Source organism: Streptomyces sp. NPDC057854 (genome assembly GCF_042797055.1).
Taxonomy (GTDB): Bacteria; Actinomycetota; Actinomycetes; order Streptomycetales; family Streptomycetaceae; genus Streptomyces.
In genome coordinates, this window is sequence record NZ_JBHVMF010000007.1 from 1 (window position 1) to 100,812 (window position 100,812).

The window sequence follows — 100,812 nt, forward strand, 5'->3', positions numbered from 1 at the left end:
GCGCCGATGGTACTGCAGGGGGGACCCTGTGGGAGAGTAGGACGCCGCCGAACAATCATTGTGGGAAAGCCCCGCACCTTCTGGTGCGGGGCTTTCCTGCGTTTCCGGGACGGTAGGCGCCGGCGGGCTGTTTCCGCGGCGTGAAGCGCTCATGAAGGGCGGGGCGTCGCCTTCCCTTCTTCAAGAGCCGGCCCTAGCGTCGGCGGACGGTCTGCTGGCGGGTTCCGCGCCCGTCGCCCAGACCGAGGAAATCCCCCTGGCTCGCGCTCGGGCACCGGCTCGTCGACCCCTACGAGGGGGCGACGGGCCCGCCCAGCACCCGTACCTGGCGCCCAACGGACGCAATGGCATGTACGCCGACGGGGCCGGCAGCGGCACCCATCCGTATTCGGTGCCGATGGGGCGGCGCCCCGAGGTGACGAGCGAGCGGACCGCCCCGTCGTCGCCGTGCGGGACACCGTCTGAGCCCGGTCCCGGACCCGGTGGCGCTACTCCATCGGCGGGACCTCGCCGACGGTCGTGCGGACGTCGATCACCGCGAACGCGGCGCCCTGCGGGTCGAGGAGGGCGGCGAAGCGGCCGAAGGGGCTGTCCATCGGACCGAAGACCTTGCGGCCGCCCGACCGCTCCGCGGCGGCGACCGCCAGGTCGCAGTTGTCGACGGCGAAGTAGATCTGGATGTACGACGGGACCTCCGGGGGGAAGTCCTCGGACGTCATCTTCATGCGGCCCAGGATCGGGTCGGCGCCCAGGTCGAAGACCTTGTAGTCCATCGACGCGTCGCTCATCCGCTTCGCGTTGTAGCCGAAGACGCCCGTGAAGAACGCGTCGGACTTCTCCGGCTCGCGGGTGAAGACCTCGGCCCAGATGTACGAGCCGGTCTGCCCCTCCAGCTCGAAGCCCTCGTGGACGCCCGGCTGCCAGAGGCCGAACGTCACGCCCGCCGGGTCCTGCGCCAGGCACATCGAACCGAAGTCGCCGACCTTCATCGGCTCCATCAGCACCGTGCCGCCCTGCGCCTTGATCTTCTCGGCGGTCGCCTCCACGTCGTCCGAGGCGAAGTACAGACACCACGCGGACTGCGGCGGGGTGTCACCGCCGGGCATCGGCGGGACGACGGCCGCGACCGCCTTCCCGTCCTTGTACGCCTGGGTGTAGTTGCCGAACTCCGTCGACGCCTCGCCGAACGTCCAGCCCAGCACATCGGCGTAGAACGTCTGGGCGCCCTCGGCGTCCGTGAACATCGCGTCGGTCCAGACCGGCGTGCCTTCAGGTCGTGCGGCCATGACGTGCCTCTCGCTTCCGCATCGATGACGGTAGAGGGGTTTGTGCGGTCCCTGTTCACGCTAGCCACGCCCCGCCCGTCCCGCGCGGCGGCGCGCGGCCGGCTCAGGGCGTGGGGCGGCCGAGCGTGTAGCGGTGGAAGGGCGCCGGCGGCAGCGCGAGGTCCGGCCGCCACGTCTTCAGGACCTGCGCGGACGGCAGGAACAGGGCCTCCGGGAGCGCGTCCGGGGAGGTCCACTCCCAGCGCAGGATCTTCTCCGGCTCGGCCACCACCGGGGTGCCCGTGAAGGAGCGGACGAGCGTCGCCGCCGTCATCCGCGTCAGCTCCGCCGAGGTGACCGTGTCGAGCAGCAGCCCCAGGACCTCGACCTCGGCCGCGCCGGCGACCAGCGAGGTCTCCTCGGCCAGCTCCCGGGCCGCGGCCTCCTCGATGGACTCGCCGGGCTCGACGCCGCCGCCCGGCAGCTCCCACACGCCCGAGCGGTCCAGGCCGAGCAGCACCCGGCCGCCGGGGCCGAGGACGACGACTCCGGCACCCAGCGCGGCGGTGGCGGCCGGCGGGCGGGTGTTGCGGGAGGCGGCGGCGGGATCGGAGGCGTACGCGTCAGGGCTCATGCGCCCTGTCTAGCAGCCGGCACCGACAGGCCCGTCCGTCACCCCGCGGCGGACGGCGGGACGACGGCCACCGGGCAGGCGGCGTGGTGGAGCACGGCGTGCGCGACCGAACCCACCAGGAGGTCCGCCATCCGGTGCCGGTGGTGCCGGCCCACGACCAGCAGGGCCGCGTCGGCGGAGGCGTCCACCAAGAGGCCCGCGGCGTCCCCCGGGGCGACCGTGCGGACCAGCCGCACGCCCGGCCACCGCTCGGCGAAGGGCCGCAGCCGGGTGTCCTGGACGCGCCGGGCCTCCGCGAGCAGGGCCTCGGTGTCGTCGGCGAGCGGCAGGGGCGGCGGGACCTGGAAGGCGGGGGACGGAGCCGCGACCAGCGCGGCCGGGTTCGGCGGGAGGGGCAGCCCGGTCAGCGCCTCCAGCGGGACGCCCCGTAGCCGTGCCGTCTCGAAGGCGAACGCCACCACCTCGTCCGGGGTCTCCTCCGGATGCAGGCCCAGCAGGACGCGCCCGGCGTCCGGACCGCTGTCCAGGGACGCGGTGCGGGCCTCGTGCGGGACGACGACCAGCGGGCAGGGGGAGCGGGCGGCGAGGGCCCGGCCGGTGGACCCGAGGAGCAGGCTCGCGAAGCCGCCGTGCCCCCGCGAGCCGGTCACCAGGAGGCGGGCGCCCCGGGCCGCCGCGGGCAGGACCTCGGTGACCGATCCGTCCAGGGAGTCGTACCGCACCGGCACCGCGTGACCGCGGTCCTCGACCACCGTGCGGACCGCGTCCAGGACGGTGTCCCGCAGCTCCGGACCGGTGCCGAGGGAGGCGATGCGGGCCGAGCCCAGCTGGAGCGCCTCGGAGCGGACGTGGGCCACCACCAGCGGGGCGCCCAGGGTCTCGGCCGCGCCCAGGGCCCAGGCGAGGGCGCGGAGGCTGTGCGCGGAGCCGTCGACGGCGGCGACGACGGGCGGGTCGGATACCTCGTTCATGAGGGGATGCCTCCCGCGCCCGGCGCCGCGCCACACCGGAGACGGCGCGCGGGGCCCGTCAGGCGCGGGCGGCCTCGTCGGCGGCGCGCTGGGCGTTGCGCTCCTTGATCCGCGCGTTCTCCTTGCGGACCTCGGCCTGGGTGGCGCGCTCCTTGACCAGCCATTCGGGGGCCTCGGCCTTGAGCGCCTCGATCTGCTCGGTGGTCAGGGCCTCGGTGATGCCGCCGCGGGCGAGGCCGGAGATGGACACGCCGAGCTTGGCGGCGACGACGGGGCGCGGGTGCGGGCCGTTCTGGCGCAGCTCCTGGAGCCAGGCCGGCGGGTCGGCCTGGAGCTCGTTGAGCTCGGCGCGCGTGACGACGCCCTCCTGGAAGTCGGCGGGCGTGGCGTCGAGGTACACACCCAGCTTCTTCGCCGCGGTCGCGGGCTTCATCGTCTGGGAGTTCTGGTGCTGCGTCATGGTGTCCAGGGTATCGACCGGACGGGTGTGCGCCGACCACGGCCGCCCGCCGACCTGCGCGGACGGGACGGCCGAGCCGGGCGGGGCGACCGGGCGGACGGGCCGGACGGGGCGGACCGGCGGGTAATCTTGCGGGGTGACTGACTCCTCCCCGGCCCCCTCGACCTTCCGGCTCGCCTACGTGCCCGGTGTGACCCCCTCGAAGTGGGTGCGGATGTGGGAGCAGCGGCTGCCCGACGTGCCCCTCGCGCTCCTCCAGGTGACGCCGGGGGAGTCCTGCGGGCTGCTGCGGGACGGCGGCGCGGACGCGGCGCTGCTGCGGCTGCCGGTCGACGGCGAGGACCTGGCGGCGATCCCGCTGTACGAGGAGGTCAGCGTGGTGGTCGTGCCGAAGGACCATCTGTTCGCCGCCGCCGAGGAGCTGATCCCGGAGGATCTGGCGGAGGAACTGGTGCTGCACCCGCTGGACGACACGCTCGGCTGGGACGCGCCGCCCGGGCGGCCCGCGTTCCAGCGGCCGGAGACGACGGCCGACGCGATCGAGCTGGTCGCCGCCGGGGTGGGCGTGCTCGTGGTCCCGCAGTCGCTGGCGCGGCTGCACCACCGCAAGGACCTGACGTACCGGACGATCACCGGGGTGCCGCAGTCGCGGGTGGCGCTGTCCTGGCCGAAGGCCGAGGAGGCGCCGGACCTGGTGGAGGAGTTCATCGGGATCGTCCGCGGCCGGACGGTCAACAGCACGCGCGGCCGGCGGGCGGAGGCCCAGAAGGGCCGGAAGAGCGAGAAGGGCGGGACGGCCGCCAAGCCCGCGAAGAAGGCCGCCGGGGGCAGGCCGGCGCGGCCGGCGAAGCCCGCGCGCGGCAAGGGCGGTGCCGCGGGGCGCGGCGGGAAGCCCCGCCGGGGACGCTGAGGACGGCCCTCGGCATACTCCTCCTGTTGATCAAGCGCCCACCGCGGTGGGCGGCGAGAAGAGGAGAAGCCTTTGGCCGCCAGTTTCAGGACCGTGATCGAGGTGGCGCCCGCCCACCTCGACGAGGCCCGGTCGATCGACCGGGTCTTCCAGGAGGCGATCGCCCCGGCGACCGTCGACTTCGACTTCGAGGCCATCCACCGGGCGGCGGCGGCCGTCCCGGACTGCCAGGTGGTCCGCATGGTGCGCGGGTGGGGACTGCGGGAGCACGCGCCGCTGCTCGTGATGGTGCTCTCGCTGAAGGAGGCCGTCCGGCAGGCGCTGCCGACGGCGTGCGCGGAGGCCGGTTTCTGGGGGACCGTGGAGCGGGAGCTGGTCGCCGCGTTCACGGGGCTCGGTGAGGCGGTGGACGAGCCCGGGCTGAAGTTCTACGAGGAGTCCGCGGAGCGCACCCGCTACTACCGGGACCTGTTCTTCGCGCTCCAGGACGACGGTGCGGGCGACGCGCTGCACGCGCTGGCGTTCTGCGTCGACGTCACCGTGGACCTGCCGAAGGAGCGGGTGCTCGGGCTGGGGCTGACGGACACGGCGCCGTTCGCCGTCGGGCTGAACGCGATCGTGCTGCGCCGGCCGCTCCCGGTCGCGGCCTGACCGGTCCCTCGCCGGCCCGCCGTCCCGGGCCGGATCCTCAGCGGGGCCACGGCCCGTAGCCGTCCTCCGCCTTGGCGTCCCCGTTGCCGTCGCCGTTGTTGCCGCGCCGGGCGATGAACGGGACCAGGAACCAGCAGAGCGCCAGCCACAGCGCCATCACGCCGACCAGCCACAGCGCGATCCCGTCGTCGAGGACCATGCGCGTGATCAGCAGGAACGTCGACACCATCGTCAGGTAGAGCAGCACCACGCCCACCAGCGTCAGCCGGCCCGCCCAGTGCACCGCCGCCGGCTTCAGCCGCCGTCCGGCCACCAGCCGGTGGACCGCGACCGGCGCGACGAGCGCGCCGGTGGTCGCCGCTCCCAGACACACCGTGACCACGTAGATGAGCCGGTCCGTCGTGCCCAGCTCCGCGAAGCGCGGCTGGAAGACGACGGCGACGAGGAAGCCGAACAGGATCTGCGTACCGGTCTGTGCGACGCGCAGCTCCTGGAGCAGCTCGTTCCAGCGGCGGTCGGCGCGCTGCGCGCGGCTCTCCCCGCGCCCGTCGTCGTGATGGACGTTCCCTGCTGTGGTCATAGGGGGCGGGTGCCCCGGCTGCCGCCCCCTATGCCTCGCCCTGCCGCGGGGTCAGGCCGTCGGGCCGCGGAGGCGGCTGCGGCGGGCCGCCGCCACCAGGTCGGGGACGGTGGCGAGTTTGACGCGGGGGCGGCCGGTCGCCGCGCCGCGGGCGCGCTCGGCGCGGTCGATGGCGGCGAGGCCGCGGGCGTCGACCAGGTGGCGGCTGCGGGAGCGGGCGAGCCGGGCGAACGCCTTGGCGGTGCCGGCCGGCCGGGGCAGGCGGCCGTCGACGGCGTCGGCGAGGAGGCTGCCGACGGTCTCGGCGGCGCAGGCGCGGTTGGCGCCGATGCCGCCGGAGGGGCCGCGCTTGATCCAGCCGACGACGTACGTGCCGGTCATGCCGTCGACGCGGCCGGCGGTGTGCGGGACGGTGCCGGTGGTCTCGTCGAAGGGCAGTCCGGCGAGGGGGACGCCGCGGTAGCCGATGGCGCGGACGAGGAGCCCGGCCGGGATCTCGACGGGGCCGTCGGGGCCGGTGGCGCGAACCGCGCGGACCGCGCCGGGGCCGACGGCCTCCTCGGGCGCGGAGTGGAAGCGGAGCACGATCCGGCGCCGGCCGGGGTCGGGGTCGCGTGTCCAGTCCACGGTCTCGCGGGCCGTCTCCTTGAGGAGCGCGGCCTTGTCGCCGGGGGCGGCGGCGTCGATCGCCCGGGCGACGCGCGGGTCGTGGGTGTCGACGACGAGGTCGGTGCCGGGCAGGTCCTGGAGGGCGAGGAGTTCGGAGGCGGTGTACGCGGCGTCCTCGGGTCCGCGCCGGCCGAGCAGCACCACCTCGCGGATCCGGGCGTCGCGCAGGGCGGTGAGGGCGTGGTCCGCGATGTCGGTGCCGGCCAGCGCGGCCGGGTCGGAGACGAGGATCCGGGCGACGTCGAGGGCGACGTTGCCGTTGCCGACGACCACGACCCGCTCGGCGGCGCCGAGGGCGACGGACTCGGGCGCGGTCTCCGGATGGGCGTTGTACCAGGAGACGAGGGAGGTCGCGGAGAGGCTGCCGGGCAGGTCCTCGCCGGGGATGCCGAGGCGCCGGTCGGAGGGGGCGCCGACCGCGTAGATCACGGCGTCGTGGTGGGCGGCCAGCTCTTCGGGGGTGACGTCCTTGCCGATCTCGACGCCGAGCCGGACGGTGGCGCGCGGGTGGGTGTGGAAGCGGGCGAGGGTGTCGCCGGCGCCCTTGGTGCCGGGGTGGTCGGGGGCGACGCCGTAGCGGACGAGGCCGCCGGCCACCGGGAGCCGGTCGATGAGGGTGACCTCGGCGTTGGTGTGCAGCAGCAGGTCCTCGGCGGCGTACATGCCGGCCGGGCCGGTGCCGACGACGGCGACCCGGATCGGGGCGAAGTCGGAGGGCAGCGAGCGGGTGAAGGACGGCTCGCCCCACGGGTGGAAGGTGGGGGAGGCGACGACGGGGGCGGGGTCGCGGCCCTCGTAGTGGGCGGCGTTGAGCGCCTCGTACCGCTTGAGCGGTCCGGTGAGCCGGTCGACCGGGAAGATCGCGTCGACCGGGCAGGCGTCGGCGCAGGCGCCGCAGTCGATGCAGGTCTTCGGGTCGATGTACAGCATCTCGGTGGTGCCGAAGTCCGGCTCGTCGGGCGTCGGGTGGATGCAGTTGACCGGGCAGACGGCGACGCAGGTGGCGTCGGAGCAGCAGGTCTGGGTGATGGCGTAGGTCATGGCGGCGGCTCGGCTCGGCTCGTCGGGATCGGCGTCGGGGTCAGAGGAGGTGGGCGCGCTGGTAGAAGAAGACGGCGGGGCGGGTGAGCATGCCGACATCGCCGAGGAACTCCATGAGGCCGGAGCAGCTGGCGCGCAGCCGCGCCTTGTAGTGCTCGTTGGCGGCGGCCTCGCGGCGGGCGCGCTCGGGGTCGAGGCCGGCCCGGACGTACACCTCGGGGTTCACCAGGCTGGTGATGATGTAGTACGCGGCGATGGCGACGATCAGCGCCTGGAAGTGGCGGCGGGGCCGGCTCGCGCGGGCGAGGTGGCGGCGGGTCTCGTCCCGGGCGAACTTCATGTGCCGGGACTCCTCGACGACGTGGATGTTGTTGATGGTGCGGACGAAGGGGACGACCCGCTCGTCGCGCATCCAGTCGCGCTGCATGACGTCGAGGACCTCCTCGGCGACGAGGATGCCGGCGTAGGCGGCCTCGCCGAAGCCGACGGTCTTCATGACCCGGCCGAGTTCCATGACGGAGCGCTTGGGCCTGTAGGCGGGGGCGCCGAGCTTCTGGGAGCCGCGGGCGAACATGATCGAGTGGCGGCACTCGTCGGCGATCTCGGTGAGCGCCCACTGGAAGCGGGGGTCGGTGTGGTCCGTGCGGTAGATGTCCCTGAGGACCATCTGCTGGAGGATCATCTCGAACCAGATGCCGGTGGAGGCGACGGAGGCGGACTCCTGGCGGGTCAGCTCCTTGCGCTGCTCCTCGGTCATCTCGTTCCAGTAGGCGGTGCCGTAGAGGCTGTTCCACTCGGGGCTCTGGCCGTGGAAGTCCTTGTCGAGGGGGGTGTCCCAGTCGACCTCGACGGCCGGGTCGTAGCTGAGCTTGGCGGCCGACCGGAGGAGCCGTTCGGCGACGTCGTCGTGGTCGTTGTGGTCCGGGCGCACGGTGCTGCTGGCCATCGTTGCGTCTCCATGGGTCACGCGGTCGGCTCTCGTTCCCTCTTGTTAGACATCACGTCTAGCAAGCTTGTTAGACGGAACGTATAGCAAGGGTGGCGCGGAGGCTACCCCTCGGTACGGGATTTCTCGGCCGGACGTGCGGGAGGGGCCGGAGCGGGTGTTCGCTCCGGCCCCTCCGGGGTGTCGGTGAAGAAGGTCGGCCGCCCTGGCCTACCGTCAGAAGGTCAGGTTCCAGGCGTCGATCCGGCCGGTGTCCGCGCTCGCGTTGTCGTTGACGCGGAGCTTCCAGACGCCGTTGGCGACCTCGGTGGAGGCGTTCACGGTGTACGTCTGGGCGATGTTGTCGGTGCCGCTGCCGGTCCGGTTGTGCAGGGTGTAGACCGAGCCGTCGGGGGCGACGAGGTCGACCTTGAGGTCGCCGATGTAGGTGTGCTTGATGTCCACGCCGACCTTGAGGGTCGCCGGCGCGTTGCCGGTCACCCCGCTGACGGTGATCGCGCTCTCGACCGTGGTGTTGTCGGCGACCGTCACGTCGGTGAGGTTCTCGAAGTACTTCCCGGGCGGCGGGGTCGAGCCGCCGACGGCCTTGAGCGCGTCGACGCGGCCCTCGCCGAAGAAGCTGTTCTTCGCCGTGGTCCCGGTGCAGCGGGCGTCCGAGGGGCAGGCCAGGTCGGAGGCCTGCACGCCGAGCGCCGTCCGCAGCTCCGCCGGGGTGGCCGCCGGGTTGGCGCTGGCCATCAGGGCGGCGACGCCCGCGACGTGCGGGGCGGCCATCGACGTACCGCTCAGCGAGGAGTACTTGCCGCCGGGGACGGTGCTGTAGACCGACTCGCCGGGGGCCGAGACCTCGATGACGTCGCGGCCGTAGTTGGAGAACGACGCCTTCGACGTGCCGCTGGTGCCGTTCGCGGAGACCGTGACGACGCCCGGCAGTTCGGCCGGGATGTCGAGGCAGGCGTTGGTGATGGTGCGGGTCACCGGCGTCGAGTCGTTGGGGCTCGACGAGTCGGTGGTCTTGTTGGCCAGGTCGACGTTGGAGTTGCCGGCCGCCGCGACCTGGAGCGAGCCCTTCGACTCGGCGTACGCCTGGGCGCGGCCGACGCCCTCCAGGATGGCCGCCTGGTCCAGGTTGTCCGGGCAGTTGAACTGCCACGGGTCCGTGTAATAGCTGTTGTTGGTGACCTTGAAGCCGTGGTCACCGGCCCACACGAGGCCGCAGATGGTGTTCTCCGCGAAGAACAGGGTGGAGCCGGGCTCGGCGATGCGCACCGAGGAGATCTTCACGCCCGGGGCGACGCCGATGGCGCCCTTGCCGTTCTTGGCGGCGGCGACCGTGCCGGCCACGTGGGTGCCGTGCGTGTCGACGTCGCGCCAGGCGCCGACCCGGGTGTCCGGCTTGCCGTAGGCGCAGGAGACGGAGTCGGCGGCGTTGAAGTTCGGCGCCAGGTCCTGGTGCTGGTCGTCGACGCCGGTGTCCAGGATGCCGACCTTGACCGAGGCGGAGCCCGGGTTGACGGCCCACGCCTGGTCGGCCTTGATCTGCGTCATGTCCGAGCGGACCGGCTCGGTCGACGGGGCCGCCGACTGCGCCGGGTTGGCCGGGAGGGCCGGGTTGTACGCGTCGGCCGGGACGTCCGAGGTGCGGGTCGCGCCGACCTTCTGCACGCCCGTCACGCCGCGCATGGTGGAGGCGAAGGAGGCGGAGGTCGAGTGGGCGACGACGACGCCGATGGCGTCGAAGGACGAGAAGACCGAACCGCCGTTGGCCGCAACGGCGTTGCGGACCGCGGTGGTGTCACCGGGGGCGGTGATCACCAGGTACGCGCGGGTGCCGGCGGCCCAGGCGGCCGGCGCCGCGGGCGCCTGCGGGGCGGTCACGGCGTGCGCGGTGGACGTGGCGAGCGGTTCGTTGTCGTCCGGGGCGGCCTGGGCGAGCGAGACCGGGCCCGCGAGCGCCAGGGTCGTACCGAGGGCGATCGCCGCGATTCTCGTCCGGCCGGATATGTGGGAAAACAATGCGTCCTCCGATGGCCCGGTGGCGCGGGTGGCGCCGGCCGGGCCCTGTGATGTGTGGGGTGGACGCAAGATCCCAGACGGGCGGGGCGGAGGGAAGGCTTCTGTCCGAGTTGCCCGTCCGCGTAACAGAATCTTGACTTGAGCATGACGAACGGGGGCGGATGTTCCGTCCCCACCCCCGTTCGCCGGATCACTTCAGGTACGGGCCCGCCGTGCCGATCTTCCCGGGGCCGTTCAGGACGTACACCCGCAGGTTGCCCTTGCCGGGTGCGCCGACCGAGAGCGTGCCGTTCGTGACGGCCCTCACGTCACCGGTCACGGCGTCGGTGTAGGTGCCGTTCGGGATACCGGTGTAGGTGGCGGCGCCGGAGACGGTGACCAGCGCGAAGCTGTCCGTCGAGCCGCTGGTGTACCGGCGCTTGAACGCCATGCCGCCGGAGACGCCCTCGGTGGAGTACTGGCCCGTCTGGAGGGCGGGGATCGCCCGGCGGATCTCGTTGAGCCGCTGCACGTGCCTGACCAGGGGCTGCTGGAGGGTGGTCGCGACCTGGCCGCTCGCCTCGGACACCTTCGAGAAGCCGGAGGCGGTGACGGTGCCGGCGAGGTGGGCGCCGAAGTAGGCGCGGCCGGTGGTCGCCAGCGGGCAGCTCGGCCCGCAGTCGATCTTCTGCCCCTTCTGGAACTCGATCTCGGAGCCGTAGTAGAGCGTCGGGATCCCGCGGAAGGTCCACATCAGCGACATGTTCTCGGCCCAGGCGTCGGTGCCGCCCGCGTACCGCTCGCTCGACTTGTTCGGCCCGTAGTCGTGGCTGTCGACGTAGACGACGTTGTAGGTGGCGTCGTTGTAACTGTCGTCCGAGTCCTTGCCGTTGGAGAAGGCGTTCTGCGCGTCACCGAAGTTCATGTGCATCCGCATGTCGATGACGTGCATGCCGGAGAACCGGCTGTGGTCGGGCGCGTGGTAGCTGTTGCCTTCCAGGAAGGCGTTGGTGGAGGTGGGCTGGTCGCCGGTGCCCCGCTGCTGCTCGTACGCGTACATCTCCAGCGCCGCCCTGGCGTCGTCCGCGGCGAACTCCTTGCGCTCCTTCCAGGTGAAGAACTGCGCCGAGTGGTTCACCGAGCCGCGGTTCCACTTGTCGTTGACGAAGGCCGCGACCTCGCCGAAGACGAAGAAGTTCTTCGCGGCCTCGGCGCCGTGCCGCTGGGCGACCCGCTCCTGGATCGCGGGCAGGAAGCGGCGGTTCCAGGTGGTGCGCGGGATGTGCACGGCGGTGTCCACGCGGAAGCCGTCCACGCCCATGTCGATGTACTTGTTGTAGGCGCCGATCAGGTGGTTCTGCACCGTCGCGTTCTCGGTGTTCAGGTCCGCCAGGTCCTCGTGCAGCCAGCAGGAACGCGAGTCCTCGCCCTCCCAGTTGCCGATCCAGCACTGGTGGAAGAGGTCCTTCGGGAACATGCCCGACGTGGGGCTCGGCCACTGGCAGTTGTAGAGGGTGTACCCCTCGGGGCTCTTCCCGCCCGTCGGCCTGCCCCAGTCGACACAGGTGTTGCCGGTGGGCTCCGCGGTGGACCACAGGTCGCCGTTGTAGTAGGACTTGCCGGTCTTCGGGTCGATCGTCAGGCCGTCGTACTCGAAACCGGGCTGCTTCTCGTCGTAGTACCAGCTCCACTGGGAGTCCCGGACGCCGTACACCGTCGGCGTGAACAGGCCCTTGGCGCCCCAGCGGGACGAGTGGTTGTAGACCACGTCCTGGTAGATCTTCATGCCCTTGGCGTGGGCCGCGTCGATCAGGTCCTGATAGGAGGCGCCGGCCGACTCCAGGCGCGGGTCGACCTTGTAGAAGTCGTAGCCGTGGTAGCCGTGGTAGTCGTAGTCCGAGCGGTTGAGGACCACCGGGGTGACCCAGACGGCGGAGAAACCGAGGCCCTTGATGTAGTCGAGCTTCTGGATCAGGCCCTTGAAGTCGCCCCGGAACATGGGGTCGTCGTTCGCCGCGTTCCCCGACTTCACGTGCTGACCGCCGCCCCGGTTGTTGGCGGGGTCGCCGTCGTGGAAGCGGGCGGTGAGGACGAAGTAGATCGGGTCCTTGCGCGGGTCGGTGCCGAGCGGCTTGCCGTTCGCCGGGGCGGTGGGCCTGTCGCCGGTGGTGGCGGTGGCCGGGGCGGAGGCGGCCGACACGTTTCCGGCGGCGTCCACGGCCTTCACCGTGTACGTGTACGCGGTGCGTTCGGCGAGGTTCGTGTCCGAGAAGACCGTCGAGCCGACGTCCGTGACGACCGTGCCCGCCGTGCCGCCGGTACGGGTGACCTGGTACTTCGTCACGCCCCGGTCGTCGGTCGCGGCGTCCCAGGCGAGCAGGACGGAGACGCCGTCGGCGGTCGCCGTCACCCGGGCCGGGGCGGACGGCGCCTGCGTGTCGGGCGGGGTGGCGGCGCAGGGGTCCGAGGCGTTCGCCGTCACCACCCGGTCCCGGACGGTGGAGGTGCCGGCGCCGAGCGCGTAGTCGGAGCCGCCGTTGTTGTCCCACACCCCGTTGCCGTTGTTGAACGCGGCCCTGAGGGAGGTGGCGGCGCCCAGGTCGAGCTCCCGCTTCCACCAGCCCGCGCAGGCCGCCGTCATGCCCGCGCCGGGCACGGCCGTCCACGCCCCGCCGGCCGGCTGGTAGTGGACGTTCACCGTCGACCAGCCGAGGGACGCCGACGAGTAGTACACCGTCGCCTTGTTCGACGCGGGCGGCGGCGTGCCGGCGCACGGGTCGGAGTGGGCGACGACGCCGTCCTTCACCGTGATGTTCCCCGTGCCGAGCGCGTAGTTGCGGCCGCCGTTGTTGTCCCAGGTGCCGGTGCCGTCGGTGAAGGTGGCCTGGAGTCCGGCGGCGGAGCCGAGGCTGACGGTCTTCTTCACCCAGTCCGTGCAGGCCGGCTCCATCGCGGTGCCGGGAACGGCGGTCCAGGCGCCGCCGTCGGGCGCCCAGTGGAGGCGGTAGGCGGCCCAGTTCTTCGTCTTCGTCCAGTAGTAGACCGTCGCCGTGTTCTCGGCGACGGCCGCCGCCGGCGCGGCGGCGAGCGGGACGGCGGCGGCGGGCGGGGCGCCCGGAGGCGCCGCGATCAGGCCGGCCAGGCCGGCGGCGACGGCGAGCGGCGCGAGGACGCGCGCGCGACGCCGTGTGCGGGTGGGGGTCATACGGGTCTCCAGACGGGGGCGCGCCGGTGAAGGGGCCGGTGGGGCGAAGCGGGGATCGGGCGGGGATCGGCCCCTGGAAGCGCGTGCGGTAAGTTGCGGAAAGCTCTTGCGTCGGCGGGAAGTTACCCCCGTGTGGCGCGCGCGTAAAGGGTCCGCGTCGAAGCGGTTCGCATCGTGGGACTGCGGTGGCGGACGCGCCCTTGCGGGAGGCGGGGCTCGTCGGTCCCGCCCGCGGGCCTGTCACTGCCGCGTGGGACGCCTCTGCTCCGGCGTGAGGTGCGGGCCGAGCAGCGTCCGCCAGGACTTCGCGATGCGCCGGTACTCGGCCGGGCACAGCGCGGCGCGGTCGCGTGGCAGCACCCCGTCCGGATTGCCGTCGGCGTCCACCGCGCCGGCGAACCGGGCGGGATCGGAGCCGTACAGCCAGCACGTCCAGTTGAAGAACCGCTGCCCGTCCAGGGAGTGGACGTCGGAGTACGCCGCCACCCCCGGGTCGCCGCCCTCCGACGCCTTCCAGAGCGCGCCCCACGCGCTGATGGTGGAGATCGCGTAGGCGGTGTGGCGCGCGTCGCCCGAGGCGAGCAGGAGCACGGCGAGCTGGTCGACGGCGTCCTCCTCCCGGCCGGTCACCGGCAGCTCGTACAGGTCGACGAGGGCGTGCCCGAGCTCGTGGAAGAGCACGCCGTGGGACAGCCCGACGACGTCCTCGTCGACGTCGGCGCCGCCGAGTCCGGCGAAGACCTTCCGGGCCTCCGGAACGAAGCCGTAGCAGTACGTGATCCGCCCGCTCTTCTCGTCCCAGTACGGGTTGGGGGCGGCGCAGGACGCGGCGCGGAGCGGTACGTCGCGGGGGAGGGTGACGCGGGCGCCGGCGTAGCGGGCGGCGTCCTCCAGGACCCGGCGCTCGCGCAGGAAGGCGCGGGCGGCGCGCTCCTCGGCGGTCCGGGCGGGCTCGTACGCGACGACCAGCCGGCCGCCGTCGTCGCGGGCGCCGTCCGGTGCGGCGGCGGTGGAGGCGCAGCCGGTGAGCAGGACGGCGGCGACGGCGAGACGGAGGGCCCGGCCGGGGGAGCGGCGGGGCCCGGGGCGGAGGCGGGTGCGGGCGGCGGCGGGCATCGGCGGCACCTCGTCTCATGGGCGTCCCTGCCGACGAGACTGGCCGCACCGGGCGCCGGCGGCGAGCCCGCGGCGCCGGACGGGTGAGCGTGCGGACGGGCCCCTTTCAGGGCACCGGGCCGGGGCGCCGCCCCCACCCCCACCCCTACTGCGACCCGTCCGCCTCCAGCGTGAACAGGGCCCCGTCCGGGTCCCGGACCATCACGCGGCGCTCCTCGCCGCCTGCCTCCGGATCGCGGGCGCCGCCCCACTCGCCGCCCGGCACCACCGTCCCGCCGTGCTCCGTCACCGCCGCCGCCGACGCGGCCACGTCCGGCACCCGGAACCGCACCAGCCAGCGGGGCCGCAGCTGCGGCCGGGGCGAGGCCGCCTCCACCGGGCCGCTGTCGAGGCGTGCCACCGGCACGCCGTCGCGGCGCAGCACCACCCGGTCCTCCTCGTACGAGGTGTCGCAGCAGCCCGGCGTGTCCTCCGCCCAGCGCAGCACCCCGCCGTAGAACACGGCCGCGTCGAAGGCGTCCCGGGTGTGCAGCTCCACCCACGCGGGGGCGCTCCGCTCGCCCACGTGCCAGCGCGACACCAGGCGGCCCTCCCAGACCGCGAACGCGGCGCCGTCACGGTCCGTGGCCAGCGCCACCCGTCCCTGCGGCGGATACGTCACCGGGCCCACGCCCACCGTGCCGCCCCGCTCCCGGATCCGCGCCACCGCCGCGTCGGCGTCCTCCACCGCGAAGAACACCGTCCACGCCACCGGCACCGCCAGCTCCGCCGCGAGCGCGGCGATGCCCGCGACCGGCACCCCGTCCCGCTCGCCCACCACGTATCCCGCGCCCGCCTCCAGCTTTCCCGGCCGGAACGTCCAGCCCAGCACCGCGCCGTAGAACCGCTCCGCCGCGCCCAGATCCCGCGTCGCCAGACTCAGCCAGCACGGCGCGCCCAGCGCCTGCGCCGTCGACGGCTCCGTCACCGGACCACCTCCTCGACCGAGCGCCCGCCGGCCGGACGCCACCCCGCGCGCCTTCCCCGCGAGGCCGTCCCGCACACCCCCGTTCACCCGGCCGGCCGCACGTCACGGCCTTCCGGCCCCGCGGGCCGCGTACGCGCGCACGTCGGCGTCCGGATCGGCGGTCGCCGTCGCCAGAGCCGCCCGCGCCTCCGGCGCCCCGGTGTGCCCGAGGAGCGCGAGGACGGCCGCCTTGCGCACGTCCGCGTTCGGGTCCGCCAGCGCCTTCGCCAGCGCCGGTACCGCCCGCTCCGGCTCCGCGGCCCGCAGCGCCGCCGCCGCGCCCGCCCGGACCTGCCACGCCGGGTCGCCGAGCGCCGTCACCGCCCGCCCGGCCAGCGGCGCCGGGCAGCCGGCCGCCGCCAGCGCCCCGAAGGCCGCCGCCCGCACCAGCGGATCGGGATCGCCGAGCAGCGGGACCAGCGGCCCGGGCTCCGGTACGGACACCGCCGCGAGTCCCTTCGCGACCGCGACCCGCACCTCACGGGCCGGGTCGTCCGCGGCGGCGGCCAGCGCGCCGGCCGCGTCCACGGACACCAGCGCCCGCACCGCCTGGAGCCGCACCTCCGTCGCCGGATCGGCCAGCGCGGCCGCGTACGTCCCGGCGTCGCCGAGGCCGCGGGAGCGCAGCACCTCGACCGCCACCGCCCGCACCGACGGATCCTCCGTCGCCAGGGCGGCCCGCAGACCGTCTCCCAACTCGACGTCCGTCACCAGCACTTCGGCCAGCTCGCGGAGCGCTCCGACGGCGGCGGCGCGTACCCCCGCGTCCGGGTCCCGCAGCCGGTCCGCCAGCGCCGGGCCCGTCCCGGCGGGCGCGGTCTCCGCCAGGGCCGCTACGGCCGCCGCCCGCACCTCGGGACGGCGGTCCGTCAGATACGGCTCCAGGGCGGCGAGTTCCGGCGATTCCTCGGCGAGCGCCAGCAGGTCCAGCAGGCGAGGGTCCGGGCCGGCCGGGGCCGTCGCGCGGTCCGGGGTGCCGCCGACGGGGCGGGAGGCCGGCGGCGCCTCGCGCGGGCCGGCCGTCGCCACCGGCACCAGCGCCACCTCGCCCAGCGGACGCTCCGGCCCGGCCGGAGGCGCGTACTCCGGCACCGGCACCGCGTACGGCTCCACCGGCCGCGCCGTGAACTCCATCGTGCCGCGCGGCGACTTGCGCAGGTCCAGGTGGTACAGCCACGCCGCGTCGTCCCGCTCCGGATGGTCCAGCCGCTCGTGGTACAGGCCCCAGCGGGACTCCGTCCTCGCCAGCGAGGCGCGCGCGGCCATCTCGGCGCAGTCCCGGATGAACGACACCTCCGCGCACCGCATCAGCTCGTGCGGCGTCCGGCCGCCCATGCCCGCGATCTCCCCGGCCATCCGCTCGAACGCCTCCACGGCGAGGGAGAGCCGCGCGCCGGACTTCGGCGGCGCCACGTAGTCGTTCACGAACCGGCGCAGCTTGTACTCGACCTGCGACTGCGGCGGCCCGTCCGGGTTCCGCAGCGGCCGGTAGACCAGTTCGTGCGCCGCCTCCAGCTGCGCCCGGTCCAGCTCGCCCTCGTACGCGCGGTACCGTGCCGCGTCCTCGCCCGCCAGGTCGCCGTAGACGAACGCGCCGATCATGTAGTTGTGCGGGACGCACGCCAGGTCGCCGGCGGCGTAGAGGCGGGGCACGGTGGTGCGGGCGTGCGCGTCGACCCGCACCCCCGAGGCCGAGTGGCCGCCGCACAGGCCGATCTCGGAGATGTGCATCTCGATGTCGTGGGTGCGGTAGTCGTGCCCGCGGTTCGCGTGGAAGGTGCCGCGGGTCGGCCGCTCGGTGGAGTGCAGGATCGACTCGACCGCGCCGATCGTCTCCTCCGGCAGATGGCTCAGCTTCAGGTACACCGGGGCCCGGTCGGAGGCGAGTTCGGCCGCGAACTCGGCCATCATGTGCCCGGACCAGTAGTCCGACTCGACGAACCGCTCGCCGTGCCGGTTCACCTGGTACCCGCCGAACGGATTGGCCACGTAGGCGCACGCCGGACCGTTGTAGTCCTTGATCAGGGGGTTGATCTGGAAGCACTCGATGCCGGTGAGGGCGGCGCCCGCGTGGTACGCCATCGCGTAGCCGTCACCGGCGTTCGTCGGGTTCTCGTACGTGCCGTAGAGGTAGCCGGAGGCGGGCAGGCCGAGCCGGCCGCACGCGCCCGTCGCGAGGATCACCGCGCCGGCCCGCACGATCACGAACTCACCCGTGCGGGTGTGGAGTCCGGCGACGCCGACGGCGCGCCCGTCCTCCGGGTGGGTCAGCACCCGGACCGGCATGACGCGGTTCTCGATCCGGATCCGCTCCCGCATCTCGCGCCGCCGCAGCTGCCGGTAGAGGACCTTCTTCACGTCCTTGCCCTCGGGCATCGGCAGCACGTACGACCCCGAGCGGTGCACCTGGCGGACGGCGTACTCGCCGTGCTCGTCCTTCTCGAACTTCACCCCGTACGACTCCAGGCGCCGGACCATGTCGTAGCCGCGGACGGCCGTCTGACGGACCGTGGACTGGTCGACCAGGCCGTCGTTCGCGCGGGTGATCTCCGCGACGTAGTCGTCCGGGTCGGCCCGGCCGGGAATCACCGCGTTGTTCACCCCGTCCATGCCCATGGCGAGGGCGCCGGAGTGCCGGACGTGGGCCTTCTCCAGGAGGATCACGTCGGCGCCGCGGCCCGCGGCGGTGAGCGCCGCCATCGTGCCGGCGGTGCCGCCGCCGACGACGAGCACGTCGCAGGAGAGCTCGACCGCTTCGTCGAGGGCGGGCACGGTGGTCAGGGGGCTGGTCACGACGGGCCTTTCCGGGGAGGGGAGTGCGCGCCCCCGCCGAGGGGGCGGTACGGGGCGGCGCGAGGGGGTCAGAGGGAGTCGAGGACGCGGCGGCGCAGCCGGCGGGTCTCCGGGGCGCCGGCGGCCGACCGGTCCCGGGGGTGCGGGACGTCGAGCACGTCGCCCGAGGGCAGCAGGGCGATCCGGTCGCCCAGGTGGACGGCCTCGTCCACGTCGTGGGTCACGAACACGACCGTCGCGCCGGTGCCGTGCAGGATGCCGGCCAGCAGGTCCTGCATGCCGGTCCTGGTGTGCGCGTCGAGCGCGCCGAACGGCTCGTCCATCAGCACCGCGCGCGGCCGGCCGGCCAGCGCCCGGGCCAGCTGCACCCGCTGGCGCTGCCCGCCGGACAGCTGGTGCGGCCACTTCGCCGCGTGCCCGGCGAGGCCCACCCGGTCCAGCCACTCCTCGGCGGACCGCCGGCGGCCGGCCCGGTCCACACCCCGTACGGCGAGCGGCAGTTCGACGTTGGCCCGCACCGTCCGCCACGGCAGCAGCGCGTCGTGCTGGAAGACCAGCGCCCGGTCCGCGCCGGGCCGCAGGACCGGCACCCCGTCCTGGGTGACGCCGCCGGCGAGCGGCGGCAGCAGCCCGGCGAGGGCGCGCAGTAGGGTCGTCTTCCCGCAGCCGGACGGGCCGACCACGGCCAGCACCTCGCCGGGCGCGATCCGCAGGGTCAGCCGCCCGGGCAGGGCGGTCCCGTCGGGGTGCCCGAGCCGCACCCCGTCGAGGGCGAGGCCGGCACCGGCGAGCGGGACGGCGGGCGTGGCGGTGCTCATGGGACCGGCTCCTTCTCGGGGGCGGTGGCCGCGGCAGCGGCGGGCGTTCCGGTGACGGCACCGGGGCGCGGGGACGAGGCCGGCGGGGCGGCCGGGCGCGGGGCCGGGCCTCGGGCCGCGGGGCGCGGCAGCCAGGACGTCACCCGGCGGCCCACCGCCTCCACGGCCGTCGACGTCAGCAGGCCCAGGGCGCCGATCGTGGCCATGCCGACGAAGACCCCGGGGTAGTCCACGACCGTGTAGTCCTGCCAGGTGCGGTAGCCGACCCCGTACTCGCCGGAGATCATCTCGGCGGAGATCACACAGATCCACGCCACGCCGATGCCGACCGACAGCCCGCCGAACACCCCCGGCAGGGCACCCGGCAGCACCACCGACCACAGCACCCGGGCGCGCCCGCCGCCCAGCGTGAGGACGGCCTCCTCCCACACCGGGTTCAGCGCCCGCACCGCGTGCCGGGTCGACACCAGGACCGGGAAGAACGCGGCGGCGCAGGTGATGAAGACGATGCCCTGCTCGTTCGTCGGCAGCAGCAGGATCGCCACCGGCACCAGGGCGATCGCCGGAACCGGGCGCACCACCTCCACCAGCGGCCCCAGCAGGTCCGCCGCCCACCGCGAGCGGGCGATCGCCGTACCGGCGGCCACGCCGAGGACCGCCGCCAGCAGGAAGCCGGTGACGATCCGGCGCAGGCTGTGCCCCAGGTCCCGCCAGTAGGCGGCCGTGCCCACCCGGTCGGCGAACGCCGAGGCGACCTCGCCGACCGTCGGGAACTGCTCGAACCGCAGCCACAGGTTCACGTCGTACGCGGTCAGCACCTGCCAGACGGCGAGCGCGCCGGCCAGCGCGCCCGCCCGGACCAGCCGGCGCCCCGCGGTCGTCGCCGCGCTCACGACCCCGCCGCCCGCACCGCGTCGGCGTACGAAACGATCCGCGCGCCCGGACGGTCCGCGACCCACCGCTCCGCCGCCGCCCGGGTCACGAACGCCCGCCACTCCGCGCCGTCCGCGACCCACACCGCCCGGTCCGCGAACCACGGGGTGCCGGTCACCGCGTCCGGCACGTACGCCGCCCGCACCGACCCCGGAGCGGTCGCCGCGACCGCCCTCAGCAGCTCCCCGGCCGAGCCGAACGTCCGGGTCGCCGCCGCGCCCCGCGGCCACAGCTCCGGCCGCGCCGAGCCCGCCCGCGGATACGCGGGTGCCGTGACTGCCCGCCGCAGCGGCGCCGGGTCCACGAACGCGTCCACGTCGACGTCCTTCACCAGCCCGGCCTCCCGCAGCACCGGCACGTCCTCCTTCAGCGCGGCCAGCAGTTCGGGGCGCAGCGCCGGGTCGAAGGTCGCGATGCCTTGGGCGCCGTTGTAGAGGTACACGACCTCCGCCGGCAGCCCGGTCTCCTTCGCCACCGACTCGGCGGACGCTACCGGCGCCGACCGGAGCCGGTCGGTGGCCCGCCGCTGCGCGCGCAGGAACGCGTCGAGCACTCCGGCCCGCTCCCGTGCGAACTCCTCGCGCACGGTGACCCCGTGAAAGGTCGGCAGGTCCAGCTCGGCCCCGTCGTAGAGCGCCTCCGCCTTGCCCTGGAAGGCGAGCAGCCCCGGCCAGGCCACGAACTGGGACAGCGCGTCGGCGCTGCCGCCCGCGAGCGCCGAAGCCCCCACGCTCGGCTGCTGGTTGAGCTTCTCCACGTCCTTCGCCGGGTCCAGCCCGGCACGGCGCAGCGCCCGGACGAGGGTGCCGTAGGCGGCGGAGCCGACGCTGGTCGACACCCGCTTCCCCTTCAGGTCCGCGAGCGTCCGCAGCGGCGAACCCGGCGCGGCCACCACGGTGTTGAGGCCGCCGCGCAGGTTGTAGCCGGTCACCGACACCAGCCGCGTGGGCTCCTTCAGCTGCCGGCCGCGCGCGGCGTTCAGCAGCAGCGGAAAGTCGCCCATCGACCCGATGTCGATCTTCCCCGCGGTCATCTGGGCGGTGATCGGCGCGCCCGTCGCGTAGTCCTGCCAGCGCACCCGGTAGCGGACGCCGTCCCGGCGGCCCTGGGCGGCCAGTTCCTCCTCGAAGTAGCCGAGGGAGCGGAGCAAGGTGCCGGCGGTCACGGTGTTGATGGTCTTCGACTGGTAGCCGACGGTCACCGTCACGGTCCCGCCGGCCTCGTCGTCCGCGCCGGCCGGACCGCCGCAGCCGGTGGCGAGCGGGAGCAGCAGCAGGGCCAGGGGCAGCCCGAGGCGGGTGATTCTCTTTCCGGTCATGGGGGTCGGGCCTCTCAGCGGAGCAGGTAGGGCATGTTGACGGTCACCGCGCCGGTGGGGCAGCGGGCGGCGCACGGGCCGCAGTACCAGCACTCGTCGACGTGCATGTACGCCTTGCCGTCCTCCTCGCGGATCGCGAGCGAGTCCAGCGGGCACATGTCGACGCAGAGGGTGCAGCCGTCGATGCAGCGGGACTCGTCGATCGTCACGGGCACGTCGGCGCGCTGGGGCACGAGGGGCATGGCGGAGCTCCAGGGGAAGGGGGAAGGAGAAGGGGGGAGGCGTGACCGTCAGGGGGAGCGGCGCAGGACGCCGCTCATGGTGATCCGGTCGCCGCGGAAGCGGATGAACTCGAGGTCCACCGGCCGGCCGCACGGCAGATGGGTGAGCCGTTCCAGCATCAGCAGGGCCGCGCCGCGCGGCGCCTGGAGGACGGCCGCCGCGTGCGCGTCGGCGTTCACCGCCTCCAGGGTGATCTCGGCGTGGCCGAGCGGCCCGCCGGTCAGCTGCTCCAGCAGCCGGAACACGTCCGTGTGCTCCAGGTCGCAGCCGATCAGCCCGCCGCCGACGTCCATCGGCAGGTACGACAGGTCGAGCGAGAGCGGCAGCCCGCCGAGCCGCCGCAGCCGCTCCACGCACAGCACGTCGGCGCCGTCCGGCAGGCCGAGCCGGTGGGCCACCGGGCCCGGCGCCCGCACGGGTCCGAGGTTCCGCACCTCGTTGGTGACCGTGCCGTGCTCGCGCAGGGTCTCGGCGAGGCCCTGGAGGCGGTCCAGGCCGTGCGGGTACTTCTCGCCGACGACGACCGTCCCCACCCCGGGCTGCCGCTCCACCAGACCCTCGCCGCGCAGCAGGTCGAGGGCCTGCCGGACGGTGTTCCGGCTGGCGTGGTGGTCGGCCGCGAGCACGTCCTCCAGCGGCAGCACCCCCTGCGGGAAGGCGCCGGTGAGGATCTGGTGCCGCAGCAGGTCGGCGAGCTGCCGGGCCCGGTCCGCGCGCAGCCGGCGACGGCGGGCGGCGGCGACCGGGAGGGCGGCGGGGGTGCGTTCGGCGGGCATGGCAAGGAACGTAACCGGGCCGCCGCTCGGGTGGTGTTGCCGCAGTATTGCGCCACCGGCAGCCGGTTGCGTACGGCTCTGACCTGCGGCGACGTCGAGGACGGGCGGAGATCCGCCACCACGCCGCCCACCAGCTGGACTCCGGGGCGCCCGCCATGCGGACGCCACGTCCCGGTCAGTCTCCGGTCGCCCCGCTCTGCGGCAGGGTCCGCGTCAGGGTTTCCGTCAGGTGGTGGTGGAGGACGCCGAGCGGGGGGCGGTCCGGCGGGAGGAGCGGGGCGGCCAGCTTCCAGTACCGCGCCATCACCGTCGTCTCCTCCCGGCCGAGCAGCCCGGCGAGCCGCCCCCGGAACGCCGGCGAGTCCGGTTCGCCCAGGGCCCGGGCGTACGCGTCCGCGAAGCAGTCCAGGACGCCCCGGCCGCCGGGCGGGCGCCCCGCCCGCACCTCCGCGCCCGCCAGTTCGTACGCCTCCGCCAGCCCCTCGTACAGCACCGCCGGCCGGTACCGCTCGCCCCGCAGCGGCGGCGCCGGCGCCCGCTCCGGCCGGGGGTCCGACACCAGCGCCCGCAGCAGCGCGAAGGCCCGCACCTGACCGGGCGACGGCTCGTCCGGCGGCACCGGCACGACCTCGTCCAGGACCCGCGCCACCAGCGGCGCCGGCAGCCGCACGGGCAGCGACCGGCGCCAGAACCGGACCACCGCGTCCGTGTCCGGCGGCAGCGCGGACGCGCCCAACAGGGGCAGCAGCTCGGTCCGTTCGGCACCGTCGCACTCCGCGAGCAGCCGCAGCGACGCCTCCCGCCACGCCAGCGCCGCCCGCTCCCGCGCCACGCCCCGCAGCTCCCCGGCGACCACGTCCGCCAGCCGCCCGTCGTCCTCCAGCGCCCGCGCCACCTCGGGCACGCCGAGGCCCAGCGCGCGCAGCGAGCGGATCTCCCGCAGCCGCGCCAGCGCCCCGGGACTGTACCGCCGGTGCCCGCCGCCGCTGCGCCCGGCCTCCGGCAGCAGCCCCCGGTCGGAGTAGTACCGCACGGTCTTCACCGTCACCCCGGCCCGTCCGGCCAGCTCCCCGATGCTCCACGTCCCGTCCGCGTCCACCCCGCACCTCCCGCGGCCGACCCTAACCGCCCGCGCGCACGGTGGAATCTCCCCCAGGGGGAGTTCCTAGCCTGCCGGCGACCGCGACGGGCGGCGAGGACGAGGAGGCGGGGATGACGACGTTCGTTCTGGTGGGAGAGGCGTTCACCGGCGGGTGGCTGTGGGACCGGGTCGCGGAGCGGCTGCGGGACGCGGGCGCCGCGGTCCTTCCGGTGACCCTGGACGGCGACCCCGGCGCCGGACTCGGCACGCACATCGGGGAGGTGACCGCGATCGTGGACGGGATCGACGACCCGGAGGTCGTCCTCGTCGGGCACGCCTACGGCATCCACCCCGTGCTCGGCGCCGCCGACCGGCGGCCGGACCGGGTCGCCAGGGTCGTGTACGTGGCCGCCGGGTTGCCCTCGGACGGCGACCCGGCGCTGCTCCTCGTCCGCGACGAGACCGTCCGGGACCGGCTCGGCCACGACACCGCGCCGCTCCCCGCGCCCCGCGGGGAGGAGTGGGCGCGCTGGGGCAGCCTCGCCGGACTGTCCGCCGCCGACCTCGCCCGCCTCGACCGGCTCGCGGCGCCGCAGCCCGCCCGGACCCTCACCGAACCCCTGCGGCTCGGCGGCGCCGTGGAACGGGTGCCCGCGAGCGCGGTGATGTGCACCGCCGACGGGCCGGGCGTCGACGTCGTCGAAATGCTCGTCCGGACGGGACCCGCGCACCTCAGGAAGCTCGCCGGACCCGGCTACGCCTTCTTCGAACTGCCCGCCGGACACTGGCCGATGCTCACCCACCCCGCCGAACTCGCCGCACTGCTGCTGCGGTCGGCGGCGGGGGAGGGCCGGAGGCTCACGCTCGCCGACGACCAGCCGAACTACGAGGAGGTGGAGTTCCTGCTGGAGACCCGGGAGTTCCCGTACGAGCGGCACGGCCGGCTCGACGTGTACGCGCCCGACGGGGAAGGGCGCCGGCCCGCCGTCCTCCTCGTGCACGGCGGCCCCGTCGACGCCGACCGCACCCCCACCCCGCGCGAGACGCCCTTCTACCGGGGCTACGCCCGCCACCTGGCCGGGCTCGGCGTCGTCGGCGCCACCGTCGACCACCGGCTGCACGCCCTGACCGACTACGCCCGCGCCGCCGACGACCTCGCCGAGGCGGTCGCACTGCTCCGCGCCCACCCGCGCACCGACCCCGACCGGATCGCGCTCTGGATCTTCTCCGGCGGCGGCCTCCTCGCCGCCGACTGGCTGGCCGCGCCGCCGCCGTGGCTGCGCTGCCTCGCCCTCTCCTACCCGGTCCTCGGCACACCGCCCGGCTGGGAGACCGTCCCGTCCCGCTTCCGCCCGGTGACGGCGGTCGCCGGCGCCGGCCCGCTGCCGGTCGTCCTCGTCCGCGCCGGACGCGAACACCCCGCGTTCGCGGCCACGGTGGAGGACTTCCTCACCGCGGCCGGCGAGCACGGGACGGACGTCGAGATCGTCGACGTCCCGGAGGGCCGCCACGGCTTCGAGGCGTTCGACCGCACGGACGCCTCCCGCGCCGCCGTGACCCGCGCCGCCCGGGCCGTACTCGACCGGCTCGGCGGGGCGGCCGCCGGCCCGGCGCGCTGAGCCCGCGCCGAACGGGGGGAGGGCGGGCTGCCGGGTGAGCGGCGCCACGTTCCCCGGTGCCGCCCGGCGGCCGCCCGGGCCGGACGAGGCCGACGCTCACACCTCGTACACCAGCCGGCCGCCGACGTACGTGCGCTCCACCCGGGCCTCGGCGATCTCGTCCGCGGGCGCGGCCAGGACGTCCCGGTCGAGCACGACGAGGTCGGCGAGGTGGCCGGGCATCAGGCTGCCCGCGTCGTCGAGGCCGTTCACATGGGCCGTGCCGGCCGTGTACGCGGTGAGCGCCGAGAGCAGGTCGAGGCGCTCCTCCGGGTAGAACACCCGGTCGTCCCCCGCCTCCGGGTCGCGCCGGTTCACGGCGACGTGGATGCCCTCGATCGGGTTCGGGCTCGACACCGGCCAGTCGCTGCCCGCCGCCAGCGTGGCCCCGGCGCGCAGCAGCGAGGCGAACGGGTACTGCCAGGACGCCCGTTCCGGACCCAGGAACGGGATCGTGAGGTCGTCCATCTGCGGCTCGTGCGCCGCCCACAGCGGCTGGATGTTGGCGATGGCGCCGAGGGCGGCGAAGCGCGGCAGGTCGTCCGGGTGGACGACCTGGAGGTGGGCGAGGTGGTGGCGGTTGCCGCGCCGCCCGTTGGCCGCGATCGCCGCCTCGATCGCGTCCAGCGCCTCCCGCACGGCGCGGTCGCCGAGCGCGTGGAAGTGCACCTGGAAGCCGAGGGCGTCGAGCGCGGCCACATGGCCGCGCAGCGCCACCGGGTCGACGAAGCTCAGCCCGGTGTTGCCGGTCGCGCAGCCGCAGCCGTCGAGGTATGGGGTGAGCATCGCGGCCGTGAAGTTCTCCGCGATGCCGTCCTGCATGATCTTGACCGAGGTGGCGCGGAACCGGCCCGAGGTCAACTGCTCGCGCCGGTCGACCAGTTCGGCGATCTGCTCGGAACCGCGCTCGCGGTCCCACCAGAGCGCCCCGGTCACCCGGGCGGTGAGCGAACCGTCCTTCGCCGCCGTCAGATAGGCGTCCGACGGGTCCGACATGCCGTTGAAGGACCCGAGCAGCGCGTCCTGCCAGCCGGTGATCCCCAGCGAGTGCAGCAACCGCTGCGCCCGCAGCAGGCCCGCCAGCCGGTCCTCCGCCGTCCTGTCCGGCACCAGGCGGGAGACCAGCGCGGTCGCGCCCTCCTGGAGCATGCCGTTCGGGGTGCCGTCGGGATCCCGCTCGATCCGGCCGTCCGCCGGGTCCGGCGTGTCCGCGGTGAGGCCGGCCAGTTCCAGCGCCCGGGAGTTCGCCCAGGCGCCGTGGTGGTCGCGGTTCGCCAGCAGGACCGGGCGGTCCGGGACGGCCGCGTCGAGGAGCTCACGGGTCGGCATGCCGCCCTCGAAGCTCTCCATCGACCAGCCGCCGCCGGTGATCCACTCCCGGTCCGGGTGCGCCTCGGCGTACTCGCGGATCCGCGCCAGGTACTCCGTGACGTCGGTGCTGCCGGTGAGGTCGCACTCGGCGAGCTCGGTGCCGCCGCCCACCGCGTGGATGTGGGAGTCCTGGAAACCGGGCAGCAGGAGCTTGCCGGTCAGGTCCACCACCTCGGTGCCGGGCCCGATCAGCTCGCGCACCTCGTCGTGGCCGACGGCGGTGATCCGGTCGCCGGCCACGGCGAGCGAGGTGGCCCGGCTCCGCGCCGGGTCCAGGGTGAGGACGGGGCCTCGGGTGAAGACCAGATCGGCCTGGGGCATACGGCGGCTCCCTTGCGTGCGGCCGCGCCGGCGGGGGCGCGGGGCGGACGACGGCCGGCCGGAGCGCGGTGCGGCGCGGGGCGGCCGTCGGACGGGTCGTACCGGGCGGCGGCCGGACCGGGCCGGCGCCGCCGTTTCGGGTGACGGGCGCCATGGAAGCCCGCGAGCCGTTTACACGTCAATGGTGTTGACGTAAGGTCCCCGGCCATGTCCGCACGCGTCGTACCCGAAGGAAACCGGCAGCGCCGCCGCCCCACCAAGCGGGGCGCCGTCCTCTCCGAACGGCTCATCGTCGACACCGCGCTGCGCCTGGTCGCCCAGCACGGCGCCGCAGCCCTCTCCGTACGCCGGCTGGGCGCGGCCCTCGGCGCCGACCCCAGCGCCCTCTACCGGTACTTCCGCAACACCGACGCCCTGCTCCTCGCGATCGCCGACGAGGTCATCGGGCGGGCCCAGGAGGGCTGGGAGCCGACCGGCGACTGGCGCGCCGACCTGCGCGCCCTGGGCCTGCGCATCCACGCCGCGTACGTGGCCCAGCCCCAGGCCGCCCTCCTCGCCGCGCACCGCACGACCGGCCGCGCCCACGAGACGCGGGCGGTCGAGAACATCCTCGGCATCCTGCGGGACGGCGGCTTCCCGGACGCCCTGGCGGTCCGGATCTACCACGCCTTCGTCGACCAGGCACTGGCCTTCGCCGCCCAGGACGCGGCAGCCGGGGCGATGCCGCCGGTCGCGCGCGAGGCGGACACCGAGGTCTGGCACCAGGTCTACGGCCGTCTTCCCGCCGACACCCACCCGCACATCGCCGCCACCTATCCCCTCCTCGCCGCCGAGATGCGCGACAGCGGCTACCCCTTCGCCCTGGAACTGACGCTCGCCGCCGCGGCGGCCCTCCACCCCGCCGCCGGACCGCCCGCACCCGGCCGCCACGACGACGCCGCGGGCGCGGCTACCGGCCACCGCGAGGCGTGACCGGGCGCGCCGCACCGGGACCGGGCAGGCTCAGCCGGTGGGGACGGCGGCGTGGCGGCCCACCGCCGCCAGGTCCGCCGAGATCCGGCCGGCGGTCTCCCGCAGCTGCGGCAGCAGGACCGCCAGGCTCTCCTCCGGGGCGCAACGGCCCGCGTGCAGCGCCACGTTGAGTGCCGCGACCACCCGGCCGGTGCCGTCGCGGACCGGCACCGCGACCGACCGCAGCCCCTCCTCCAGCTCCTCCTCCACCCATCCGAACCCGCGCCCGGCGGTCTCCGCCACGGCCTCCCGCAGCTCCGCGGGCCCGGTGAGGGTCCGGGGGGTCAGGGCCTCCGGGGTGATCCGCGCCAGCCGCGCGTCCCGCTCGGCCCCGGGCAGGGCGCCGAGCAGCACCCGCCCCATCGAGGTGGCGTACGCGGGCAGGCGGGTGCCCACGACGATGTCGATGTGCATCACGCGACTGCCCGCCACCCGGGCCACGTACCGGATGTCGTCGCCGTCCAGCACCGCCACCGAAGCGGACTCGCGCACCGCACGCACCAGCCGGACGAGGTGCGGCGTGGCGATCTCCGGGAGGGTGAGGGCGGACAGCAGGGCGTGGCCGAGTCCGAGGACCCGGGGGAGCAGCACGAACCCCCCGGCCTCCTCCCGGACGTACCCCAAGTGGCACAGCGTGATCAGCGACCGCCGGGCGGTCGCCCGGGGCAGCCCGGCGAGCGCGGCGAGATCCGTGAGCCGCGCCGGCCCGCGTACGGCTCCGAAGGCGCGCAGCACGTCGAGCCCCCGGGCCAGCGACTGGAGGTAGCCCGACCCCAACTCCTCCTTGAGCGCGCGCGAGTGGGCCGGTCCGGCGGCGCGCGCACCTCCCCGCCCCGAGGCGAGCGCGGCCTCCATCGCCGCGACGGTCCGGGCCAGCGGGGCGAGGACCAGCGCCTCCAGGGCGGCGGCGTCGTGCCGGCTGGTGTGGCTGACGACGCTGACCGCGCACACGACGGCCCCCGCCGGGTCCCGTACGGGCAGGGCGACGGCCACCAGCCCCGGCTCGATCAGCTGGTCGTCGACGGCCACCCCCCGCTCGCGGGCCTCCCGCACCCGCGCCGGGAACCCGACGTCGCCGGGGTGCCGCTCCCGCCACGCGGCGAACCGCTCCTCATCCCAGCCGGCGGCGAACAGGGCGCCGGGCGCGCAGCGTTCGGCGGGCAGCAGGTCGCCGGGCCGGAACGAGATCGCCATGGCGCGCCGCCGGGACGCCTGCGTGAGGAAGCGGACCCCGTCCCCGTCCGCGACGGCGAGCGACACGGGCGCGTCGGCCTCCTCGGCGAGCGCGGCCACGTGCGGCCCGAGAAGGGCGGGCAGCCCGCAGAAGTCCAGATAAGCGTTGCCGAGCTCGGCGGCACCCGGCGCGAGCACCAGATCGCGCCCCTCGGCGCGCAGCACCCCGAGGACGGTGAGCGTGGTGGCGACCCGGTCCACAGTGGCCCGCGCGAGCCCGGTCACCCGCGCCACCTCCCCGACCCCGCGCCGCCCGCCGCCGTCGACGACGGCCCGCAGCACGGCGACCCCCCGTTCCAGGGGCCCCACCACCTCGTCGGGCCGTACGACCGCCATGTCCGCCTCCCTCGTCCGCGCGGCACGACCGTACCCGGCGCGCCCGGCGCAGGCCCTTCCGGGAGCGGGCGGTCGCATGGGCGGTCCGGGCCGGCGTCCGGAGGGCACGGCGAACCGCCGGGGTCGCGCCGTACGCTGATCCCCGGACCCGGAGGGAGACGCGGTGAAGGACGGACGGCTGCTGCACGTCTTCGACATGGACGGCACGCTGCTGAGGGACACCTCGGCCAGTCTGGAGATCGCCGCGCGGCTCGGCTGCCTGGACGAACTGCGGGCGCTGGAGGTCGCGTTCGCGGCGGGCGGCATCGACACACGGGGGTTCGCCGCCGCGCTGCACGGGCTGTGGCGGGAGCTGACGCCGGGCGTCGTCGCCGCGGCCTTCGACGGGGCGCCGTGGATCGGCGGGCTCGCGGAGGTCCTTGCGGACATCCGCGAGCGCGGCGACCGGGCCGTCGTCGTCACCATGTCGCCGGACTTCTTCGCCGAACGGCTCCGCGGCCTCGGCGTCGACGACGTGGTGGCGTCCGGCTTCCCGCCGCCGCCGTTCCGGGCGGCGCTCGACCCCGCGCGGATCCTCGTCCCGCAGGACAAGGTGACCGCCGTCGACCGGCTCCGCACCGCCCTCGGCCTCGACCGGGACTCCTGCGTCGCCTACGGCGACTCCGGCTCCGACGTGCCGCTCTTCTCCGTCCTGCGGCACACCGTCGCCGTCAACGCCTCCCCGGCGCTGCGCGCGCTGGCCGGCGCCGGATACGAGGGCGACGACCTGCGCGCCGCGTACGCCCTCGGCAGAGAACTGCGCGCCCGCGCCTGAACGGACCGGCACGGGCGCGCAGTTCACGGTCGGCGGATCACCAGGTGACGGGACGACCCCCGAAGGTGGCGGCGAGCGAACCGTCCGGCGCGAACGACCAGCCGAGGGCGCCGCTGTAGGCCGCGCAGCGCGAGCCGTTCGTGCCGGTCCAGAACTGGTTCGTGCCGTCCGCGTCGCCCACCAGCTTGTCACTGGTTCCCGAACTGGTGCTGCGGCACGAGGTGTTGCCCCGGAAGACCGACGTACCGGCCTCGAAGGTGAAGTTGCGCTGCGCGTTGTCGACCGAGATGTTCTCGGAGACCTTCAGCGAGCCCGGGTTGCTGTTGTACGTGAAGCCGTGCTTGCCGTTGCGGTAGGCGATGCTCCGCCGTACGACGTGGTCGACGGCGACGGACTCCCCGCCGAGCTTGTAGCCGTTGCGGTCGCCGTTCGCGTTCACGGTGCCGTCGGAGAGGGTGCCGTTGGTGTACGCGAGGGAGTACTCGATCGTCACCGGGTCGATCGGGCCGGTGTCCGGCTTGGTGTAGAGGTCCCAGCCGTCGTCGATGTTGTGGTGGGCGACCGCGTACCGGAAGACGTTCCCCGGCCCGGTCGTCAGCTTCGCGGCGAAGCCGTCGGCGTTCTCGCCGGCCGTGTCGGCGTTGTCGTGCGACTCGACGCTCACCATGAGGTTGCGGGCCGGCCACTGGTCGCGCGGGGTCGTGGAGGCGATCCGGCCGAGCTGGAGCCCGGTGTCCCGGTTGAAGCGGGTGACCGTGCGCTCGATGACGTTGTCGCTGCCGCCGACGTAGATGCCGTTGTCGCCGGCGCGCTGCACGATCAGGCCCTTCACGTGCCAGTGGTTGCCGTTCAGGGCGAGCCCGCGGTTGGACGACGCCTCGGCCATCGCGGAGAAGTCGAGCACCGGCGTCTCGCCCGGGTAGGCGGCGATCGTCTTGCGGGCGGCGGCGGTGCCGTTGTTGCCCGGGGCGACCGTGACGGTGGTGGTGTGCGCGTACGTGCCGCCGCGCAGGTAGATCGTGCCGCCGGCGCCGATCCGGGTGATCGCGGAGGCGAGAGTCGTCGGGTCGGCCTGGGTGCCGGAGGCGCCCGCGGTGCCGGTGGGGGAGACGTAGAGGGCGGGGCCGGACGGGGCGGGGGAGTCGGCGGTGCTCAGCTCGACGTGGTCGACGTTGGGCAGCCCGGCGGCCGTCGTCGGCGAGAGGCGTACGGTGTTGGCGCCGACCGCGACCGGCACGGTGAACGTCCGGGACGTCCAGCCCGTCCACGTACCGGTCGGCGCGAAGGAGGCCGAGGCGGCGACGGTCGACCCGTTGACCACGACGGAGGCCGGGCGGTCGGCCGTCGTCCCGTTGGCGTACCGCACGGTGAGCGTCGCGCTCCCGGCGGCGGGCGCCGTGACGGTGAACTGCGCGTGGGCGCCGACGGCGTTGGTGCCGTTGCAGAACCCGCTGCCGGAGTACCCGGTCCAGTCGGAGTCGATGGTGCCGGTGCAGACGGCGGGCGAGACCTCGGCCTCGTACCGGGCGGTCGCGGCCTGGGCGGTACCGGCGCCTGACAACGCGGCGAGGGTGCCTGCGGCGAGGGCCGCGCTCAGGGCGAGGGAAGGGGTGCGCTTCGTGCGCTTCGTGCGCATCGGTGTCTCCTGGTGGGGGATGCGGCTCGGACACGGGAGGAGGGGGAAAGCGCTTTCTGGAGTGCTGGCGCCGACGCTAGGGGGAGTGTCGGAGACACGTCAATATGCGCGTACGTGAAGGGTGTTCATGGGTGTGAACGACGGGGGAGCGCCGTGGCCGGTGGCCTGCTTCGCTCGCCGTGGCCCAAGCCCGTTTCCGGCACTGCGAGTTGGGGCCGTATCCTCGCCTGCCGGCCAGGGCGCACATATCCGGAGGTGCCGGAGGAACGCCCTCCCTATGATGGCCGGATGCCGTCGATCAAGAAGCTCCAGATCACCTTCGACTGCGCGGAACCGGAACGGGTCGCGCGCTTCTGGCGTGCGGTGCTCGGGCACGACGTGCCGCCGGCGCCCGAGGGGTTCGCCTCCTGGGCGGAGTTCGACGCCGCCGAGCCCGGGCGGCGGGGCGCGGACTGGGCCGCCATCGACCCGGTCGGCGACGAACCGCGGCTCTCCTTCCAGCGCGTCCCCGAGGGCAAGACCGTCAAGAACCGGGTCCACCTCGACGTACGCGCCGGCACCTGCCTCGTCGGCGCGGAGCGCCTGGCCGCGCTGGAGGCGGAGTGCGCCCGCCTGGTCGCGCTCGGCGCGGTCCACGACCGGACGCTGTACGCCGACGGCGTCAACGAGTCCTGCATCAACATGCGGGACGTCGAGGGCAACGAGTTCTGCCTCGACTGAGCGGATGCGGATGCGGATACGCGTACGCATACGGATGCGGGGCGCGCGGCACAGGGGCAGCGTGAGCCGTACGAAAGGCCCGCGCGGCACACGGGCCGCGCGGGCACACCTGAGGAGGCCCCCGGTGGTAGAGATCCGTCCCACGACCGACGCCGACCTCGGCGTGTTCGTCGACACCCTGCACGCCGCCTTCGGACGGTTCCCGGAGACCCCGGGCGAGGACGGCGGCGGCGTCTGGTGGTCGGCCCTGGAGATGGACCGGAACCTGCTCGCCGTCGCTCCCGACGGACGGCCCGTCGGCACCTCGGGCGCGTACTCCTTCGAGCTCACGCTGCCCGGCGGGACCATCGTCCCGGTCGCCGGCGTGACCGCCGTCGGCGTGCTGCCCTCGCACCGGCGGCAGGGCGTGCTCAGCGCGATGATGCGGCATCAGCTCACCGGGCTGAAGGCCCGGGGCGAGGTCCTGTCCGTGCTGCTGGCCTCCGAGGCCGTCATCTACCGCAGGTTCGGCTACGGACCGGCGACCTCCACGCAGCGGATGACCGTCCCGCGCCACCGGAGCGCGTTCGCGGCACTTCGAGGCGTACCGCGCGACGCCTCGGGACCGGCGTCCCCGGACCTCACGGCAGCCGCCCCCGGCTCCGTCGAACTGGTCCGGCGGGCCGATGCAGGCGCCGTCCTCGAAGAGGTCTACGACGACTACCGCCGCACCCAGCCCGGCGCCCTCTCCCGGCCGCCCCGCTGGTGGGCGCTCGGCGCCGGACAGCCCCCGGTCGCGAAGGCGCCGCGTCACGTCGCCGTCCACCGGGGCGCCGACGGAAGCCCGGACGGGTACGCCTCGTACTCCCTCGACGGCGGGACGCTGACGGTCGACGAGATCATCGCCGCCGACGACGCGGTGTTCGCCGCGCTGGCCCGGTTCGCGCTCGACCACGACCTGGCCGAGAAGATCGTCCTCAAGCACGTGCCGCCCGGTCATCCGCTGCGGTACCGGTTCGCGGACTACCGCGCCGCCGAGGTCAGCCACGACACCGACTGGCTGTGGGTGCGGATCCTGGACGTCCCGGCGGCGCTCACCGCGCGCGGCTGGCTCGCCGACGGGGAGCTCGTCCTCGACGTCCACGACCCGTTCCTCGGCACGTCCGGCCGCCACCTGCTGACCGTCCGGGACGGCAAGGCCGACTGCGTCCCCACGGACCGGCGGCCCGACCTGTCGCTGGACGTCAGCGACCTGGGCTCGGTCTACCTCGGCGGTACGGCCCCGAGCGCGCTGGTCCGCGCCGGCCACGTACGCGCCCACCACGCGGAGGCGGCCGATCGCGCCGACGCCCTCTTCCGGACCGCCCGCCCGCCGCACTGCCTGCACTGGTTCTGAACGCCCACCCTGTCGTGGCCTGCCTCAGCCGCCGTCGGGCCAGGCGTCGCTGCGCCAGGCGCGTTCCTCGACGCCCCGGTCCCGGTGGGCGGCGAGAGCGGTGGCGAGGTCGCCGTGGACCGCGATGGCCACCGGCCCGTCGCCGAAACCGCCGCCCGCCGGCACGGCGGCGAGCTCCAGCCCGCGCCCCTCGGCGGCCAGCCGCGACGCGGCCTCGGACACGGCGAGCCGTCCGCCGTCGGACCAGCCGCGCAACCCGGTCAGGTCGAGGACGACCGGCCCGGTACCGCGCGCGAGCGCCCAGCCGACGGCCCCCTGGAACCGTCCCACGGCCTCCTGCCCGAGGAAACCGGCCAGGGAGAGCACACCGAGGCCGGGGTGGATGGTGTAGCGCCACTCGATGGTCATCGTCGTCTCTCCTCGCTCCCGGCCCCTCTCCGGCCGTCCGCAGCATCCTCACCCGAGAGCCCGCCCCCGTGCACCACCGGTCCACGGATCGGTCACCCGTCCCGGGATGTGGAGGGCGGCGGGGGAGGGGCGCCGGGTGACGCGGGTCACGCAGCCGGGGGCGTATCGCCCGAGGGGGCCGACCCGTCGAACCAGGGTGTACGGCCGTCCAGAGCCACGACCCCACGGCGGTGACCATCCGCCCGCCCGCCCGGTCACCGGACCCCACCCCCCGCCTTCCCCAGGCCCCGAGGAGCCCCGCCATGACGACCCGCCCGGCCCCGACCAGCCCAGCCCCCGCATCCGCCCCGGCCCCCACTCCCGATGTCCTCCCCCAGTCCCTCCTGGACACGGCCCGGGAGGCCCGGCATGCGTTTCTGGCCGCTCTGGAGCCGCTGCGGGGCGAGCTGTTCCGGTACTGCCGACGGCTGACCGGCAGCGTCTGGGACGCGGAGGACCTGGCGCAGGAGACGCCGGCGCGGGCCTTCGCGCGGGCGGCGGAGTCGCACCAGGCGGTCGAGCGGCCGATCGCCTGGCTCGTACGCATCGCGACCAACGCCTACCTCGACCAGGCGCGCCGCCCCGCTCTACTGCCGCCGGCGCCGACCGAGCGCGCCGCACCGTCCGTCGCCGACCCCGTCGAGGTGCGGGACGCGCTCGCCGAGGTGGCGACGCTGCCGGCGCCGCAGGAACGGGCCGCGGTCGTGCTCAAGGACGTCTTCGACCTGTCCCTCAAGGAGATCGCCGCGATGCCGGGCACCACGGAAGGCGCGGTCAAGGCCGCCCTGCACCGCGGCCGGGGACGGCTCGCCGACCCCGGCAGGGCTGCCGCCCTCGCCCGGCGCACCGCGCCCGACCGCGCCACGCTCGACGCGCTCGCGGCGGCGTTCAGCGCCTCCGACCTGGCCGGTTTCGCCGGGCTCTTCGCCGAGGACGCGGTGAGCGAGGTGATCGGCGTCGCCCACGAGGTCGGGCGCGAGCGGATCGCCGCCGGCTCGCCGCACCACACGCTGCACCGGGAGACGCCCGTCCGCTGGCGCGCGGAAGTGCGCGACATGGACGGGGAGGCGCTGATCCTCATGTGGGCCCTCCCGGCCGACGGCTCCGGCCCCGAGGCGGTGGAGGACGTCCTGCGCGCCGAGACCGCCGACGGCGCGCTCACCCGCCTGCGCTGGTACTTCTTCTGCCCGCAGACGCCGGCAGAGGTGGCGGGCCGCCTCGGCGTCCCCTTCCGCACCCACGGCCACACCCCCACCCCGGTCCCCGTGGCCGTCCCCGCCCCCACGCGCTGAACCCGCCCCGCCGGCCTCCCTACGATGGGCGCATGGCGGATCCCGTACGTGACAAGGCCGAGTCCCCCGTCCACCCACGGACGCCCGGGGCGCCGCAGCTCGCGGCGGCGGCCGAGGTGTTCGGGCTGCTCAGCGACCCGACCCGGCTGCAGTTGCTGTGGGTGCTGACCCGGGGCGAGGCCGACGTCGGCGCGCTGACGGAGGCGTGCGGGGCCGCGCGGCCGGCGGTCAGCCAGCACCTGGCCAAACTGAGGCTCGGCGGCCTGGTCCAGGCGCGGAAGGACGGCCGGCGCGTGGTCTACACCCTGCCGGACGGTCACCTGAAGCGCCTGGTCGTCGAGGCCCTGAACCGCGCCGACCACGTCGTCACGGGGGAGCCCTGGCACGACTGAGGCGCGCCGGTGGCGGGCGCTCGGGCAGCGGCGCACGCACGCCACCGCCCGTTCCAGACAACTCACTCTCGACATGTGCGCACATGTGCACGCGTCGGCTACGGTGGAGAGGACCGCACTCCCGCCGACCGAGGGCGTCCCCATGCTGTCCGTCCTGCGCGACCGCACGTACCGGCACCTCTTCCTCGCCCAGGTCGTCGCCCTCACGGGCACCGGCCTCGCGACCGTCGCCCTCGCCCTGCTCGCGTACGACCTCGCCGGCGGGAACGCCCCCGCCGTGCTCGGCACCGCGCTCGCGCTCAAGATGACGGCGTACGTCGCTCTCGCCCCGCTCGCCGGGGCGCTGGCCCGACGGGTGCCGCGCCGGGCGCTGCTCGTCGGGGCCGACCTCGTACGGCTGCTCGCCGCGCTGGTCCTGCCGTTCGTGGGCCAGATCTGGCAGGTGTACGCCCTCGTGCTGCTGCTCCAGGCCGCCTCCGCCGTCTTCACGCCCGCCTTCCAGGCGACCATCCCGCGCGTGCTGCCCGAGGAACGCGACTACACCCGCGCGCTCGCCCTCTCCCGGCTCGCCTACGACCTGGAGAGCCTCGCCAGCCCGGCCCTGGCCGCCGCGCTCCTCGCCCTCGTGCCGTACGGGTGGCTGTTCACCGGGACGGCGGCCGGGTTCCTCGTCTCCGCGCTGCTCGTCCTGCCCCTGCGCCTCCCGGCGGAGGACCGGCCGGGGCCCGCCGCGGAGCGGGTCCTCGGCGTCCGGCTGCTGCTCGCCACGCCCCGGCTGCGCGCCCTGCTCGCGCTGGACCTCGCCGTCGCCGCCGCGGGCGCGGTGGTCCTGGTCGACACCGTCGTCCTCGTGCAGGACGGACTGGGCCGGCCGGCCGGCGACGTGTCCCTCGCCCTCGCCGCGTGCGGGGCGGGCTCGATGGCCGTGGCCCTGCCGCTGCCGCGCCTGCTCGGCCGGACGGGCGACCGCGCCCTCATGCTGCCGGCCGCCGCCGTCCTCGCCGCCGCGCTCGCCCTGCTGACCGCCGGCCTCGCCTCCGGCTGGGCCGCCGCCCACCGGGCGGGCGCCTGGCCGGCGCTGCTCGCCCTCTGGTTCTGCCTGGGCGCGGCGACCTCGGCGGTCCTCACCCCCGGCGGCCGGCTGCTGCGCCGGTCCGCCGGCGACGCCGACCTGCCCGCCGTCTTCGCCGCCCGGTTCTCCCTGTCGCACGGCTGCTGGCTGCTGACGTACCCGCTGGCCGGCTGGCTCGCCGCCCGTGCGGGCACGGCCGCCTCCGCCGCCGCCCTCACGGCCTTCGCCGCGACCGCCGCCGCCGGCGCGGCCCGCCTCTGGCCGCGCACCGACCCGGACGCACTGGAACACGCCCACCCCAAACTCCCCGCCGACCACCCCCACATGGCCGCCGCGACCGGCCCCGGCCACCGGCACGTCCACCCCTTCCGCATCGACCCCCTCCACCGCCACTGGCCCACCCCCACGAGCTGAGCCCCCCCGCGATCTGAGCCCACCCTCCACGAGCCGAGCCCACCCCCCCCCGCGAGCTGAGTCCCCCCCCCGCGAGCTGAGCTCGCGCCGTGCGGGCAGAATGCCCGCCATGCCGACGCCTCCCGAGCCCGCCGCCCTGTACCCCGACGTCGCCGCGGCCGGAGGCCGGGACCGGGGCACCCTCGCCGCCGCGCTCCGCGCCGCCGCGGGCGGCGCCCTCGACCACATACCGCTCATGTCCCCCGACACCGCCCCCCTCACCGAGGCCACCGGCGGCAGCGCTCTGCCGCACCGGTCCGCGATGCGGGTCTCGGCATGGGCGCACGAGCGGAAGTGGTCCGTCTCCGCCGGCGAGCCGCTGCTGGGACTGGCCCTCATCCACGGCGTGACGGACGACCTGACGCAGGTCGCGCGGGCCCTGCGGGCCTGGCACGACGGGGCGAGCCCGGAGGACGTCCACGCGGCGGCCCCCTTCGCCCGGCCCACCGGCCGCCTCGAACTCACCGAGCCGGACCCGGTGCGCATGACCGAGTCCGAATGGCGGCACCTGCGCACGGAGGCCGCCGAACTCGACACCTCCTTCGCCCCCGCGTACCGGGCTCTGGTCGACGCGGCCCACGCCGAACCCCGCCTGCGGGCCCTCTACCCCTTCACGAGCCACTGGGCGCTGCGCTTCTCCACGGCCACCCGCCCGCATCTCCAAGTCGTGGGGCCGAACCTGGTCTGCTCCGGCGAGGGCGGCTATCGGGTGGCGCGGCTCATGGCGGAGCGGGGGCGGCACGTCGCCACGGCGCGGGAGGCGGTCGCGGAGGCCGTACGGCTGCTGCCGGAGGGGCGGGAGCCGGTGAGGTACGGCGCCGCGCCCCGAGGTGCGGAAAATCCGGTCGAGGCGGCGGGGCAACCTTGAGAGGGTGAGGTGTCCCCCGCCGGGGCGGCCCCTGATCCGGCGTCAACCGCCACCGAGCGGCGAGCGCCCGCCGCCGAGCGGCGTCAACCGCCCCACCCCCGAAAGGCCCCCCATGCCCCGCGCCGTCAGCCTCATCCGTTCCTCCTCCCTCTCCGACGTCGCCGAGTACGCCTACGCCGCGACCGCGCCGGCCGACGCCCGGCTGATCTTCCTGGCGGGTGCGTGCCCGCTCGACGCCGACGGCGTGACCGTCGCCGTCGGCGACGTCGCCGGGCAGGCCGCCGCCTGCGTCGAGAACCTGCGGACCGCGCTGAAGGACGCGGGCGCCGACATCGAGGACGTCATCAGCACCCGCGTCCTCGTGGCGACGACCCGTCAGGAGGACCTGGTCGCCGCCTGGCAGGTGGTGCGGGACGCCTTCGGCGCGCACGACGTGCCGAGCACGCTGATGGGCGTGACGGTGCTCGGGTACCACGACCAGCTGGTCGAGGTCGAGGCCGTCGCCGCCGTCCTGGACGCCTGACCCTTCCTCACCGTTCCTCACGCGGACGGGCGTGTCCACAGCGTGAGGTCGCTGGAGGTGGCGACCGCCAGCGTCCGGCCCGTGGGGGAGAACCCGGCGGCGCGGAGGGTGGACCAGGTCGAGTGGAAGACGTGCCACCAGCCCTCGGTGTGCGGCGGCCGGTGCCAATCGCCGCCGGTCGCCGACAGCAGCACCCGGTGGTGCGGCCAGTCAGGGGCCTCGACGTCCACGCTCCAGCCGTCGCCGCTCACGCTGTGCAGCCCGCCGCCGTACAGTCCGGCGACGCGGACGCGCTGTCCGGCGAGCGGCCCGATCCCGGGGCAGGTCAGGTCGGGCGTGCCGTCCGGCCCGTCGTCCTCGGGGTCCCGGTCCCGCGCGATCCGCTCGCCCGTCACCGCGTCGAAGACGCCGTACCCCTGCTGGGAGACGACCATCACCAGGTCGTGGCCGGTGCCGGGGTGCACGCCGAACCCGATGCCGGTGAGCCCGCCGACGGCGGCGCAGCCGTCGAACACGTTCCGCCAGGGCGCAGGAGCCGGGACGACCGGAGCGGCGAGCAGGCGCCGGCGCAGACCCTCCTGGTACGGGGAGAGGGCGGGGGCCGAGGGCTCGGGGGCTTCGGGCGGGGTCTTCTCGCGCATGCCCCGATCATGACGGGTGCCCGGGCGGGCGGTGCTTCCGGGGCCGCCCCGCGTCCGTCGGCCGCCCCGCGCCCGCCGGCGGCCGCCCCGCGTCGCCGAGGCCCGTCCGTCACCCCTCCTCCGCCCCTCCTTCATCCCTCCACCACCCGTCCGGCTTCCGTGCGGCGGCGTCCGGTGGCCGGTCCTCGGGGGTGGAGGCCGGATCGTTTCGCCGCTTGAGGCGGGGTGTTTCGTGGCGGTTCGGCGGGGGTTCGGCGGAGTCTCCGTGGCGGCTGTGTGTCGGATGCATGACAAGCGGTCAACTTCCTTGATCCGCCCTGCCGTTGCGGCACAGGCTACTGCTCACGCCGAGCGGAGGCCCGCCTCCCCCCGGCGGTGCGTGCGACCGCACGCGACCCCCACACCGCGGCGCCCGACCCGGGCGCCACGCCAAGAGGAGGAACCCCTCGCCATGGCACTCCCCGTGAACCGCACCGCCCGCCGGGCGCTCGTCGCCTCGGCCGCCACCGTCGCCGCGCTCGCCACCGGCCTCGCCGTGGCCCCGGTGTCGCAGGCCGCCCCCACGCCCGCGGAGGGCGTCGTCCTCGCGGCCGGTTCGCCCGACGCCGTCGCCGGCAGCTACCTCGTCACGCTCAAGCCGGGCGCCGGATTCGCCGCCGGTTCCGCCAAGGGCCGCGCGCTGATAGCCGGTTACGGCGGCAAGGTCGGCAAGACCTTCGGCGCGGCCCTCAACGGCTACACCGTCACCCTCGACGAGAAGGCCGCCCGCCGGCTCGCCGCCGACCCGGCCGTGGCGACCGTCGAGCAGAACCAGGTCGTCCGCGCCGACGCCACGCAGACCAACGCGCCCTGGGGTCTCGACCGCATCGACCAGGCCGACCTGCCGCTCTCGGGCACGTACACGTACCCGGACAGCGCGGGCGCCGGCGTCACCGCGTACGTCATCGACACCGGCGTACGGATCAGCCACGGCGAGCTCGCGGGCCGGGCCGTCAACGGCTACGACGCCGTCGAGGGCGACTCGGTCGCGCAGGACGGCAACGGCCACGGCACCCACGTCGCCACCACCATCGCCGGCTCCACCTACGGCGTGGCGAAGGCCGCCAAGGTCGTCGCGGTCCGCGTCCTCGACAACAACGGCTCCGGCACCACCGCCGGCGTCGTCGCCGGCATCGACTGGGTGACCTCCCACCACGCCGCCGGCGCCCCGGCCGTCGCCAACCTCTCGCTCGGCGGCGGCGCCTCCACCACCCTCGACAACGCCGTGAAGCGCTCCATCGCGGACGGCGTCACCTACGCGGTCGCCGCCGGCAACTCCGGCGTCAACGCCCGCAACACCTCGCCCGCCCGGGTCACCGAGGCCATCACCGTCGGCGCCACGAGCAACACCGACGCGAAGGCCAGCTGGTCCAACTACGGCTCGGTGCTGGACCTGTTCGCCCCCGGCGTCTCCATCACCGCCGGCTGGCACACCGGCGACACGGCGACGAACACCATCTCCGGCACCTCCATGGCCACCCCGCACGTCGCGGGCGCCGCCGCCGTCTACCTCGCCGGCCACACCTCCGCCACGCCCGCGCAGGTCGCCACCGCCCTCGTGAACGGCGCCACCCCCAACAAGGTCACCAGCCCCGGCACCGGCTCCCCGAACCGCCTCCTCCGCCTGGTCCCGTAGTTCCGTAGTCCCGTAGTTCCGTCCCCCCACGAGACGACCGTGCCCCGGCGGCCACCAGGCCACCGGGGCACGGCCGGACGGGCGCGGGGCCCGTGCCGTCGTCGGTCCGCCGACGTCTGCGTCAGGGGACGATCAGGTCCGGTACGAGCGCGCGGAGTTCGGACACCGGCAGGACGCCGTCGCGGACCAGGCGCGGGGTGTCGCCGCTCAGGTCCACGATGGACGACGACACCGCGCCGGCGGTGCGCCCGCCGTCGAGGTAGACCGCCACCGCGTCACCGAGCATCGCCTGCGCGGCGTCGCAGTCCTGCGGCGACGGGTGGTCCGTCAGATTGGCGCTGGAGACCGCCAGCGGGCCCGTCGCCGCGAGCAGTTCCAGGGTCAGCGGGTGGTCCGGCATGCGGACGGCCACCGTGCCGCCGGTCTCGCCGAGGTCCCAGTCCAGGGAGGCCCGGTGGCGGACCACCAGGGTCAGCCCGCCCGGCCAGAAGGCGTCGATCAACGCCCTGGCCGCGTCGGGCAGTTCGTCGGTCAGCTCGCCGAGGGCGGCGGCCGAGTCGACCAGGACGGGCGACGGCTTGTGCCGCCCCCGGCCCTTCGCGGCCAGCAGCGAGGCCACCGCCTTCGGGTCGAAGGCGTCCGCGCCGACCCCGTACACGGTGTCCGTCGGCAGGACCACCAGCTCGCCGCGGCGCACCGCGGCCGTGGCCTCGGCGAGGCCCGCCGCGCGGGCCGCCGGGTCCGAGCAGTCGAAGCGGGTCGTCACGCCGGAGTGCCCTCCTCCACGGTGACACCGCGCGTGGTCACCAGGCGGGCGCTGCCCTCGGCCAGCTGGTAGCCGAGGCCGACGACGGCCGTCTCGCCCGCCGCGACCTGGTCGGACAGCAGGCGGGAGCGCTCCAGCAGCAGGTCGACGGTGTGCCGGATGTGCTCGTCGATGATGTCGCTGTCGCCGGTCAGGCCGGCCTTGCGGGCCGCCAGGATGCTCGGCGTCACGCGCTCCACGACGTCCCGCACGAAGCCGCCCGCCGCGAAGCCGTCCTCGACGGCCGCGCGGGCCGCGGAGACCGCGCCGCAGGAGTCGTGGCCGAGGACGACGACGAGCCGCGCGCCGAGGATGCTCGTCGCGTACTCGACGCTGCCGAGGACCTCGGGGCCGACGACGTGACCGGCGGTGCGGACGACGAACAGGTCGCCGAGCCCGCGGTCGAAGATGATCTCGGCCGCGAGCCGCGAGTCGGAGCAGCCGAGGATCACCGCGAACGGGTCCTGGCCGGGGGCGAGCTCGGTGCGGCGGGCGGCGTCCTGGTTGGGGTGCTCGGGCGTGCCCGAGACGAAACGACGGTTGCCTTCGAGGAGGGCGTCCAGGGCAAGGGCCGGAGAAGTTCTGGGCATGCCGCCACCCTAATTCGTGCGCCCGCCCCCGCGCGCTACCGGGTCACCCCTGTGGACCCCTCTGTGACGGACTCCACCCGACCGCGTCCGGATCCTGTCCGCCGCGTCCGGATTCCGCCCCTCCGCGTCCGGTTCCCGTCCCGTTCCGGCCCGGGATGGCTCAGGCCGTCGCCTCCCAGGCGCGCGTCAGTCCGTCCAGCCAGGCCGGTGGCAGCTCGGCCGCGTCCCACTCCTCCCGCAGCTCCGCCGGGCGGGCGGCGAGCCGTTCCAGCACGGCGAGGCTGGTGGGGGAGTGCACGAGCGTGTAGCGGCCGTGGATGGCGATCGCGCTGCCCGGCCCGTACGTGGCGTACAGCCGTTCCAGGCGTGACCGGTGCTCCGCCGCGAACGCCGTCAGCCGCCCCGGGTACGCCGCCCGCTGACGGACCCCCATGGTCGCGAGCGAGGCCGCGAGGACCTGCTCGGTGACCTCCGGGTCGAGGTCGGACTCCTCGGTGAAGGATAGGTACAGGGGCACCACCGCCACCTTGGCCCGCTCGACCTCCATCCGGCCGACCGGCGCCCGCGCCTCCGGGTCCTCCCCGGCCTCGGCCGCGACCGCCGCCGCCAGGGCGCGGTCGGCGAGGCCCGCGAGACCCTCGGTGACGGCCCGTGAGCCGTCGCGCCAGCCCGCGCCGTACTGCTCGCCGCTCCCGGGCGGGGCCTGCCGTCCGGTGCCGGCCAGGGTCGTGTGGGCGACGGCGAGCGCGCCCGCCTCCACCAGGCCGATCAGCTCCTCGGCGTCGCCGGAGTACACCCCCGCCCGCGCGAGGAGCTGGAGCAGCGTCGTCCTCGCGTTGTCGACGCTCGCGGCGTCGAGCTGGAGCCGTTCTTCCCGGGCGGCGGTCATCATGGGTCCTCCTCCTCGCGGTTCCGGCGCGTACGGGTGCGGCGGACGCGCCTTCGAGGACGCGACGATCACGGGGCCGGGCCACGCTCCCCTCGCGGCGGCGCACGGACGCGACCGGTGATCGGGTCCTCGAACGCCGAGGTTTCCAGCTCCCCGGCCCCTCCGTCCAGCCGACGTCCCGGTCCCCGCCGACCAGGCACCCGGTGCCACCCGGGGCGCCGCTCGGCGATGACCGGCGACCACCCCGGCCTTCCGGGGATCACATACCCCCGGGTGGTAAGTGGGGCGCTCGGTGGGAGGCCGGATCGCGGGCGGGCAGGAGACACGAAGTGCCACCAAGCCATCAAGCCATCAGGCTGTCAGAAGCTCCTCGGCGGCGAAGAGTTCCCGCACCCAGTACGCGCTCGCGTCGTGGCTGGTGAGGAGCGGCGTGCCCGGGAACAGCCGGAACCAGGTGCCCGCCCGCGCCAGCGCCGCCAGCCGCACCGCGACGCCCGCGGCCCGCCGCAGCTCCGCCGGTGACGGGCCCAGGCCCGTCCAGTGCTCCAGGTACGCGTCCACCATCGGGCCCACGTGCTCGGGGCCGTACCGCTCCCGCACCGACCGGACCGGGATCAGCAGGCTGCCGAAGGGATGCGCGACGGACGCGTCACCCCAGTCGAAGAAGGTGAAGCGGCCCGGGGCCGGGGCGAGGAGCTGCCCGTCGTGCAGGTCGCAGTGGTCCAGCGAGTCGGGCAGGCCGTACGCGTCGAGCTCGGCGCACAGCTCGACCAGCCGGGGCCGCTGCCGCAGCAGCGCGGCGCGCTCGTCCGCGTCGAAGAGGGGGTTGTCGGCCACGAGCGCGTCGAAGGCGTCCGGCAGCTCACGGATCCGCGCCCGCGGCACCCCGAGCCCGGCCAGCCGGTCCGCGTACGGGACGAGCCGGCGCTGCATCGCCCCGTACTGCCCCAGCGCCGCCGTCCACGCCTCCGGGCCGGCCTCGCCCGCGTCGACGAGCCCGCGGAACAGCGGTCCGCCGTCGGGCAGCAGCGTCACCCCGAGGCCGGCGTCCACCGCAAGCGGGGTCATCACGTGCTCCGGCACCCACGCGGCGAGCGCCTCGGAGAGCCCGGCCTCGAAGGCGTTCGCCGGGGCGCCCGCCTTCAGCCACACCGCGTCCCGCTCGCCGCCGCCGGTCGCGAACCGGACCAGCACCGACCAGGGCCGCACCCGCACCTCCCGCGCCCCGGTCTCCACCAGACCGCGCCCGGCCAGCACGCGCTCGGCCCAGCCCAGCACGTCCCGCCGCCACTCCTCGTCGTCCCAGGGCGTCACCGCGTCCGGAAACCGCCCCCGGTCCACCACCGTCGCCCGCTCGTCGTCGCTGCGCATCCGGCGATTCCATCACCGGAACCGCCCGGGACGCACCGGAATATGCCGGTGGCGGGGGACCCGGACCGGACCGCACCGGGCCCCGGGCCGGGGCGGGTGCCGAAACGGGTGCCGCCGGACCGTGGCGCTCCGGGCCCGCCGGCTGGCACCGTGGGCGCCGACGGCGGCCGGGGAGGGCCCGGCCGGAGGGCGAAAGGGGTGGGGCCGGCATGAGCGGCGGCGGCGCGTACGGCGGGCGGTACGGCGACTACCAGAACGAGATCTATCTCGCCGGGCTCGGCGGCGTCCTCCCCTCCCACCCCATGACCTTCGCCGACCTGGAGGCACGGGCGAGCGCGGCGCTGCCGCCGTCCGTGCTGTCGTACGTGGCGGGCGGCGCCGGCGACGAGTTCACCCAGCGGGCGAACGTGACGGCGTTCGAACGCTGGGGCCTGGTCCCGCGGATGATGGTGGGAGCCGTCCAGCGCGACCTCGCCGTCGACCTCTTCGGGCTCCGCCTGCCCTCCCCGCTGTTCATGGCGCCGATCGGCGTCCTCGGGCTCTGCGCCCAGGACGGGCACGGCGACCTCGCCGCCGCCCGCGCGGCCCGCCGCACCGGCGTGCCCATGGTCGCCTCGACGCTGAGCGTGGACCCGATGGAGGAGGTGGCCGCCGAGTTCGGCGACACCCCCGGCTTCTTCCAGCTCTACACCCCCACCGACCGGGACCTCGCGGAGAGCCTGGTGCGCCGCGCGGAAGCGGCCGGGTTCCGGGGGATCGTCGTCACGCTCGACACCTGGGTCACCGGCTGGCGCCCGCGCGACCTCGCCGCCGCCAACTTCCCGCAGCTCCGCGGCCACTGCCTCGCCAACTACACGTCCGACCCGGTCTTCCGCGCCCGGCTCGCCAAGCCGCCGGAGGAGGACCCCGGGGCGGCCATCCTCGAATGGGTCGGCCTCTTCGGCGCGCCGCTCACCTGGGCCGACCTGCCCTGGCTGCGGTCCCTCACCGACCTGCCGCTGATCCTCAAGGGCCTCTGCCACCCCGAGGACGTCCGGCGCGCCCGGGACGGCGGGGTGCACGCGGTGTACTGCTCCAACCACGGCGGCCGGCAGGCCAACGGCGGGCTGCCCGCCCTCGACGCCCTCCCCGGCGTCGTCGAGGCCGCCGACGGCCTGCCGGTCCTCTTCGACTCGGGCGTCCGCACCGGCGCCGACGCCGTCAAGGCCCTCGCGCTTGGTGCCACCGCCGTCGGAATCGGCCGCCCGTACGCGTACGGTCTCGCGGCCGGCGGCGAGGACGGCCTCGTCCACGTCCTGCGCGCCCTCCTCGCCGAGACGGACCTCCTCATGGCCGTGGACGGCTACCCGACCCTCGCGAGCCTCCGCGAGGGGGGTGCGCTGCGCCGCCTCTGACGGCCGGCCGGGCCGGCGGGGTCCCGGCCGGCCGCGGACGGCTCAGGTGGTGGGGCGGGAGACGTCCGAGACGAGGTCGCCGACCGTGCTGTCGGGCAGGCGGCGCGCCACGTCCGCCTGCGCGATGATGCCGACCAGGACGTGTCCGTCGATCACGGGGACCCGGCGGATCTTCCGGTCGGCCATCACCTCCAGGACCCGCTCCAGCGAGTCGTCGGCGCCGACCCAGACCACCTCGCCCTGGGCCAGCTCGCCCGCCGTGCACGCGGACGGATCGCGGCCCTCGGCGACCACCCGCACCACGATGTCGCGGTCGGTGAGCATGCCCTTCAGGCGTTCGTCGGGCCCGCAGATCGGCAGCGCGCCGACATCGAGCTCGACCATCTTCCGCGCGGCGTCGACCGCACTCTCGTCGCTCCGGACGCAGGTCACGTCCGGGGTCATGATCTCGCGTGCCGTGGTCATGGCGACCCCCTGCCGCTCGTCGTGTCGTCGTGGACTCTCGTCCCAGGCGGCGGCTGCCCCGTCCCCGCGCGGGCATGCGGGGACGGGGCGGAAGGGGAGCACCGGAGAGCCGGCGGGAAGCCGGACGTACCCCCGGCTTCGTAGAGCGCTGGACGTACCCCCCGCTTCGTGTCGCCGGACCGTCAGGCGTACGTCTCGAACTCGGCGACGCGGGGCGTGCCGGTGGCGGACGTGATCTCGAAGGTGACCTTGCTCAGCGAGGTCGCCGGGAAGGTGATCGTGCCGGCCGCGCCGCCGGTCGCGAGGACGGCGCCGGTGTCGGCGTTCAGCAGCCGCCACCCGGTGACCGTGCCCGCGCCGGACGCCTCGCGGACGCGGACCGACGAGATCGTCGTCGGGGCGCTCCACTTGACCGAGACGGATCCGGTGGTGCCGGCCGGCGACCAGTACGTGCTCAGGCTGCCGTCGCGGACGTTGCCGTAGCTGGTGCCGTCGGCCTTGCTGGAGCCGTCGGAGCCGGCGCCGATGCTGAGGTTGGTGCCGGTCGGCGGGGTGGTGGTGGCGGTGGCCGTGGGCGTCGGGGTGGGCGTGGGGGTCGCGGTGGCGGTCGGGGTGGGGGTCGGGCTCGGCGTCTGCGGTGTGCAGGAGCCGTCCGAGACGAGCAGGCCCTTGCCGGCGCCGGCCGTCCGCGCCACCACGCCGGGGACGCAGGAGGCGCTGTCGAGGGCGTAGGAGTACGGGACCGACACCGTCGCGTTGGAGACCGGGTTCGGGCCCGCCGGGCGGTAGTCGGAGGCGGACGGGGACCAGGTCACGTTGTCGAAGGTGTTCCCGGCGACCTGCCAGTAGCCGGTCGTGGTCGTGTAGAACGTGCCGAGGACGTCCTTGGAGTCCTGGAAGTAGTTGTTCTCCACCCTGGCGCGGGCGCCCGCGCGGGAGTTGATGCCCGAGTCGTTCAGCCGCCGGTAGTGGTTGTTGTACATGTGCGCGGTGCCGCCGCGCAGCAGGGGGGCGCGGGAGTCGATGTTCTCGTAGAGGTTGTGGTGGTACGTGATGTAGCCGTTGCTCAGCTCGGTCTCGCTGGAGCCGACCAGGCCGCCGCGGCCGGAGTTGCGCAGCACGCTGTAGGAGAGCGTCACGTACTGCGTGTTGTCCTTCATGTCGAAGAGCCCGTCGAAGCCCTCGGACTCGCCGCCGGACGCCTCCAGGGTGACGTGGTCGACCCAGACGTTGCGGACGTCGCTCTCCATGCCGATGGCGTCGCCGCCGTTGGAGACGGGGGAGCCGGACTTCTTGACGTTCCGGACCGTCACGTTCTGGATGATGATGTTGCTCGACTCGCGGATGTGGATGCCGAGCTGGTCGAAGACGGCGCCGCTGCCGACGCCGACGAGCGTGACGTTGCTGATCTGCTTCAGCTCGATGACGCCGTCGGCGGTGCTGCAGCTGGTGCCGGACACCTTGGCGGTGTTGGCATGGTTGATGGTGCCCTCGACCTGGATGACGATCGGGGTGCTGCTGGAGGCGCGCCCGCAGAGGGCCGCGTGGATCTGGGTGCCGGTGGTCGCCCGTACGGTCTGGCCGCCGGCGCCGCCGGTGGTCCCGCCGTTCTGGCTCGCGTAGCCGGTGGCGCCGCCGGCGGTGGCGGCGGCCGAGGCCTCCGGCATGTCCGGGATGGTCAGGACCGCGCCGGTGGCGGCGGCGACGGCCATGGCGGCCAGCGCCGCGCGGAGCCGGGTGGAGGGGGATCGTCGTCCCATGCCTGCCCTTTCGTAGACGCCCGCGGGCTCGCGGACGTATGTCGTCGTCAGCCCCGTCCCTTGGGTAACGCAACATAGAAAGCGCTCTCTGGAAAGCGCTTTCGGCGCGTGACGATAGGGGCGGCGGCGAGCCCGTGACAAGCCTTCGCGCACGACCCACCGAAATCCGCGACGCGCGGCGCGGCACGGGGGCGCCTTCGCGCCGGGGCGGCGCGCCCGGGCGGGCCCGTCCCGGAAGGCGCCTCATCGGGCGCGGGCCCGGCGGCCGGACCTGGGCCGCGCCGGCCGTCGGCCGCCGGTCATGGTCGCTGGTCGCCGGCCGAACCGAACCGGTCGGATGGTTCCGAAGGCGGTCCGGTCAGGTTCGGCTCCTGCCCGGGAGGGAGCCGACCGGGATCGGCCCTGGCAAGGTTCGCCCTTGGCTCGGATCGGCCGTGGATCGGCCGCGGCCCGGACGGCCCGGACGGCCCGGACTGGCCCGGGGGTCCGCCCCGGATCCGGACTGGCCCGGACGGGCCTGGGCAGGCCTGGACACCGGCCGTGCCGCCTTCGGAATCCGGTCGAACCGGTATCGGACCGGATCGGCGCCGGGCGGAACTGTCCCCCGGCCCCGGCGCGCGCCCACTTGGTCGGGCGGCGCGCGGGAGGTCCTGCAGGGACCGACGGCTCCCGGGGGCCCCACGGGGGGCCCGAGCGGGCGCGGGCCCCGGGCTCGGCGCCGTGTCCACCTGGTCGGGCGGCGGGCGCCGGAGGTCCTGCGGGACCCGGTGTCTCCCGGGCTCGCCCGAGGGGCCTGCTACGGGCGGGCGGGGCGGGGTTCGCCGGTGTGCCGGTCCAGGCCGGCCTGCCAGCGGTGCTGCTGCGTGAGCCAGTGCACGTAGCGGGGCGTGGACCCGCGGAGGTCGACGCTGATCGGATACGGGTCGAACTCGTCCAGCAGCAACCCGCGGAGGAACTCGGCCATGCCGCAGGGGAACAGGGTGAAGTCCTCGCGGGTGTGGCGACCGCACACCAGGACCGGCCACCGGTCGGGGTTCGGGTCGGTGGTCAGCCAGCACAGGATGTCCGCGCCGCTGGTGACCCCCCAGGCGAGGATGTGGTCCGGATCGATCGCGAGGTCGCCCTGGCCCTCCACCATCTCCCAGGTGGAGCGGGCGTTCTCCGTCTCCTCCTCGAACGTCCCGGGATCCCACTGGAGGTACGCCTTCGGCAGGGGCATGAGCACGGAGACCCCCTCGAAGGAACCGGCGCCCCACCGGGCCATGAAGTGCCGGTAGTCCCGTGGGAACGGCGTGCCCCACCGCTCCTCCGCCGCCGCCCAGTCGATCTCCTCGTCCGCGCCGAGGTCCGGAGGGAGAACTCCGGCCAGCGCTGCGATACCCGCGATACCCGTGGGGTCTTCCATGGCAATCCCTTCGATCGGACGGCCGCGAGCCTATGCGCACCCACGGACAACCGGCACGGCGGCGGGGGCCGGCCGGTCACCGGAATCGGGTGGGCGGCGCGCGGGTGGCGTGATAGGCACTACCTGCACGGGGGAGGTGCGGGCCGGTCACGGGGTGCCGAAGGCGCGGACGGGCGGCGGGCGGGTGCGGTCGAGGGCCGTGCGCGCCGTCACCGAACCCGGCGGACCGGCACCATCGAACGGAAACACGGAGACACCGCATGCGCGTCAAAGCCTTCGACCACCTCGTCCTCAACGTCACCGACGTCGAGCGGGCCCTCGCCTTCTACACCGGCCCGCTGGGCCTCGCGCCGGAGCGGGTCGAGGAGTGGCGGGCCGGCAAGGTGCCGTTCCCGTCCGTCCGGATCGACGACAGCACCGTCATCGACCTGTTCTCCCGGCCGCGCGGCGAGTCCAACGTCGACCACATCTGTCTCGTCGTCGACCCGCTCGACTGGCAGGAGGTCATCGACTCCGGCGCGTTCGACGTCCTGGAGGGCCCCGTCCCGCGCTGGGGCGCCCGCGGCTCCGCCCAGTCCGTCTACGTGAAGGACCCCGACGGCAACACCGTCGAACTCCGCTGGTACCCGCAGGACGTCCAGGCGTAGCCGCGCCCCCGGGGCCGTACGGGCTGGCAGGCTGCTGCCATGACCGACGACACCTGGACCACCGTCGCCCGCCTCCACGACTGGCTCACGGCCCATCAGGACCTGCCGCCCGGCCAGGAGATCCTGCTCCGCGTCCTCAAGCTCTCCGAGGAGGTCGGGGAGGCGGCGCAGGCGGTGATCGGCGCCACCGGGCAGAACCCCCGGAAGGGCACCAGCCACAGCTGGAGCGACGTGGAGGCGGAGCTCTGCGACGTCGTCATCACCGCCATGGTCGCCCTGCGCACCCTCACCCCGGACGCCGCCGAGGTCTTCGCCGGGCACCTGCGGCGAGTCGCCGAGCGCTCGCTTCCCGGAGACCCCTTTTCCGCCGGCCCGGGTCCCGGCACACCCGCACCCGAACACCCCGTCCCCGGACACCCCGTCCCCGGACACCCCGGATAATGCACGGGTGACAGACAGAGAGCTCCGCGTGGTCCTGGCCGAGGACTCCGTCGTCCTGCGCGACGGCATGGTCGAACTGCTCGGCGCCCGGGGGTGCCGGGTCGTCGCCACCGCGGGGACGGCGTCCGGCCTGCTCGCCGCGGTCGACGAGCACCGGCCCGACGTGGCCGTCGTGGACATTCGCATGCCGCCCACCCACACCGACGAGGGCATCCGCGCCGCCGTCGAGATCCGGACGCGGACGCCCGGCGTCGGCATCCTCGTCTTCTCGCAGCACATCGAGACCGTCTGGGCCGCGCGGCTGCTCGCCGACGGAGCGGCCGGCGTCGGTTACCTGCTGAAGGAACGCGTCGCCCGCACCGACGAGTTCGTGGCGGCGCTGCACCGGGTCGCCGACGGCGGCACGGCGCTCGATCCCGAGGTCGTCACGGGGCTGATGCGCGCCGGGCGGCGCGGCCCGGTCGACTCGCTGACCGCGCGGGAGCGCGAGGTGCTGGAACTGATGGCCCAGGGCCGGTCCAACCGCGCCATCGCCGCGCAGCTCGTGGTGTCGGAGCGGGCCGTGGAGAAGCACGTCGCCGCCGTCTTCACGAAGTTCGGCCTGCGGGCCACCGACACCGACAACCGGCGCGTGAAGGCCGTCCTCACCTACCTCACGGACAGCGCCGGCTGACCGGCCCGACAGCTCCTCACACCCGCAGCGGCAGATCCGCCGTCACCACCGTCGGCCCGCCGGCCGGGCTCGTGACCGTCAGGGTGCCGTCCACCGCCGCCAGGCGCTCCGCCAGCCCGGCGAGACCGGTGCCGGCGTCGGCGGAGGCGCCGCCGCGGCCGTCGTCGCGGACGGTCAGGCGGACGCGTCCGCCGGCGGTGGCCGCCGTGAGGGCGGCGGTACGCGCTCCGCTGTGGCGGGCGACGTTGGTCAGGAGTTCGGCCGCACAGAAGTAGACGGCCCGCTCGACCGCCGGGTCCGGGCGGTCCCGCAGGTCGAGGTGGAGCGTCAGGGGTACGGGGGAGGTGGCGGCCAGGCTCGGCAGGGCCTGCGCGAGACCGCCGTCGAGGGCCACCGGGCGGATGCCCCGGGTGAGCAGCCGCAGTTCGGCGATGGTGGTGTCGGTCTGGCCACGGGCGCGTTCCACCAGCCCGCGCGTCCGCTCCAGGTCGGGGCCGCCGGTGGCGGTGAGCGCGTCGTCGGCGAGCGACAGGGTGATGGCGAGGGCGACCAGCCGGGCCTGGGTGCCGTCGTGCAGGTCGCGCTCCAGCCGGTGGAGCCGGTCGGTGTTCTCCGCGAGCAGGACGGCGCGGGCCGCCTCCAGCCGCCGGACCCGCTGCTGGGCCGGCGCGGGGCCGAGCAGCAGGGCCGCGAGCCGCCGGTTCGCGGCGCTCAGCGCCCGGATCGCGGCGGGCACCGCGGCGAGCAGCAGCAGGCCCAGCGGTACGGAGACGGCGTCGGCCCAGCCGAACGGCCGCGGCCCCGGCCCCGCTTCCAGCAGGCGCACCCACAGCGGGAACCCGATCAGCCACCCGCACCCGGCCGGCAGTCCCACCGCCGCGGCGAACCCCAGCAGCCCGAGCGGCAGCCGCAGCACCAGGTACAGCAGGGTCCGCCAGCCGACCGGGTCGGTCAGCACGGCACGGCCCCGGGCGAGCGGGCCCGTCGGGCGGGGGAGCGGCGCCGGCGCCTCGATCCGCTCCCCGAGCAGCCGTTCGACGAGCCGGCGGTGCGGGGCGCCGAGCGCGCGGGCGCCCCGCAGCGCGGCGACCACGAACGGCAGGCCCAGCACCGTGAGGGACAGCAGCACGCCCGCGTACAGGACGGCGATCGCGTAACCGGCGCAGAGCAGCGCGAGCGGCAGCCCGGCGACGGCGAAGAGCCATTCGCCGCCCCGGACGGCGTACCACGCACCGCCCTCCGGGGACGCGGGCGCCGACCCGGACGCAGGCCCCCTGCACGGGCCGTCCGTCTTCACGCCGTCGTCCCCGCCGTCCGACCTCAAGCCGTCGCCCCCGCCGTCCGACCTCACGCTGTCGTCCCCGTCCCCCGCACCCCTCTCACTCACCATCACCGGCCGCCACCCCCTCCGTCGCCGGGCCGCGGATCGCCCGTACGCCCGTCGCCAGGATCACCGGGACCGTCAGCGCCGCCGCGCCCGCCGCGATCCACCCGCAGACGGCCACGGGGACGGAGGGGACGGCCGAGCCGGTCACGGCCGTGCTGAACGCGGCGGACGCCGCCGCCGCGACGCCGGCGCCCAGCAGCACGCCCACCAGTGCGGTGAGCACGGCCTCCACGGTCAGCATGCGCAGCAGCTGCGACGAGGTCGCGCCCACCAGCCGCAGCAGGGCGAACTCACGGCGCCGGCCGGCGGTGACGGCGACCAGGGTGTTGACCGTGGAGACGGCCGCGAAGCAGACCAGCAGGGCGAGTTCGGTCTGGCGCAGCCAGGTGTCGGTGGCCGAGGTGACGCTGGACGCGGCCATCCCCGGCGCGTTCTCGGCGGTGCTCGTCATGATCGACATGGTGCCCGACAGGCCGACGAGCAGCGCGACCGGCACCACGGCGGACGACAGCCGCCGGGCGTACCCGCGCAGGTTGGCGTCGGCTGCCCAGCCGGTCCGGGGGGCCAGGAGCCGGGCCGCCGCGCCGAGTGCCGCCGCCGGCGGGCGGGCCGCGACCGGGCCGAGGAGGGCGACCGCGACCAGCAGCACCAGTGAGCCGAGCAGCGCCGCCTGCCCCGCCTTGTCGGCCTCGTCCGCGGGCCGGGTGGCCGCCAGCCGCAGCAGCAGGCCGCCGCCGGCGAGGGCCGCGGTGCCGGCGAGCAGCCGCGGCAGCCCGGTCCGGGCGTGTTCGGTCGTACTGGCGGCGAGGGCGGCGGCGGGCGCGATCCGGGAGACGCGGCGGGAGGCGACGGCCGCGGCGGCCAGGCCGACCGCGAGGGTGGCGGCCAGGGCCACCGGCATCGGCAGCGGCAGGAGACCGTCGGGCACCCGCAGGCCGGGGGCGGCCATGCCGCGCCGCTGGAGTTCGGCGAGGAGGCCGCGGGCCGCGGCGGCGCCGGCGGCCCAGCCCGGCAGGGTGACGAGCAGCGTCGTCGCGACGACCTGGCCGCGGACCAGTCGGCGCGTCTGCCGCGGGGTGGCCGCGACGGTCCGCAGCAGGGCGAGTTCGCGGTGCTGCTGCCGGACGGCGAAGCCGAGCGCGTTGACCACGACGAAGAACGCGACGAGGACGGCGATCTCGCCGAACGCGCCCGCGATCACCGCCAGGCCGGGCCCGGCGACCGCCCGCCGGACCTCCTCCCCGGCGGTGAGGTCGGCGGCCAGGAGCAGGCCGAACGCCGTCAGGGTCCCGATGGCCAGGAAGAGGGCGACGGCCAGGCCCGCGAAGGAGGCGGGGCGCCGGCGCATCGGCGTGAGCGCGAGGGCGATCACCGGGCTCACCCGCCCAGCCGGCTCAGGCGCTCGGCGACGCGGGCGGCGGTGGGGCGGTCCAGCTCGTCCACGAGGACCCCGTCGGCGAGGAGCAGCACCCGGTCCGCGTAGCAGGCGGCGACCGGGTCGTGCGTCACCATCACGCAGGTCTGCCCCTCCTGGTCCACCCCGGCGCGCAGCAGGGCCAGGATCTCGTGGCCGGTGGCCCGGTCGAGCGCGCCGGTCGGTTCGTCGGCGAAGAGCACCCGGGGGCGGGTGACGAGGGCGCGGGCGATGGCCACGCGCTGCTGCTGCCCGCCGGACAGCTGCCCGGGCCGGTGCCGTGCGCGCCCGGCGAGCCCGACGCGGGCGAGCGCGTCCCGCACCCGGTCGCGGTCGGGGCGGGCGCCCGCCAGCCGGCCCGGCAGTTCGACGTTCTGGGCCACGGTCATCGCCGGCATCAGGTTGAAGCCCTGGAAGACGAAGCCGACCAGGCCGCGCCGCAGTTCCGCGAGCCGCCGTTCGGGCAGCCGGGAGATCTCCGTACCGCCCCACCAGACCGAGCCGGCCGTCGGCCGGTCCATGCCGGCCAGGCAGTGCAGCAGGGTGGTCTTGCCCGACCCCGACGGCCCCATGACCGCCGTGAACGTGCCGGGCGCGAGCGCCACCGACACCCCGTTCAGCGCCTGTACGGCCGCCTCGCCCCGCCCGTACACCCGCCGCAGTCCCTCCGCCCGCGCCGCCGCTTCCGTACCGATGTCCTTCGCCGTTTCGATCATGCGTCCATCGTCGGCGGACCGGCCTCGCCCGGGCGATGGTGCCCGCCCCCGAACCGGGGGTTCGGAAAACCGAACGGGGGCGGGGCGGAGGCCGGACCCCGAGCCGCGGACGGGTCGGCCGGAGCCGGCGTGTCAGGGCGCGGCGGTGGCGCCGAGGCGGCTGCGGAGGGCGGTGGCGGCGGGGTCCAGGCCGGTGAGTTCGACGGTCTTGCCGCGGCGGGCGTACGCCGCCTCGACGGCGTCCAGCGCGGCGACGGCCGACGCGTCCGTGACGCGCGCGCCGGACAGGTCGAGCACGACCCGGCCGGGGTCGCCGGCGGGGTCGAAGCGGTCGGTGAACGCCTCGGCGGAGGCGAAGAACAGCTCGCCGGAGACGCGGTACACGACGGTCGTCCCGTCCGGGTCGGCGACCGGGGTGACGGTGGTGCGGCGGGCGACCCGCCGGGCGAAGACGAGGGCGGCGGTGACGGTGCCGACGACGACGCCGAGCGCGAGGTTGTGCGAGACCAGGACGCAGGCCAGCGTGACGAACATGACGACGGTCTCACCGACGGGCGCGCGCCGCAGGGTGCGCGGGGCCACGGACTCCCAGTCGAAGGCGGCGACGGACACGATCACCATCACCGCGACCAGCGCGGCCATCGGGATCCGCGACACCACCGGCCCGAGGACGACGCACAGGACCATCAGGAACACGCCGGCGAGGAAGGTGGAGACCCGGGTCCTGGCGCCGGCCACCTTCACGTTCATCATGGTCTGGCCGATGACGGCGCAGCCGCCCATGCCGCCGAAGAGTCCCGTGACGACGTTGGCGACGCCCTGCCCGACCGACTCGCGGGTCTTGTTCGACGGGGTGTCGGTGAGGTCGTCGACGAGCTTCGCCGTCAGCAGCGACTCGACGAGGCCGACGAGGGCGACGGCGAGGGCGTACGGGGCGATCGTCGCCAGCGTGCCGGCGGTGAACGGCACGTCGGGCAGGCCGGGCACGGGGAGCGCGGACGGCAGCGCGCCGCGGTCGCCGACGGTCGGCACGGCGATGCCGGCGGCGACCGTCACCACGGTGAGGACGGTGATCGTGACGAGCGGCGCCGGGATCAGCGTCGTCACCTTCGGGAAGAGGACGAGCAGGACGATGCCTGCCGCGATCAGCCCGTAGACCGCCGCGGGCACGTTCCGGGTCTCCGGGAGCTGGGCGAGGAAGACCAGCGCGGCCAGCGAGTTCACGGAGCCGACCAGCACCGGGCGCGGCACGAACCGCATCAGCTTCGCCACCCCGGCCAGCCCCAGCACGATCTGGAAGACGCCCGCGAGGACGACGGTGGCGATGAGGAACTCGACGCCGTGCTCGCGGTTGACCGGCGCGATGACGAGCGCCACGGCCCCGGTGGCGGCCGACACCATGGCCCGCCGTCCGCCGACGACCGCTGTCGTGACCGCCATGGTGAAGGAGGCGAAGAGGCCCATCGCCGGGTCGACGCCGGCGATCACCGAGAAGGCGATGGCCTCGGGGATCAGCGCCAGCGCGACGACGAGCCCCGCGAGGACTTCGGTCCGCCACACCCGTGGATCGCGCATCCAGTCGGGCATAGGGGAGCGGAACCGGGAGACGGCGGGGGTGGGGGCGGAGGCGCGGGCGCCGGTGGCGGGCGGGGCGGAAGGCAAGACGGCGGGACCTGTCGTACGGGGGGAGGGGGAGGCGATCCCCGGGCGGCGCGGCGGCCGGGGCGGACCGGGTGACCCGGGTGACCCGGGTGACCGGCTGAACCCGGAGACCCGGAGACCTGGAGACCGGAGAGGCGACCGGGTGAATCCGGAGACCCGGAGACTTTACCCGCCCGCGCCGCCTCGGGCCGACCGCGTGTTCGACGACGGCGGGGCGGGGTCAGCTCTCCCGCACCGGGTGCTTGCTGAGGATCGAGACCCGGTTGAAGGCGTTGATGGTGATGGCCACCCAGATCACGGCCGAGAGCGCGGCGTCGTCCAGGACCTCGCGCGCCTCGGCGTAGGCCCGCTCCTGCGCGTCGGCGTCGGCCGGGTGGGTGGTGGCCTCGGCGAGCGCGAGCGCGGCGCGCTCGCGCGGGGTGAAGAGCGCGGTGTCCCGCCACGCGGCGAGCACGCCGAGGCGGCGCGGGGTCTCGCCGGCGGCGAGCGCGGCGCGGGTGTGGGTGTCGAGGCAGTAGGCGCAGCCGTTGAGCTGGGACACCCGCAGGTTGACCAGCTCGACGAGGACGCGGTCGAGACCGGCGGCGTCGGCGGCGGCCCGGACCGTCTGGGCGGTCTTGACGTACGCCTTGAAGGCGTCCGGGGTCTGCTTGTCGAGGAAGATCCGCTGCCCGGCCGGTGCCGCCACGGCGTCGCTCACTGTCCGCTCCTTCGTCGTGCCTCGCCTCGCCCCGGCCGCGCGGGCCGCGGGCCGGGTGTGTGCGGCCATCATCCCCCGACGGATGGTTGAAAATCAAACAATCAAGCTGCATTCGAGACGCGGACGGACCGGGAGCCCGCCACCCGCTGAGGGCGGCGGGCTCCCGGGGGTCGGGGCCGGCGCGGATTCACCAGCGGTACCACCGCGAACCCGAGCCGCGGAAGAAGAAGCCGAGCACCCACAGCACCAGCACCGCAAGGGCGACGTACCAGAGGGCCTCGACGGCGAAGCCGGTGCCGAAGAGCACCAGGATCAACAGGAGGACGAGCAGAATCGGGACCATGACCAGGGCCTTTCGGGTGTCGGGATCGGGGGCGGACCGGGATCGGGCGCCAAGGCTCAGGGGGGCGGCATCGCGGGGCCGGGGGGACCGGAGGGCGGGGGCGGGGGTGGAGGCGGAGCCGGCGGTACGGCGCCGGGCCCCGCGCCGGAGGAGCGCACCGCGCCGGCGGGCCGGAGCCGGCCGCGCCAGCCGCCGGTCGCCGCGTGCCGGTCCTCCACGAAGTCCTTGAACCGCCGGAGGTCGCCGGACACCCGGCTGGACACCACGCCCAGCGCCAGGGCCGCCTTCTCCGCCGGCCCCTCGGGCTCCACCTCCATCGCCAGCCGCACGCGCGTGTGCGTCGCGTCGACCGGCTCGAAGGTCACGACGCCCCGCTGTCGCAGCCCGCCGCCCACCGTGCGCCAGGCGATCCGCTCGTCCGGCACCTGGTCGACGATCTCGGTGTCGAAGGCGCGCCGGACCCCGGCGATGCCGGTCCGCCAGCGCAGGTGCCGGTCGTCGGTCTGCCGCACCGCCACCACGCCGTGCATGAAGCGCGGGAACTCCTCGAACTGCGTCCACTGGTCGTACACCCGCCGCAGCGGCGCCTCGACCAGGATCGTGCCGCGGACCACGTCGCCACCTCCTCGCACGGCCGGGCGGAACCGGCGTCACACCCCGCGAGTGCCCCGTCGCGCGCGGACCACTCGCGCGAGCCCGGCCCCGCGGCACTTGTCCAGGGACCGCGCGTCGCGGAGGATCTTCCTCGAACGACCGGGCGGGGAACGAGGGGAAGGGGCGGGGCGGATGACGACGCTGATCAAGGGGGGCAACGGGTTCGTGCCCACGGTGCCGTTGCGGATCGCCGTCCGCGGCCGGGGCGTCGACGCCATGGCGCTCCTGCTCACCGGGCAGGGGCTCGTCCGCGGCGACGCCGACGTGGTCTTCCACGGGCAGCCCGCGCACCCGAACGGCGCCGTGCGGTTCGCCCGCGCCGAGGACGGCGGCGACTGGCTGGAGGTCGCGCTGCCGGCCCTCGAACCCGGCGTCGAGCGCGTCCTCGTCGTCGGCTCCACGGACCGGGGCGCCCTCCAGGACGTGCCCGGGCTCGCCGTGGAGGCGTTCGCCCCCGACGGCACCCCGGTGGCCCGCTACGACGTGACGGACGCGGCGGGGGAGACCGCGATGGTCCTCGCCGAGCTGTACCGGCGGGCGGGCGGCTGGAAGTTCCGGGCCGTCGGACAGGGCTGGGCCCACGGTTTGGCGGGCCTGGCCACCGACCACGGCGTCCACGTCGCCGACCCGGACCCGCGGCCGGCATCCGCCCCTGCGCCCACACCCGCCCCCACGCCCACACCCACGCCCGCGCCTCTTCCCGGAGCGCAGCCACCCGCCCCGCCCTTCGCGACCCCGGCCCCCGCACCAGAACCCGCCCCGGCCCCCGCCTTCGCGCCGCCGCCCGCCCCCTACGCGCCGCCGCCCGCGCCCCCGGCCCCCGTACCGGGCTTCGCGCCCCCGGCCCCCGTACCGGGCTTCGCGCCCCCGGCCCCCGTACCGGGCTTCGCGCCCCCGGCAGCCGCGCCGGGCGCCGTGCCCCCGCAGCAGCCGGCGCCGCCACGGGACGACACGTGGGCGTACGGGCCGGTGTTCACCCCGTACGTCGAGACCGGGCGCGACAACGACGTGATCACCGTCGACGGACTGCCGCCCGGCCCCGTCGTCGTCGAACTGGAGGTGCCCGACGCCGGCTACACCGGCCTCGACGTCCTCGACAAGCGCAACAAGGAGCAGGACAACCTCGTCAACAGCACCGAGGACCACTACGTCGGGCGGCTGCTCACCACCGTCCCCAAGAGCGGCACCCTCCGGCTCCGGCTCCAGGCCGACGGCCGCTGGCGGATCGTGGTCTCGCCGCTCGCCTCGGCCCGCCGGCTGACCGAGCGGGAGCAGGAGTTCCGGGGCCCCGACGTGCTGCTGCACACCGGCGGCGTCGCCGACCTGGCGATCCACTACCGCGGCGACTCCAACCTCATCGTCAACCTCTTCGAACTCGCCGGGCACGAGGACCACGCCGAGCTCCCGGACGACGACAACGTGGTCAACGAGATCGGCCGCCGGACCGAGAAGGTGCCGCTGCCCGAGGGGCCGCTCGTCGTCCAGTTCGAGCACGCGGACGGCCCGTGGACCGCCCGGCTCAAGCGCGTCCAGCCGCGCACCGGCCCGCTCTTCCCCGACGGCACGCCCGCGAACCCCTGGCAGGCGCCGCCGCCCGCCGCCGACCGCAGGGGCTGGTTCCACCGCCGCTGAGCCGACGCCGGCCGAGCGGACGTCAGAGGACGGGGCCGCCGCCCACCGGCGGCGGCCCGCCGAAGACCTCGTCCCGGGCGGCCGTCAGCGCCAGGTCGAGCGCGCCGGCCAGCACCGGGTTCCCGGCCACCTCCGACAGGCGGATCACGGCCCGCGAGTGGGAGAGGACCCGCAGCTCGCGCTCGACCAGCGCGCGCAGCGGCTCGCCGCCCGCGGCGCACAGCCGCCCCGCGAGGACGACGAGCCCGGGGTCCACGACCGTGACGATCGACGCGAGACCCGCCGCGAGCCGGGCCGCCACCCGCCCGAGCCCCGCCCGCGCCGCCTCCGCACCGGACGCCTCCGCCGCACCCGCCGCACCCTCGTACCCGGCCCGGCGCACCGCCTCCGCGACCGTCTCCGCGAAGTCGGCGCCCGGCACCCCGTGGGCGTGCAGCAGGTCCCGTACGGCGTCCCCGCCCGCCAGCTCCTGGTAGCCGTGACGGCCGTACGGGCCGCCGGCCTCGCGGGCCGTCGGCGCGCCGGGCAGCGGCAGGTAGCCGACCTCGCCCGCGCCGCCGAAGTGGCCGCGGTGCAGCCGCCCGTCGAGGACGAGCGCCGCGCCCAGCCCCTCGTCCGCCCACAGCAGGACGAAGTCCCGGCAGTCGGCCGCCGCGTGCGCCCGCTCGGCGACGGCCGCGAGGTTCACGTCGTTCTCGATCCGGACCGGCAGCCCGAGCTCCGCGCCGAGCGTCCGCTCCACGTCCGGGAAGAACCAGGCCGCCATGTCCTCCTCGCTGGCGTGGGCCAGCCGGCCGGTCGTCGGGTCCACCGCGCCCTGCACGCCGACCACCACCCGCCGCGGCGGCTCCGGCGTCGGCACCCGGCCGAGCGCCGCGCGCAGCGCCGCCACCAGCGCCTCCCGGCCGGCCGAGGCCGGCGGTGGCGCCTCCGCCTCGCCGAGCACCGCGCCGGTGACGTCGGCCGTCCGGACCGCGATCCACTCCGGCGTCACGTCCACGGCCGTCGCGTAGGCCGCCGCCGGATTGACCCGGTACGTCTCCGGGACGCGGCCCGGCAGGCCGGTGCGCAGCCCGTTGCCGACCACCAGGCCCGCCTCCTCCAGCCGGGCCAGGACCTGCGAGGCGGTCGGCTTGGACAGGCCGGTGAGGCGGCTGATCTCGGGGCGGGTCAGCGGTCCCTGACGGAGCAGCAGGTGGAGGGCGGCGCGGTCGTTGACCGCCCGGACCAGTCCGGGGGTGCCGCGGACGAGCTCGCTCAACTGCCCTCCGCAACGCGCGTCGGCCTCGGTCGGGACGATCAGCCTACAGCGCGGCCCCGGGCCCGTGGGCCGGTCCGGCGGGCGGGGCGCCGTGGCCCGTTCGGAGGACGCCGGGGGCCCGTCGCGTGTCCCTCCGGCGGAACGTTCCGTTGTGGGGGCGTGACCTCATCTCGACGCATCTCCTCGGTCCTCGCCGTCGCCGCCGCGTTCTCGTGCCTCGGCGGTGCCGCCACCCAGGCCGCCGCCGCTCCGGCGGGGCCGCTCGGACCCCCGATCAGCCCGATCGCCGAACTCGACGGCCTCGCCACCACCGGCATGACGGACGAGGCCCGCGCCGGCTACCCCGGCGTCCGCGAGCAGCTCGGCGGACTGAGCCGCATCAACGAACTCCACCAGCTCCACCAGCTCACCGACCAGGCGGCGCCCGTCCTGGGCGTGCTGCCCGAGATCTCCACCTGACCCACCGCCCCTCCGGGGAATCCGCCCCTGGGGAATCCGGCGCCCGGACGGCCGCAGCACGCCCGTCCGGGCGCCGGTCCGCGTCCCCGGGGACACGGACCGGCCGGCCGGGTGGGTCAGCGCAGATCGAAGCGGTCCAGCTCCATGACCTTCGTCCACGCGGCGACGAAGTCGCGGACGAACTTCGCCTCCGCGTCCCGCGCGGCGTACACCTCCGACAGCGCGCGCAGCTGGGCGTGGGCGCCGAAGACGAGGTCCACGGCGGTGGCCGTCCACCGCAGGTCGCCGGTGGCCCGGTCCCGGCCCTCGTAGACGTTCTCGTCGGAGTCCGAGACCTTCCACTCCGTCCGCATGTCCAGCAGGTTGACGAAGAAGTCGGTGGTCAGGCTGCCCGGGCGGTCGGTGAGGACGCCGTGGCGGGCCCCCGCGTGGCCGGTGTCGAGCGCCCGCATGCCGCCGATCAGCGCCGTCATCTCCGGGGCCGTCAGCGTCAGCATGCTGGCCCGGTCGAGCAGCAGCGTCTCCGGCGACAGCTTCTCGCCCGGCTTCAGGTAGTTGCGGAAGCCGTCGGCGCGCGGTTCGAGGACCGCGAACGACTCGACGTCGGTCTGCTCCTGCGTGGCGTCCGTCCGCCCGGGGGTGAACGGCACGGTCACCGGGTGGCCCGCGTCCTTCGCGGCCCGCTCCACGGCCGCGCAGCCGCCCAGCACGATCAGGTCGGCGAGCGAGATCCGGGTGTTGTCGCTCCGGCCGGCGGCGAACTCGTCCCGGACGGTCTCCAGGGTGCGGAGCGTCTCGGCCACCTCCGGCACGTCGTTGACCGCCCAGTCCTTCTGCGGCGCGAGCCGGATCCGCGCGCCGTTGGCGCCGCCGCGCTTGTCGGTGCCGCGGAAACTGGCCGCGGCGGCCCAGGCGGTGGTGACCAGCTGGGGGACGGTCAGCCCGGAGGACAGGATCCGCTCCTTGAGCGCGGCGATCTCCTCGTCCCCGACCAGGTCGTGGTCGACCGGCGGCACCGGGTCCTGCCACAGCTGCGGCTCCGGCACCCACGGGCCGAGGTACCGCGACAGCGGCCCCATGTCGCGGTGGAGCAGCTTGTACCAGGCCCGGGCGTAGGCGTCCGCGACGAGTTCCGGGTTCTCGTGGAAGCGGCGGGCGATCGGCTCGTACACCGGGTCGGCGCGCAGCGCCAGGTCGGTCGTCAGCATCATCGGCGCGTGCCGCTTCGACGGGTCGTGCGCGTCCGGGACGGTGTCCTGCGCCGCCGGATCGGTGGGCTTCCACTGCTGGGCGCCGGCGGGGCTGGTCGTCAGCTCCCACTCGTATCGGAAGAGGTTGTCGAGGTAGCCGTTGTCCCACCGGGTCGGATGGTTCGTCCAGGCGCCTTCGAGGCCGCTGGTGAGGGCGTCGCCGCCGGCGCCGGTGCCGGACGCGTTCTTCCAGCCGAGGCCCATCTGCTCGATCGGCGCCGCCTCCGGCTCCGGGCCGATGAACTCGGGGCTCACGGCGCCGTGGCACTTGCCGAAGGTGTGGCCGCCGACGATGAGCGCGACGGTCTCCTCGTCGTTCATCGCCATCCGGCCGAAGGTCTCCCGGATGTCACGGGCGGCGGCCAGCGGGTCCGGGTTCCCGTTCGGGCCCTCCGGGTTGACGTAGATCAGGCCCATCTGGACCGCGCCGAGCGGCCCCGACAGCTCCCGGTCGCCGCTGTACCGCTCGTCGCCGAGCCAGGTGTCCTCCGGCCCCCAGAAGATCTCCTCCGGCTCCCAGATGTCCTCGCGGCCGAATCCGAATCCGAAGGTCTTGAATCCCATGGATTCCATCGCGCAGTTGCCGGCGAAAACCAGGAGATCGGCCCAGGAGATCTTCTGGCCGTACTTCTGCTTGACCGGCCAGAGAAGCCGGCGCGCCTTGTCCAGGCTCGCGTTGTCCGGCCAGCTGTTCAGCGGTGCGAAACGCTGCGCGCCGCTTCCGCCGCCGCCCCGGCCGTCGGCGATGCGGTACGTGCCCGCCGCGTGCCAGCTCATCCGGATGAACAGCGGACCGTAGTGGCCGTAGTCCGCCGGCCACCAGTCCTGCGAATCCGTCATCAGCGCGATGACGTCCCGCTTCAGCGCCTCGATGTCGAGGCCCGCGAACTCCTTCGCGTAGTCGAAGTCCTTGTCGAGGGGGTCGGCCTGCGGGGCGTTCCGATGGAGTACGGAGAGGTCCAGCTGGTTCGGCCACCAGTCCCGGTTCGTCCGGGGCCGGGTGTCCTTCGGGGTGGGGGAGGGAATTGCCGGGTTCTCGCTCTCGCTGCCGGTCACGTACGGCCTTCTTCCTGTGTGCTCGCTCTTTCCCGCCGCCGGCCGGGATTTCTCACGGCGGCGCGTCCGTATGGTCGCGCACACCCGTCCTCCGGGCCCGCGGAACACGCGGGGAGCGGCGGCCCCGGGACGGCGGAAAGGAATCGGCTCAGGAAGCGGCGAACGGATCGGGGCCGCCGCGCCGCACGTCGAGGGTGGCGCAGTGGAAGGAGCCGCCGAACGGCGCGTAATGCAGGAGATCGCAGGGCACCGGCTCGAATCCCCAGCGTTCCAGGGCGCGCAGCATTCCGGTGTGGTGCCGTTCCGCCACGACCCGCTTCTCGTCGAGCATCAGCACGTTCATGCTCAGCCACCGGCCGCACATCGAGGTGAGCCGCAGCAGCCGGTCCGGCAGCGGGTCGGGCTCCGGCGCGGTCAGGATCTCCCAGTCGTCCAGGACCGGCGGCAGCCGGCCGGGGTTGACGTACTCCGGGTTCACCAGCGCCCGGCGGGGACCGAGCGGCATGAACGTGGTGTCGATGTGCATGGGGGTCCGGCAGCGGCTCTCGATCTCGTGGATCCGGTACCGCGGCCCGAGATGCCGGCGCAGCCACGCGATGCCCATGCGGTTGGTGACGTTGCTCGGCGTCACGAACAGGTCCCGGCCCGCGCGGACGAAGTCGGCCGCGTCGAAGACCGGCTCGAACTCCGTCACCAGGCGGCGCACCGGCTGCCCGGGCGGCGACACCCGGAACGCGGGGTCGAAGAGCTCGTCCGTCAGCTGCGGCCGGGGCGCCGCCGTCCAGCGGGCCCCGCCCCGGAAGTACTCCTTCAGCAGCGTGCGGTAGGCGTGCGTCTCGAAGTACCGGCACGGCCAGGCCATCGGCGTCTCGATGATCTCGTCGCCGACGACGAGCATGCTGTCGCGCGGGCAGGCGGTGCAGAAGCCCCGCGACGACCACTCGGGGGTCCCGAACCGCCGCCGGTGGACCACCGGATCCGGCCGCCGGACCGTCACCCCCAACGACTCCAGCAGCGCGACGAACCCCTCGACCTCCTCCTCCGCCTTCCCGACCAGCGCCCGCGGATAGCGGAAACCGGCGGCGGCGCCCTGGAGCCGCGCCGCCCACGCGGGCATGGTGCAGCGGACCGCCGGATGCCGCGACGGGATGGTGGCGCCGTCGACCCGCCCCACCACGACCTCCTCCAGCGGATCCCATTCGGTGTACGAGAGGACCGGCGACCTCGCCGCGGTCTCGGCCCCCGCGACGGGGGCGGCGGACGGGGCGGGCGGCGGGGCGGGCGGGGAGAGCTCACGGGAGCGGAACCGGAAGGGCGTCACGACTGCCTCCTGCGGGGCCGGCGGCGCGGCACCGGACGCCGCGCGCGCAGAGCGCGGCTTCCCCGGAAGGTCCTCCCGCATGCCCCGCCCGGTGCGGCGGACCGGATGCGGGCGCCCGCCCCGGGTTGAGGGCCCGGAGAACCGTTTCTACGCTGGGGCGGGGGAGACGGGAGGGTGCCCATGGGCGCCGTCGTCGTGCACCGCGCCGTCCTCGGCGGCGGACGGCCGACGCTTCCGTACGCGGAGGCGGGCCGCGCCGGCAGCGGGCCCCCGGCCGTCCTCGTCCACGGGTACGCCGACTCCTGGTGGAGCTTCGAACCGGTGCTCCGGTCCCTGCCGTCCGCGGTGCACGCCTACGCGCCGACCCAGCGCGGCCACGGCGACGCGGACAAGCCGGCGGAGGGATACCTCCCGGACGACTTCGCCGACGACCTCGTCGCCCTCCTCGACCACCTCGGCGTCGAACGGGCCGTCCTCGTCGGCGGCTCCAGCGGCGGCGTCCCGGCCCGGATCGTCGCCGGCCGGCGCCCCGACCGGGTCGCCGGCCTCGTCCTGCTCGGTGTCCCGGCCGTGCTCGCCGGCAAACCCGGCGTCACGGAGATGTGGGAGACCGTCCGGACCCTGGAGGACCCGGTCGGCCGGGAGTTCGCCGCCGCGTTCACCCGCGGGCTCGCCGCCGGCCGGGTGGCGCCCGGCCTCCTGGAGACCATGGTCGACGAGAACCTGAAGGTCCCGGCCCGCGTCTGGCGCGAGACCCTGCGCGGCCTCCTGGAGACCGACCTCGCGGCCACGCTCACCGGGATCCTCGTGCCCACCCTGGTCGTCTGGGGCGACCGCGACCCGCTGCTCACCCGTTCGGACCAACAGCTGATCCTCGACGCCGTCCCCGACTCCCGGCTCCTCGTCCACGAGGGCGCCGGACACCTCCTGTACGCGGAGACCCCGGAGCGCGTCGCCCGCGAACTCGCCGCCTTCACCGCCGCGCTGAGCCGCTGACCGTACCGGAACCGGCCGCGCCGCCCGGAAAATCCGTGGACCGGCCGGTCCGTCCTCCGCCACACTCCGTGACCGTATGCGCCGGAACGACGACGGAAGGTCGCGATGGGAACACCAGAACAACCCAGCGGCGGGCCGGGCGCGGGCCCCGTCCGCCTCGCACTCCGCCATTACGGGGGAGAACTGCTGCGGCTGCGGTGGGTCGCCGCCCCCGCGCTGCTGCTCCCGGCCCTCGGGAACATCGGCATCCTCTACCTCGCCCCCCTCATCGTCGCCAAGCTCGTCGGCCAGGTCGCCGACGACGGCTCGGCCACCCTCGACGCGGTCCTGCCCTACGCCCTCGCCTTCGCCGGCGTCATGCTCCTCGGCGAGGCCCTGTGGCGGATCGGACTCCACTGCCTCAACCGGCTCGACGCCCGCGGCATCGAGCACCTCTACGTCGTCGGCATGGACGAACTCCTCGCCAAGGACGCCACGTTCTTCCACGACAACTTCGCCGGCTCCCTCACCAAACGGGTCATCAGCTTCGCCGCCCGCTTCGAGGAGTTCGCCGACACCCTCGTCTTCCAGATCATGGGCCGCATGGTCCCGCTGCTGTTCGCCGCGGTCATCCTGTGGCAGTACGACCCGCTGCTCGTCGTCGGACTGTTCGTCATGATCACGGTCACCGCCGTCTGCGTGGTGCCGCTGATCCGCCGCCGGCAGCTCATCGTCGCCGAGCGCGAGGAGGCCATCGCCCGGGTCTCCGGGCACGTCTCCGACGTGCTGGCGAACATGGACACCGTCCGCGCCTTCGCCGCCGAGGAGCGGGAGGCCGCCGAACACCGGTCCCGCGTCGCCGAATCGCGCCGGATCACCCTGCGCTCCTGGGACTACGGCAACCTGCGCATCGACACCCTCGTCGCGCCGCTCTCCGTCGTCACCAACGTGCTCGGCCTGGTCCTCGCCCTGACGCTCGGCGCGGGGGAGCGGGGCGTGGAGGCGATCATCGTGGCGTTCACGTACTACGCCAACGCCACCCGGATCATGTTCGAGTTCAACCAGATCTACCGGCGCCTCGAAAGCTCCATGACGGAGGCCGCCCAGTTCACCGCGCTCCTCCTCGAACCGCCGACCGTCGTGGACCCGCCCGCGCCCGAGCCGCTCGCCGGCCCGGCCGGCCACGTCCGCTTCGAGAACGTGCACTTCGCCCACCGGGGCGCGAAGCCGCTGTTCGAAGGGCTCGACCTGGACGTGCCCAGCGGCACCAAGGTCGGCTTCGTCGGCCGGTCCGGCGGCGGCAAGACCACCCTCACCCGGCTGCTGCTGCGGATGACCGACGTCGACGCCGGCCGGATCCTGATCGGCGGTCAGGACATCAGCCGCATGCGCCAGTCCGACCTGCGCGGCCTCATCGCCTCCGTACCGCAGGATCCGGCCATGTTCCACCGCAGCCTGCGGGAGAACATCGCCTTCGCCCGGCCCGGCGCCACCGAGGCCGAGATCCGCAGGGCCGCCGAGGCCGCCCACGTCACGGAGTTCGCCGACGCGCTGCCCGACGGCTTCGACACCCTGGTCGGAGAGCGCGGGGTGAAGCTCTCCGGCGGCCAGCGGCAGCGCGTCGCGCTGGCCCGGGCGATCCTCCGGGACGCGCCGATCCTCCTCCTCGACGAGGCGACCAGCGCCCTCGACTCCGAGAGCGAACTCCTCGTCCAGGACGCCCTGTGGCGCCTGATGGAGGGCAGGACCGCGCTCGTCGTGGCCCACCGGCTCTCCACCGTCGCGGGCATGGACCGGCTCGTCGTCCTCGACCGCGGCCGGATCGTCGAGCAGGGCGACCACCACCAACTCCTCGCCGCCGACGGGGCGTACGCCAAGCTCTGGCAGCACCAGTCGGGCGGCTTCCTCGACGACGCCGCGCCCGAGCGGACCGCACCCGAGGCCACCATGACGCACTGACCCGCACACCCGGCCCGACCAGCGGGTTCGCCGGACCCGCCGGTCCGGGCGGCTGCGGGCCGTGCGGGTGCGGACACGGTCCGCGTCTGCCAGCCTGGTGCTTGCGTGCCGGCACAACGCCTTGACGGAAACCGCCCGTCCCCCCGCCCCCGGGCGGCGGGGACGGCGTACGACGGAAGGAGGCGGTCATGCTCATCGGCCACGCCTTCGAGGAAGGCGTCCTGCACCTGTCGCTCCCCGGCGACCTCTCCCTCACCAGCCGCTCCGCGGCCGACCTGGAGGCCGAGGCCCTGGCCCTCGCCCACCGTCCCCGGCACGTCCGGGTCCAGCTCTCCACCGCCGACCCCAGCCCCGCCTCGCTCAGCGTGCTCTCCAAGGTGCGCCGCTTCTGCGAGAACGTCCGGATACCCCTCACCGTCGTCGGCCCCGTCGCCGTGGCCGCCGCCCCACCCCGTCACGAATGACCCCGGCCCCCGGCGCCCGCCGCCGGGGGCTTCCCGCCCGGACCGCCGCCGCGCCGTTTACGACCGCGCGGCCCCGGCAAGGCGCCGCGCATGACGAATTTCGGCTACACGATGATGACCGAGCAGGCGGGCCCCCGTGAGCTCGTCGACCACGTGGTCGAGGCCGAACGCGTCGGCTTCGACTTCTCCGTGATCTCCGATCACTCGTTCCCCTGGCTCGACGCCCAGGGACACGCCCCGTACGCGTGGAGCGTGCTGGGTGCCGCCGCCCAGGCCACCAGCCGCATCCCGCTGATGACCTTCGTGACCTGCCCGACCTTCCGCTACCACCCGGCCGTCGTCGCCCAGAAGGCCGCGACGCTCCAGCTCCTCTCGGAGGGCCGGTTCCGGCTCGGCCTCGGGTCCGGCGAGAACCTCAACGAGCACATCACCGGAGAGGGCTGGCCCACCGCCCGGGTCCGCCTGGAACGCCTGGAGGAGGCCGTGGACATCATCCGCGCCCTCTTCACCGGCGAGTACGTGAACCACCACGGGCGCCACTACGACGTGACCGCCGCCCGCCTCTGGGACCTGCCCGACCAGCCGCCGCCGATCGGGATCGCGGCCTCAGGCCCCCGCTCCAGCGCGCTCGCCGGCCGCCGCGGCGACCTGCTCGTCGCCGTCGAACCGCGCCGCGACCTCACCGAGGACTTCGACCGGCACGGCGGCTCCGGGAAGCCCCGGATCGGCCAGCTCGCGATCTGCTACGACACCGACCGCGACGCCGCCGTCGCCCGCGCCCACGAGCAGTTCCGCTGGTCGCTCGGCGGCTGGCGGGTCAACCCGGAGCTGCCGCTGCCGAAGAGCTTCGACCAGGCGTCCGGGCACCTCACGCCCGAGGACGTGGCCGAGGCGATCCCCTGCGGCGACGACCCCGACGCGGTCGTGAAGGCCGCCGACGCCTACCGCGAGGCCGGCTTCACCGACCTCGCCCTCGTCCAGATCGGCGGCGGCCACCAGGAGCCCTTCCTGGAATGGGCCCGCACCACCCTGCTGCCCGCCCTGCGCGCCTCCGACGGCTGACGGCGCCCCCCGGCCGCCGGACGGGCGTCCTTCCCCGGGATGCGGGCCGCCGGGCCCTGCCGTTGACTGGGCCCGACGACCGCACGCGAGCCGAGGGAGACCACGACATGACCGGACGCTGGGTACGGGGCGCCGCCGGCGGCCTGCTGGCCGGAGCCGTGCTGCTGACCACGGCCGCCTGCTCGGACGACGGCGACAACCCCGTCTCGGGGGCCGTCAGCGAGGCCGCCTCGGCCGTCGCCTCCGCCGCCGAGGGCGTCTCGGACGCCGCCCGGCAGGCCGCCGACAAGGCCGAGAAGCAGCTGTCCGAGATCAAGAACGGCGTCGACGCCAAGGACGACGTCACCCTCGGCGACGTGGCCACCGACGCCGACGGCCGCACCACCGTCCCCGTCACCGTGGACAACAAGGACGACAAGACCCGCTCCTTCGCGGTCCAGGTGCAGTTCAAGGACGGCGACGACAAGGTCGTCGACACCGTCGTCCTCACCCTCTCCGACGTGCCGGCCGGCAAGCCGGGCGACGGCACCGCCCGCAGCACCCACAAGCTCTCCGGCACCGTCACCCCGTCGGTCGGCACCGCCCTGCGCTACTGACCCGGCGCAGGCCCGCCGCCGGGAAAACCGGTACCGTCCGGCCCGCCGAGCGCCCAGACTCGCCCCATGACCGACATGGACGCCTTCCGGGCCGAGGTCGCCGCCTGGGCGGCCGGCGGACCCGGCGACCCCGCGCGCGAGCGCGCCGCCCGCCTCCCCGTCCGCACCGCCGTGCTCCTCGAAGGGCGCAGCGACGTCGCCGCGGTCGAGGCGCTGGCCGCCCGCCGGGGCCGCGACCTCGCCGCCGAGGGCGTCTGCGTGCTGTCCATGAACGGCGCCACCAACGCCGCCCGGCACGCCCGGCTGCTCGGCCCGCCCGGCCTCGGCCTGCGCCTCACCGGCCTCTGCGACGACGCCGAACGCTCCCACTACGCGCGCGGCCTCGCGGACGCCGGGGCGGACCCGGACGCCTTCTTCGTCTGCATCGCCGACCTGGAGGACGAACTGATCCGCGCCCTCGGCGTGGCGCGGGTCGAGGAGCTGGTGCACGCCGAGGGCGAGGGCCGCGCCCTGCGCACCTTCCTGAGCCAGCCCGCCCAGCGCGACCGCAGCCCCCTGCTGCGGATGCGCCGCTTCCTCGGTACGACGGCCGGGCGCAAGATCCGCTACGGGCGCGTGCTCACCGAGGCACTGGACCCGGCCCGCGTGCCCGCACCCCTGGACGGCCTGCTCGCCTCCCTCTGACGCGCCCTGTGCTTCAGGCGGGTCAGCCGGCGGGGGCGAGGGCGTCGAGGGCGGCGTCGAGCGCGGCGAGCAGGGCGGGCGCCTCGCCGGGGGCGTAGAGCAGGCGCAGGGCGAGGCCGTCGGAGACGGCGATCAGCGCGTCGGCGGCCGGCCCGGGCCGCGGGCTGCCGGCGGTGGCGAGCCGGTCGGCCAGGGCGTCGCGGAGCTCCCGGTCGACGCGCTGCCGCGCCTCCGCCAGCCGCGGGTGGTGTGCCGCGTGGACCGCGAAGGCCAGCTGGGCGGCCGTCTCGGCGCGCCGCTCCCGGTCCAGCGGCAGGGTGGTCAGGATGAGGGCGCGCAGGGCCGGCCGCAGCGCGAGCCCCGGGTCGACGGCGGCCATCCGCCGCTCGATCCGCTCCCCGGCCAGCTCGGAGGCGAACAGCAGCAGCTCCTCCTTGCTGCGGAAGTACTTCTGCACGGCACCGGGGGACCGGCCGCTCGCCGCGGCCACCGTCCGCACGCTCACCTGGTCGAGCCCCTCCTCACCGGCCAGGCGCAGCAGGGCGGCGCCGATCTGGCGGCGCTGTTCCGACCGGTCGACGGTTCTGGGCATCGTCACGCTCCGGACTTTAGGATACGGTCGTATTCTAACGAAGGGGGGAGCCCATGGACCAGCAGCCCGACCACCCTGCCGACCCGCTCCGGAAACCGGACCCCGCCCCGGGGCGGCCGGTCCCCGAGCGCGCCGCCCCCGAAGGGGCCGCCTCCGGACGACCGGTCCCCGAGCTGCGCGTCTCCGACCGGGAGCGCGACGCCGCCGTCGACATCCTCGCCGCCGCCCTGGCCGAGGGCCGGCTCCTGCCGCACGAGCACGCCGCCCGCGTCGAGGCCGCCCTCCGCGCCCATACCGCCGGCGAACTCGCCCCCCTCACCGCCGACCTGCCCGCCCCCCGGCCCACCGCCGAGGAACGCAAGCGCAAGGAAGTCGCCGAGTGGTACGCCTAATGGCGCCACTGGCTCGGCGGCCTGCTCGTCATGACGGTGATCTGGGGCGTCACGTGCGTCAGCGACGGCGAGCTGAACTTCTACTGGCCGGTGACCCCGCTCGCCATCTGGGCGGCGGTCATCGTCGCCGCCGCGCTCCGGCCGAGCGACGGCAAGGGTGACGACAGCGCCTGACACGCCGGGAGAGGACGCGTCGCGCCCCCGTCTTCGGGGTAAACAGAGACCGAACGCCTCCTCTCCCGAACGGACTTGTGCGCGTTGAGCATGCCACTCGGATCCCGTGTGCCAGGCAGGACCTGGACGATTCGCCTCACCGGCCACCACGACCACTCGGCGCGGGTCAGCTGCACCACCGCGGGCTGCCGCATGCCGGACCGCTCCAAGGACGTGCGCGCGCTGCGCGCCTTCGCCGCCGAGCACGTACGCGCCCACGCCCGGCTGGCCACCCCGCGGCCCAACGCCTCGTGCGCCTGCGGGGGAGCCGGCTGCCGTCACCACGCGTCCCGGGCCCTGTGCTCCGGCCGCACCCTCCTCGTCCTCATCCACAACCCGGCCGTCGGCGAGGTCTGGACGCTCGCCGAGATCTGCGAGGCGTGCGCCCCGCTGATCACCCACGCCCGGGTCGTCGCCCGGGCGGCGAGCCCGGCCGAGACCCGCAGACCGGAACGGGTCCCGGAGCCCCGGACCGCGGCACCGGCCGCCCCCGGCGGCGGCCCGGCCGTCCCCGTGCTGTTCTCCTCGCCGGAGGCCGCCGGCGGCGCCGGCGACCCGGCCGGCCCCCGCCAGGGCCGCCGCCCCCGCCGGGGCGGCCGGGGGAACCGTACGGGCGGCGGACGGCACTGACCGGTCCGCACCCGGCCCCCGGCCCGCCCGGCTACCCGCCCCGGGGGACGAAGGCGGGGCGCAGGGACGGGTCGACCGGGTCGTAGTACCGGTGGAACACCGGGGTCGCCGCCCCCGACAGGGGCGGCACGATCCAGCTCCAGTCCGCCGGCGTCGCCCGGCCGTGCCGCCGCTCCCGCGCGATGTGCTTCAGGAACCGCTCGGACTCGGTGTGGTGGTCGGCCATCGTCACCCCGGCCTCCTGGAAGGAGTGCAGCACCGCCACGTTCAGCTCCACCAGCGCCCGGTCCCGCCACAGCGTCCGCTCCGACGAACGGTCCAGGCCCAGCTTCTCCGCGACCAGCGGCAGCAGGTCGTAGCGGTCCGCGTCCGCGAGGTTCCGGGCGCCTATCTCGGTCCCCATGTACCAGCCGTTGAACGGCGCCGCCGGATACCGCACCCCGCCGATCTCCAGCACCATGTCGCTGATCGCCGGCACCGCGTACCAGCGCAGCCCCAGCTCCGCGAACCACGCGTGCCCGGGATGGCGCAGCGGCACCTCCCGCACCGCGCCGTCGGGCAGCTCGTACCACTCCGGGCGGGCACCGGGCCGCTCCCGCACCATCAGCGGCAGCACCTGGAACGGCTCCTCCTCCCGCTTCCACCCGAGCTCCCGGGCGAGCGCCGTCGTCGCCGCCGCCCGCGGATCGCCGACCCAGCGGCCCGCCGCGGTGCGGTGGCCGGCGTACCGGACCAGCTGGTCGTTGACGATCCGGGGCGCCGGGCGGCCGGGCCGGTCCGGGGCGAAGACGGTGACGACCGGACGGATCCGCCCGCCGTTCTCCGCCGCCCGCAGGTGCTCGGCGCACGCGGCGGCGACCCCGTCCGCCGACGACACCGCGCGCAGGTCGCGGACGACCAGGCTGCTCCAGTAGAGCCGCCCGATGCAGCGGGCCGCGTTGCGCCACGCGACCCGGGCGCCGAAGGCCAGCTCCTCGGGCGTGTGCTCGTAGGTGCCGGTACGGGCGATCTCGGCCCGCACCTGGCGGACCCGGGCGTCCGCGTCCCCCGCGCCCGGGGTCTCCTCGTGGAACTGCCGGACGAACTCCTCCGCCTGCCGCCGGTCCACCCGCTCCGGCTCGCGCGGGGCGGCGGGCGGCGGGACGGCGGCGGGGGCCGAGGGGGCGCCCGAGTAGGGGCAAGCGGCACCAGCGGGCGCGCCCGCGCGGCGACGGATCAGACTGAAGACCACGGTGTTTCCTCCCTGGCCCCATGACTACCGTACGGATTCGTCCGACTGTGGAGAGTGTTCGAACTTCGCCAGGAAGAGCGGCCCGTCCTGCTAAGGTGCCCCGCCGCCGCGCCTCACAGCGCCGTGAGCACGTCCTCGCGGACCCGCTCCAGCACCAGCCCCCCGTCCAGCCGCACCCGGGCCGTGCCGACCGGCCGCCGGTTCCGGTACGCCTGCCACGCCGGCTCCAGCGCCCGCGCCTGCTCCTCCGCCCGCTCCCGGCTCGCCGGCGGCATCTGGGCGCCGAACGACTCCAGCAGCCCGGTCAGGCGCTCGTACTCGGCCGCCTCCGGGTCCGGCCGCGCCTCCTCCGGCGCGTCGACCCGCTCGACGACCCCCTCCGCACCCGCCCCGAGCAGCAGCGCCCCGGCGACCGCCGCCGGCTCCCCGGCCGGGTCGCCGGCCGCCGTGACCGTCCCGGCCAGCCTCAGATCGACCGCGAGGCGTACCCGCCTGCCTGGTGTGAGCGTCGTCATCCGGCCTTCTTAGCACGGCATCCGGCCTTCTGAGCACGGCGGGGCGCGCCCCCGCCCGCGGGGACGCCGGGAGTGACGCCCCGCGGGGACCGCTCGTTCTCCGTGCGTGCAGCAACTCCACGCCTTCCGCGACCGCCCGGCCACGGACATATCCGGTCCGCGCCCCTCACGGGACGCCGCCGAGGCCGCGCTCGTCGAGCACTACCCCGCCCTCGTCCGCCTCGCCCACCTGGTCCTGCCGCCCTCGCTCGGCCGCCAGCGACGGGTCCTCACCGCCCACGCCACCGTCCAGCGGGCCCTGCCCCGCCGCCGGTCCGCCCGGTCGACCCGGTCGGCCCCCGTGCCCCCGCCGCGGACGCCGCGGGAGGAGGCCCGCGCCTGGCTCCGCGCCCGCGTCGTCGCCCGCGCCCTCGCCGCCCGCGCGGCCGGCCCGGCGGCGCTCGCGCTGCCCCGCGTCACCGGACTGCGGCTCTTCCCCCGCGCCGGCGGCGGCGACGAACTCGCTCTCGACCGGGCCCTCGCCGCCGTCACCCCCGAGACCCGGGCCGCCCTCGCCCTCACCGTCCTGGAGGAGCTCACCCCGGAGGAGACCGCGGCCCTGCTGTCCGCGGCCGGGGCGCGGGACCCCGGACGGGCCCTCGCCGCCGCCGAGGAGCTGCGCGCCGCCGTCCCCGGGGACCTCGCCGCCCTGCTGCGCGGCCCCGAGTTCGACCCGTGCACCGTCCACCTGCGCCCCACCGACCTGCTCCGCCGCCGGCGGCGCGGCCGGGTCGCGATCCTGGCGGCCGCCCTTCTCCTCACCGCCGTCCCGCTGGCCGCCGGAGCCCTGCGCACGCAGGCGCCGCCGCCCGCCGCGGCACCGGCCGCGCCCGCCGCCGACCCGGCGGCGCTCCTCCGGACCGACCCCGAACGCTGGGCCGACACCTCCCGGGTCGACTTCACCGCCTGGCCCGCCCGGGGCGCCCGCGGCGGCGACACCGCGCTCCTCGGCCGGGCCCTGGCCGCCTGGGCGGAAGGGGAAGCCGTTCCCCGGACCACCCCGGGCACCGCCCCCTCGCCCCCGTCCGCTCCCCCCGCCCTGCTGTACGCGGGCGACGTCGACGGCGCCGCCGTGGTGCTGCTCCACGACGGCCTCCGGCTCGCCCGCTACACCGAGCCGCCCACGGGCCGGCCGGAGCTCGTGCTGGCCCGCGCGGACGACGCCGACGTCACGTCCGCGGCCTCGGTCGTCCTCTCCCGCACCGGCGCGGGCACCCGCTACCTCCTCGCCCCCTGGATCGCCGAGGCGGGCGTACGCGACCTGGGCGCCCCCGCGACCCCCGCCCGGAAGCTGCCCGTCGCGCGGGACGGGGTCACCGCACCCGTCCCCGCGCCCGGGCCCGCCGCCGCGTGCGCGGGGACCACCGTGCTCCAGCTGCGCTCCTCGTCCCGGATCGTCGAGGACCACGCCTTCCTCGTCGCCGACCTCGGCGGCCTCGGCCCCGCCCACCTCACCTGGACGCCGCTCCCGGCGCCCGGCGTCCCCTCCCGGCAGCCACGGGAGGCCGCGGGGCCGCTCGGGCTCGCGGCCTGGGCGCGCTCCGGCTGCCTCCTCGGAGACCTCCGGGACTCCGGCGTCCGCTCCGTCAACCGCTGGGAGTTCGCCGCGCAGGAGCTGCCCGAACGGGCGGGCCGGGCGCTGTGGACGTGCCTGCGCGCCGAGACCTGGGAGGGCACGGGGCGGGTGGACGTCCTGCTGGAGACACCGGCCCGCGTCCCGGCCCCGCCGCGTCCCCTCGTCACGGTCCCGGACACCGCGGCCTGCGGGCGGTTCGGGCAGCACGTCCTCGCCGGCGGCCCCTGGACGGCCCCGTCGGGCACCCGCTACCTGCTCGCGGCGGGCAGCCGGCACGTCACGGCGATCACCGCGGGCGGCGCCGTCCGGGCCCACGCGCGGGGCAGGCTGCTCGCCGTCCGCTCCGCCGCGGAGGGCGCGGTCGTCCTCGACGGGCGGCTCGCCGGCGGCGGCGTGCTGCGCGGCTGGACGCCCGCCGGCTGACCGGTGGGCGACCCCGGAGCCGGCCGGGTCAGGCCGCTCGGAGGGAGCCGGCCAGCGGCTGCGACGGGACGGGCCGGACGGCCGCGGCCGGCCCGTCGCGGACCACCAGCAGGGCCGTGGTGTCGTCGTCCAGACCGTGCGGGCCGAACCGGTCCAGGTCCTCCCGCAGCAGCTCCGGGATGCGGTCGGCCGGCTGGTCCGCCCAGGCCCGCAGCCGCCGCTCCAGCGGATAGAACGCGCCGCTCGCGTCCCGGGTCTCCGAGACGCCGTCGGTGAACATCAGCAGCCGGTCCCCGGGGCCGAACGGCACCTCCTCCACCGTGAACGCGGCGTCGACCGGCACCGGCAGGTGCACCGGCACCGACGGCGCCGAGAACTCGACGGTCTCCACCGTCCCGCCCCGCTGCACCACCGGCGCCGGATGCCCGCAGCTCAGCAGCCGGATCACCGGCCGGTCGTCGGGGATCTCCGCGAGCAGCACCGTCGAGAAGCGGTCGGCCGCCTCCGACTGCGGGGCCCGTTCCGCGTAGCGCGCCATGCTGGCCTCCAGGCGCTGCGCGATCGCGGGCAGGTCCGGCGCCGTGTACGCGGCCTCCCGGAACGAACCGAGGAGCAGCGACGCCGCCTCCACGGCCGGCAGGCCCTTGCCCTGGACGTCGCCGAGCATGATCCGGACGCCGTCGCGGACCTTCAGCGCCTTGTAGAAGTCGCCGCCGACCTGCGCGCAGGCCGCGGACGTCTCGTACAGCAGCCGCAGGTCGACCGTGCCGAGGCGGGGCGGCAGCGGGCGCAGCACCGCCGACTGCGCGGCCTCGGCGACGGCGCTGAGCTGGCGCACCTCCGTCTCGCGGCGCTGCCGCACCCGGCTGGAGACGACCGCGGCCAGTACGACGACGGCGAGCACGACCTCGTTGCCGATCAGCGCGGGGAGCAGGTTCCCGCCGCGCACGGCGGCGGTGAGGGCCGTCGCGCCCATCGCGAGGGCGCCGATCGCGGCCGTGCCGCGGGCGGACCAGGTGGCCGCGGCGAGCGCCGGGGCGGCGACCAGGAAACGGTCGAACCGTTCGACCGGTGGGGTGAGGACATCGGCGACGGTGGCGAGGACGATCACCAGGAACGGCAGCGTCCGCCCCAGCAGGTAACGGAACTCCGCGCGGCGCGTGGGGGTCCGCCGCGGGTCCGCGATGGGCTCCGCAGACATGACTCTCCTTCGTCGGACTGCTGCCCGGGGGCGGGTCGCAAAGGCGTGCGTGCTGCCAGCATGCCGGGCGGTCCGGGCCGCCCGGCAGGGCCGTACGTCCCCGTCCGGCGGTGACGTTCGGCCCTCCCCGGAGCCTGCACTCAGGGGCCCCCGGGGATTCAGTCCGGGAGGTTGTGCTCCGCCCACACGACCTTGCCGCCCGAGGTGCGGCACGTGCCCCAGCGGCGGCACAGCATGTTCACGAGCTGGAGGCCGCGCCCGCCCTCGTCGCTGAGGTCGGCGTGCTGGATCTGCGGCAGGTCGGGGCCGGTGTCCGACACCTCGACGACGAGCCGTTCGCCGCGCAGCAGCCGCAGCTCGCCCGGCCCGTTCCCGTACCGCAGGGCGTTGCCGACCAGTTCGGAGACGACCAGTTCGCACCCGTCCGCGAGGTCGTCCAGGCCCCACTCGGCGAGCTGGCCGGTGACCAGCCGCCGCGCCTCCGACGCGGCCCGGCCGTCGCCGGACAGCGGCCACACCCGCAGCCCGCTCGCCCCGCCGAGCGGCACCGCCCGGGCCGTCAGCAGCACCGCCTCGTCGAACCGGCCGGGCCCCGCCGGGGCCGCCGTGATCAGCCCGCCGCCCTCCAGCGCCGGTGCCGGCAGCGCGAGCGCCGCGCTCCGCAGCCGGCCCAGCTGCTCCTCCAGGTCGGCGCCGCGCGCCTTCACCAGCCCGTCGGTGAACAGCACCAGCGCCCCGCCGTCCGGCACGGTCACCGTCACCGGGTCGTACGGGATCACCCCGGCGCCCAGCGGCGCCCCGGCCGGCAGCGGGACGAACGCGGCCCCGCCGCGCCCGTCGAGCAGCAGCGGCGGGAGGTGGCCCGCGCCGGCCAGCGTGCAGGAGGAGTCCGCCGGGTCGTAGACCGCGCAGAGGAAGGTGGCGACCTGGTCGTCCTCCAGGTCGCGGGTGGCGAGGTCGAGGCGGGCCAGCACCCGCTCGGGCGCCATGTCGAGGGTCATCAGGGTACGGGCGACGGCCCGCAGCCGTCCCATGGTGGCGGCGGCGGGCAGGCCCTGGCCCATGACGTCGCCCGCCATCAGCGCCGTACGCCCGCCGGGGAGCGACATGACGTCGTACCAGTCGCCGCCGACGGTGTGGCGGGCCGCCGACGGCGCGTACTCGCCGTGCACCCGCAGCCCCGGGGTGACCGGTGTGGCGCGGGGCAGCAGGCTGCGCTGGAGCGAGACGACGTGCTCGCGCTCACGGCCGTACAGCCGGGCGTTGTCGATGAAGACGGCGGCGCGGGAGGCCAGCTGCTCGGCGAGGACCAGGTCGGTGGGGGAGAAGGGCGGGCTGCCGGGGCCGCGGACGAAGTCGGCGCTGCCCAGCAGCAGCCCGCGGGCGATGAGCGGCACCGCGAGGTAGCTGTGCACGCCGAGCGCCCGCATCTTCGCCGCGCCGCTGGCGGTGGGGGCGACGCGGGCGAAGTCCTCCTCGCGCATCCGGGCCACCAGGACGGGCTCGCCGCGCCGCAGGCAGTACTGGTGGAGCAGCGTCTCGTGCCGGGTCTGGTCGCGTACGTAGGTCTCGCCGACCGGCACGGCCTCCAGTGTCGACATGGTGTCGACGGCCGAGAGCGCGACCGCGCGCATCGGGGGGACGCCGCTGCCGGTCCAGCGCGCGCCCTCCTCGCCGTGCAGGACGCTCTCCAGGATGTCGACCGCGGCCCCGTCGGCGAACCCGGGGACGGTGAAGTCGGCCAGCTCCCGGGCGGTGCTCTCCAGGTCCAGCGTGGTGCCGATGCGGGTGCTCGCGGCGTTCAGCCAGGCGAGCCGTTCCTCGGTGCCGGCGGCGTCGAGCGGAATCCCGCCGTCGGCGCGGCGGCGCCGGGCCCGGAGTGCCGCGGACCGGTACACGGTCGAGGTCCGCACGGGCGAGACCCTGCCGGTCAGGCGCCGTCCGCCGCTGCCGCCGCTCACTCTTCCGGCCTCCAGACGGGAACTCGACCAGGTGTGGTGCACAGTCTGCACCGGAACCCCGCCCGGCGCACCATCCGAACAGCAGTCGAATCGCGATCGAACGACTCTTCCGTCACATCCGCCGAATGGGTGAAACCTGTTCGGGGGATGTTTCGTCCTCTCCCCCGTGAGCGCCTCGGGAGGCGCGGGGTCGCAACGGGAACGCGAGGATCGGAGGGCGCATGCGCCGGATGGGCAAGTACACCGCGCACGTGGCCGTGTTGGCATCGGCGGTCGGCATCAGCCTCGCCGCGTGGGGCGCGACGGCGCTGGTGGGCGGCGACGAGGAGAACGCGGCGGCGCCGGGCGCCGGGGGCGCGGCCCGGCCCGGGCTGCCCGCCCAGCGGAACGCGGAGCCCATCCGGCCGGCGAAGCCCGTGGTCCGGGTGCCGGAGGGCATCGCCCACGCGGCCGAGGCCGGCGGACGGGCCGTCAACATCACCATCGACGACGGCCCGGACCCGCGCTGGACGCCGCAGATGCTCGACATCCTGAAGGAGCACGACGTCAAGGCCGTCTTCTGCATGATCGGCCCGCAGGCGAAGCAGCACCCCGGCCTGGTGAAGCGCGTGGTGGCCGAGGGGCACCGGCTGTGCGACCACACCATGACCCATGACACCACCATGGACCGCAAACCCGTCGCGTACCAGAAGCAGCAGATCCTTGACGCGCGGAAGCTGATCGAGGAGGCGGCCGGCGGGGTCGAGGTGCAGTACTACCGGGCCCCGGGCGGGGCGTTCACGCCGGACAGCCGGAAGATCGCCGCCGCGGCCGGGATGCGTCCGCTCGGCTGGAACGTCGACACCAAGGACTTCGAGCGCCCGGGCGCCGCCGCCATCGTCGCCACCGTCAAGAACGAGCTGCCCAACGGCCCGACCATCCTCTTCCACGACGGCGGCGGCGACCGCTCGCAGAGCGTGGCGGCACTGCGCGAGGTCCTGCCGTGGCTCAAGGAACAGGGCCGCACCTTCAGCTTCCCGGTCCGCACCGCCCCCGACACCCCCTGACCCCGCCCGCCGCCCGGCCGTCCGGCGGCCCGTAGGATCACCGGGTCGTACGGGTGAGCGAGGAGCGCGTTGCAGTGACCGCCGTGGTGGAACCGACCCTGCCGGAGCTCCTGGAGCGGGACGAGGACGGACGGGTGCTCGGGGCGCTGGTCTGGCGGTACGGGACCGGCTGGCGGGCCGTCAGCAGCGCGGTGCTCGGCGGCGGCATCGGCGCGCGGGCCTGGGTGATGAACGTGCAGGTCGCGCACGGCTACACCCGCACCGACCCCGAGGCGCACCTCGCCGCCCTCGCCCGGCGGGCCGGGCTGCGCGGCCCCGGCGTCGGCCTCATGACCGCAGCCGACGTCGCCCGGCGCGGCACCGCCTCCGACGGCGGCGTCGACGCCGTGGCCACCGCCGGGATCGAGGTCCGCGGCTGGGCGGCGGCCCCCGGACCGGCCGTCCCCGCGCCCCAGGCCCCGGGCACCATCAACATCGTCGTCACCGTGCCCGCCCCGCTCACCGACGGCGCCCTCGTCAACGCCGTCGCGACCGCCACCGAGGCCAAGACCCAGGCGCTCCTCGACGCCGGCCACGACTGCTCCGGCACCCCCACCGACGCGGTCTGCGTCCTCGCCCGCCACCCCGCCCCCGGCGGCCCCGCGGAGCCCTTCGCCGGACCCCGCTCCCTGTGGGGCGCCCGGCTGGCACGGGCCGTCCACGCGGCGGTCGGCGCCGCGCTGCCCGCGCCCGTCAGCTGAGCGCCGCGACCCCGGCGAGCAGGTCCTCCCGGCCGATGGCGCCGGCGGCGGTGGCCGGGACCGTACAGGCGAAGGCGCCGGCCACCGCCCCGTACCGGGCGCAGCGCTCCGGGGGCTCGCCGGCGAGCCGGCCGAAGAGGAAACCGGCCGCGTAGGCGTCGCCCGCGCCGTTGGAGTCCACGACCTCGCCGGGCGGCGGGGCCGCCGGCACGTGCAGCGGCTCCCGGCGGTCGCGGGTCAGCAGGTACGAGCCCGCCGCGCCGGCGGTCGCGACGGCGACCTCCGCCCGGCCGCGCTCCAGCACCCGGCGCAGCGTCGCGGCCGGGTCCGGCAGGGCGGCGGCCGAGACGAAGACGACGTCGGAGCCGTACGCGAACGGCTCGTGGTACGGGTTCTCGCCGTCCCAGTCGTGCAGGTCCGTCGAGACGGAGAGGCCCGCCTCGTGGAGCAGCGGCAGCGCGTGCGCGCACGGGTGCGTGATTGAGACGTGCGCGTGCCGGGAGGCCGTGGCCAGCTCGCGCACCAGGTCCTCCGGGAGCCGGTCCGACTCCCGGGAGCGGCTGTCGTCGTAGAGCGACAGCCGCCGCCCGTCCGGGCCCACGAGGTTGACGGCCCGCTTGGTGCCGGCGGGCTGCGGGACCTCGGTGAAGCCGATGCCCCGGTCGCGGTGGAGGGCGCGGACCAGGTCGCCGAACACGTCGTCGCCGATCATGTCGACGTGGTGGGTGCGCAGCCCCAGCGCGGTGGTGCCCAGCGCCACGAAGTCGCCGGTCTGGCCCGCGCGGGGCTCGATGCCGGGGCGGATCATGTAGCTGTCGGCGTACGGCAGCGGCAGCTCGGGGACGTACACGACCGTGTCGACGCCCGACCCGCCCAGCACGAGGACGTCGTACGCGTGGCTCATGCCACCCCTCTCGCTCGTGGATCCCGGGCGAGTCAACCAGCCCCGCCCCCGGCTCCGCAAGAAGTTGCGGAAGCTTGCAGAAGCGGGGGAAGGCACGCGGTGGCCCGCTCCCCGAGGGGAACGGGCCACCAGGGCGAGCGCGTGCGGACGTCAGGCGAGGACGACCGGCAGCTCGAAGAGGTCGTTCTGGGTGACGACCGGCTTGTTCCTCAGCTCCTCGCGCGGCACCGCGAGCCGCAGCCCGGGGAAACGCGCGTACAGCGCCGGGAGCGCCACCGCGGCCTCCAGGCGGGAGAGCGCCGCGCCGGGGCAGACGTGCGGGCCGTGGCCGAAGGCGATGTGCCGGATCGGCTCGCGGGTGACGTCGAAGTCGCCCGCCGTCGGACCGTGCTGGAGCTCGTCCCGGCCGATCGCGCCGTGCGACACGATCAGCCCCTCGCCCTTCGGCAGGACCCGGTCGCCGACCTGGATGTCCTCGCTCGCGAAGCGGATGAGCACGTGCGAGGTGGGCGTCGACCAGCGCAGGGTCTCCTCGATCACGTTCTCCCACGGCACCTCGCCCTTGAGCACCAGGGCGCGCTGCTCCGGGTGCGTCTCCAGGGCCACCACGGCGTTCACGATCAGGCTGATGGTCGTCTCGTGGCCGGCGGCCACCATCAGCTGGAGCGTGTTGGTGATCTCCTCCGTGGTGAGCCGGTCGCCGCCCTCCGAGGCCGCGATCAGCGCGCTCGTCAGGTCGTCGCCGGGCGACTCCCGCTTGCCCGCCACGATCCCGGCGAAGAGCGCCCCGAGGTCCGCCATCATCTGCGGCACCTCCTCCGGCGGCGTCTGCGTCGAGAAGAACTTCTCGAACAGCGCCTTCATCCGCGGGTGGTCCGCCGCGTCCAGGCCCATCAGCTCGCCGACCACGTTCATCGGCAGCGGGTAGGCGAACTCCGCCTTCAGGTCCACCGTCTCGCCCGCCGGACGCTCCGCGAGCCGGTCGAGCAGGCCCGCCGTCAGCGCCTCGATGCCCGCCCGCAGCCGCTCCACCCGGCGCGCGGTGAGCGCCTGGGCGACCAGCGTGCGCAGCCGGCGGTGCTCCGCGCCGTCGACCGTCAGCATCGACCTGCCGGGGTTGGCGAGACCGATCAGCGGCCAGTCGAGCGGTATCTCGCCGCGCTGCCAGGCCCCCCACTGCTCGATGTCCTTGACGAGGCGGGGGTCGGTGAGGAGCGCCCGGGCCTCGGCGTGCCGGGTGACGGCGTAGCAGGGCACGCCGCCGGGCAGGACCACCCGGGCCAGCGGGCCGGCCTCGCGGAGCCGGGCACCCTCCCCGTCGAGGTCCGTGACGAAGGGGTCGAGGACGACGGGCGCGCCACCCGCGGTGTGGTCGATGGGGCAGGTCATGCGGTCCCTCCAAGGGCGGGGGTCGGGGTGTACGTCACCGGCAGCGCGGTGAGGCCGCGCAGCCAGGGGGAGGGGCGACGGGTCAGGGAGGTCTCGGCGACGGCGAGGTCGACGTCCGGAAGCCGGTCCAGCAGCACCTCGATGCCGGTCCTGGCGACGGTCTCGGCGACCTCCTGCGCGGGGAACGGGCAGCGGTGCTCGCCGTGGCCGAAGGAGAGGTGCGCGCTGTTGCCGCCGGTGAGAGCGCCGGCGTCGGCCCGGACGTGCGGGTCGGCGTTGGCGGCGGCGAGCCCGAGCAGCACCAGGTCGCCGCGGGCGATGTGCCGGCCGCCGAGGCGGGTGTCGCGGGAGGCCCAGCGGCCGGCGACGTTCTGCGTGGGCGTGTCCTCCCACAGCACCTCGTTCATCGCCTCGCCGACGCTGTGCCGGCCGCCGGAGAGCGAGGCGGCGAAGCGGTCGTCGGTCAGCATCAGGCGCAGCGAGTTGCCGATCCAGTCGGCGGTCGGCTGGTGGCCCGCGGCCATCATCACCATGAGGTCCTGGGCGACCTCCTCGACGGTGAACCCGGCGGTGTTGCCGAGCATCCGCGAGGCGACGTCGTCGCCGGGCGACTCCGCCTTGGCGGCGAGCAGCGCCACCATCGACTCGGCGAGGTGCCGCTGCCCGGCCAGCGCGCCGGGACCGCCGTTGATCATGTCGTTCATGGCGGTCACGAGCCCCGGGCCCTGCTCATCGGCGAAGCCGTAGATGCTGGCGAGCACCCGGACCGGCAGCAGCATGGCGTACTCGGCGATGATGTCGCACGCGCCCTTGCCGCACAGCCCGTCGATGAGCTCGTCGGCGAACCGCTCGGCGCGCCCCCGCAGTTCGAAGGGGTCGACGGCCTCCAGGGCGGCCGAGATCACCCCGGCCCGCTCGCGGTGGCGCTCGCCCACCGTGTACAGGATCGACGGCTGCTTGCGGCCGATCATGGGCAGCAGCGGCCAGTCGTCGGGGATCGCGTCCCACTGGTTCCACAGGTCGGAGTCGCGCGAGAAGAGCACGGGGTCGCTGGTGACCTGGTGCAGCTCGCGGTAGCCGAGGACCAGCCAGGCGGGGACGTCGCCGTCGAGGACGACGGGGGCGACGGCCCCGTGGTCCCGCCGGATGCGCCGGTACAGCTCGACCGGGTCGGTGTGGAAGCGCGGACCGCTCAGCGGGACCGGCGCGGGCTCGGCAGGGTTCACGGGGCGGGCTCCGGGACGGGCCGCCGACCGCGCTCGGGGTCGGCGGCGACGACGTGCTTCAGGTGTTCGACGAGCGCGATGAGGACCTGCTTGCTGGACTCCCGGGACCGGGCGTCGCAGAAGACCAGCGGGACGTCCTCGGGGAGGTCGAGGGCGTCGCGGATCTCGTCGGCGGTGTGCGCGGGTCCGCCGAAGTCGTTGCAGGCGACGACGAAGGGGGTGCCGTGGTGCTCCAGGCGGTCGACCGCGTACCAGGAGTCCGCGATCCGCCGGGTGTCGACGAGGACGACCGCCCCGAGCGTCCCGGAGAACAGCCGGTCCCACAGGAACCAGAACCGCTCCTGCCCCGGCGCGCCGAACAGGTAGAGCACGTTGCGGGCGTCGAGCGAGATCCGCCCGAAGTCGAAGGCGACCGTGGTCGCCGTCTTGGCGGCGACGCCCCCGGTGTCGTCGATGCCCTCGCCCGCCTGCGACATCGTCTCCTCGGTGTTCAGCGGACGGATCTCGCTGACCGAGCGCACCAGGGTCGTCTTGCCCACCCCGAAACCGCCGACGACGACGATCTTCAGCCCGTTGTCGGCGGTGCTGCTCAGGGCCGGGCCCTGCTGCTGCTCAGAGATTGCGGAGTCCAACGAGCACCTGCTCCAGGATGTCGTGATCGGGAAGGCGGTACGAGGAGGGGCGCGGGTGCCGCGCGCTGATCCGGCCGGTGTCGTGCAGGTCGGCCAGGAGGATCCTGGTGATCGACACGGGCAGCCCCAGCCCGGCGGCTACCTCCACCACGGCGGTGGGGAAGCGGCACATCCGCAGGATGGCGGCGTGCTCGGACTGCATGCCGGGCACCGGGTCGCTCTCCGCCACCACGAGCGTGACCACGTCGAAGGCGGTGGACCCGGAGCTGCTGCGGCCGCCGGTCAGGGTGTAGAGCCGGTCGGGGGAGTCGTCGCGACCCGGCCTGACGCGGCTCATCCCCGCGGCCTCGCGACGAGGTGCTCGCCCAGCTGCTCGACCAGTTCGGTCATGTTGTGCCCCACGAGCCCGGCGTCGGCGTCCTCGTCGGCGACGAGCGCGAGGTGGGCGCCCTCCCCGGCCTCGACGATGAAGAGGATCCCGCCGTAGAACTCGGCCATCGCGGAGCGCACCCCGCCGGTGCCGTCGCCGAACTCCATGGACGCGCCGTGGGACAGGCTCTGGATGCCCGCGGCGATCGCGGCGAGCTGGTCGGCCTGGTCGACGGAGAGCCCGGAGGTGCGGCAGAGCTTCAGGCCGTCCCGGGAGAGCACCAGGGCGTGCCGGGTGCCCGGGGTCCGTTCGAGCAGGCCCTCCAGGAGCCAGCTGAGCTTGTCGTCGGTGGTCGTGCCGGTCATCGCGGAGTGCCTTCCGAAGGGGGGTCGTTCGCGGGCGGCGCGGTCGGTTCCGCCGCGGAGGTGGAGGGGCCGGGGGTGTCGGCGGACCTGCCGTCTGCGCCGCGCAGGGCGCTCTGGAAGCCGCCGAAGCGGGCGCGGGTGGTCTCGCCTGTGCGGGGTGCGGGCGTGCGGGCCGGGTCGGCGGGCGTCCGCTCCTGGTGCGCGGCGAGGGTCTGGCCGCGCCGCCGGCGCGGCAGCAGCGGCCCGGCCGGCGCGTCCTGCGCCGGCGGCTCCGGCGCGGTCGCGTGCGAGGTCTCCGGCTCCGCCGCGGGCACGGCCGGCACGGGGCGGGGCGCGGCGGTCCGCGCGGGCAGCGCGCGCGGGGCGGGCACCGCGGCGGGTGCGGCGGCGGGCGCTGCGGTGGTCTCGGCGCCGCGGCTGACGATCTCCGAGGGGATCACCAGGACGACGCCGGTGCCGCCGCGCGCGGAGGGCCGGAAGGAGACCGACAGGTTGTGCTTGCGGGCCAGCCGGCCGACCACGTGGAGGCCGAGGCGGGTGCCGGAGAGGCCGGCCAGGTCCTGGGCCGTCGCGCCCACGGCGGCCTCGGCGCGCCGCAGCTGCACGTCGCTCATGGTCAGTCCGCTGTCCTCGACGGTGATGACGACGCCCGCCGGGACCTCCTCCACGTAGACATGGACCTCCGCGCTGGGCGGGGAGAAGTTGGCGGCGTTGTCGAGGACTTCGGCCAGCGCGTGCATGACGCCCTCGGCGGCGTGGCCGGCGACGGCCGCCTCGCACGTGGAGTGCAGCCGGACCCGCTGGTAGCCGGAGATGCGGCCCATGGCGCCGCGCAGGATCGACTCCATGACGATGGGCCGGGCCCAGCGGCGGCCGGAGCGGGCGCCGGTGAGGACGGCCACGGAGTCGGCGAGCCGGCCCGCCTGGGCGGTGCGGTGGTCGAGGTGGAGGAGGTCGGCGAGCACGTCCTCGTCCGCGTGCCGGTGCTCCATCTCGCGCAGGTCGGCCATCATGCTCGTGGCCAGCGCCTGCATCCGGCCGGCCGCGTTGGCGGCGGCGGCGAGGGCGGCGGAGCGGGCGGACTCGGCGCGCCGCACCCGCTGCTCCAGGCCGGCGACGACCGCCGCGTGCCCGGCGGCGAGCCGCTCGGCCTCGGCCCGCTGGGCGCGGACCAGTTCCTCGGTACGGGCGGTGTGCGCGGCGGCCTCGGCGGCGGCCCGGGCCTCGTGGCGCGCCTTCAGGTCGGCGGCCTCGCGCTCGGCGGCGGCCTGGCGCTGCGCGGCGTACGTCTCCTGGGAGGCGACCTGGGCGGCCAGCCGTTCGGCCCGCTTGGCGAGGCCGCGGGCGGTGCGCGCGTACCAGGTGACGGCGAAGGCCGCGGCGGCGAGCAGCAGGACCCCGCAGATCGTGAACCAGGCCAGGGGGGCCCGGACTTCTGCCGGGGCGGCGCTCGTCGCGGCGGCGACGAGCGCACCGCCTGCGGCGACGGTCAGCACGGAGGCGATCAGGGCGGGGCGGAACGGTGTGGGCGACGCCGACATCTACCGGACTCTCGTGAGGCAGGCACAGGGAGGTTCGGAACGACCGCACTATAGAGCTGTTCTTGATCGGTCTGAAACTCGCTCTGATCGGATCGGTATCCGGAGTGACACAAAACCTTCCAAATGAGGGGTCCGAGGGCGGCCAGGCGGCGGGAAGAGCCAACGGGCGCCCGTCGTGGGCAGAATGACGGACCGTACGCACGTCCCCGAACCGGAAGGCACCCCGGTGAAGCTGCCCGACACCGGCAGGAACGTCCTCGTCAGCGGCGCCTCGCGCGGACTCGGCCGGGCGGTCGCCCGCGCCTTCGCCGCCCACGGCGACCGCGTCGCCGTCCACTACGGCACGCGCGCCGACGAGGCCCGCGCGACCCTCGCCTCCCTCGACGGCACCGGCCACGTCCTCGTCGGCGGCGACCTCGCGGACCCCGCCGGAGCGGCCCGGGTCGTCGAGGCGGCGGCCGAGGGGTTCGGTGAGGGGGGCATCGACGTCCTGGTGAACAACGCCGCCGTCAACCTCGCGCACCCCCTGGCCGAGACCTCGTACGAGGAGTGGGCGGAGCTCTGGCAGCGGCACGTCGCCGTGAACCTGCTCGCCACCGCCCACCTCAGCCACCTGGTGGCCCGCCGGATGATCGACCGGGGCGCGCCCGGCCGGATCGTCAACATCGGCTCCCGGGGCGCCTTCCGCGGCGAACCCGACCACCCCGCCTACGGTGCCACCAAGGCCGCCGTCCACGCCCTCGGCCAGTCCCTCGCCGTCTCCCTCGCCCCGCACGGCATCGGCGTCGCCTCGGTCGCCCCCGGCTTTTTCGCCACCGAACGGGTCGCGCCCCGCCTGAGCGGGCCCGAGGGCGAGGCGATCCGCGCGCAGAGCCCCTTCGGCCGGGTCGCGGACCCCGACGAGATCGCGGCGGCGGTGCTCTGGCTCGCCTCCCCGGCCGCCGAATGGGCGTCCGGCACCATCCTCGACCTCAACGGAGCCTCGTACCTCCGCAGTTGACCGCCCCGCCGCCGTCCGCCGCCGGACCCCGCCGTCCCGTGCGCCGGGCGAACGGTTCGAACGCGTGCCTCCCGCGCGCCTGCCCGAAAGGATGAACGCCGGGCGTCGGCGGCGTTTCGCGGCGGGGCCGCCGCCACGCTGCTGCCGTGCGTAAGGAGCGCGAGTCCACGGTCCCCTCCCAGCGGTCGCCCCGCCGGACCCGGCCCGGCGCGGCACCGGCCGTCCGGGCGGCCCGGCCACCGGCACCGGACCCGGCGGCCCGCCCCGGCGTGCGCGCCCGCGCGCGGTACTGGGTCGACCGCACCGTGGTGCGCGGGGTGCCGGCCCTCGCCGGCTGGCTGGCCCTCGCCTGCCTGGCCCTGGTCGCCCCGGCCAGCGCGCTCCTCGTGTGGACCGACCAGAAGGCGCCCGACACCCTCCAGGGCAAGGCCGCCACCGTCTGGCGGACCGTCGGCCAGACCCTCCGGCTCGGCGGCGAGGTCGGCCCGCCGCTGCGGATCGCCCTCACGGTCTTCCTGGCCCTGGTCTCCCTCCTGTACGTCTCCTTCCTGGTCGGCATCGTCACCACCGCCCTCACCGACCGGCTCGCCGAACTCGAACGCGGCCAGACCACCGTCGTCGAACGCGGCCACACCCTCGTCCTCGGCTGGTCCGGGCAGGCCCCCACGGTCGTCGCCGAACTCCTCGCCGCCCACGCCCAGCGCCGGCGCGGCGCCGTCGTGCTCCTCGCCGACCGCGACAAGGCGGAGCTGGAGCGCGAGACCCGCACCGCGCCGCGGACCCGCCGCCGGGTGCGGCTGCTGTGCCGCCGGGGCCGCCCCGCCGACCCGGCCGCGCTCGCCCGCGTCACCCCCGCCGCCGCCCGCGCCGTCGTCGTCCTGCCGCCGGACGCCCCCGGCGGCGACGCGCAGGTCGTCAGGGCGCTCCTCGCGCTCCGGGCGGCCCTCGGCGACGGCCGCCCGGTCCCCGTCGTGGCGGCCGTCCGCGACGCCGCCCACCTCCCGGCCGCCCGCCTGGCCGCCGGCCCCGCCGCGACCGTCCTCGACGTCGACGACCTCGCGGCCCGGCTGCTCGTCCAGTGCGCCCTGGAGCCCGGCCTCGCGCTCGTCCTGGAGGACCTGCTCGACTTCGCGGGCGCGGAACTCCACGTCCTCCGCCCTCCCGGCCTCCCCGGCCGCCGCTACGGCGAACTCGCCGCCGCCTGCCCGGACGCCTGCGCGGCCGGCATCGTCCGCGCGGACGGCACCCCGCTCCTCAACCCGCCCCCGCAGACCGTCCTGGCCCCCGGCGACGGCCTCCTCGTGCTGGCCGAGGACCACCGGGCGACCGTCCTCCCGGCCGCGCCCCAGCTCCCCGCGCCCACTCCGCCCGCCCCGCCCTCCCGGTCCCCGGCGCGGGCCGCCGCGCGCCGGGTCCTGGTCCTGGGCCGGAACCGGCGCGGCGGGCGCGTGACGGACGGCCTGGCGGCGGCCGGGGCGACCCCGGTGCGGCACGACGGCACCGCGCCGCCGGCGGAAGCGGAGGCGTACGACCAGGTGGTCGTCCTCGCCGGCCCGGACGGCGACGGGCCGGCCGATCCCGACCACGCCACCCTCGTCGCCCTCCTCCACCTCCGCGAGCGGGAGCGGGCCACCGGCCGGGCCCTGCCCACGGCCGCCGAGCTCACCGACGCCCGCAACCGGCCCCTCGCCCCGGCGGGCCCCCGCACCGACCTCGTCGTCACCGGCCGGCTGACCGCCCTGGTGATGGCCCAGGTCTCCCAGAACCCGCACCTCGCCGCCGTCTTCGACGCCCTCTTCGCCCCCACCGGCGACAACGTCCGCCTCCGCCCCGCCACCGACTTCGTCCCGCCCGGCACCGAAGCCCCCTTCGCGGCGCTCGCCACTGCCGCCGCCCGGCACGGCGCCGCCGCCCTCGGCTACCGGGCCCGCGACACCCGCACCCCCCGCCTCAACCCCCCGAGGACCGAGACCAGACGCTGGATCCCCGGAGACGTCCTCATCGTCATCGCCCCCGCCTGAACCCCCTGATCAGCACGTTCCCTTGGGCGATACGAGCGCCGCCCGCCCGGCTTCTCGTGCCATCCGACAGTACGGCGGCCGGGCCGGCCCGGCGCAGACTCGGTGCCACCACACGACCCGAGGACCACGAGGGGGCAGCACATGACGGTGCAGCAGTACGACGGGATCGGCGAGGCGTTCGAGGGCTTCAAGGCCCTGCCGGTCATCCGCTACGGGGAGGTGCCCAGCGTCCTTGACATGGTCGGCGACGTCACCGGCAGGACGGTGCTCGACGTCGCCTGCGGCACCGGCTTCTACAGCCGCGAGCTGAAGCGGCGCGGCGCCGCCGACGTCCTCGGCGTCGACATCTCCTCCGAGATGATCGCCGCCGCCCGGGCCATCGAGGACCGCGACCCGCTCGGCGTGCGCTACGAGGTCGGCGACGTCGCCGAACTCGCCCGGTTCGACGAGCCGTTCGACCTCGCGCTCGGCGTCCAGTGCCTCAACTACGCGGAATCCCTCGCCGAGATGGAACGGATGTGCGCCCGCATCCACCGCAGCCTGGTGCCGGGCGGCTGGTTCCACGTCTTCGCGCAGAACCCCGACTACGCCTTCGACTGCGCGTCCCTGGAGACGTACGGCTTCCGCTGCGAACCGACGGGGGAGGAGATCGAGACCGGCCCCCGCGTCCGCGTCACGGCCCTCCTCGACCCGCACCCGATCAGCATCGTCGGCTCCGCCCCGCGCCGCGAGGTCTACGAGGACTCCCTGGCCGCGGCCGGCTTCCGCGACATCGAGTGGCTGCCGCTGCGGATCTCCGAGGAGGGGATCCGCGCGTACGGCGAGGAGTTCTGGGCCGACCTCCTCGCCCACCCCCCGCTGGAACTCCTCCGCTGCCGCGCCTGACCCCCGAAGCCCCAGGAGGACCGGGGGTCAGGCCGGACCGCCGCCGGTCAGTTCCGGCAGCAGGCCGGGGTTGACGATCCGGAGGATCGCCGCCACCTGCGCGGGGTCGGCCGCCGCCCACAGCACCCGGCGCGCCTCCCGGTACTTGGCGGCGAGCCGGTCCCGCTGCTCCGGCGGGAGGGCGGCCGCCCGGTCCGGGCGGCTGTTGTGCGCGTTGTCGGCGATCTTCACCAGGGTGGCGTCCGGGTCCCGGGCCACCCGCCGGATCTTCTCCGCGTACGCCGCCGGGGAGCCGCCCGGGTCGTTGGTGACGACCTCGACGATCCTGACCACCCGGTCCGGGACCCCGGCGGCCCGTAGGGCCCCGGCGATCCACGCCGTGTCCTCGACGACGTCGTGGAGGAGTCCCGCCATGACCAGCTCGGGGCCGAACGGCACCAGCCCGGCCGCGACGGCTCGCACGTGCTCCACGTACGGGACACCGGTCTTGTCCACCTGACCGGCGTGCGCGCGGTCGGCCAGGGCGTCCACTTCGGCGAGCGTCATCATGGCCCCATCATCGCCGCACGCGCGCGCGTGCGGCGAGGGGCGGGCCGGCGCCGGGCCGTCACACGCCGTTCACCGCGCGCCGGAATGCGCCTGCCGCGCGGGCCCGTTGTCGTCTGCATGACTCTTGGTGTGACGCTCAGTTCGACGAACCGGCAGCTCCCCCTCGACGAGACCGTGCGGCTCGCGCGCGAGGCCCGGGACGCCGGACTCCGCTCCGCGTGGTTCGGCCAGTCCTTCGCGTACGACTCGCCCATGCTGGCCGCGCTCGTCGGCCGGGAGGTGCCCGGCCTCCACGTGGGGACGGCCGCGCTCCCCGTCTTCGGCCGCCACCCGCTGCTGGTCTCCAGCCAGGCGCAGACCGCGCAGGCCGCGACCGGCGGCCGCTACCACCTGGGGCTCGCCCTCGGCACCCGCCACCTCACCGAGTCCGCGTTCGGCCTGCCGTACGAGCGGCCCATCGGGCTGCTCCGGGAGTTCCTCACCGCCCTGCGACCGCTCCTCGACAGCGGTGAGGCCGACTTCCACGGCGAGCTGCTGACCGCGACGACCCCGTACCCGGCGACCGTGCCGGGCGCGCGGCCGCCGGTGCCGGTCCTGGTCGCGGCGATGGGGCCGCAGGCCCTGCGCGTCAGCGGCGAGCTCGCCGATGGCATCCTGCCGTTCCTCGCCGGGCCGCGCGCCCTGGCCGAGCACATCGTCCCGGCCGTGACCGCCGCGGCGACGGCCGCCGGCCGGCCCGCGCCGCGCGTCGTCGCCCTGGTGCCGGCCGTGGTCACCGACGACCCCGACGGCGTGCGCCGCCGGGCCGCCGAAGCGCTCGCCCTCTACGAGCGGATCCCCTCGTACCGGCGCGTCCTCGACCTCTCCGGCGCCGGCCGCGCCGCCGACCTGGCGGTGCTGGGCGACGAGGAGACCGTCGCCGCCGAGGTCCGCCGCTACTACGAGGCCGGCGCGACCGAGGTCGTCGTCACCGCGACCGACCTCGGCGGCGAGGACGCCCGGCGCCGGACCTGGAAGCTCCTCGGCGGCCTCTCCGGCGGCCCGGCCGGCTGAGCGGGAGTCGCACAGAGATTCGAGCACCTGTTCGGTTGCGTGGGTATGCTGGGAACCATGACCGCCGCACCGTCCGACCCCGCCGGCCTCCCCGGCCTCCAGGGATCCCTCTTCGACCAGGGCGACGAGCCCCGGCCCGGGCCCCTGGACGGACTGCGGCGCACCCCGCTGGCCCACGGGGCCTGGGTCGACCACCTGCCCGGCTGGTTCCAGGGCGCCGACGCGCTCTTCGCCGAGCTGGCCGGACGGGTGCCGTGGCGGGCCGAGCGGCGCCGGATGTACGACGACGTCGTCGCCGTCCCCCGCCTCCTCGCGCACTACCGCGAGGGCGAACCCCTCCCGCACCCCGCCCTCGCCGAGGCCCGCGCCGCCCTCTGCGCGCACTACGCGGCCGAGCTGGGCGAGGAGTTCGTCACCGCCGGGCTCTGCCTCTACCGCGACGGGCGCGACAGCGTCGCCTGGCACGGCGACCGGACGGGGCGTTCCTCGACCCGCGACACCATGGTCGCCATCCTCTCCCTCGGCGACCCCCGCGACCTGGTCCTCCGTCCCCGGGGCGGCGGCCCGGTCGCCCTCCGGCTCCCGCTCGGCCACGGCGACCTCGTCGTGATGGGCGGGTCGTGCCAGCGCACCTGGGACCACGCCGTCCCCAAGACGAGCCGCGCGGTCGGTCCCCGCATCAGCGTCCAGTTCCGTCCACGCGGCGTACGCTGACCCGGCAGCCGCCGTCAGGCGGAACCGGCCATGGTCGATCCGCCCGCGCGAAACCCCTCAACGGCCCGTCGCGGGCGGCCCCTCAGCTTCAGGAGGACGCAACCGCCCAGCAAGACGCCAGGGTCACCGAGATCCGGAGTCGTTGAATCCGGGGGTTGTGGGCCGGTTCGGGCGGGCAGGTTTGCAGCGTCGCGTGGCGGGAATTGTCGGCTGCCCGTGACAACGGCAACATACGAACGGATTCCGAGGACTGAAGGAGGTGGAGCGACCATGCCCCTGCATGCCGTCGAAATCCCCGAGTTGTGGATGCCTCACCCGCTCAGGGTCAACCCGCACCTGCCGGGTCTGCGGGCGGAGAGCGAGACCTGGGCCCGCGAGATGGGCATGCTCGACGTCGGCGACGGACGGTCCGACCTCCCCCCGATCTGGACCCCGAAGCAGTTCCGGGCGATGACCGTGGACCTGCTCACCGCCTGGACCCTCCCCGACGCCGACCCCGCCGCCCTCCGGCTCAACCACCGCTTCAACATCTGGGCGCTCGCCTGGGACGACTACTTCGCCCACGCCTTCAAGCGGACCAGCGACCTCCAGGGCGCCCACGACTTCACCGCCCGGCTCCACGCCTTCCTGCGCCCGGAGGAGGGCGCCCGGCTCCCCGAGCCCGTCAACGCCGTCGAACGGGGCATCGCCGACCTCCAGCGGCACCTCTTCCCGCCCCGACTCGCCCACTGGCGCCAGGAGTTCTGCCGGGCGCTCGCCCGCTACATCGACGCGGGCGTCGAGGAGCTGGCCAACAGCCGCACCGGCCGCGTCCCCCATCTCATCGACTACGCGCCCTTCCGGCGCGAGAGCTTCGCCGCCCACACCGCCCCCTACTCCGTCGAACTCGCCACGGGCGCCCGAATACCCGAGCGGATCCGGCACAGCCGGACCGTCCGCGGCCTGACCGCCGCGTTCATGGACGTCATGGGCCTGGCGAACGACATCGCCTCCTACGAGCGGGAGGTCCACGAGGAACACGACGTGAACAACCTCGTCGTCGTCCTCGGCACCTCCCTCGGCATCCCCCTCCGCGAGGCCGTGCCGGCCTCCGTCCACCTCGTCAACTCCCGCATGCGCGACTTCGAACAGCTCCGCGAGGAGGACGTCCCGCTGCTCGCCCGGCGCGCCGGACTCAGTCCCGAGGAGCGCGCCGAACTGGACACCTGGCTGGGCGGCGCCTGCAGCTTCCTCTCCGGCCTGCACGCCTGGTACACCGGCGCCCCCCGGTACGTCCCCGCCGAACAGCCCTTCCCGGAACAGCGCCGGCCCGCCTCCGCCGCCGACGAGTGGTTCGGAAGGGGGCCCGGCACGACCGAGCCGACGCCCCCCTCCGCAGTCGGGCTCGGGCGCGACGCCCAGCCCTGAGCGGCCTACCGCAGCCGCAGCAGCCGCAGCAGCCCGTCCCACCAGGACGCCCCCGCGCCGGGCCGGCCGGCCGGAGGCTCCGGGACGGCGGCCGGGGCCGCCTCCGGCGCCGGTGACGGCGCGGGCACCCCGGCGAGCTGCGGCGGCGGCGCCGGCGGCAGCGGCGCTTCGTACTGGTGGCTCCGCGGCGCCCGGGGGGCGAAGGTGACCGGCAGCGCCGTCAGGTGCCGGGCCCAGGTGGACGAGCGCCAGGTCAGCTCCTCCTCCGGGATCGCCAGCACGATGTCCGGCAGCCGGGTGAGCAGGATGTCGATGCCGGTGTCGGCGATGATTCGGCCGATGTCCTGCCCCGGGCACTCGTGGCTCCCGGCGCTGAACGACAGGTGCGCCCGGTTGTGGTGGACGGGCGCCGCCGGATCCGGGCGGACCGCCCGGTCCATGTTCCCCGCCGCCAGGCCCAGCAGCAGCATGTCGCCCGCCATGATCCGCTGCCCGCCGAGCGTGGTCTCCCCGTTGGCGTACCGGGACGGGCAGACCATCAGCGGCGGCTCGTCCCACAGGACCTGCTCGACGGCCTCCGGGAGGGTCATCTGGCCGCCGGCCAGCGAGCCGCGGAACCGCGGGTCGGTCACCACCATCCGGAGCACGTTCGACATCAGGTTGGCGGTGGTCTCGTACCCGGCCAGCAGGATCAGCCGCAGGTGCTGCACCACCTCCTCGTCGGTGAGGCCCGCCGGGTGCGCCATCAGCGCCGAGGCGATGTCGTGCCCCGGCTTCTCGCGCTTGTCCCGGACCAGCTGCTCCAGGCTCGCGACGACGAACGCGTTGCTGGCGAGCGAGGTCTCGGTGGCCTTGAAGAGGTCCCGGGCCGCCTGGACGAGCTTCGGCGCCGCCTCGTCGGACATGCCGAGCAGGTGGATCAGGGTGAGCATCGGCAGGTGCTCGGTGAACCGGTCGACCAGCTCGGCCTCGCCGTCCTCGCAGAACGTGTCGATCAGCTCGTGGGCGAACCGGTTGATCCGGCGCCGGATCCCCCGGTGGTCGAACTGGTCGAGCGAGGCCGTGACCGCGCTGCGCAGCCGCTGGTGCTCCTCGCCGTCCGCGCAGACGCAGTCGGGCCGCCAGCCGATCATCGGCATCAGCGGGGAGGTGGCCGGGTCGATCTCCCCGGTGCTCCAGCCGTGCCAGACCCGCGGGTCGCGGGAGAACTGGGTGGAGCGGGTGGCCACGTCGCGGTTCTCGTTGTAGCCGAGGACCAGCCAGGCGCGGACGTCGCCGTCGAGGAGGACGGGCGCCACCGGGCCGTGCGCGGCGCGCAGTTCCTCGTACAGGCCCATGGGGTCCGTCTCGGCGGCGGGGCCGTAGAGCCGGGCCGCTCCGCCGGGGCCGGTGGCCGCGTGGGCGGGGCAGCCGGGGGGCGGGACGAGCCCGCTCTCGTGCGGGGCGTGCTCGTGGGCGGGGAGGGTCATGCGGTCTCCTGGACGGCGAGGGAGCACAGGTAGACCATCAGCGAGAGCAGGGCGTCCCGGCAGGACGCCCGGTCGCGCGCGTCACAGGTGACGAGGGGGACGGACTCGCTGAGGGCCAGGGCCGTGCGCAATTCCGGTAGCGGGTACTGCGGGGCCTCGGGGAAGGTGTTGACGGCCACCACGAAGGGGACGCGGCGGTCCTCCAGGCGCGTGATGACCTCGAAGCAGACCTCGATCCTGCGGGTGTCGACGAGGACGACGGCGCCGAGCGCGCCCTCGAAGATCCCGTTCCACAGGAACCAGAACCGCTCCTGGCCGGGGGTTCCGAACAGATAGAGGATCAGCTCCTCGTTGATGCTGATCCGGCCGAAGTCCATCGCGACGGTCGTGGTGGTCTTGCCGGAGGCCCCGGGATTGTGGTCGATCCCGACGCCGGCCTGCGTCATCTGTTCCTCGGTGGTCAGCGGGGGGATCTCGCTGACCGATCCGACCATCGTGGTCTTGCCGACGCCGAAGCCGCCGACGACGACGACCTTGACGCCCCTGGCGCCGTGCGGCAGCAGCAGGTCGGTGTCGCGCGGTCCCGCCCTGAGCGTGTCAGAGTCTCCGTAGTCCATGGATCACCGCCTCCAATAGGCCGCGGTCGGGGAAGGCCGCGACGGGCACGGGTGCAATCGCCTCCACGCGTCCGTCGTCGACGAGCTGGGACAGCAGCACGGTGACGACGCTGAACGGGAGGCTGAGGTAGGCCGACACCTCGGCCACCGACAGCGGGTACTCGCACATGGAGAGGATGGCCGCCTGTTCGGGCTGCATCGAGGGTTCCGGTGCGGACCTGGTCGCGATGAGCGTGACGAGGTCGAAGGTCTTGGCAGAGGAGCCCTCGCCGCCGCCGGTGATGACGTACAGCGGTACGGGGGTTCCCTCGTCCCAGGGATGGGGGTTGTCCGAGGTCACATCGCCTGCCGGACGACGTCTTCACGGGGCGGACTGGTCATGTGCCGGCCGATCCGGACCACGAGGGCGCGCATGCGGGCGCCGAGCAGGCCCGCGTCCACCTCTTCGTCGGCGAGGACGGCGAGGTACGCGCCGGGGCCGGCGGCCATCAGCGAGAAGTAGCCGCCGTCGGCCTCGATGCCGACCATGTGGGTGGTGCCGTTGCCGTGCGGGAACATTTGGGCGATGGCCCGGGCCAGGCTCTGGATGCCGGAACAGGCGGCGGCGATCGCGTCGGCGGTGTCGGGGGCGGTGTTGGCCTGGCCGATGCAGAGGCCGTCCGCGGACAGGACGACCACGTGCCGTACGTGCGGAACGCCGCCCACGAGCTCGGTGAGCATCCAGTCGATGTTGGGCAGTGGCTGCATGTTATTCGACCTCATCAGACGGCTGGCTGTGCGGAGTGGGGGAGTCGGTTCCCGAGCGCTTGTCGGCGTTGAACGCCTCCCACATCAGCCCGGGTTCGCGGGTGGTGCGGGGCGGCGGGGTCGGCTCGGGGCCGGTGCGGATCACCGGCGTCGGTACGGGGGTGTCCCGGCGGCGGCGCGGCAGACCGTTGAGGGTCTTCCCGGCGATGTACGGGTCCGCTCCCTCGTCCAGGTCCGGCAGGGAGGGGGCGGGCGCCGGCGGGATCACCGGGGGCGCCGGGGGCGCGGCGGGCGGCGGGACGGACGGGGCGGACGGGGCGGTCCGCGAGGGCAGCGGGCGGACCGGACCGGCCGCGCGCTTCCGGGCGGGCTCTGGGGTTCTCACGACGGGCTTCTCCACCGTGGTGATCAGGCGCCGGGGTACGAGGATCACGGCCCGGACGCCTCCGTAGGCGGAGGGGCGCAGGTCGACGTCGCAGCCGTGCTCGCGGGCCAGCCGGCTGACCACCGGCAGGCCGAGCTGCGTCACCTCGCCCAGACCGGCGAGGAACATGCCGGACGCCGACTCCGTCATCACGCGGTTGATGCGGTGCCGGACCTCCTCGGTGAGGCCGACGCCGCGGTCCTCGATCTCGATCGCGATGCCCGAGGGCACCTCGACCGCGCTCACCTCCACGGGGGTGTGCGGCGGCGAGAACGACGTGGCGTTGTCGAGGAGTTCGGCGAGCAGGTGGATCAGCGGCTCGGCGCCGGGGCCGATGACCGCGGCCTCCGTGACCGACTGGAGCTTGACCCGCGGGTAGTCCACGATGCGCGACATGGCGCCGCGCAGCACGTCGTAGAGCGGGATCGGCTTCGACCACTGGCGGCCGGGGCGGGCGTCGCCGAGGACGGCGATGCTGGCCGCGAGGCGGCCGATGAGGGCGTTGCGGTGGTCGACGTCCTGGAGACCGCGGGCGAGCACGAGGTCCGTGCCGTGGACGATCTGCATCTCGCGGAGGTCCTTGGCGAGCTGGTGCACGATCGCCTGGACACGGCGCGCGACGGCGACGAGCGCCCGCTGGGACGAGTCCCGGGTGTTCTCCTCGGCCTCGACCGCCTCCAGCAGGGTCCGCAGGGCGCCCTTGAGCGCGTCGGTGAACCCGGGGTCGAGGTGGTCGCCGAGGCGGACGGAGTTCACGATCTCCGACGCCGAGTCGCCCTTCTGGAGCCGGGCGACGGCGGCCGGCAGCAGCTCCTCGGCCATCCAGACGGTGGTGGTCCGCTGGTCGGCGAGGCGCGAGAGCAGCGCGGTCTCGCGCTCCGCGTGCGCCTGTTGGGCGGCCTGCACCGCCCGGGTGTGCCGGGCCGCCTCCGCCGCGCGCGTCAGGCGCACGGTCAGCGCGGTGCTGCCGACGGTGAGGGAGACGGCCGCGAAGCCGTACCAGGCCACGGGTGTCCGTATCTGCGCAGGGGCGAAGAGCAGCCCTATGGCGAAGAGCGCGGCCAGGACACCCGGCGGGACGAGCCACACCGGAGCCGCCGCACCGGGCCTGGCTCTGGACGTTGAACCTGCGCGAACCATCAACGGTTTCCCTCAGCGTCTGGAAGGGGCGAGGACTGGAATGGCGCGACGTACCGGCAGGAAAGAGTGAACAGGCGATCGATCGCGTACGCGTGCTCGAATGTGACCGCTCCAAGGGTCCTTCGTCCACGCGTCGATGCCCGCGTCTCCCTGTGGCCGTGCTCCGTCGGGGCGCCCGCTCCCAGCGGTCATGACTCGCTGTGAGCGCGGCAACACATCTGCGGAGCATAGTCAGTTCGGGATTGGCGTGTGACCCCGATGGAAGGAAGGGTTCTATCAGTCAGACTGGCCCTATAAGCGGGCGGGAATGCGTAGCGAAAATGACAAGAACTGATCAGGCTCCGTGCTTTTTACCGGTCATTCCGAAAGGCGGGGGCGGGGGGGCGGTGGGGCCCCCCCCCCCCCCCCGCCCGTGTCCGCGACCCGGCCGGGAGTGCACCGGCGGGCCCCCGCCCCCGGGCGGGCCCCGCCCCCCCC

General features: G+C 75.4%; 95 protein-coding genes. 37 read left to right on the forward strand and 58 right to left on the reverse strand.

The window, feature by feature from the left end; all coding sequences use genetic code 11:
• Positions 1 to 488: 488 nt before the first annotated feature.
• The 4 genes from ACFVQZ_RS12080 to ACFVQZ_RS12095 form a co-directional block, all read right to left on the reverse strand.
• On the reverse strand, positions 489 to 1,286 hold the full coding sequence (locus tag ACFVQZ_RS12080; protein ID WP_383621378.1) for a VOC family protein: 798 nt from the start codon (positions 1,284 to 1,286) through the stop codon (positions 489 to 491).
• A 103-nt stretch (positions 1,287 to 1,389) separates the two neighbouring features.
• Positions 1,390 to 1,899, reverse strand: coding sequence for an NUDIX domain-containing protein (locus ACFVQZ_RS12085; RefSeq protein ID WP_030497754.1), 510 nt, complete (start codon positions 1,897 to 1,899; stop codon positions 1,390 to 1,392).
• 38 nt (positions 1,900 to 1,937) lie between these two features.
• Positions 1,938 to 2,870, reverse strand: coding sequence for a universal stress protein (locus tag ACFVQZ_RS12090; protein ID WP_383621380.1), 933 nt, complete (start codon positions 2,868 to 2,870; stop codon positions 1,938 to 1,940).
• 58 nt (positions 2,871 to 2,928) lie between these two features.
• A complete protein-coding gene (locus tag ACFVQZ_RS12095; RefSeq protein ID WP_030497752.1) occupies positions 2,929 to 3,330 on the reverse strand; it encodes a DUF5997 family protein in 402 nt (133 codons plus the stop codon).
• Positions 3,331 to 3,466: 136 nt separating this feature from the next.
• Between ACFVQZ_RS12095 and ACFVQZ_RS12100 the strand changes: the two genes are divergently transcribed.
• Together ACFVQZ_RS12100 and ACFVQZ_RS12105 are read left to right on the forward strand one after the other, a co-directional pair.
• Positions 3,467 to 4,240, forward strand: a complete 774-nt coding sequence (locus ACFVQZ_RS12100; RefSeq protein ID WP_383621382.1) for a LysR substrate-binding domain-containing protein — start codon at positions 3,467 to 3,469, stop codon at positions 4,238 to 4,240.
• A gap of 72 nt (positions 4,241 to 4,312) precedes the next feature.
• Entirely contained in the window at positions 4,313 to 4,891 is a 579-nt protein-coding gene (locus tag ACFVQZ_RS12105) for a Type-2Aa cytolytic delta-endotoxin (RefSeq protein ID WP_383621384.1), read from the forward strand.
• Between the two features lie 37 nt (positions 4,892 to 4,928).
• Here the strand turns inward: ACFVQZ_RS12105 and ACFVQZ_RS12110 are convergent, their stop codons facing one another.
• From ACFVQZ_RS12110 to ACFVQZ_RS12175, 14 genes are all read right to left on the reverse strand, one after another.
• On the reverse strand, positions 4,929 to 5,471 hold the full coding sequence (locus ACFVQZ_RS12110; protein WP_030497749.1) for a DUF6328 family protein: 543 nt from the start codon (positions 5,469 to 5,471) through the stop codon (positions 4,929 to 4,931).
• 51 nt (positions 5,472 to 5,522) lie between these two features.
• The gene (locus ACFVQZ_RS12115; RefSeq protein WP_030497748.1) at positions 5,523 to 7,181 is read right to left on the reverse strand and encodes an FAD-dependent oxidoreductase; all 1,659 of its coding nucleotides are present in this window, start codon (positions 7,179 to 7,181) and stop codon (positions 5,523 to 5,525) included.
• A gap of 40 nt (positions 7,182 to 7,221) precedes the next feature.
• On the reverse strand, positions 7,222 to 8,127 hold the full coding sequence (locus tag ACFVQZ_RS12120) for a diiron oxygenase (RefSeq protein WP_383621387.1): 906 nt from the start codon (positions 8,125 to 8,127) through the stop codon (positions 7,222 to 7,224).
• 216 nt (positions 8,128 to 8,343) lie between these two features.
• Positions 8,344 to 10,113: a S8 family serine peptidase gene (locus tag ACFVQZ_RS12125; protein WP_383621774.1), complete on the reverse strand. Its 1,770-nt coding sequence runs from the start codon at positions 10,111 to 10,113 to the stop codon at positions 8,344 to 8,346.
• A 220-nt stretch (positions 10,114 to 10,333) separates the two neighbouring features.
• On the reverse strand, positions 10,334 to 13,327 hold the full coding sequence (locus ACFVQZ_RS12130) for a carbohydrate binding domain-containing protein (RefSeq protein ID WP_383621389.1): 2,994 nt from the start codon (positions 13,325 to 13,327) through the stop codon (positions 10,334 to 10,336).
• 240 nt (positions 13,328 to 13,567) lie between these two features.
• Positions 13,568 to 14,443 (reverse strand): DUF4344 domain-containing metallopeptidase, encoded by an 876-nt coding sequence (locus ACFVQZ_RS12135; RefSeq protein WP_383621391.1) that lies wholly within the window; start codon positions 14,441 to 14,443, stop codon positions 13,568 to 13,570.
• Positions 14,444 to 14,588: 145 nt separating this feature from the next.
• Positions 14,589 to 15,410, reverse strand: coding sequence for a VOC family protein (locus tag ACFVQZ_RS12140; RefSeq protein WP_030497743.1), 822 nt, complete (start codon positions 15,408 to 15,410; stop codon positions 14,589 to 14,591).
• 102 nt (positions 15,411 to 15,512) lie between these two features.
• Positions 15,513 to 18,242: a fumarate reductase/succinate dehydrogenase flavoprotein subunit gene (locus ACFVQZ_RS12145; RefSeq protein WP_383621393.1), complete on the reverse strand. Its 2,730-nt coding sequence runs from the start codon at positions 18,240 to 18,242 to the stop codon at positions 15,513 to 15,515.
• 68 nt (positions 18,243 to 18,310) lie between these two features.
• Positions 18,311 to 19,060, reverse strand: a complete 750-nt coding sequence (locus ACFVQZ_RS12150) for an ABC transporter ATP-binding protein (protein ID WP_030497741.1) — start codon at positions 19,058 to 19,060, stop codon at positions 18,311 to 18,313.
• A complete protein-coding gene (locus ACFVQZ_RS12155) occupies positions 19,057 to 19,953 on the reverse strand; it encodes an ABC transporter permease (RefSeq protein WP_383621395.1) in 897 nt (298 codons plus the stop codon). Before ACFVQZ_RS12155 ends, ACFVQZ_RS12150 begins: the two co-directional genes overlap by 4 nt.
• Positions 19,950 to 21,311, reverse strand: coding sequence for an ABC transporter substrate-binding protein (locus ACFVQZ_RS12160; RefSeq protein ID WP_383621397.1), 1,362 nt, complete (start codon positions 21,309 to 21,311; stop codon positions 19,950 to 19,952). Before ACFVQZ_RS12160 ends, ACFVQZ_RS12155 begins: the two co-directional genes overlap by 4 nt.
• A gap of 14 nt (positions 21,312 to 21,325) precedes the next feature.
• The gene (locus tag ACFVQZ_RS12165) at positions 21,326 to 21,553 is read right to left on the reverse strand and encodes a ferredoxin family protein (protein ID WP_030497738.1); all 228 of its coding nucleotides are present in this window, start codon (positions 21,551 to 21,553) and stop codon (positions 21,326 to 21,328) included.
• 48 nt (positions 21,554 to 21,601) lie between these two features.
• Complete coding sequence (locus ACFVQZ_RS12170; protein WP_030497737.1) at positions 21,602 to 22,369, reverse strand: GntR family transcriptional regulator; 768 nt, start codon at positions 22,367 to 22,369, stop codon at positions 21,602 to 21,604.
• Between the two features lie 175 nt (positions 22,370 to 22,544).
• Positions 22,545 to 23,468 (reverse strand): MerR family transcriptional regulator, encoded by a 924-nt coding sequence (locus tag ACFVQZ_RS12175; protein ID WP_383621400.1) that lies wholly within the window; start codon positions 23,466 to 23,468, stop codon positions 22,545 to 22,547.
• 113 nt (positions 23,469 to 23,581) lie between these two features.
• On the opposite strand from ACFVQZ_RS12175, the gene ACFVQZ_RS12180 reads away from it, so the two are divergent.
• Positions 23,582 to 25,069 carry a dienelactone hydrolase family protein gene (locus tag ACFVQZ_RS12180; RefSeq protein ID WP_383621401.1) on the forward strand — a complete coding sequence of 496 codons (1,488 nt, stop codon included), beginning with the start codon at positions 23,582 to 23,584 and terminating at the stop codon, positions 25,067 to 25,069.
• Between the two features lie 96 nt (positions 25,070 to 25,165).
• Here the strand turns inward: ACFVQZ_RS12180 and ACFVQZ_RS12185 are convergent, their stop codons facing one another.
• Positions 25,166 to 26,800, reverse strand: coding sequence for an amidohydrolase (locus ACFVQZ_RS12185; protein ID WP_383621403.1), 1,635 nt, complete (start codon positions 26,798 to 26,800; stop codon positions 25,166 to 25,168).
• A gap of 207 nt (positions 26,801 to 27,007) precedes the next feature.
• Between ACFVQZ_RS12185 and ACFVQZ_RS12190 the strand changes: the two genes are divergently transcribed.
• On the forward strand, positions 27,008 to 27,772 hold the full coding sequence (locus tag ACFVQZ_RS12190) for a helix-turn-helix domain-containing protein (RefSeq protein ID WP_383621405.1): 765 nt from the start codon (positions 27,008 to 27,010) through the stop codon (positions 27,770 to 27,772).
• A gap of 30 nt (positions 27,773 to 27,802) precedes the next feature.
• Here the strand turns inward: ACFVQZ_RS12190 and ACFVQZ_RS12195 are convergent, their stop codons facing one another.
• On the reverse strand, positions 27,803 to 29,380 hold the full coding sequence (locus ACFVQZ_RS12195; protein WP_383621407.1) for an IclR family transcriptional regulator C-terminal domain-containing protein: 1,578 nt from the start codon (positions 29,378 to 29,380) through the stop codon (positions 27,803 to 27,805).
• Positions 29,381 to 29,543: 163 nt separating this feature from the next.
• On the opposite strand from ACFVQZ_RS12195, the gene ACFVQZ_RS12200 reads away from it, so the two are divergent.
• The gene (locus tag ACFVQZ_RS12200; RefSeq protein ID WP_321193413.1) at positions 29,544 to 30,194 is read left to right on the forward strand and encodes an HAD-IB family phosphatase; all 651 of its coding nucleotides are present in this window, start codon (positions 29,544 to 29,546) and stop codon (positions 30,192 to 30,194) included.
• A 37-nt stretch (positions 30,195 to 30,231) separates the two neighbouring features.
• Here ACFVQZ_RS12200 and ACFVQZ_RS12205 read toward each other — a convergent pair whose 3' ends face one another.
• Complete coding sequence (locus tag ACFVQZ_RS12205) at positions 30,232 to 31,830, reverse strand: carbohydrate-binding protein (RefSeq protein ID WP_383621409.1); 1,599 nt, start codon at positions 31,828 to 31,830, stop codon at positions 30,232 to 30,234.
• 288 nt (positions 31,831 to 32,118) lie between these two features.
• Here ACFVQZ_RS12205 and ACFVQZ_RS12210 point away from each other — a divergent pair, with 288 nt between their 5' ends.
• Both ACFVQZ_RS12210 and ACFVQZ_RS12215 read left to right on the forward strand, forming a co-directional pair.
• Positions 32,119 to 32,550, forward strand: coding sequence for a VOC family protein (locus ACFVQZ_RS12210; RefSeq protein ID WP_383621411.1), 432 nt, complete (start codon positions 32,119 to 32,121; stop codon positions 32,548 to 32,550).
• Between the two features lie 124 nt (positions 32,551 to 32,674).
• On the forward strand, positions 32,675 to 33,925 hold the full coding sequence (locus ACFVQZ_RS12215) for a GNAT family N-acetyltransferase (RefSeq protein ID WP_383621413.1): 1,251 nt from the start codon (positions 32,675 to 32,677) through the stop codon (positions 33,923 to 33,925).
• A 24-nt stretch (positions 33,926 to 33,949) separates the two neighbouring features.
• Here the strand turns inward: ACFVQZ_RS12215 and ACFVQZ_RS12220 are convergent, their stop codons facing one another.
• A complete protein-coding gene (locus ACFVQZ_RS12220) occupies positions 33,950 to 34,333 on the reverse strand; it encodes a hypothetical protein (RefSeq protein WP_030497727.1) in 384 nt (127 codons plus the stop codon).
• A 302-nt stretch (positions 34,334 to 34,635) separates the two neighbouring features.
• On the opposite strand from ACFVQZ_RS12220, the gene ACFVQZ_RS12225 reads away from it, so the two are divergent.
• The 5 genes from ACFVQZ_RS12225 to ACFVQZ_RS12245 all read left to right on the forward strand — a co-directional run bounded on the left by ACFVQZ_RS12225 (position 34,636) and on the right by ACFVQZ_RS12245 (position 38,972).
• A complete protein-coding gene (locus tag ACFVQZ_RS12225; protein ID WP_051788453.1) occupies positions 34,636 to 35,664 on the forward strand; it encodes an RNA polymerase sigma factor in 1,029 nt (342 codons plus the stop codon).
• Positions 35,665 to 35,696: 32 nt separating this feature from the next.
• Complete coding sequence (locus ACFVQZ_RS12230; protein WP_030498209.1) at positions 35,697 to 36,056, forward strand: winged helix-turn-helix domain-containing protein; 360 nt, start codon at positions 35,697 to 35,699, stop codon at positions 36,054 to 36,056.
• Between the two features lie 142 nt (positions 36,057 to 36,198).
• Positions 36,199 to 37,542, forward strand: coding sequence for an MFS transporter (locus tag ACFVQZ_RS12235; protein WP_383621415.1), 1,344 nt, complete (start codon positions 36,199 to 36,201; stop codon positions 37,540 to 37,542).
• A 109-nt stretch (positions 37,543 to 37,651) separates the two neighbouring features.
• Positions 37,652 to 38,449 carry a DUF6193 family natural product biosynthesis protein gene (locus tag ACFVQZ_RS12240; RefSeq protein ID WP_383621417.1) on the forward strand — a complete coding sequence of 266 codons (798 nt, stop codon included), beginning with the start codon at positions 37,652 to 37,654 and terminating at the stop codon, positions 38,447 to 38,449.
• Between the two features lie 112 nt (positions 38,450 to 38,561).
• Entirely contained in the window at positions 38,562 to 38,972 is a 411-nt protein-coding gene (locus ACFVQZ_RS12245; protein WP_383621418.1) for a RidA family protein, read from the forward strand.
• A gap of 17 nt (positions 38,973 to 38,989) precedes the next feature.
• Here ACFVQZ_RS12245 and ACFVQZ_RS12250 read toward each other — a convergent pair whose 3' ends face one another.
• Positions 38,990 to 39,613 (reverse strand): hypothetical protein, encoded by a 624-nt coding sequence (locus ACFVQZ_RS12250; RefSeq protein WP_383621419.1) that lies wholly within the window; start codon positions 39,611 to 39,613, stop codon positions 38,990 to 38,992.
• Positions 39,614 to 40,064: 451 nt separating this feature from the next.
• Here ACFVQZ_RS12250 and ACFVQZ_RS12255 point away from each other — a divergent pair, with 451 nt between their 5' ends.
• Entirely contained in the window at positions 40,065 to 41,288 is a 1,224-nt protein-coding gene (locus ACFVQZ_RS12255; protein ID WP_030498204.1) for a S8 family peptidase, read from the forward strand.
• A gap of 121 nt (positions 41,289 to 41,409) precedes the next feature.
• On the opposite strand, the gene ACFVQZ_RS12260 is transcribed toward ACFVQZ_RS12255, so the two are convergent.
• The 4 genes from ACFVQZ_RS12260 to ACFVQZ_RS12275 all read right to left on the reverse strand — a co-directional run bounded on the left by ACFVQZ_RS12260 (position 41,410) and on the right by ACFVQZ_RS12275 (position 44,943).
• Entirely contained in the window at positions 41,410 to 42,054 is a 645-nt protein-coding gene (locus ACFVQZ_RS12260) for an L-threonylcarbamoyladenylate synthase (RefSeq protein ID WP_030498203.1), read from the reverse strand.
• Complete coding sequence (locus ACFVQZ_RS12265; RefSeq protein WP_030498202.1) at positions 42,051 to 42,683, reverse strand: carbonic anhydrase; 633 nt, start codon at positions 42,681 to 42,683, stop codon at positions 42,051 to 42,053. The genes ACFVQZ_RS12260 and ACFVQZ_RS12265 overlap by 4 nt, the downstream gene beginning before the upstream one ends.
• Positions 42,684 to 42,843: 160 nt before the next feature.
• The gene (locus ACFVQZ_RS12270; protein WP_383621422.1) at positions 42,844 to 43,575 is read right to left on the reverse strand and encodes a hypothetical protein; all 732 of its coding nucleotides are present in this window, start codon (positions 43,573 to 43,575) and stop codon (positions 42,844 to 42,846) included.
• Between the two features lie 348 nt (positions 43,576 to 43,923).
• Positions 43,924 to 44,943, reverse strand: a complete 1,020-nt coding sequence (locus ACFVQZ_RS12275) for an aminoglycoside phosphotransferase family protein (protein ID WP_383621424.1) — start codon at positions 44,941 to 44,943, stop codon at positions 43,924 to 43,926.
• A gap of 209 nt (positions 44,944 to 45,152) precedes the next feature.
• Between ACFVQZ_RS12275 and ACFVQZ_RS12280 the strand changes: the two genes are divergently transcribed.
• Positions 45,153 to 46,337 (forward strand): alpha-hydroxy-acid oxidizing protein, encoded by a 1,185-nt coding sequence (locus ACFVQZ_RS12280; protein ID WP_383621426.1) that lies wholly within the window; start codon positions 45,153 to 45,155, stop codon positions 46,335 to 46,337.
• Positions 46,338 to 46,379: 42 nt separating this feature from the next.
• Here ACFVQZ_RS12280 and ACFVQZ_RS12285 read toward each other — a convergent pair whose 3' ends face one another.
• The 3 genes from ACFVQZ_RS12285 to ACFVQZ_RS12295 form a co-directional block, all read right to left on the reverse strand.
• Positions 46,380 to 46,802: a CBS domain-containing protein gene (locus ACFVQZ_RS12285; RefSeq protein ID WP_030498198.1), complete on the reverse strand. Its 423-nt coding sequence runs from the start codon at positions 46,800 to 46,802 to the stop codon at positions 46,380 to 46,382.
• Between the two features lie 182 nt (positions 46,803 to 46,984).
• Positions 46,985 to 48,562, reverse strand: a complete 1,578-nt coding sequence (locus tag ACFVQZ_RS12290; protein WP_383621428.1) for a polysaccharide lyase family 1 protein — start codon at positions 48,560 to 48,562, stop codon at positions 46,985 to 46,987.
• Positions 48,563 to 49,358: 796 nt separating this feature from the next.
• On the reverse strand, positions 49,359 to 49,967 hold the full coding sequence (locus tag ACFVQZ_RS12295) for an SMI1/KNR4 family protein (protein ID WP_383621430.1): 609 nt from the start codon (positions 49,965 to 49,967) through the stop codon (positions 49,359 to 49,361).
• A gap of 260 nt (positions 49,968 to 50,227) precedes the next feature.
• On the opposite strand from ACFVQZ_RS12295, the gene ACFVQZ_RS12300 reads away from it, so the two are divergent.
• The 3 genes from ACFVQZ_RS12300 to ACFVQZ_RS12310 are packed head-to-tail and all read left to right on the forward strand — an operon-like array spanning position 50,228 to position 51,728.
• Positions 50,228 to 50,614, forward strand: a complete 387-nt coding sequence (locus tag ACFVQZ_RS12300) for a VOC family protein (protein WP_383621432.1) — start codon at positions 50,228 to 50,230, stop codon at positions 50,612 to 50,614.
• A gap of 39 nt (positions 50,615 to 50,653) precedes the next feature.
• Complete coding sequence (locus ACFVQZ_RS12305) at positions 50,654 to 51,055, forward strand: MazG-like family protein (protein ID WP_383621434.1); 402 nt, start codon at positions 50,654 to 50,656, stop codon at positions 51,053 to 51,055.
• Between the two features lie 7 nt (positions 51,056 to 51,062).
• On the forward strand, positions 51,063 to 51,728 hold the full coding sequence (locus ACFVQZ_RS12310; RefSeq protein WP_383621436.1) for a LuxR C-terminal-related transcriptional regulator: 666 nt from the start codon (positions 51,063 to 51,065) through the stop codon (positions 51,726 to 51,728).
• Positions 51,729 to 51,744: 16 nt separating this feature from the next.
• Here ACFVQZ_RS12310 and ACFVQZ_RS12315 read toward each other — a convergent pair whose 3' ends face one another.
• The 7 genes from ACFVQZ_RS12315 to ACFVQZ_RS12345 all read right to left on the reverse strand — a co-directional run bounded on the left by ACFVQZ_RS12315 (position 51,745) and on the right by ACFVQZ_RS12345 (position 58,564).
• Entirely contained in the window at positions 51,745 to 53,025 is a 1,281-nt protein-coding gene (locus tag ACFVQZ_RS12315) for a sensor histidine kinase (protein ID WP_383621438.1), read from the reverse strand.
• 82 nt (positions 53,026 to 53,107) lie between these two features.
• Complete coding sequence (locus ACFVQZ_RS12320; protein WP_383621778.1) at positions 53,108 to 54,487, reverse strand: FtsX-like permease family protein; 1,380 nt, start codon at positions 54,485 to 54,487, stop codon at positions 53,108 to 53,110.
• Positions 54,488 to 54,492: 5 nt separating this feature from the next.
• A complete protein-coding gene (locus tag ACFVQZ_RS12325; protein ID WP_383621440.1) occupies positions 54,493 to 55,245 on the reverse strand; it encodes an ABC transporter ATP-binding protein in 753 nt (250 codons plus the stop codon).
• 132 nt (positions 55,246 to 55,377) lie between these two features.
• Positions 55,378 to 56,832 carry a SulP family inorganic anion transporter gene (locus ACFVQZ_RS12330; RefSeq protein ID WP_030498189.1) on the reverse strand — a complete coding sequence of 485 codons (1,455 nt, stop codon included), beginning with the start codon at positions 56,830 to 56,832 and terminating at the stop codon, positions 55,378 to 55,380.
• 295 nt (positions 56,833 to 57,127) lie between these two features.
• Positions 57,128 to 57,607 carry a carboxymuconolactone decarboxylase family protein gene (locus ACFVQZ_RS12335; RefSeq protein ID WP_030498188.1) on the reverse strand — a complete coding sequence of 160 codons (480 nt, stop codon included), beginning with the start codon at positions 57,605 to 57,607 and terminating at the stop codon, positions 57,128 to 57,130.
• A gap of 187 nt (positions 57,608 to 57,794) precedes the next feature.
• Entirely contained in the window at positions 57,795 to 57,950 is a 156-nt protein-coding gene (locus ACFVQZ_RS12340; RefSeq protein ID WP_030498187.1) for a hypothetical protein, read from the reverse strand.
• A 56-nt stretch (positions 57,951 to 58,006) separates the two neighbouring features.
• A complete protein-coding gene (locus ACFVQZ_RS12345; RefSeq protein ID WP_383621443.1) occupies positions 58,007 to 58,564 on the reverse strand; it encodes an SRPBCC family protein in 558 nt (185 codons plus the stop codon).
• A 172-nt stretch (positions 58,565 to 58,736) separates the two neighbouring features.
• Between ACFVQZ_RS12345 and ACFVQZ_RS12350 the strand changes: the two genes are divergently transcribed.
• Positions 58,737 to 60,236 (forward strand): TerD family protein, encoded by a 1,500-nt coding sequence (locus tag ACFVQZ_RS12350; RefSeq protein WP_383621445.1) that lies wholly within the window; start codon positions 58,737 to 58,739, stop codon positions 60,234 to 60,236.
• Positions 60,237 to 60,258: 22 nt separating this feature from the next.
• On the opposite strand, the gene ACFVQZ_RS12355 is transcribed toward ACFVQZ_RS12350, so the two are convergent.
• Entirely contained in the window at positions 60,259 to 61,497 is a 1,239-nt protein-coding gene (locus ACFVQZ_RS12355) for an ROK family transcriptional regulator (RefSeq protein WP_383621447.1), read from the reverse strand.
• 159 nt (positions 61,498 to 61,656) lie between these two features.
• On the opposite strand from ACFVQZ_RS12355, the gene ACFVQZ_RS12360 reads away from it, so the two are divergent.
• Entirely contained in the window at positions 61,657 to 61,956 is a 300-nt protein-coding gene (locus ACFVQZ_RS12360; protein ID WP_030493262.1) for a hypothetical protein, read from the forward strand.
• Between the two features lie 116 nt (positions 61,957 to 62,072).
• Here the strand turns inward: ACFVQZ_RS12360 and katG are convergent, their stop codons facing one another.
• Both katG and ACFVQZ_RS12370 read right to left on the reverse strand, forming a co-directional pair.
• Entirely contained in the window at positions 62,073 to 64,262 is a 2,190-nt protein-coding gene (gene katG, locus ACFVQZ_RS12365; protein ID WP_383621449.1) for a catalase/peroxidase HPI, read from the reverse strand.
• A 148-nt stretch (positions 64,263 to 64,410) separates the two neighbouring features.
• Positions 64,411 to 65,451 (reverse strand): amidinotransferase, encoded by a 1,041-nt coding sequence (locus ACFVQZ_RS12370; RefSeq protein ID WP_383621782.1) that lies wholly within the window; start codon positions 65,449 to 65,451, stop codon positions 64,411 to 64,413.
• Positions 65,452 to 65,763: 312 nt separating this feature from the next.
• On the opposite strand from ACFVQZ_RS12370, the gene ACFVQZ_RS12375 reads away from it, so the two are divergent.
• The 6 genes from ACFVQZ_RS12375 to ACFVQZ_RS12400 all read left to right on the forward strand — a co-directional run bounded on the left by ACFVQZ_RS12375 (position 65,764) and on the right by ACFVQZ_RS12400 (position 71,323).
• A complete protein-coding gene (locus ACFVQZ_RS12375) occupies positions 65,764 to 66,579 on the forward strand; it encodes an alpha/beta fold hydrolase (RefSeq protein ID WP_051787550.1) in 816 nt (271 codons plus the stop codon).
• A gap of 105 nt (positions 66,580 to 66,684) precedes the next feature.
• Positions 66,685 to 68,517, forward strand: a complete 1,833-nt coding sequence (locus ACFVQZ_RS12380; RefSeq protein WP_383621451.1) for an ABC transporter ATP-binding protein — start codon at positions 66,685 to 66,687, stop codon at positions 68,515 to 68,517.
• A 188-nt stretch (positions 68,518 to 68,705) separates the two neighbouring features.
• Positions 68,706 to 68,981 carry a hypothetical protein gene (locus ACFVQZ_RS12385; RefSeq protein ID WP_030493267.1) on the forward strand — a complete coding sequence of 92 codons (276 nt, stop codon included), beginning with the start codon at positions 68,706 to 68,708 and terminating at the stop codon, positions 68,979 to 68,981.
• A gap of 90 nt (positions 68,982 to 69,071) precedes the next feature.
• On the forward strand, positions 69,072 to 70,043 hold the full coding sequence (locus tag ACFVQZ_RS12390) for an LLM class F420-dependent oxidoreductase (RefSeq protein WP_383621453.1): 972 nt from the start codon (positions 69,072 to 69,074) through the stop codon (positions 70,041 to 70,043).
• Between the two features lie 107 nt (positions 70,044 to 70,150).
• Complete coding sequence (locus ACFVQZ_RS12395; protein ID WP_383621455.1) at positions 70,151 to 70,639, forward strand: hypothetical protein; 489 nt, start codon at positions 70,151 to 70,153, stop codon at positions 70,637 to 70,639.
• Between the two features lie 66 nt (positions 70,640 to 70,705).
• On the forward strand, positions 70,706 to 71,323 hold the full coding sequence (locus tag ACFVQZ_RS12400) for a TOPRIM nucleotidyl transferase/hydrolase domain-containing protein (RefSeq protein ID WP_383621457.1): 618 nt from the start codon (positions 70,706 to 70,708) through the stop codon (positions 71,321 to 71,323).
• A 22-nt stretch (positions 71,324 to 71,345) separates the two neighbouring features.
• Here the strand turns inward: ACFVQZ_RS12400 and ACFVQZ_RS12405 are convergent, their stop codons facing one another.
• Positions 71,346 to 71,915, reverse strand: coding sequence for a TetR/AcrR family transcriptional regulator (locus ACFVQZ_RS12405; RefSeq protein WP_383621785.1), 570 nt, complete (start codon positions 71,913 to 71,915; stop codon positions 71,346 to 71,348).
• A 53-nt stretch (positions 71,916 to 71,968) separates the two neighbouring features.
• Between ACFVQZ_RS12405 and ACFVQZ_RS12410 the strand changes: the two genes are divergently transcribed.
• From ACFVQZ_RS12410 to ACFVQZ_RS12420, 3 genes are all read left to right on the forward strand, one after another.
• On the forward strand, positions 71,969 to 72,307 hold the full coding sequence (locus ACFVQZ_RS12410) for a DUF1707 domain-containing protein (RefSeq protein WP_383621459.1): 339 nt from the start codon (positions 71,969 to 71,971) through the stop codon (positions 72,305 to 72,307).
• A gap of 30 nt (positions 72,308 to 72,337) precedes the next feature.
• Entirely contained in the window at positions 72,338 to 72,481 is a 144-nt protein-coding gene (locus tag ACFVQZ_RS12415; protein WP_383621461.1) for a hypothetical protein, read from the forward strand.
• A gap of 108 nt (positions 72,482 to 72,589) precedes the next feature.
• Positions 72,590 to 73,150, forward strand: coding sequence for a hypothetical protein (locus tag ACFVQZ_RS12420; RefSeq protein WP_321192529.1), 561 nt, complete (start codon positions 72,590 to 72,592; stop codon positions 73,148 to 73,150).
• A 31-nt stretch (positions 73,151 to 73,181) separates the two neighbouring features.
• On the opposite strand, the gene ACFVQZ_RS12425 is transcribed toward ACFVQZ_RS12420, so the two are convergent.
• Together ACFVQZ_RS12425 and ACFVQZ_RS12430 are read right to left on the reverse strand one after the other, a co-directional pair.
• Positions 73,182 to 74,381: a nitric oxide synthase oxygenase gene (locus tag ACFVQZ_RS12425; protein WP_081958930.1), complete on the reverse strand. Its 1,200-nt coding sequence runs from the start codon at positions 74,379 to 74,381 to the stop codon at positions 73,182 to 73,184.
• A 113-nt stretch (positions 74,382 to 74,494) separates the two neighbouring features.
• The gene (locus tag ACFVQZ_RS12430; protein ID WP_036413979.1) at positions 74,495 to 74,896 is read right to left on the reverse strand and encodes a hypothetical protein; all 402 of its coding nucleotides are present in this window, start codon (positions 74,894 to 74,896) and stop codon (positions 74,495 to 74,497) included.
• 148 nt (positions 74,897 to 75,044) lie between these two features.
• Here ACFVQZ_RS12430 and ACFVQZ_RS12435 point away from each other — a divergent pair, with 148 nt between their 5' ends.
• The gene (locus ACFVQZ_RS12435) at positions 75,045 to 76,934 is read left to right on the forward strand and encodes a hypothetical protein (protein WP_383621788.1); all 1,890 of its coding nucleotides are present in this window, start codon (positions 75,045 to 75,047) and stop codon (positions 76,932 to 76,934) included.
• A gap of 28 nt (positions 76,935 to 76,962) precedes the next feature.
• Here ACFVQZ_RS12435 and ACFVQZ_RS12440 read toward each other — a convergent pair whose 3' ends face one another.
• The gene (locus tag ACFVQZ_RS12440) at positions 76,963 to 78,135 is read right to left on the reverse strand and encodes a PP2C family protein-serine/threonine phosphatase (protein ID WP_383621463.1); all 1,173 of its coding nucleotides are present in this window, start codon (positions 78,133 to 78,135) and stop codon (positions 76,963 to 76,965) included.
• A 158-nt stretch (positions 78,136 to 78,293) separates the two neighbouring features.
• A complete protein-coding gene (locus tag ACFVQZ_RS12445; RefSeq protein ID WP_036413981.1) occupies positions 78,294 to 80,096 on the reverse strand; it encodes a SpoIIE family protein phosphatase in 1,803 nt (600 codons plus the stop codon).
• 221 nt (positions 80,097 to 80,317) lie between these two features.
• Here ACFVQZ_RS12445 and ACFVQZ_RS12450 point away from each other — a divergent pair, with 221 nt between their 5' ends.
• Together ACFVQZ_RS12450 and ACFVQZ_RS12455 are read left to right on the forward strand one after the other, a co-directional pair.
• Positions 80,318 to 81,142: a polysaccharide deacetylase family protein gene (locus tag ACFVQZ_RS12450; protein WP_030493279.1), complete on the forward strand. Its 825-nt coding sequence runs from the start codon at positions 80,318 to 80,320 to the stop codon at positions 81,140 to 81,142.
• Positions 81,143 to 81,216: 74 nt separating this feature from the next.
• Positions 81,217 to 81,882: an adenosylcobinamide amidohydrolase gene (locus tag ACFVQZ_RS12455; protein WP_383621466.1), complete on the forward strand. Its 666-nt coding sequence runs from the start codon at positions 81,217 to 81,219 to the stop codon at positions 81,880 to 81,882.
• Here ACFVQZ_RS12455 and ACFVQZ_RS12460 read toward each other — a convergent pair.
• From ACFVQZ_RS12460 to ACFVQZ_RS12490, 7 genes are all read right to left on the reverse strand, one after another.
• Positions 81,875 to 82,786 (reverse strand): adenosine kinase, encoded by a 912-nt coding sequence (locus tag ACFVQZ_RS12460; protein ID WP_383621468.1) that lies wholly within the window; start codon positions 82,784 to 82,786, stop codon positions 81,875 to 81,877. The two genes, ACFVQZ_RS12455 and ACFVQZ_RS12460, sit on opposite strands and share 8 nt — an antisense overlap.
• A 150-nt stretch (positions 82,787 to 82,936) precedes the next feature.
• Complete coding sequence (locus ACFVQZ_RS12465) at positions 82,937 to 84,175, reverse strand: cytochrome P450 (RefSeq protein ID WP_051787555.1); 1,239 nt, start codon at positions 84,173 to 84,175, stop codon at positions 82,937 to 82,939.
• The gene (locus ACFVQZ_RS12470) at positions 84,172 to 85,401 is read right to left on the reverse strand and encodes a cytochrome P450 (RefSeq protein ID WP_383621470.1); all 1,230 of its coding nucleotides are present in this window, start codon (positions 85,399 to 85,401) and stop codon (positions 84,172 to 84,174) included. Before ACFVQZ_RS12470 ends, ACFVQZ_RS12465 begins: the two co-directional genes overlap by 4 nt.
• A complete protein-coding gene (locus ACFVQZ_RS12475) occupies positions 85,398 to 86,033 on the reverse strand; it encodes an ATP/GTP-binding protein (RefSeq protein WP_030493284.1) in 636 nt (211 codons plus the stop codon). The genes ACFVQZ_RS12470 and ACFVQZ_RS12475 overlap by 4 nt, the downstream gene beginning before the upstream one ends.
• Positions 86,014 to 86,370 (reverse strand): DUF742 domain-containing protein, encoded by a 357-nt coding sequence (locus tag ACFVQZ_RS12480; RefSeq protein WP_030493285.1) that lies wholly within the window; start codon positions 86,368 to 86,370, stop codon positions 86,014 to 86,016. The genes ACFVQZ_RS12475 and ACFVQZ_RS12480 overlap by 20 nt, the downstream gene beginning before the upstream one ends.
• Positions 86,367 to 86,768 (reverse strand): roadblock/LC7 domain-containing protein, encoded by a 402-nt coding sequence (locus tag ACFVQZ_RS12485; protein ID WP_030493286.1) that lies wholly within the window; start codon positions 86,766 to 86,768, stop codon positions 86,367 to 86,369. The genes ACFVQZ_RS12480 and ACFVQZ_RS12485 overlap by 4 nt, the downstream gene beginning before the upstream one ends.
• Complete coding sequence (locus tag ACFVQZ_RS12490) at positions 86,765 to 88,309, reverse strand: ATP-binding protein (protein WP_383621473.1); 1,545 nt, start codon at positions 88,307 to 88,309, stop codon at positions 86,765 to 86,767. Before ACFVQZ_RS12490 ends, ACFVQZ_RS12485 begins: the two co-directional genes overlap by 4 nt.
• Before the next feature lie 184 nt (positions 88,310 to 88,493).
• Between ACFVQZ_RS12490 and ACFVQZ_RS12495 the strand changes: the two genes are divergently transcribed.
• The 3 genes from ACFVQZ_RS12495 to ACFVQZ_RS12505 all read left to right on the forward strand — a co-directional run bounded on the left by ACFVQZ_RS12495 (position 88,494) and on the right by ACFVQZ_RS12505 (position 92,215).
• Positions 88,494 to 89,309, forward strand: coding sequence for an SDR family NAD(P)-dependent oxidoreductase (locus ACFVQZ_RS12495; protein ID WP_383621475.1), 816 nt, complete (start codon positions 88,494 to 88,496; stop codon positions 89,307 to 89,309).
• Between the two features lie 146 nt (positions 89,310 to 89,455).
• On the forward strand, positions 89,456 to 91,330 hold the full coding sequence (locus ACFVQZ_RS12500; protein ID WP_383621477.1) for an NAD-binding lipoprotein: 1,875 nt from the start codon (positions 89,456 to 89,458) through the stop codon (positions 91,328 to 91,330).
• 141 nt (positions 91,331 to 91,471) lie between these two features.
• Complete coding sequence (locus ACFVQZ_RS12505) at positions 91,472 to 92,215, forward strand: class I SAM-dependent methyltransferase (protein WP_383621479.1); 744 nt, start codon at positions 91,472 to 91,474, stop codon at positions 92,213 to 92,215.
• Positions 92,216 to 92,242: 27 nt separating this feature from the next.
• Here the strand turns inward: ACFVQZ_RS12505 and ACFVQZ_RS12510 are convergent, their stop codons facing one another.
• A complete protein-coding gene (locus tag ACFVQZ_RS12510) occupies positions 92,243 to 92,764 on the reverse strand; it encodes an HD domain-containing protein (RefSeq protein ID WP_383621481.1) in 522 nt (173 codons plus the stop codon).
• Between the two features lie 117 nt (positions 92,765 to 92,881).
• Between ACFVQZ_RS12510 and ACFVQZ_RS12515 the strand changes: the two genes are divergently transcribed.
• The 3 genes from ACFVQZ_RS12515 (at position 92,882) to ACFVQZ_RS12525 (ending at position 95,938) form a co-directional block, all read left to right on the forward strand.
• Positions 92,882 to 93,817, forward strand: a complete 936-nt coding sequence (locus tag ACFVQZ_RS12515) for a TIGR03564 family F420-dependent LLM class oxidoreductase (protein ID WP_383621483.1) — start codon at positions 92,882 to 92,884, stop codon at positions 93,815 to 93,817.
• Positions 93,818 to 93,874: 57 nt separating this feature from the next.
• Entirely contained in the window at positions 93,875 to 94,531 is a 657-nt protein-coding gene (locus tag ACFVQZ_RS12520; RefSeq protein WP_030493293.1) for an alpha-ketoglutarate-dependent dioxygenase AlkB, read from the forward strand.
• Positions 94,532 to 94,801: 270 nt separating this feature from the next.
• Entirely contained in the window at positions 94,802 to 95,938 is a 1,137-nt protein-coding gene (locus ACFVQZ_RS12525; RefSeq protein ID WP_030493294.1) for a hypothetical protein, read from the forward strand.
• 5 nt (positions 95,939 to 95,943) lie between these two features.
• On the opposite strand, the gene ACFVQZ_RS12530 is transcribed toward ACFVQZ_RS12525, so the two are convergent.
• The 5 genes from ACFVQZ_RS12530 to ACFVQZ_RS12550 are packed head-to-tail and all read right to left on the reverse strand — an operon-like array spanning position 95,944 to position 100,284.
• A complete protein-coding gene (locus ACFVQZ_RS12530) occupies positions 95,944 to 97,407 on the reverse strand; it encodes a cytochrome P450 (RefSeq protein ID WP_051787559.1) in 1,464 nt (487 codons plus the stop codon).
• A complete protein-coding gene (locus ACFVQZ_RS12535) occupies positions 97,404 to 98,024 on the reverse strand; it encodes an ATP/GTP-binding protein (RefSeq protein WP_030493296.1) in 621 nt (206 codons plus the stop codon). The genes ACFVQZ_RS12530 and ACFVQZ_RS12535 overlap by 4 nt, the downstream gene beginning before the upstream one ends.
• Positions 98,005 to 98,364, reverse strand: coding sequence for a DUF742 domain-containing protein (locus tag ACFVQZ_RS12540; RefSeq protein WP_030493297.1), 360 nt, complete (start codon positions 98,362 to 98,364; stop codon positions 98,005 to 98,007). Before ACFVQZ_RS12540 ends, ACFVQZ_RS12535 begins: the two co-directional genes overlap by 20 nt.
• Positions 98,361 to 98,771: a roadblock/LC7 domain-containing protein gene (locus tag ACFVQZ_RS12545; protein WP_030493298.1), complete on the reverse strand. Its 411-nt coding sequence runs from the start codon at positions 98,769 to 98,771 to the stop codon at positions 98,361 to 98,363. The genes ACFVQZ_RS12540 and ACFVQZ_RS12545 overlap by 4 nt, the downstream gene beginning before the upstream one ends.
• A gap of 1 nt (position 98,772) precedes the next feature.
• Entirely contained in the window at positions 98,773 to 100,284 is a 1,512-nt protein-coding gene (locus tag ACFVQZ_RS12550) for an ATP-binding protein (protein WP_321192534.1), read from the reverse strand.
• Positions 100,285 to 100,812: the final 528 nt, after the last annotated feature.

Bases quoted from the DNA above. Each gene is read 5' to 3' on its own strand.
- ACFVQZ_RS12395 (WP_383621455.1), top strand. From the start codon at position 70,151: ATGACCGGACGCTGGGTACGGGGCGCCGCCGGCGGCCTGCTGGCCGGA.
- ACFVQZ_RS12410 (WP_383621459.1), top strand. From the start codon at position 71,969: ATGGACCAGCAGCCCGACCACCCTGCCGACCCGCTCCGGAAACCGGAC.
- ACFVQZ_RS12545 (WP_030493298.1), bottom strand. From the start codon at position 98,771: ATGCAGCCACTGCCCAACATCGACTGGATGCTCACCGAGCTCGTGGGC.
- ACFVQZ_RS12375 (WP_051787550.1), top strand. From the start codon at position 65,764: ATGGGCGCCGTCGTCGTGCACCGCGCCGTCCTCGGCGGCGGACGGCCG.
- ACFVQZ_RS12515 (WP_383621483.1), top strand. From the start codon at position 92,882: ATGACTCTTGGTGTGACGCTCAGTTCGACGAACCGGCAGCTCCCCCTC.
- ACFVQZ_RS12275 (WP_383621424.1), bottom strand. From the start codon at position 44,943: ATGCGCAGCGACGACGAGCGGGCGACGGTGGTGGACCGGGGGCGGTTT.
- ACFVQZ_RS12180 (WP_383621401.1), top strand. From the start codon at position 23,582: ATGACGACGTTCGTTCTGGTGGGAGAGGCGTTCACCGGCGGGTGGCTG.
- ACFVQZ_RS12255 (WP_030498204.1), top strand. From the start codon at position 40,065: ATGGCACTCCCCGTGAACCGCACCGCCCGCCGGGCGCTCGTCGCCTCG.
- ACFVQZ_RS12495 (WP_383621475.1), top strand. From the start codon at position 88,494: ATGACGGACCGTACGCACGTCCCCGAACCGGAAGGCACCCCGGTGAAG.
- ACFVQZ_RS12085 (WP_030497754.1), bottom strand. From the start codon at position 1,899: ATGAGCCCTGACGCGTACGCCTCCGATCCCGCCGCCGCCTCCCGCAAC.
- ACFVQZ_RS12350 (WP_383621445.1), top strand. From the start codon at position 58,737: ATGACGACGCTGATCAAGGGGGGCAACGGGTTCGTGCCCACGGTGCCG.
- ACFVQZ_RS12400 (WP_383621457.1), top strand. From the start codon at position 70,706: ATGACCGACATGGACGCCTTCCGGGCCGAGGTCGCCGCCTGGGCGGCC.
- ACFVQZ_RS12170 (WP_030497737.1), bottom strand. From the start codon at position 22,369: ATGCCCGCCGAACGCACCCCCGCCGCCCTCCCGGTCGCCGCCGCCCGC.
- ACFVQZ_RS12110 (WP_030497749.1), bottom strand. From the start codon at position 5,471: ATGACCACAGCAGGGAACGTCCATCACGACGACGGGCGCGGGGAGAGC.
- ACFVQZ_RS12135 (WP_383621391.1), bottom strand. From the start codon at position 14,443: ATGCCCGCCGCCGCCCGCACCCGCCTCCGCCCCGGGCCCCGCCGCTCC.
- ACFVQZ_RS12130 (WP_383621389.1), bottom strand. From the start codon at position 13,327: ATGACCCCCACCCGCACACGGCGTCGCGCGCGCGTCCTCGCGCCGCTC.
- ACFVQZ_RS12295 (WP_383621430.1), bottom strand. From the start codon at position 49,967: ATGGAAGACCCCACGGGTATCGCGGGTATCGCAGCGCTGGCCGGAGTT.
- ACFVQZ_RS12190 (WP_383621405.1), top strand. From the start codon at position 27,008: ATGTCCGCACGCGTCGTACCCGAAGGAAACCGGCAGCGCCGCCGCCCC.
- ACFVQZ_RS12265 (WP_030498202.1), bottom strand. From the start codon at position 42,683: ATGCCCAGAACTTCTCCGGCCCTTGCCCTGGACGCCCTCCTCGAAGGC.
- ACFVQZ_RS12220 (WP_030497727.1), bottom strand. From the start codon at position 34,333: ATGACCATCGAGTGGCGCTACACCATCCACCCCGGCCTCGGTGTGCTC.
- ACFVQZ_RS12485 (WP_030493286.1), bottom strand. From the start codon at position 86,768: ATGACCGGCACGACCACCGACGACAAGCTCAGCTGGCTCCTGGAGGGC.
- ACFVQZ_RS12340 (WP_030498187.1), bottom strand. From the start codon at position 57,950: ATGGTCCCGATTCTGCTCGTCCTCCTGTTGATCCTGGTGCTCTTCGGC.
- ACFVQZ_RS12290 (WP_383621428.1), bottom strand. From the start codon at position 48,562: ATGGGACGACGATCCCCCTCCACCCGGCTCCGCGCGGCGCTGGCCGCC.
- ACFVQZ_RS12230 (WP_030498209.1), top strand. From the start codon at position 35,697: ATGGCGGATCCCGTACGTGACAAGGCCGAGTCCCCCGTCCACCCACGG.
- ACFVQZ_RS12380 (WP_383621451.1), top strand. From the start codon at position 66,685: ATGGGAACACCAGAACAACCCAGCGGCGGGCCGGGCGCGGGCCCCGTC.
- ACFVQZ_RS12440 (WP_383621463.1), bottom strand. From the start codon at position 78,135: ATGTCTGCGGAGCCCATCGCGGACCCGCGGCGGACCCCCACGCGCCGC.
- ACFVQZ_RS12250 (WP_383621419.1), bottom strand. From the start codon at position 39,613: ATGCGCGAGAAGACCCCGCCCGAAGCCCCCGAGCCCTCGGCCCCCGCC.
- ACFVQZ_RS12210 (WP_383621411.1), top strand. From the start codon at position 32,119: ATGCCGTCGATCAAGAAGCTCCAGATCACCTTCGACTGCGCGGAACCG.
- ACFVQZ_RS12160 (WP_383621397.1), bottom strand. From the start codon at position 21,311: ATGACCGGAAAGAGAATCACCCGCCTCGGGCTGCCCCTGGCCCTGCTG.
- ACFVQZ_RS12385 (WP_030493267.1), top strand. From the start codon at position 68,706: ATGCTCATCGGCCACGCCTTCGAGGAAGGCGTCCTGCACCTGTCGCTC.
- ACFVQZ_RS12150 (WP_030497741.1), bottom strand. From the start codon at position 19,060: ATGAGCACCGCCACGCCCGCCGTCCCGCTCGCCGGTGCCGGCCTCGCC.
- ACFVQZ_RS12460 (WP_383621468.1), bottom strand. From the start codon at position 82,786: ATGAGCCACGCGTACGACGTCCTCGTGCTGGGCGGGTCGGGCGTCGAC.
- ACFVQZ_RS12280 (WP_383621426.1), top strand. From the start codon at position 45,153: ATGAGCGGCGGCGGCGCGTACGGCGGGCGGTACGGCGACTACCAGAAC.
- ACFVQZ_RS12330 (WP_030498189.1), bottom strand. From the start codon at position 56,832: ATGCCCGACTGGATGCGCGATCCACGGGTGTGGCGGACCGAAGTCCTC.
- ACFVQZ_RS12205 (WP_383621409.1), bottom strand. From the start codon at position 31,830: ATGCGCACGAAGCGCACGAAGCGCACCCCTTCCCTCGCCCTGAGCGCG.
- ACFVQZ_RS12185 (WP_383621403.1), bottom strand. From the start codon at position 26,800: ATGCCCCAGGCCGATCTGGTCTTCACCCGAGGCCCCGTCCTCACCCTG.
- ACFVQZ_RS12225 (WP_051788453.1), top strand. From the start codon at position 34,636: ATGACGACCCGCCCGGCCCCGACCAGCCCAGCCCCCGCATCCGCCCCG.
- ACFVQZ_RS12450 (WP_030493279.1), top strand. From the start codon at position 80,318: ATGCGCCGGATGGGCAAGTACACCGCGCACGTGGCCGTGTTGGCATCG.
- ACFVQZ_RS12090 (WP_383621380.1), bottom strand. From the start codon at position 2,870: ATGAACGAGGTATCCGACCCGCCCGTCGTCGCCGCCGTCGACGGCTCC.
- ACFVQZ_RS12245 (WP_383621418.1), top strand. From the start codon at position 38,562: ATGCCCCGCGCCGTCAGCCTCATCCGTTCCTCCTCCCTCTCCGACGTC.
- ACFVQZ_RS12505 (WP_383621479.1), top strand. From the start codon at position 91,472: ATGACGGTGCAGCAGTACGACGGGATCGGCGAGGCGTTCGAGGGCTTC.
- ACFVQZ_RS12415 (WP_383621461.1), top strand. From the start codon at position 72,338: ATGACGGTGATCTGGGGCGTCACGTGCGTCAGCGACGGCGAGCTGAAC.
- ACFVQZ_RS12525 (WP_030493294.1), top strand. From the start codon at position 94,802: ATGCCCCTGCATGCCGTCGAAATCCCCGAGTTGTGGATGCCTCACCCG.
- ACFVQZ_RS12535 (WP_030493296.1), bottom strand. From the start codon at position 98,024: ATGGACTACGGAGACTCTGACACGCTCAGGGCGGGACCGCGCGACACC.
- ACFVQZ_RS12115 (WP_030497748.1), bottom strand. From the start codon at position 7,181: ATGACCTACGCCATCACCCAGACCTGCTGCTCCGACGCCACCTGCGTC.
- ACFVQZ_RS12285 (WP_030498198.1), bottom strand. From the start codon at position 46,802: ATGACCACGGCACGCGAGATCATGACCCCGGACGTGACCTGCGTCCGG.
- ACFVQZ_RS12235 (WP_383621415.1), top strand. From the start codon at position 36,199: ATGCTGTCCGTCCTGCGCGACCGCACGTACCGGCACCTCTTCCTCGCC.
- ACFVQZ_RS12300 (WP_383621432.1), top strand. From the start codon at position 50,228: ATGCGCGTCAAAGCCTTCGACCACCTCGTCCTCAACGTCACCGACGTC.
- ACFVQZ_RS12530 (WP_051787559.1), bottom strand. From the start codon at position 97,407: ATGACCCTCCCCGCCCACGAGCACGCCCCGCACGAGAGCGGGCTCGTC.
- ACFVQZ_RS12165 (WP_030497738.1), bottom strand. From the start codon at position 21,553: ATGCCCCTCGTGCCCCAGCGCGCCGACGTGCCCGTGACGATCGACGAG.
- ACFVQZ_RS12480 (WP_030493285.1), bottom strand. From the start codon at position 86,370: ATGAGCCGCGTCAGGCCGGGTCGCGACGACTCCCCCGACCGGCTCTAC.
- ACFVQZ_RS12325 (WP_383621440.1), bottom strand. From the start codon at position 55,245: ATGATCGAAACGGCGAAGGACATCGGTACGGAAGCGGCGGCGCGGGCG.
- ACFVQZ_RS12430 (WP_036413979.1), bottom strand. From the start codon at position 74,896: ATGACGACGCTCACACCAGGCAGGCGGGTACGCCTCGCGGTCGATCTG.
- ACFVQZ_RS12490 (WP_383621473.1), bottom strand. From the start codon at position 88,309: ATGTCGGCGTCGCCCACACCGTTCCGCCCCGCCCTGATCGCCTCCGTG.
- ACFVQZ_RS12405 (WP_383621785.1), bottom strand. From the start codon at position 71,915: ATGCCCAGAACCGTCGACCGGTCGGAACAGCGCCGCCAGATCGGCGCC.
- ACFVQZ_RS12195 (WP_383621407.1), bottom strand. From the start codon at position 29,380: ATGGCGGTCGTACGGCCCGACGAGGTGGTGGGGCCCCTGGAACGGGGG.
- ACFVQZ_RS12240 (WP_383621417.1), top strand. From the start codon at position 37,652: ATGCCGACGCCTCCCGAGCCCGCCGCCCTGTACCCCGACGTCGCCGCG.
- ACFVQZ_RS12120 (WP_383621387.1), bottom strand. From the start codon at position 8,127: ATGGCCAGCAGCACCGTGCGCCCGGACCACAACGACCACGACGACGTC.
- ACFVQZ_RS12095 (WP_030497752.1), bottom strand. From the start codon at position 3,330: ATGACGCAGCACCAGAACTCCCAGACGATGAAGCCCGCGACCGCGGCG.
- ACFVQZ_RS12465 (WP_051787555.1), bottom strand. From the start codon at position 84,175: ATGACCTGCCCCATCGACCACACCGCGGGTGGCGCGCCCGTCGTCCTC.
- ACFVQZ_RS12305 (WP_383621434.1), top strand. From the start codon at position 50,654: ATGACCGACGACACCTGGACCACCGTCGCCCGCCTCCACGACTGGCTC.
- ACFVQZ_RS12080 (WP_383621378.1), bottom strand. From the start codon at position 1,286: ATGGCCGCACGACCTGAAGGCACGCCGGTCTGGACCGACGCGATGTTC.
- ACFVQZ_RS12520 (WP_030493293.1), top strand. From the start codon at position 93,875: ATGACCGCCGCACCGTCCGACCCCGCCGGCCTCCCCGGCCTCCAGGGA.
- ACFVQZ_RS12270 (WP_383621422.1), bottom strand. From the start codon at position 43,575: ATGATGACCGCCGCCCGGGAAGAACGGCTCCAGCTCGACGCCGCGAGC.
- ACFVQZ_RS12510 (WP_383621481.1), bottom strand. From the start codon at position 92,764: ATGATGACGCTCGCCGAAGTGGACGCCCTGGCCGACCGCGCGCACGCC.
- ACFVQZ_RS12390 (WP_383621453.1), top strand. From the start codon at position 69,072: ATGACGAATTTCGGCTACACGATGATGACCGAGCAGGCGGGCCCCCGT.